The sequence below is a fragment of the Kitasatospora acidiphila genome (genome assembly GCF_006636205.1).
In the GTDB taxonomy this organism is placed as follows: domain Bacteria; phylum Actinomycetota; class Actinomycetes; order Streptomycetales; family Streptomycetaceae; genus Kitasatospora; species Kitasatospora acidiphila.
The window spans coordinates 1,027,331-1,137,581 of record NZ_VIGB01000003.1; the positions used below are offsets into that span (position 1 = coordinate 1,027,331).

Below are 110,251 nucleotides of genomic sequence, written 5' to 3' on the forward strand. Positions count from 1 at the left end.
GTTGACGTCCTGGGCGAGCACCCAGGAGCGCAGCCGGGACGGCACCGTGCCCCGCAGTTGCCGCAGGCCGTGCAGCACGCCTGCCGCGCCGAAGGCCAGCGAGAGCGGGTTGGTCTCGAAGAGCAGCGGATCGGCGGGGAACAGCCGGTCGCCACGCTGCGGGTCGGCCACCGCCTCCGCGTAGCGCGCGGCGCCCTCGACCACCGCGGCGAGGTCGGCGTCGCCCAGTCCCGGCACCTGCTCCGGATCGCCGTAGCGCTCGGTGGCGGGCAGTGCCAGCGGTACGGGGGCGGCCCACAGCGCGGGGTCGTCGAAGGGCAGTGCGTCGATCCGCTTGAGCACCTCGGCGCCGGTCAGCGTGTCGTCGGTGAGGTCTTCGCTCATCAGATCCCTTACCAGGGTGATCAGTTCACTGGGAAGTGCCAGGTCCTCCGCGAGCTCGGCCAGGAAGCGCGGCAGGACCGGGCGGTGGAAGCCCACGGTGCTGTTGACCACCATCAGCGAGCTGAAGATCAGTGCGCCGAGCGCGTGCCAGTCGGCGGCGCGGTCATAGCGCCGGGTTGCCAGCAACCGGGGGCTGGCCGAGCCCAGGGTGAGCACGCCCAGGTGCTGGTCGACGTTCTCGCGGACCGCGGCCTCCAGGTCGATGATCGTGATCGACCGGCCGTCCGGGTCGACGAAGACATTGGTGTAGGACAGGTCGCCCAGCAGGATGCCGCGCTGGTGGGCGGCATCGATCGCTTCGGCGATCTGCCGCCACAGGCCCCGCAGGTTCCGGTAGTAGGAGCGGATCGACTCCGGGGCGAGCTCACCCGTGATGACCGGATTGGTGCTGTTGCCGTGCCGGCTGAAGCGCTGGCCCTCGACCTTCTCCTCGACCAGGAAGGCGTGCTCCCACTCCCGGAAGAAGCCGAGCGGCTTCACGAACAGCCCGGTGTCGGACAGCACGCGCAACAGCTGGTACTCCTTCTCCAGCACCTCGGTCGCCGGCACGCCGTCGCCGACGGTCACTCCGTGCCGGGCCTCCTTGAGCACGACCTCCTGGCCGGTCTCCGTGTCGGTCGCGAGGTACACCCCGCCGCGGTTGCCGAAGGAGAGCGCCCGCAGCGGCTGGTAGCGGCCGCCGAGCAGGCCGTCCGGCTCGTCCGGCTCCGGCGGGAACGGGTCGGTGGCCCACTCGGGTACCTCGAACCAGGGCCGCCGGGCATCCAGCACCAGAGTGCCGTCCGGTGCGGTGATCATCAGATCGGACGCCCCGTCAGGTCGCAACTGCCGCTGAGCGGCGAAACCGCCGTAGCGGTAGTAGACGGCGGTGGAGCCCGGCCAGCGGCGGTCGGTGAGGATGTACGGCCCGCCGTGCCCCTCCAGCTCCTTCGCCAGCGAGGTGCCGACGGCGTGGAACTGTTCGTCGTCCGCCGGGTAGACCGTGATGAACTTGCCACTGGCGCTGCGGGAGAACACCTTCCCGCAGGCCTGGTTGGCGGACCACTCGTCGATCAGGAACTTGAACGGCACCCGTGCCTCGCAGAGCACGGGCAGGGCCTTGCCCAGGATGGTGGCGCTCTCGCCGAACTCCGCCGTGACGTGGAGCTTCCAGCCCTGGGCGACCAGGGCGGCACCCGGCGGGTCGGCGATGAACCAGGGCCCGCGGCGGAAGGTACGCCATCCGTCACCTGCGGCAGCCCGGAAGAGGGCGAGGTGGGTGTCGCCGAAGGGAACGCGGCTGGAGGTCTCGTACCAGCGGGGATCGGCCTGGGCGTAGTGGAGAAGGGATTCCCAGCCAAGCATGGCGTGGCTCCGTTCGGGCGCAGGGGGCGGAGGAGGGTGGGCCCCGGCGGCCGGCGGGCAGCAGCCGGCCGCCGGGGCAGTTCTTCACCGGCGCGTGATCAGGCGGTGCCGTGCCCGGGCGAGGTGGTGTTGCAGCTGTTGCTGTCACAGGAGCCGGAGCTGAGGGCGTCGACGAGGGCGGTGGTCTCCTCGATCTCCAGCTGCTGCAGGCGCAGGATCTTGTCCATGCTGTTCTCCTTCATCGGTCCTGCCGGCCGCACCGGCCGGCAGGACCCACCGAACCACCGGCCACTGGGGAACCGATGGGAGGCCACTGGGAAGGCCCGTGGCGCTGCGTCCGAACGCGAGAAAGCCGCGCCCGGCGGGCGCGGCTTCTCGGTGCTCTCGGGTGGGACGCGGTCTACGGCACGACGTTGATGTAGCTCATCATCCCGAAGTCCTCGTGCGCCGCGATGTGGCAGTGGAACATCCACTTGCCCGGGAAGTCGGCGAAGTCGACCCGGATGACGATCTGGCCGGGCACCCCGTTGACTTCGTGCGGCACCGGCACGGTGTCGTCCCGGGCGGTGTACGGCTGCGCCACCCCGTTGACCGAGACCACCTGGAAGGCGTTGGTGTGCAGGTGGAACGGGTGGTCGACGCCGGTGTGGTTGACGATCGTCCACTCCTCGACGGTGCCCACCTTGGCGGGGGTGTCGAAGGCCGGCGAGTCCATCGCGAACTGCTTGCCGTTGATGTAGTAGCTCATGTTGTCCGGGCTCTGGGTGAAGTCCACGGTGCGGTGCTGTGCGACCGGCACCGCCGAGAGGTCGGCCGGCGCGGTCGGGATGCTGCCGGAGACGGTGGACTTCTCGGGCACCGGGTGGCCGGCCACCTTGATCGTGGCGAGTGGCACGTCCGGGTAGTTGTCGCCGATCGGACCGGTGTTGAAGGCGACGTTGCGCAGGGTCGCCGTGCCGGGGTGGTCGCTCGCGGTGACCAGCACGTCATAGCGCTTGCCCGGCGGCAGCAGCAGCCGGTCCGGGGTGCTCACCTGGTTGACCGGCACGCCGTCCTCGCCGACCACGGTGAACTGGTAGCCGTCCAGCTGGAGTTGGTAGGAGATGTTGGCTCCCGCGTTGACCAGCCGCCACAGTTGGGTCTCATTGGGCTTCATGGTCAGCACCGGTCGCAGCTGGCCGTTGACCAGCCGGACGGTCGGGGCCTTGGAGTTGATGAAGCCCTGCACGATGTGGCCGGTGGAGTCGAGTTGGACGTCCTTCAGCACCATGGTGTGCGTGGTGGTGTAGCGCAGGTCGCGGGGCAGCAGGGTGCGGTCATCGCCGACGATGATCGCACCGGACAGACCGGCGAACACCTGGTTCATCACATCGCCGGGCGTGAAGCCGGTGCCGGGCGCGCTGGGCGCGCTGGGCGTGGCGGACGGGTCGGAGGTGTCCGACATGCCGTCCATGCCGTCCGTGCTGCCGGGCGGCGGGCAGGTCTTGCCCATGGCGTGCGAGTGGTACCAGAAGGTGCCCTGCGGGTGGTCGGCGGGGATCGCCAGCTGGTAGGTGGTCTCGGCGCCGGGGGCCACGCAGAGGAACGGGTCGTCCGACTGGCCCTCCGGGGAGACGTGCAGCCCGTGGAAGTGCAGGTTGGTGGCCACGCTCAGGTGGTTGACCAGCTTGATGGTGACGGTCGAGCCCGGCGTCATGCGGATGGTCGGCGCCACGAACGAGCCGTTGTACGACTGGCCGTAGACCTTGCGGCCGCCGACCTCGAACCGGGTGTCGGCCGCGCCCAGGGTGATGTCGAGGTCCTGGCTGCCCGCGGTGTCGGCGTCGGCCGGGTCGTGGAACGGCCGACCGGGGTGCATGCCCTGCTCCTGGTCGGCGGTCGACGGGTGCGGGTCCGGCGGCGTGTCCGCCATCGCCGCGGTGCCGACCGCCGCCGTTATCAGCAGGGCGACCGCGGTCATGGCGTGGAGTAAGCGGCGGGTGCGGCGGGTCTGCTGCCGATGCGCTTCGGCGGCCGCCACGGTGTCGTCGGACATCGGAGGCATGACGGGAGTGCTCCAGAGGGGTCGATGAGCTGTTCGGCTGCTCCCAACGTTGGTGAATTCCGTTCGGGTTGACAAGGGTTGACGTCAGGTAGTGCGTGCAGTGACTTGCCATCGGCCTGCCGCATCGAAAGCCTTTCCGGCAGGACGCCGCCCGCCGCCCCGGACGTAGGGCGACGGGCGGCGGTGTTCAGCGGATGGTCAGCAATCGGCCGAGCGCGACTGCGGTCTCCGGGTGGGCGGCCAGCAGTACGGCACCTGACGGCTCGTCAACCGGCGAGAGCCACACCGGCTCGCAGCCCAGCAGCTGCGCCGCCGCATCGCACGCCGCCGGGTGGGCGGCCAGCAGCGCCAGACCGCGCGGCCCGCCACTCGGGCGCCGCAGCGCCGGTGCGGCAGCGGGCTGCGCCAGCCACGGCGGCACCCAACTGTCCAGCGCGTCAAGCCGGCCGGGGAAGATCCGCCCGGCCTCCCGGATCAGCAGCGGCGCCAGCTCGGCGCCGTCACCGCGCAGGGTGGTGATCAGGGTCGGCAGCCAGGGCAGCAGCACCGGGTCGGGCAGTCGGCCGAACGCGTTGGACACCGCCTCCACCACGAAGTCGGTGAGGTTCGGCACCGGCTCCAGGGCGTGCAGGAAACCGCTGAGGTAGCGCGGATAGGCGGGCAGCACCAGCGGGTTGGCCAGCAGCGCGTCGCAGCGCTCACGCAGCTCCTGCCGGGTCAGCGCACCGAGTTGCACTTGTCCTGCCCAGAGCAGTGCCGTCTTCGCCTGGTCGGTCGGGTGCGACTGGGCGACGGCCAGCTCCAGTTGGGTCCGGTCGCAGCCCAGTGACAGCGCCAACCCCTCCATGCTGAACAGGAAGCCCAGCATCGCTCCGACCTGGCGGACGGTCGCGTCCTCGTCGGTGAAGGCCATCGGCAGCCTGGTGCAGTAGTGCGCGTATCCCGTCTTGACGAAGGACTCCAGCCAACCCGGCAGCACCGGCTCGGCGGTGCGGTAGTGCGCCAGCAGGGTGCGCACCAGGCGCAGCACCTCCGGCGCGCCGTCCACGCCGCGCTCGGTCACCAGGACGTCCAGCGCCCGGGTGCCCAACTCCTGGGCGAGCCGGTTGCTCCGCAGGTAGCGCAGCGCGTCCTCGACGGTGCCGAGCACGGTGGCCGCGGTGGCCTGCGGGTGGCCGGCCGTGCGCCGCAGCCGCTGCTCGAGCACCTGCTCGATGCTGACGCCCTCGTAACCGAGCTGGATCAACTCCCGCTGGTGCGTGCCCAGGGCGAGGTCCCAGGACTCCTGGAGCGGCGGCGGCCCGCCGAGTCCCCGCTCACCCATGATCGGGCGGACCGCGCCGCCGGGCAGCAGCGAGCGCAGCATCCACAGCACGTCCGAGCAGCCCGCCAGCTCCGGTTGCCCGGCGATGTCGAGCAACGCCCGCTGCACACCGCGCTGTTCGAGCTTCAGCCCGAGCGCGGCGAGCCGGTCGTGGACGTCGCGGGCCAGCGGCGGCAGCGCGTCGTAGCCGACCTGGCCGATCCGGTCGCCGCCCATCATGATTTCGACCAGGCGGCGGACGTCGCGCCGGCCGGGGACGGCGTCCTTCTCGATGCAGGTGACCGCCGCGTCCAGGAAGTCGTACGGGGTGGGCTTGGCCCGGTCCCGCAACCCGGCCAGCAGGATGGAGGTTTCGAAGACCGCGATGGCGTCGGCGGTGGACGCCAGGTAGCCGTTTCGGCGGGCGGCGCGCACGATCTCCACCGACCAGCCGAGCAGTTCGTCCTCGTCCAGGCGGTCCAGCACGGGCGGTCGCCGCAGGAAGCCGGAGAGCTGGTCGGCGGCGGGCGCGGCGGTCGGCGCGGGGACGGCCGCCGCCTTCGCGCCCGCCTTGCCGCGCTTCTTGACCCCTGCCTGGCCGGCGAGTTGGAACGGCTGCACTCCGGTGCGCTTCAGGTTCTTCGCCCAGAGCGTCGCCGCGATCGACACCGAGCCGCCGGCCAGGCCGAACTGCGCCTCGATCGCCGCGTGGCTGGACGGGATCAGGCCGTGCTGCCAGACCGTGTCGGTGCGCGGGCTGATCTCGAAGCCGTCGCTGCCGTGCACGCCGAACTCGGCGACCCGGCTGGCCGCGTGGAACGCGCCGCAGACATAGAGGCAGTCCGCGGGGTCGGCGCCGCTGGCGGCGAGGTGCCGACGCATCCTGGTCCACATGTAGCGCTCGCGGTCCTCGTCCACCCGCACCCGGTGCGGGTCGCCGGGGGCGAGCCGCCGGAACAGGCTGCCGATCAGCAGCATGACCTGCCGGTAGGTGTCGTGATCGGCGTCGCCGAGCGGCAGTTCGACGTACTGGTGCCACCACTCCGACCAGTGCCGGACCCGGCCGTGGCGCAGCAGGTGCTCCTCCAACTCGGCGAACCGGGGCCGCAGGTCGCCGATCTCCACGCCGACCGCGTCGCCGTGCAGGGCGGTCTCCTCGCCGGCCGTCGGCGCCTCAGCATCGGCGTCGGCGGCGGTCGGCTCCGGCTCGGCGGCCTCCTGCCACTGGAAGACGTGGTCCGAGGAGCGGTCCACCAGCACGAGTTCGACACCAGGGGTGTCCAACGCATAGGCGATCGCCTGGTATTCGGCGGAGGCCTCGGTGATCGGCGCGACCACCGAGAGCGGCGCCCAGTCGGCCGGGAAGCCCTTGACCTCGCTGGCGAACGCCTGCACCGCCACCGGGAGGCGGCAGTTGCGCAGTTCGGTCAGCAGCGGTGCCATGTCCTCGCACAGCTCCAGGTAGACCACCTTGGGCTGCTTCTCGCGCAGCCGGCGGGCCATCGCGGTCGCCGAGGCCGGCGAGTGGTGGCAGACCGGGAAGATCTCCAGCGGCTCCCCCACCGCCCGGTCGACATCGTCCACGATGCCGAGCAGGATGCCCTGCAGGGCGTCAGGGCCGTCGGCGAAGCTCGCGGCCGCCTCCCGCAGCTGCGAGCGCAGCGCGTCGAAGGTCCCCTCGTGACTGCTGCTCATCTGGTGAAACCCTCCTCATGCACGACGGTTCAGGACAGGGTGGCGATGGTGTCGCGGCCGCCCTCCAGGAACTCCGGCCAGTCGCCGCCCGCTTCCTTGCTGCGCGGCTCGACGACGCCGTGCAGGTACTTGTTGAGGATCGCCAGGTCCTCCGGCTCCCGCCGGGCCAGCGAGCCGACCAGCGAGGAGGCCAGGGTGCGGGCGGTCAGGGCGCGGTCGCCGAAGAAGTTGCCGTGCAGGATGGCGTCCTCCAGCACGCCGATCTGCTCGGCGGTGGAGAGCGAGGACTCCAGCTTCTCGTCGTCGCTGCCGGCCGAGTTGGCGGCTTCCCGCAGGTCGGCGAAGCTCTGCAGCAGCACGTCCAGCAGGTTCGGCGGCACGTCCAGCTCGATCTGGTGGCGGCGCAGCAGCTCCTCGGTGCGGAACCGGACGATCTCCGCCTCGCTGCGCTTGTTGGTCACCACCGGGATGCGCACGAAGTTGAACCGGCGCTTCAGTGCGGAGGAGAGGTCGTTGACACCGCGGTCGCGGCTGTTGGCGGTGGCGATGACCGAGAAGCCGGGCTTGGCGAACACGATGTTGTCGCTGTCGAGTTCGGGCACCGAGATGTACTTCTCGGAGAGGATCGAGATCAGCGCGTCCTGCACGTCGCTGGTGGAGCGGGTGAGCTCCTCGAACCGGCCGATCGCGCCGGACTCCATGGCCGTCATGATCGGCGAGGGGATCATCGACTCCCGGGACTGCCCCTTGGCGATCACCATGGAGACGTTCCAGGAGTACTTGATGTGGTCCTCGGTGGTGCCGGCGGTGCCCTGCACCACCAGGGTGGAGTTGCGGCAGATCGCGGCGGCCAGCAGCTCGGCCAGCCAGCTCTTGCCGGTGCCCGGGTCACCGATCAGCAGCAGGCCGCGGTCCGAGGCCAGGGTGACGATGGCCCGCTCCACCAGGCTGCGGTCGCCGAACCACTTCTGGTCGATCTGCCGGTCCAGGCCGTCGGCGCGCTCGGAGCCGAGGATGAACAGGCGGATCATCTTCGGCGAGAGGCGCCAGGAGAACGGCTTGGGGCCGGTGTCGATCGACTCCAGCCAGGCGAGCTCCTCGGCGTACTTGGTCTCGGCGGGGGCGCGGAGCAGGTCGGACATGCGAAAGGGCCTTTCTTGCACGGAGGTTGGATGACGCTAGCCGATCAGGCGAGGAAGGTCGGGTGACGCTCGCCGATCAGGCAAGGAGGGTCGGGTGGTGGTCGCCGGTCAGGCGAGGAAGGTCTTGAGCTCGTTCACGAGCTTGCTGATGTGGCCGGAGATCACCGGCGTGCCCAGGGCCTTGAACCGCTCCCGGAACCAGGGGTTGACCTCCTGGCGGCCGGAGCTGGTCACCGACCCGACCGGGATGAACTTCACCCCCGAGCGGTGCACCGCCTCGATGCCCTCGAACAGCGGTTGGGAGCGGTCGAATTCGTAGAAGTCCGAGATCCACACCATCACGGTGTTCTTCGGCTCGGCGATCTTCGGGCGGGCCATCGCCATCGCGATGGGACCGTCGTTGCCGCCACCGAGGTTGGTGCGCAGCAGGGTCTCGAACGGGTCGTTCACCCAGGGGGTCAGATCGATGGCGCGGGTGTCGTAGGCGATCAGGTGCACGTCCACCTTGGGCAGGCCCGCGAAGATCGAGGCCAGGATGGTGCAGTTGACCATCGAGTCGACCATCGAGCCGGATTGGTCCACCACCACGATCAGCCGGTTCGGCGTGGTCTTGCGGACGGTGTGCCGGTAGTACAGGCGGTCGACGTAGAGCCGCTCCTCCTCCGGACTCCAGTTGGTGAGGTTCTTCCAGATGGTGCGGTCGAGGTCCAGGTTGCGGAACACCCGCTTGGGCGGCACCGAGCGGTCCAGCTCGCCGACCGTGGCCTTGGCCACCTGGGTGCGCAGCACCTCGGCGACCTCGTCCACGAACCGCCGGATCAGCGATTTGGCGTTGGCCAGCGCCACCCCGGAGAGGTTGTGCTTGTCGCGCAGCAGTTGCTCGATCAGCGACATGCTCGGGGTCAACTGGGCGGCCAGCGTGGGGTCGGCGAGCACTTCGCGCAGCCGCATGCGCTTCACCAGGTCGGCTTCGAGCTCACCCAGCTGCGGGCCGATCGCCGGGATCAGGGTGCCCAGGTCGGGAGTTCTGCCGCCACTGCCCTTGCCACCGCTGCCCTTGCCACCGCGCAGCTCGCCGGGGCGGCAGCCGAGTGCCTTCTCCAGCCAGCCGGCGTCGGACTGCCAGCGGGAGAGCTGCTTGGCGCTGACCGTGCCGGAGCCGGTGGCGAAGACGTTGAGCAGCACCTTGGCGGCCAGCGCGGCGCGACGCACCTCGGCGGCCCGGTCGCGCTCACTGTCGCCGAGCGGCTCCGGCGCCATCAGGCCGTCGAACTCCTCGGCCAGCGCCGGGTGGCGCTGCACGATGGAGTCGACCGAGGTGCCCGGGTCCAGCAGGCCCGCGGGCAGGCCGATGTCCTCGACCACGGCGAGGCTCGCGGATTCCAGGCTGGGCTGCTCCTCGGAGTCGAAGAGCCGGGCCAGCAGCCGCCAGTAGAGCACCTGGCGGCGGTTCTCCTGACTGCTTTCCTGACTGCCCGTCAGTTCATCGATGGATTCGGTCATTTCCGCAGCAACCTGCCCGCTCGCTCACGCAGCACCGCGACCGCCTCGGTGGCGGCCTTCTCGCCCTTGGCACCCAGCTTGTCGATGGTGCCACCGGCCCAGGCACCGGAGTGCACGGCCACCGTCTTCTTGCGCACGGTGGTCTCGACGGCCAGCGGCTGCACCGTGAACTCCCCGGCGTCCCACCGGAGCAGGCCGATGCAGGCGGTGGACGCGGCGACCGCGGCCGGGGTCAGCGGGCCGGCGCTCGGGATCCGCTCGGTGTCGACGGCGATCCTCACCCGGCCTTCGGCCGAGGGGACCCCCATCCCGGCCAGGGTGAACGCCACGGCGTCCCCGTCGGCCTCGGTTCCGTAGCCCTCCAGCAGCAGCGGGATCGCGATCCGCACCGGGTGCCGGTCCAGCGGAGCAGTGGGTGGCAACTGGGCGGCGGCCAGGGCGACTCGGGCGGTGGCGAAGGGGTCGGCCGGCTCGCCGGCGCGGGCCTGCGCATCGTTCCAGATCAGGTCGCCTTCGTCGGTGATCGGCAGGTCGGTGATCTCCATCGACCGGCCTTCGCCGAGCGCGGCCAGCAACGACAGGTGCGGGCGCAGCAGTTGCCAGACGCCGGCGCCAACCACCGTGTCGGGCTTGGGCACCGCGACGGACGCCCGCACCAGGCGGGACGGGCTGCCGTCGGCCGGCTCCAGCACCGCGTGCACCTGGGCCTGCGCGGCGGTCGCGTGCTCCTGGAGGTCGACCCCGAGCGGCAGCAGCCGGCCGGTGGCGCTGCCGGTCGGGGCCGGGCCGGTGGCGCCGGGCTGGGTGAGCAGCAGCGCCCGGGACCACAGGTCGGCCCAGCGGCGCAGCGGTATGTGCTCCAGGGTGGCGCCGGGGCAGCTGGCGGCGAGCTCGGCAGCGAACCCGTCGAGCAGCACGGCCAGTCGGCGCAGGCCCGAGTCGGGCAGCATCGCGGAGACGATCTGTGCCGCACCCGAGACCAGTTCGTGGTCGATGCCCTGCCACCCGGCCCGGCCCAGCTCGCAGAGCCAGGAGCGGGCGGCGGCCGACAGGTTGGCCGCTTGCGGTTCGCCGGGGCTGAAGTCCGGCGCGGGGCCGACGGTCCGGCCGACGGCCTCGGCGGCCCGGGCGGCCAACGCGTCATGGGCGGCGCCGAGCAGTGCGGTGCGGGCGGCGGCCAGGGCGACGAAGTGCTCCTCCCCCGCGGCACCGGCCGCCGCCTTCTCGGCGGCCTCGGCGACCCGGTCGGCCAGCGGCGAGCCGGCCACCGCGTCGGCCAACTCGGCCAGCCCGGCGGCCTGCGCGGGGTGCGGGCGCAGCAGTCCGGTGACCAGCACCTGGTCGAACGCGGCCACGGCGGCGAGGAGTTCGGCCAGTCCGTCGACCGGCTCGGTCAGCAGATCAACTCGCATCACGCCACCGCCGCCCGGCTCGGCGGGAACCACTGCAGCTCGGGCAGCGGCGTGGTGCCGGGCGCCAGCTCCAGGTAGGCCAGGTGGCGCAGGAATCGGCTGAACACCGGTGCGGCGGCGGAGCGGTCGACGAGCTCGGGCCGGGTGGCCCGCATCGCGCCGGCCAGGTCGGCCGCGGTCGCCGCCACGCCGTCGGCCACCTCGACCTCGACTCGCAGGTAGCGGGCCACCCGCTCGGCGCCGTACTGCAGCACGGCCTCGCCGAGCAGGCTCAGCAGGTGGTTGCAGAAGAAGCCGCGAGCGCCGCCGCAGGGGCGGTTGTTGTTGGTGCTGCAGGCGAAGGCGTAGCTGCCGGCGGCGATCGACGAGACGTAGACCCGCTCGATGTCCGAGCCGCTGGACACCACGCCCTGCAGCCGCCCGTCGGCCAGCTCGACGAACGGGACCTTGGCGAGCTTGCGCGGGCGCGCGGGCGGTATCACGCGCGCCGTGCTCGACTCCTCCCAGGCTGACAACACACCATCTCCTTTGCACCGAGGGGGGTTACCGCGCCGGACCGGCGGGATGTACTGAAGCTACTCGCGATCACTGACAACGGCGGTCGGCCGGTGGGTGTCGCGCGCAGCTCCCTCGGTGCAAAGGCTGCTGATGCGGTGGTCGGTCAGCTGCGGTCGTAGGAGCCCAGGCCCACAACGCAGTAGACGGTGGACATCAGCGTGGCACCGCCCCAGGTCCTGGTCTCGGAGAACTCGTACTGGGTCTTGGGGTTGCTGTCGCACTGGTGCAGGTCGTCGGTGAACGGGAAGGTCTGGATGATCTTGTAGTGGGCGTCCGAGGCGCCGCAGTCGACCACGTTGACGTCGCTCACCGCCTGGGCCGTGGTGGAGTCCGGCAGGGTGCCGTTGAGGCAGGAGCCGTCGGTGAACGGGCTCTCGGAGGGCGAGGTGGGGTCGGTGACCGGCGGCTGGTAGGTGTCGCTCGGGGCGGGGGTGTCGGTCGCGGAGTCGTAGGGCGCCGGAGTGGTGGCGCTGTCGGTGGTCTGGCTGACGACCGGGTTGGCCGTCGGGTCGGAGACCGGGCTGTTGTGCTGGCCGAGGGTGAGGCCGAGGGTCACGCCGACCGCCACGACGGCGGCGACGGACACCAGGACGATCACCGGCGCCTTGCTCTTGGCCGGCGCCGCCCCCGGCTGGCCGCCGACGATCTGGATCCGGGCGTACAGCTCTTCGCCGTTGGCGGTGGCCACGCGTATCACCATGCCGTCCTGCACCGGCGGAACATGGATCATGGTCGGCCCGGTCGCCGTGTTGATTGTCCGGTACGCGCCGACAGCCGCTTCTTCCCTGGTCAGCTGCAGCATGATGATGTTCGACACGAGGCCCCCTCGCCTAGCAGTGGTCGGCTTCCATGGGCGCACTGGGTGACGCGCCGTCAGCCTCGCCCGGTTCCCTGCCCCCACTGACCTCTTGTCAGCTTGTAGTACGGGGGCTACGGCCAGTCATAGGATAGCGTTGCTATCTTCGCAGCGGGCAACCGGTTTGGGGGATGTGCCGTCAGCCGGCCGCGAGGTCGGTGCTGAGCGCCGTGGAGGGCTGCGGGATCTCACCGTAGTCCTCGTCGTCGGCGGCGACGCACAGGCGGTTGATCACGGCCTCCAGGGCGGTCGGCAGCCGGGCGTCCAGGCCTTCGTGACAGCGGGCCAGAAGGTCGTGCCGCACCTCGTCCGGCAGCAGCGCGGGGCCGGCGAGGCGGCTGTGCACCGTCCGGCGCGGGGCCTGGGCGAGCTGCTCGGCCTGGGCGCGCCAGTAGGCGGCGTCACGCGGCTCGCCGAGGCGCAGATGGTGCAGATGGAGCAGGTTGGCGGCGGTGTGGCTGCCGGATCCGGCGGCGAACTGCCACCAGAACTGGGCGGGGTCGAGGCGGCCGGTGACGGCGAGCAGGCAGGCGAAGACCAGCGCGCCCTCGGGGTGGATCCGGTCGCTGTTCACCAACCGCTCCAGCGAGCGGCCGGCCTGCGGCGCGTTGAGCACCAGGGCGATGGCGAGGTCGAGCTCGTGCCCGGCCTGCTCGTGCTCGGAGGGGTACGGGGCAGGAGCGGCGGTGAGCCGCGCCATCAGCCGGCCGCTCATGGGTGCACCGCTCCCCGCTGCTCTCTCATTCGTCCTCCAGCTCGGCGAGCTCGGGCCGGCCGACCGCCCGGGCCAGTCGGCGGCGGGCGTGCCGGCGGTACGAACGCAAGGTGGCCGCCGGCGTACCGAGGTAGCCGGCGGTCGCGGTGTCGTCCTGATCCAGGCAGTACGTCAGGATCATGGTATCGAGTTGCCGCTCGGACAGCTCGAGAATCGCCGCCAGCAAGGCGATCCGCTCGTCGGGCAGGTCGGCCGACCCCAGCCGGGCGCGCTGGCAGAACCGGTCGAGAACGGCGTCCAGGGCGACGGTCTGGACCACCACGGGACGGCTCTGGGCGGCCAGCCAGGCGGCGACGTGCTCCTTGAGCAGCCGCCAGGCGTAGGCCGCCGGCACCTCCTGGCGCAGCGCCAACTGCCAGTTCTGCCGCAGGTGTTCGGCCATGTCCTGGACCACCAGCCGGGCGGCGCCACCGTGGTCGCCGACCTGGGTGCGGGCATAGCCGGTCCACACCCGGTCGTTGAGGTCGCGGAACGCCTCGAAGGTCAAGCGCAGGCGGGCGCCGTCCGACGCGGTGCCGTTGCCCTCGTTCATGCCCCTCCCCGGTGAGGTCCACTGCTGATGCCGGGACCCATGCAAGCGCATGCGCAGGGCCGTTGTGCAGCGGACTCACGGAATGATAACCGACGGTAATGTTCCCAATACGCGATAATCTGACGATATATGAGGCTTATGTTGCTCCAGGGGCTTGCAGGGCTGTCGGGGCTCGGGGTTCCACGGCTTCCGGGGGTCCGGGGCTTCCAGGGCTCCCGGGGCTTCCAGGCCATCCGGGGTCCTCGGAGCTTCCGGGCCCGCTGAGGGTTCCGGGACTTCCCGGTCATCCGTGCCCGCCTAGGGTTCCCGGTGGCTACTGCTTCGGACCGCCGCGCGCGATCCGGGCCAGCGTCTCCAACGCCCTGGCCAGCACCGGCAACTGCGGCGAGGCGAGCCCGACCCGCACGGCGGCCGGCGTGCTGCGCGGGTCGACGGTGAAGGCCGCGGCGGGCGTCACGGCGATGCCCTGGCGCGCCGCGGCCGCCACGAAGGCCTCCGCGCGCCACGGGGCCGGCAGCTCCCACCACAGGTAGTACGAGCACGGGTCGGCCCGCACCCGGAAGCCGGACAGCAGCCGCCGGGCGAGCAGTTGACGCTCCACCGCATCCGCGCGCTTCGCCGCGGCCACCGCCGCCACCGTGCCGTCCCCGATCCAGCGGACCGCCGCCTCCAGGGCGAAGCCACTGGGCCCCCACCCACCGGAGCGCAGCGCGGCGCCGACCGGTTCGCGCAACTCGTCGGGCACCACCGCGAATCCGGCACTCAGGCCGGGGGCCAGCCGCTTGGCCAGACTGTCGGCCAGGATGGTGCGCTCCGGTGCCAGCGCGGCGAACGGCGGCTTGTCGGGATGCAGGAAGGCCCAGATCGCGTCCTCCACCACCGGCAGCTCCAGGCGGCGCAGTTCGGCGGCCAGCGCCAGGCGGCGCTCGGCCGGGAGGGTGCCGCCGAGCGGGTTCTGCAGGCGCGGCTGGAGGTAGAGCGCGCGCAGCGGCGTGGCGCGGTGGACGGCGGCCAGCGCCTCGGGGCGCAGCCCGAGGTGGTCCACGGGGAGCGGGACCAGCGTGATGCCGAGCCGCTGAGCGACCGCCTTGACCACGGGGTAGGTGAGCGCCTCCACGCCGAGCCGCTGCCCGGGGGGCACCAGGGCGGCGAGGGCGGCGGCGATCACCTGGCGGCCGCTGCCGGCGAAGAGCACCGCGTCGTCGGACGGGTGCCAGGCGGGGGCGTCGGGCGGGGCGGATGCTTCAGATCGGGCGAGCGCCCGGGTTGCTTCGGGCGCATCGGCCACCCCGGGCTCATCGGCCACCCCGGGCGCTTCGACTGCCCCCGGCCAGGCGACCAGCCGTGCGAAGGCCCGGCGCGCGGCCGGGGTGCCGGTCGCACCGATCGGGCGGAGCGCGGCCTCCAGCGCATCGGCCCGCAGCAGCGGCGCCAGGCCGGCGGCGAACAGCCCCGACTGCTCGGGCACCACAGGGTAGTTGAGCTCCAGGTCGACCGGGGCCGCGGCCGGCTCGGCCAGCGCGGGCACGCTGCCGACCCCGACGGGCGCGGCCCGCACGAAGGTGCCGCGGCCGACCTCGCCGACCACCAACTGGCGCCGTACCAGCTCGCGGTAGACCCGGCCCGCGGTCGAGTTGGCGATCCGTCGGGCGCGGGCGAAGGCGCGCTGGGTGGGCAGCTGTTCGCCGGGCCGCAGTCGGCCGTCCGCGATCTGGGCCGCGATCTCGTCGGCGATGGCACGGTAGTCGTCCATGGATCCCCCTGGGCTGATTGCACCGAGTGCAAAGTCAGTATTGCACCGAGCTGCCGGCCGCCATAGCCTCGCCGCATGGACGCGCTCACCTCAGCCGTGGACCCGCACGCCATGCTCGGAGTCGCCGCGATGGCGCTGGGCATGGTCCTCACCCCGGGGCCCAACATGATCTACCTGGTGTCCCGCTCGATCGCCCAGGGCCGCCGGGCCGGACTGCTCTCGCTGGCCGGCGTCGCGACCGCCTTCCTGGCCTACCTCACCGCCGTGACCGCCGGGGTCGCCACGGTCTTCGCGGTGGTGCCACTGCTCTACACCGTGATCAAGCTCGCCGGCGCGGCCTACCTGCTCTGGCTCGCCTGGCAGGCCGTCCGGCCGGGCGGCACCGCGGTGTTCGCACCCAGGCAACTGCCGCCGGACCCGCCGCGCAAGCTCTTCACGATGGGTTTCCTGACCTGCCTGCTGAACCCCAAGATCGCCATCATCTACATCTCGCTGCTCCCCCAGTTCATCACCCCGGCGCGCGGCCATGTCGCGGCGCAGAGCTTCGTCCTCGGCCTCACCCAGATCGCGGTCGCCGTCACCGTCAACGGCCTGATCGCCCTCGGCGCCGGCGGCATCGCCGCTTTCCTGGACCGCCGCCCCACCTGGCTCCGCATCCAGCGCTACGCCATGGGCACCGTCCTCGGCGCCCTCGCCCTCCACATCGCCGCCGACCGCGCCAAGGCAGTCACGGCCTGATCGCTATCACCTCCTTCCTGGAGCGCCCCAGCCCCCTCGCCCCCCACATCACCGCCATCCGCACCAAGGCCATCACCACCTCACGTCCCGTGCCCGGGGTTGCCCTGCGGCGCCGCACCAAGTAACAACTCCCGTATGGGAGTGACACCTGCAGAGCACGCACCCCGTCCCCGCCACTACGCCGCCGCGCTGCTGGACGACGCGGTCGGTCGCTGGCCGGATCGGGAGGCGCTGGTCGGCCGGGGTCTGCGGTGGTCGTACGCGGAGCTGGCGAGCACGGTGCGCGGACTGGCCGCCGCGCTGGGTGGGCTGGTGGCGCCGGGTGAGGACGTGGCGGTGCTGTCCGGCAACCGGCCCGAATATCTCGCACTCCAGTTCGCCGTGCACCTGCTGGGCTGCCGGCTCGTGGTGGTGCCGCCCGCGATCAGTTCCCAGGCCATGGAGCGGAGCCTGCGCAGCATCCGCCCGGCCGCCCTGGTCTTCGACCCGCAGGGTCACACCGACCTCGCCGAGTGGCTCAACGCGGCTACCGTGCCTCGCCATCTGCTGTCCCTCGGCCCCTGCCGCACCGGCGTCGACCTGCTGGCGGTGCTGACGGCCCAGCCGCCGCCCTCGACGACCTGGGCCGAGGCAGACGCAGACACCGTCAAGACAGTGTTCCTGACCTCCGGTACGACCGGGTACCCCAAGCCGGTGGTGCACGGCCACGGCCTCTACACGCTGCTCTCCGCCCTGCTGGGCGACACCGGGCTGGCCGCACCGGGCGAGCGGCGGCTGGTGGTCACGCCGCTCACCTTCATCAGCGGTCACTTCTGCCTCCCGACCCTGATGTCCGGCGGCACCCTGGTGCTGCACGAGCGGTACGACGCCGGGGCGGCGCTGGCGGCGATCGCCGCGGAACGCATCGGGACGATCCTCCTGACCAATGTGATGCTCGATCAACTCCTGGACCATCCAAGGCTGGGCGAGACGGACCTGTCGTCGCTGCGGCGCATCCAGTACGGCGCCTCGCGGCCGAGTCCGCGGCGGGTGCGCCTGGCTCTGGAGCGGTTCGGACCCATCCTGCAGCAGCTGTACGGCATGACCGAGGCCGGGCCTGTGAGTCTGCTGCAGCCGGCCGACCACGATCCCGCCGACGCCGCCCGGTTGGCGTCCGCCGGGTACCCGGTGCCGGGGGTGCGGCTGGCGGTCCGCCGGGAGGATGGCAGCGCGGCGGCACCGGGCGAGCTGGGCGAGGTGCTGGTGCGCGGCAGCGGCGTCATGGAGGGCTATGTCGACCCGGCGGTCCCGGCGGCCGTGCGGGACGGCTGGTTGCGCACCGGTGACCTCGGCCGCCTGGATCCTGACGGCCGGCTGCACGTCGTCGAACGGCTGAAGGAGGTGATCCTGCACGCCGGCACCGGACTTCGGGTGTGGTCACGGGAGGTCGAGGAAGTCCTGCTCGGTCACCCCACGGTACGCGCGGCCGCGGTCATCGGGATTCCGGCCGAGACCCACGGCGAGTGGCTGCACGCGGTGGTGGTGCCCGCCCCGGGTGCGGTGGTCGACGAACAGGCGCTGCGCGCCCACGTGTTCGCGGTGTTGGGCCAGGAGAGCATGGTGCCCGCCCGCATCCATCCGGTCGAGGCCTTCCCACTGACCGCGATGAGCAAGGTCGACAAGGCGGCACTGCGCCAGCGGTACACGCCGCCGCGAGCCGACGCTCCGTAAGACCGGCTGTCGCTGAGGCCGGCTGCCGCTAAGACCGGCTGCCGCTATGACCGGCTGTCGTCAAGAACCGCCGGACTCCGGCTGCCAGATGTCGACCGGCACCGAACTGGCCGCCAGGCCCTGCCCGTTCAGCAGTCGACCGAGATGCTTGACGGTGCGCAGCGCGAGTGCGTGGCGACTGACGGCGAGTTGGGGAAACCGAGTGGCCAGGGTGGCTTCCAGTTCCGGCAGTTGGGCCGGGTCACGGAGCCAGGCGATCAGCATCAGGTTGTCCGGACCGGTCAGTCCGATGCTGAGCCGGATCTCCGGTAGGCCCGCCACCGAGCGGGCAGTGGCGTCCAGTTGGGCCGGCGGTAGACGGCACCACAGCACGGCTGTGACCGGCCAGCCCGAGACCGGTTGGGCGATCTCGCAGCGCAGCCGCACCCGCCCGGCGCCGATCAGCCGGTTCAGCCGGCGCCGGGCGGTGGGCTCGCTCACCCCGATCCGGTCGGCCAGTTCGGTGACGGGCAGCCGGGCGTCGTCGATCAGTGCCCGGATCAGCCGCTGGTCGGTGGCGTCCGGCTGCAGCAGCTGCTCGTCCGGCACGGCGGGTTCGGTGCGCAGGGTCTGCTGCTGGGCCGGCTCCAGGGTGCCGAGGCGCCAGCGGCTCGCCTCGCCATAGGTGGTGAGCAGCAGTTCGGCGTGCTGGGCCCGCACTCCGGGTGTGTGGTCGAGGAGTTGGCGGGTATAGGCGGAGGCGGCCGGCAGGTCGGCGACGGCGACGGCGGCCAGCAGTGAGCGGCTGCCGGTGGTGTGGTGCAGGAAGATGACGTGCGGCTGGGCGGCCAGGTGCTCGATCGCCGCATCGAGCCCGCCGGGCTCGCACTCCAGCTCCACGTAGAGCATCCGCAGGATGCTGCCCCTGGTGACCGGTCCGGGCACGCAGGAGGTCCAGGCGAGCCCGGCGCCGCGCAGCCGCTCCCAGCGGCGGGCCACCGTCACGGGGTCGATGCCCAGCGCCCGGGCCAGCGCCGTCCAGGAGGCGCGCGGGTTGAGCTGCAGCGCATGGACCAGCTCCAGGTCGAGCTCGTCGACGAGATCCTGCATGTCAGGCCCTTTCTGGCCGTTCTCTGCTCCAGAGGGGCTCTGGATGACGATTTCCTGCGCCTCAGCATCCGGATCCGACGGCACATTCATCCTAAGGACACCCCGGCCCACCCAGCCACAAGGAGTGCCCATGCCTCTAAACGACGCAGCCCCGACCGGCACAGCCCGGCCCGACGCCGCCCTGCGCGATGCCGCCGAGGCGCTGGCCGACGAGCTGACCGCCCTGCGGCGGGAGATCCACGCCGAGCCGGAGCTCGGCCGCGCCCTGCCCCGCACCCAGCAGCGGGTGCTGGCCGCCCTGGACGGCCTCGGGCTGGAGATCACCACCGGGCACGCGCTCACCTCCGTCACCGCCGTGCTGCGCGGTGCGCTGCCGGGCCCGACGGTGCTGCTGCGCGCCGACATGGACGCACTGCCGGTGACCGAGGACACCGGACTGCCCTACGCCTCCCGGATCGCCGGCGCCATGCACGCCTGCGGCCACGACCTGCACACCGCGATGCTGGTCGGCGCCGCCCGGCTGCTCGCCGAGCGCCGGGCCGAGCTGGCCGGCTCAGTGGTGTTCATGTTCCAGCCGGACGAGGAGGGCACCGACGGCGGTGGCGCCGAACTGATGCTGGCCGAGGGAGTGCTGGACGCCTCCGGGGAGCTGCCGGTGGCTGCCTACGCGCTGCACGTGGCGGCCAACCGGCTGCCGCGCGGCCTGTTCGCCAGCCGGCCCGGGATCGCCACCGCCGCCTCGGACACGCTGACCGTGACGGTGCACGGACTCGGCGGGCACGGTTCCGCACCGCACAAGGCGGCCGACCCGATTCCGGTGCTCTGCGAACTGGTCACCGCGCTGCAGACCTTCGTCACCCGCCGGTTCGACGTCCATGACCCGGTGGTGCTGACGGTCGGGTCGATCCACGGCGGCACCAAGGCCAACGTGATCCCCGGCCAGGCCGGCTTCGAGGCCACCGTGCGCAGCTACTCCCCCACGGCCCGCGAGGCGCTGCGCGAGGGCACGCGCACCCTGCTCACCGGCATCGCCGCCGCGCACGGCCTGCGGGCCGAGGTGCACTACCGGGACGGCTACCCCGCCATGCGCAACACCGCCGAGGAGCTCGCGCTCGCCTCCGACACCGTGGCCCGACTGTTCGGCCCGCAGCGCTACTTCAACGCACCGGCACCGACTCCGGGCGCGGAGGACATGGCCTTCGTCCTGGACCGGGTCCCCGGCGCGTACCTGATGCTGGGTGCCTGCCCGCCCGACCGCGACTACGCCACCGCCGCCTACAACCACTCCCCGCAAGCGGTCTTCGACGACGCCGTGCTGCCGGACGGCGCCGCCCTGCTGGCGCAGCTGGCGCTGCGGCGGCTGGCGGCGGTGAGCACGGCCGGGTCGGGCCCAACGGACGGCGGTCAGGCCGGCTCCACGAGCTCGGGCACGACGAGCACCGCGCACGCCGGCACCGCAGCCTCAGGCGCGACGGGCACCGCCGGATGACGGCGACGGCCACCGCCGCCCCACTCCGCCGCACCCTCGCCGCACTGCTGGTCGTCGAGTTGTTCAGCGGCTTCCAGCAGAGCTACTTCACGCCGCTGTTCGACACCGTCGGCCACCGCTTCCACGTGGGCGTCGCCGCCCTGGCCTGGACGGTGACCGGCCCGGCGCTCGGTGGCGCGGTGGCCACGCCGCTGCTCACCGCGCTGGGCGACCGCCACGGGCACCTGCGGGTGCTGCGGTGGACGGTGGCGGTGGTCGCGGCCAGTGCGGCGCTGATCGCGGCCGCACCCGGCTACCGGCTACTGCTGGCTGGACGGGTGCTCCAAGGGGTCCTCGCCGGGCTGCTGCCGCTGATGTTCGGCCTGGTCCGGACGCGCCACACGGTCGAGGAGACCCGGCGCGCCATCGCCTATCTCTCGGGCGGTCTGCTGCTGGGCGTGCTCACCGGGAGCATCACCGCCACGCTGCTGCTCCAAGTCGGGTCCGTCACAGCGGTGTTGTGGATCCCAGCCGCCGGAACGCTGCTCGGGCTCGGCCTGCTGCGCTCCCTGGGGCCCGGCGCCACCCCGGCCGAGTCCGCCCACTCCGCCGGGCTCGACTGGCGCGGCGCGGCTCTGCTGGCCGGCGGCCTGGTCGCGGCCATGCTCGCCGTGCACGAGGGCGGTGCCTGGGGCTGGGCCGCGCCGCCGACCCTGGCGTGTGCGCTGATCGGCGCCGGCCTGCTGGCGGCCTGGGTGGCGGCGGCGCGGCGCAGCCCGGCACCGCTGATCGAGGTGGGTCGGCTGTTCCGGCCCCGCCTGCTGCCGGTGTTCGCGGTCGCCTGCTGCGTGCACTTCGTGGTGATCGGCGGCCAGGTGCCGTACTCCAGCTATCTGACCCGCCCGGAGGGCCTGGGACTGCCGGCCGCTTCGGCCGGGCCGGTGCTGCTGCCCGCGTTCTGCGGGATGGCCGTGTTCAGCGTGCTCAGCAGCCGCTTCGGCCGGGCCATCGGCTACGGGCGGGTCACGCTGCTGGGTGCCGCACTGCTGGCCGCCGGCAGCGCCGGGCTGCTGCTGCGCCACGGCAGCGCCGTGGACTTCGCGGTGCTGCTCGGCTGTTCGGGATCGGGGATGGGCCTGATCGCGGGCGCCGGGCGGATCATGGTAATCGACAGCGTGCGGGCCGAGGAGACCGCGGCCGCCGAGGGCCTGTTCGAGCTGCTGGTCGGACTGGGCGCCGCCGTCGGTTCGGCCGTCTTCGCCGCGGTGCTGGCCGCCCACGGCAGCGACCACCGCGGCTACCAGTCCGTGTGGACGACCGGCACCGCGGTGGCACTGCTCGGGCTGGGGGCGGCGGTCCTGCTCGTCCGCCGCCCCACACCAACCGACTGACTGATCGTCAGCTACTGCTGCTCCCGAGCCCAGGCTCGCGGAGCAGCAGTTTGGCGATCCCGTTGCGTTGGATCTCCGAGGTACCGGTCAGGATCCGGAACATCCGCACCTTGCGGAACAGGAACTCCACCTCCTCCCCCTGGGTGAGGCCCTCCTTGCCGTGCAACTGCACCGCCTCGTCGAGGATCCGGAACGCGGTCTCGGCCACCTGCAGCTTGCACATGAAGGCCTCGAGGCGCGGCACCGTGCCGCCGTCCAGCGCGCTGAGCGCGTCGTGGGTCATCGCGCGGGCGGCGTAGTAGGAGGTGGCCATGTCAGCCAACTTGTGCTGGACGGACTGGAGTTCGGCGAGCGGCGCCCCGGCGACGGTACGGGTGCGGACCCGGTCCAGGGTGAGCTGGATGGCGCGGCGGGCCATGCCGAGCACGCTCGGGCAGTGCAGCAGCCGGTTGACGTTGACCCGGCCGAGCCCCAGCAGCAACCCGTCACCCTCCCGGCCGAGCAGGTTGGCGGCCGGGACCGGGCAGTCGGTGAGCACGATGTCGCTCTCGATGTGCTCACCGGACATCGGCGTGGCGCCCGGCAGCACCTGGCAGCCGGGGCTGTCCAGATCCACCAGGAACGCCGAGTAGGTCTTCTCGGTGCCGGCCATCAGTGCGATCACGATGGCGAAGTCCGCCACCGGGCCCGCACTGGAGAACACCTTGTGGCCGGTCAGCCGGTAGTCATCGCCATCCCGGACGGCCGTGGTCCGCATGGCCCGTACGTCCGAGCCCGCATCGGTCTCGGTCAGCGAGAAGCAGCAGGCCCGCTCGCCGCGCACCACCGGCAGGAAGTAGCGATCCAGTTGGTCCGGTGTGGCGGCGGCGATGATGTCGCCGACCCGCAGCGGGCCGCCCATCTCGCCGAGCACGCTGTGCCCCAGCACTCGACCGCTGGCCGCCACCTCCTCCTTGAGGGCCGCGAGTTGACGGTAGGAGAGGCCCTGGCCGCCGAGCTCGGGTGACAGCTGGATGCCGTAGAAGCCGAGTTCGCGGCTGCGCTGCCAGACCGGCTCCAACAGCGCCCGGGTGATCGGGGTTTCGGGGGTGACGGCGTGGTCGCGCTCGTAGGCGGCCAGTTCGCCGTCCAGGTAGTCGCGCAGTCGGCCGACCAGTTCGGCGAGCGGCAGGTCATCGGCATAGTCGGGGCGGAGCGAGAAGAGCATGGTGTGGCCTTTCAGTTGACGCTGCTCAATGGCTGAGGCGGATCGGCTCAGGCAGATCGGCTCGGGTCGGCTCAGTTGACGCGCCGAGCAGCGCCGGCCCAGTGCGGTTCCCGGACGGCGCGGCGGTCCAGCTTGCCGTTGCGGTTGTGCGGCAGCTCGGGGACGAAGTCGACGGAGCGGGGCTTCTTGTAGCGGTCCAGGCGCTCGGCACAGAAGGCGATCAGCTCCTCCTCGCCGGCCTCGGCTCCCGGGCGGAGCACCACGACGGCCTTCACCGCCTCGCCCCACCGGTCGTCGGGCACGCCGACCACGCAGGCCTCGGCCACGGCCGGGTGCTCGTCGAGCACGGCCTCCACCTCACTGCTGTAGATGTTGAAGCCACCCGAGATGATCATGTCCTTCCTGCGGTCGACGATGAAGAGGTAGCCGTCCTCCCGCATCCAGGCCAGGTCGCCGGTGCGCACCCAGCCGTGCTCGAAGGTCTGCGCGGTCAACTCCGCTTCGCGCCAGTACTCCTGGACGCAATCGGGGCCGCGCACGATGATCTCGCCGATGTCGCGCGGCGCGGTGTCCCGGCCCTGCCCGTCGACCACTCGGATCTCGGTGTCGTAGCCGGCCCGCCCGCAGGACTGCAGCAGTTCCGGATCCTCGGCCACGGCACGGGCCACCTCGGCGGCGGTGAGACCGGCCACCACCGAGGTGGTCTCGGCCAGCCCGTAGCCCTGGCCCACCACCGGGCCGAAGGCGGCGACCGCCTCGCGCAGCCGCTGCGGGGAGATCGGGGCACCGCCGACCCGCAGATCGACCAGGCTGGACAGGTCGTGGTCGGCCCGACGGGGGTGGCCCAGCACCGAGTTGAGCATCGCGGGCACCAGGAAGGTGGCGTCGATCCGCTCGCGCTCGACGGTCGCCAGGAAGGCCTCCGGGTCCCATCCGGGCAGCACATGGATGGTGGTCCCCGCGAAGACGCAGGCGAGCAGTGGCATCCCGGCGGCGTGGGTGATCGGGCCGCAGGCCAGGTAGCGGCCACCCGCACGGGGCCGGGACTCGCTCATCAGCTGCTTGCGCAGGTTGGCCAGCCGGTTGCCGTGGGTCTGCACGGCCGCCTTGAGCGAACCGGTCGAGCCCGAGGTGAAGTTGAGCACCGCCGGAGCCCGCTCGGCCACCTCGACGCACACCGGCTCCGGACTGCCCTCGGCCAGCAGTTCGGCGTACCCGTTCTCGAACTCCACGGCCAGGCAGTCGACTTCGGCGGTGGTCCGGGCGGCCAGCGCGTCCTCACGGTGTGCCGCGTCGAACAGCAGCGCCCGCACCGGGGCGTAGCCGAGGATGTGCGCGATCTCGGCCCGGCCGAGCCGGGCGTTGATCGGCGCACGCAGCAGGCCCGCCTTGTACAGCGCGAACTCCACCACGATCAGCTCGCCGCGGTTCCAGGCCAGGCTGCCCACGGCGTCGCCCGGCCGCAACCCGCGTGCCAGCAGGGCGGCCGCCAGCCGGTTGGCGTCCGCCTCCAGCTCGGCGAAGGTCCAGTGCCGATCGCCGCAGACCACGGCTGGCTGGTCGGGCCAGTAGCGGGCGCTGCGGGTCAGGTACACACCCAGGTTCATGCTGCTCCTCGCATAGTTTTCCATATCATTGGTCCGTTTCCAGACACTCTGTTCAGAATGCTGTTCCCAGACAGACTGTTCAGTAACATGCGAGCTGTCAAGAGTCCGTAGACTGGATCACCTGTCGACGGTTGGCGAGGGAGGCTTGATGGCAGAGGACCGGCGGACCAGGCGCACCCGGCGCGCGATGCGGGACGCACTGGTGTCACTCGTGCTGGAGCGCGGCTACGCGCCGCTGACCGTGGAGGACATCACCGAGCGCGCCGACATCGCCCGCGCCACCTTCTACAGCCACTGCCGCGACAAGGAAGACCTGTTCACCAGGGTCACCACCGACCTGCTGCAGGAACTCGGCGAGCGCCTCACCCCGCTCGCGGCCGAATCCGGCGCCGGCCTCACCGGCAAGCCCCTGCTGGAGCTGTTCCGCCACGCCGAACAGGAGCGCGACCTCTACCGCGTCATCCTGCGCGGCGAGGGCGACGGCAAGCCGCTCGGCGTCTTCACCGATGAGTCGGTCCGCCGGGTCGCCGAGGTCTTCCGCGAGCGCGCCGACCAGAGCGGGATCCGCCCCCGGATCGACCCCGAGCTACTGGCCCGCGCCTGGGTCGGCGAGCAGTTCGCGGTGCTCCGCTGGTGGCTGGAGCAGGACCCGCGCCCGATGCCCGCCGAAGACGTCGCCGCCCACCTGCGCGACCTGGCCCGCCACGGGCGGCACTGGGCCAGCGGGGCGGACGGCTGAGGATTCCCCGCGCCAACGAGAACGGTCCGCCGGAACTCAGGAGAGTTCCGGCGGACCGTCAGAAAAGCTGTCAGTTACCTCAGTTGTTCTTTTCCGCGAGGGCCTTGATGCCGCTGAGGGTGGCCTCCATGCCGGCGCGGAGCTCGCGTTGCCGGAAGGCGACGAACTCCTCCTCGCGGTCCGGCCAGCGGTCTATCGCCATGCTGACGCCGTTGCGGCCCGGGCCGAGGACCGCGGTCTGACGCAGCAGGGTGCCGCCTTCCAGCGGGTGCAGTTCGAAGCGCCAGGAGGCCATGCAGCTGGTGGGGTCGAGGGTCGGGTCGCCGTAGCGGCCGTCGGCGTCCATGACGGCCCAGGCGAAGACGCGCTCGGGCTCCAGCTCGACCACCTGGGACACCGTGCGCCACTCGCCGAGCTTCTCGTGCCGGTTGTGGCCCTCGAAGCGCGCGCCCGGCGCGGGTCGATCCGCACCGTCGAGCCAGGCGACGCGCTGCAGTTCGGGGCTGAGCCTGGCCGGCAGGTTGATGTCGGTCACCAGCTCCCAGACCAGCGCCACGGGTGCGTTCACCTGGATCTCGCACTCCACGGTCGGACCGTCGGCCATGCGCATGTCGTCCCCCTCACTGCCCGGCTGGGTCACCCCCTGACGGTGGGCGCCCCCTGACGCCGGCGATCCTAACGCGCCGCCTCAGATTTCTCAGTAGTCCCAGGTGACATACCGGCCGTTGTACTCGCCGCCCTCGCAGTAGTCACGGCGGGTGCGGATGTCGGTGGCGACGAAACCGCCGCCCTCCTCGCACTGCAGGACGGTGACCGGCGGGCCGGACAGGCGGTTCCGGCTGCCGTCCGCCGCCGCGGAACCCGCGAACGCCGTGGTGCCGGCCAGCACCAGCGCGGCGGTGGCGATCGTCATGGTGGTGAGCTTCGTGGCGGTGCGCTGCATGGGTGGGTGCTCCTCGGGTGCGTGGGGGAACGGCGTTTCGCTTGCTGACGATCCCTTGACCACGCGCGCCCGAGTTATGCGGTTTGTCCACCGCGCGGGTGACGACCGGTCAACCACATGAGTACGGCTGACCCGGCCAGGCGCCGGTGGCGGATACTCGATTCAAGAGGGCTGTCGGCTCGGCGAGTTCCACGATGCACGGCGCTCAGTGATCGGTGGAAGACGACTCTGCCGAGGCGTCCAGCAGCAGGTCACGCAGTGCCGTGGCGGCCTCGGACGGCTCGGCAGGGGTGAGGACGACCTGGTCGGCGGTGGTCGAAGGGCCGGTGAGGGGGATGATGCGCAGGCCGGGTGGCTGGTGGTCGAGTGCGGATTCGACGGTGATGCCGATGCCCGTTCCCGCGGCGACATGAGCGGCGATGGCGTGCACGCTGTCGGCGGTTCTGATGATGCGCAGGTCGGCTCCGCCGATCCGGAAGGCGGACAGCAGGCGGTCGCACAGACCGCTGTTGATCTGGTGGGGCCAGGTGAGCAGGCCGGTGGTGGACAGTTCGGACGCGCTCAGCTCGGCACGGCCGGCGAGGGGGTGGGCCGCGGGTACGAGCGCCACGAACCTCTCGGTGGACAGCACCCTCGCACGTACGCCGGTGACGTCGCCGGTCGCCCAGCCGATGCCCAGCCCGATCGCCTGCGCCCGCAGGGCGGTGACCTGGGCCGTGGTTGCCATCGCCTCCGGCACGATCGTCACATCGGGGAAACGGTCGCGCAGTTGCGGCAGGCAGCGCAGCAGCAGCTGGTGGCCGGTGTATTCGGCGTGGCCGACGACGAGGGTGGTGCGGGCCCGGTCGCCGGCGGCCAGGGAGCGCCCGCGCTGCTGGAAGCGGCGCAGCTGGGCCAGGGCGGCGTGGGCGTCGGGCAGCAGCGCTTCGCCGACTTCGGTCAGTGACACCCGGCGGCTGGTGCGGTGGAACAGCCGCCCGCCCAACGTGGCCTCCAGCCGCCTGACGGCGTCGCTGACGGCGGGCTGCCCGCGGTGCATGCGCGCGGCGGCGCGGCCGAAGTGGAGTTCTTCCGCGACCGCGACGAATGCTTCCAGTTCCAACCTGTCCACCCTGTCCACGGGAGCAGGCTAACGCGATCGATCGGTGCGACCGATCGCTGGGTCGCGAAGTTCGGCGTTGATGCCGTGCCGTGCGCGGGGTGTGATGGCTGGGCGAGCAGGGCCCCACGACCGGAACAAGCAGGGGCCCACAACCGGAAGTAGTGAACGTACATGGCAGTCAATGGCGTTGACCGTGAGCACGATGCGCCGATGGTCACGGTGACGGTGGTCTACCACTCGGTGCACGGCCACACCCGGGTGCTGGCCGAGCACCTCGCCGACGGGGCGCGGCTGGTGCCGGGCGCCCAGGTGCATCTCGTCGAGATCCGGCCCGAGGACGTCATCGCGGGCCGCTGGCACGATGCGGAGGTGCTGGCGCTGCTCGATCGCTCCGATGCGATCGTCATGGGCTGCCCGACGCTGATGGGCAGCGTGTCGGCGGTCTTCAAGGCGTTCATGGAGGCGGCGTTCACGCCGTTCACGACGCAGGCGTGGAAGGACAAGCTGGCCGCGGGGTTCACCATGTCCGCCTCGCAGAGCGGCGACAAGCTGGCGGTCCTGGAGCAGTTGGCGGTCTTCGCCGCGCAGTTGGGCATGCAGTGGATCGGCGTGGGCGACATGCCGGGCAACAACTGGAGCGGTGGCACCCGCGACGACGTGAACCGGCTGGGCTCGTGGCTGGGCCTGATGAGTCAGAGCCACGCCGACCAGGGCCCCGAGGACGCCGGATCGCGCGGCGACCGGATCACCGCGCAGCGCTTCGGTGAGAGGATCGCCCGCCTGACCCAGCGCTGGGTCAACGCCGTGCCGTACGACACCCCCCGGATGACCGAACACGAGGCCCGCGCCCTGTCCGCCTCCCTCAGGGACGCGGACGACGCGCCGGCAGCACTGACCGGCGCCTGACCGCGCAGCTCGCCCCGCACCGGCGTCGACGTCTGTCAGTGTCGGCGTCGGCGTCGGCGTCGGGGCGTCCTGGAACGTTGATACCGACTCGATTCGCGCCTCAGCGGAATCCGTCCGCGTGCTCCTCTGCCCATGAGCGGAACGTGCGCGCCGGTGCACCGGTGATCTCTTCCACCGCAGATGTGATCACGTTCGATCCGGGTCGCTTTTCAGCGCTGGCCAACAGGGCCTCGACGAGAGCGGGTGGCCTGCCGTCGGCGAGCATCTGCTGACGTGCGACCCCTACCGGTACCTTCTCGAAGCGCGTCGGGTGGCCGATCGCCTCCCCGATCGCGTGGACCTGCTCGGCCCTGCTGAGCACCTGCGGGCCGGTCAGGACGTGCTTCATGCCTGTGTGTCCGTCATCGGTCAGCGCACGCACCGCCACGGCTGCGACATCGCGCTCGTGGATCACCGCCGTTGCGGCGATGTCGGGACCGCGGACGAGATGCGTGGTGCGGATCTGCTCGGCCCACCCTCGCGCGTTGGAGGCGATGGTGTTCGACCGCAGGAAGGTCCACAGCAGGCCGGATCCCTCGATCAGGCGCTCCATGTCGGCGTGGAGCTGGTTGATGGGGTCGGTCTGGCGTTCGGCGTCGTCACTCACACCCGACGAGGAGAGATAGACGATGCGGCGGGCATGCTGCGCAACCGCCTCCAGTACGGCAGGGGCACCGTCGGTCGTGAGGAACGGCCAGATCAAGAACACCGTGTCGCTCCCGGCCAGTGCCCCCTCCAGCGTGTCCGGCCGGGACAGGTCTCCGCCTACGACCTTGACTCCCCTTGGTAGCTCGGCCAGTTCGGGATCACGCGCCAATGCACGCACGGCGGCACCTGCTGCCAGGAGTTGGACGACAACGTGTCGGCCGACATTGCCGGTCGCGCCGGTCACAAGAATCTCACCCATGATCAGGTCAGCCTCGGCAACGCCCAGGCTATTCCGGGACGGCCCCGAGATGCTCGATCGTGGTCACCTGCTCAGCGCGATCTCCCGCTCCAGACGCGACAGCTTCTCGGGGTTGCGCACGGCGTAGAGGCCGGTGATGAGGCCGTCGTCGATGCGCAGGGCGGTGACGGTGTCGAGTGCGCCGCCCCGGCTCAGGAGCAGGGCCGGGTGGCCGTTGACCTGGGCCGGGCGCAGGACGGTCGCGGTGGCGATCCTGGCCAGCACGGCGGCCACCTGGTCGGCGCCGACGATGGGCGCCAGGGCGGCGCGCGCGACTCCGCCGCCGTCGGTCAGTAGCACCACGTCCGGGGCGAGCAGGTCGAGCAGCTGCTGCAAGTCGCCGGTTTCGACTGCCTGTTGGAAGGCCGCCAGAGCGTGGCGGGTGTCGGCGGCGGAGACGGCCCCGCGCGGGCGGCGGGCGGCGACATGGGCGCGGGCTCGGTGGGCGATCTGGCGGACGGCGGCCTGCGTCTTGTCGACGGCCTCGGCGATCTCGTCGTACTCCAGCCCGAACACCTCGCGCAGCACGAACACCGCCCGCTCGGTGGGCGCGAGGGTCTCCAGTACCAGCAGCATCGCCATCGAGAGGCTGTCGGCCAACTCCACGTCCTCGGCGACATCGGGCGCGGTGAGCAGCGGCTCGGGCAGCCAGGGGCCGACGTAGGACTCCTTGCGGCGGGCCAGGGTTCGCAGCCGGCTCAGCGCCTGGCGAGTGGCGATCCGGACCAGGTAGGCGCGTTGGTCCCGCACGGTGGCGAGGTCGACGCCCACCCAGCGCAGCCAGGTCTCCTGCAGGGCGTCCTCCGCGTCGGCGGCCGAGCCGAGCAGCTCATAGGCGACGGTGAAGAGCAGGTTGCGGTGGGCGATGAACACCTCGGTGGCGGAGTTCAGTTCGGTGGATTCCATGGCCTGCTCGCTCAATTCCGGCTCCTGCACGGGTGTTTCCGACTGGGTCGCACACGAGACGGCGGCCCCCGCCGTTTTGTGACACCCGCGCTCGGTGGCACACGTCACATCGGCGTGCCGTCACAGGGCAAGGGTGGCCCGCATCTTGTGTTCGTCCAACGCCGTTGCACGGAGCACCACTTGCAACGCGCCGCTCCGCAGCACACTCACCATCACACATCACACCCGAGGATGAAGCCATGGAAACCCGGTTCAACCTGCTCGACAGCCCGACCGCCGCGAAGGTCGGGAAGCGGTTCTACAACACCGCGTTGGCCCTCCAGGAGTCCGCTCTCCCGAAGACCGTGCAGCACCTGGTGGAGCTGCGTGCCAGTCAGATCAACGGCTGCGGCTTCTGCGTCGACATCCACAGCAAGGAGGCCGCGGCCGACGGTGAGACGGCGCTGCGGCTCAACCTGGTCGCGGCCTGGCGCCACAGCACCGCGTTCACCGAAGCCGAGCGTGCGGCGCTGGCGCTCACCGAGGAGGGCACCCGGATCGCCGACGGCAGCGCCGGGGTGTCCGACGAAACCTGGGCCGAGGTGCGCAAGCACTTCGACGACGACCAGGTCGGTGCGCTGATCTGCACGGTCGCCCTGATCAACGCGGCCAACCGGATGAGCGTGATCGTGCACAGCCAGGGCGGTTCCTACGAGCCCGGCATGTTCGCCGCGCTGGAGTAGCCGATCGCTCGCCTCAAGGGCTCGGCCCTGGATCACCCGATCCAGGGCCGAGCCCTTGACCGGAGTGAGTACTCACTCCGATACTGGACCACATGGCAACCACATCAAGTCGCCGCCGAGCCCCGTCGATGGATCCCGACAGCCGCCGGGAGATGATCGTTCGCGCCGCGCTCCCCCTGGTGATCGAGCACGGCAGTGCGGTGACGACCCGTCAGATCGCCCAGGCCGCCGGCATCGGGGAGGGCACCATCTTCCGCGTCTTCGCGGACAAGGACGAGCTCATGGACGCCTGCGTGGCCGAGGCGCTCAGCCCGGCCAACGCCCTGACCGAACTCGCCCTGGTGCCAACGGACCAGCCGCTCCCCGCCCGGCTGGCGGAGGCCGCCGCGGCGCTGCACGCCCATCTGGACCGGATCGGCGCCCTGGTCGGCGCCCTGCACGCGACGGGCGGGCGGGAGCGGACCGGGCGCCCCGGCAGCGCGGGAGGCCCACCCGACCGTGCGGCCGGCTTCGCACCGGTGCAAGCGGCGATCGCCGAACTCTTCGAGCCCGAGCGGGATTTGCTGAGGGTATCCGCCGAGCAGGCAGCGTCGGTCTTCCTCGGCATGCTGTTCTTCCAAGCCCGCAGGCCCGCGTCGGAGGATGAGTCGACCGAGCTCAGCGTGGCCGAGCTCGTCGACCTCTTCCTGCACGGCGCCCTGTCCCAACCAGCGGAAAGTTGAAGGGGAAACCATGCCCATCACGCTGAACCACACCATCGTCCCGGCCGTCGACAACGAGGCGGCCGCCCGCTTCTTCGCCGACATCATGGGGCTGGACTACCGAGGGGCCGATCGGCACTTCGCGCCGGTGCGGGTCAACGAGTCCCTGACGCTGGACTTCATGTCCGTCGAGAGCCCGCCCGGCCACCACCTGGCGTTCGACGTGGACCCGGCGACCTTCGACGGCGTCCTCGCCCGGCTCCGCGCCGCCGGTGTGCCGTACGGCAACGACCCCATGGAGCCGGACAACGGGCGGATCGACCACCCGCTGTGCGCCCGCGGTCTGTACTTCGCCGACGACGCCCGGAACCTCTATGAGGTCATGTCCCCGCGGTGAAGCCCGAGTGGTGCCGGACTGACGGCCGTCAGGAGTCGGCGGTCTTGCGGTACCGCTTGGCGAGGGCCGGGTCCGACTCCCACCACAGGCCACTCCCCCCAACTGCCGCCGTCTCCCCGACCGCCGCTTCCACGGCCGCCGGCTCGCCGTCCGCGGCGGGCGGCGCGGGCGGGCCCACGGGGCTCGGCTCGGGCAGGCCTTGGACGGCCACCCGGAACAGCACGCCGGGGACGGCGGCGAACACGGCGGCGAGCAGCACGACGAATCCCAGCACGTAGACCCGGGGCACGACGACACCGGCCAGGAACGGGACGATGAGGGCGAATTTCAAGCCGGTGCTGCGGGCCGTCACCAGGGACTCCCCGCCCTCGGCCACCGCCACGGTCACCGTGTTGGAGCGAGTGGTGCGGTCACCGGAACCGACCCGCACCGTGTGGGTGCCGGCCGCCACGGCGAACCGCATGGCGTCGCCCTGCCGGACCCGGCCGACGCGCACCCCGTCGATGATGACCCAGAACTTCCCCGCCCGGCCGATTCCGGGCGGTTCCGCGTAGACCGCGATGGTCCCGTTCAACACTCCCCCTCGGTCATGCTGCTCCCGCGTGGAACATGGTGCTCCCGCGTGGAACGGCGCCAAGGATAGGGGATGGTGATCACTGCCCCTGCTAGCTCCCCTGCGCGGCCGCAGGGTTCTTGGCCTCCCAGCGGTCCTCGACCTTGGCCAGGCGCCAGTACCCCAGCGCCGCCGCCCAGACCAGCACGAACAGGCCGACGATGACGAAGCCGACGTTGTTGAGGTCGATGCCGGAGATCCAGCCGGAGACCGGGTCGGTGAGGTTCAGTTGGTCGTGGAGCACGCCGACCAGCTCGATGGTGCCGATCAGGAAGGCGACGGCAATGGAGAGCCCGGTGATGGTGAGGTTGTAGAAGACCTTGCGGGTCGGGTTGGAGAACGCCCAGTGGTAGGCGAAGTTCATGAAGGTGCCGTCGAGGGTGTCGAACAGGCTCATGCCGGCGGCGAAGAGCAGCGGCAGGCAGAGGATCGCGTACCAGGGCAGGCCGGCGGCGGCGCCGGAGCCGGCCATCACCATCAGGGTGACCTCGGTGGCGGTGTCGAAGCCGATGCCGAAGAGCAGTCCCACCAGGTACATCTGGCCGGGCCGGGTGATCGACTTGGTGAGCCGGCCGAGGATGCGGTTCATGAAGCCGCGCCCGTCGAGGTGCTTCTCCAGCTCGTGTTCGTCGAACTGGCCGGCCCGCATGGCCTTGAAGACCCGGTAGATCCCGGCCATCGACACCAGGTTGAGGGCGGCGATCAGGTAGAGGAAGCCGCCGGAGACGCTGGTGGAGACCAGGCCGAGCAGCTTGTGGGTGTGGGAGTCGTCGTTGGTGAGGGTGCCGACCACCTTGGCGCCGGTGGCGATCAGGGTGGCCAGGACCACGACGATGCTGGAGTGGCCGAGCGCGAACCAGAACCCGACCGAGACGGGCCGCTTGCCGTCGGCCATCAGCTTGCGGGTGGTGTTGTCGATCGCGGCGATGTGGTCGGCGTCGAAGGCGTGCCTCATGCCCAGGGTGTAGGCGGTGACGCCGAGGCCCAGGCCGAAGGCCTGGTTGCCGACGCTGTAGTGGTGCGGGGCGACCATGGTGATCAGGATGAAGAACGCGACCACGTGCATGGCCGCGATCACCCCCATCAGGCCGCCGGTGCGGATCCAGTCCCTGCGCTCCCAGCGCGGCGCGGCGGTGGCGCCGCTCGCGGGGGTCGTCAGGGCAGCGGTTTCGGGCAGGGTCATGTCGGGGCAGCCTCTCCAGCACCTCGTGGACAGTTCTCGTGCGGTGCCGTGGCCGGTCTCCTGGCTTACGGGTCAAGCGTTCCCACCCCGGCCTTCCCAGGCGCGCAAGCGCCCAGTGGCCGCCCACCGACACGCGGCAGGCTGGTGCGAGGACTTCCCGATCACAGTGGCGAGGGCCGCTCCGGACTCCTGTGGCAGGCACAGTTCACCGGTCTTCCCGAACACCACGGCGTGCACCACCGTAGAGGTGACCTGCAATCACCCACAAGCCCGCACAGGTGTGCAGGTGTTGCAGATCACGCCCGCCAGGTGAGGGATGATGGACTCATGCACCTGGTCCCCGACGAGCGCGCACACCGGCGCCCCATCGACGAGCACACGGTCTGCGAGGCGATCGCGGGCATCGGCGACCCCGAGGCCGTGCGCGGCTGGGCCGACCGCTTCTCGCTGCTCGCCGACCCGGGCCGGCTCTCCGTGCTGCTGGCCGTCCACCGGGCCGGGCCGATCGCCGTCACCGACCTGGCGCTGGCCACCGGCATCAGCGAGAGCACGGTGTCGCAGATCCTGCGCCTGCTGCGGGTCTCGGGCGCGGTGACCGCCGCCAAGGACGGCCGGGTGGTGCGCTACCGGTTCACCGCCCCCGACCTGGCGCCGCTGCTGGCGTCGATCCCGCCCCTGGAGATCCCCCCGCTGGAGCACGACGCCTGACGGCGGGACTACCGCTGGAGCACGACGCCTGACGGCGGGACTGCTGACGGCGTGGCCACGTATCGCGGGTGGTCGTTGCCAGTTCGCACGCGGTCGGAGAGGGTGGAGTCGAGCATGTCGGCTCCCGTGCCCCCTGGAGGCAGTGTGACCATCCACCACCTCGACTGCGCCACCATGTGCCCGCTCGGCGGCAGGCTGCTGCTGGGCAGCGGCGGGCCGCTGTTCGGACGGCTGGTGAGCCACTGCCTGCTGGTGGAGAGCGAGGCAGGGCTGATCCTGGTGGACACCGGCTTCGGCACCGGGGATGTCACCGACCCGGGTCGGCTCGGCCGGCAGTTCCGGTTCAACAGCCGCCCCCAACTCTCCCTCGCACGAACCGCATTGCACCAGATCCGGATCCTCGGCCACGACCCCCGGGACGTCCGCCACATCGTGCTGACCCACCTGGACCCGGACCACGCCGGCGGCCTCGCGGACTTCCCGCAGGCTCAGGTGCACCTGCTCGCGGACGAACTGCGCGCCGCCCGGGAACTGGCCACCCGCGCCGAGCGCCAGCGCTACCGCACGGCGCAGTGGGAGCACAATCCGCGCTGGGTGGAGCACCAGGCCACCGGCACCGAAAGCTGGTTCGACTTCCAGGCGATCCCGCTACTGCCGGACGAGCTGCCGGAGTTGCTGCTGGTGCCGCTGGTCGGACACACCCGGGGCCACACCGGCGTCGCACTCCGGGACGATGACGGCTGGCTGCTGCACTGCGGCGACGCCTACCTGTCGCGGGCCGATGTCGCACCCGACTCCGCGGGCGGCCCGCCGGTCCTGAGCATGTTCCAGCGTGCCATCGCGACGGACGACCGCACTCGCCGCCACAACCTGGAGCGGCTGCGCGACCTGGCCCGCAGTCATGCCGACGAGGTGCGACTGGTCTGCTCGCACGACCCCTACGAGCTGGTCGAGGCACTGGGCCGGGTCGCCCCGCGCTGAGCCGATCAGGCGGGCAGGTCCAGCAGCACCGTCCGCCGCACCCTGGCCAACCCGCCGACATGGACGACTGGTTCGCCGACTTCGGGAGTGTCCGCGACGGTGGCCGTGATGGTGGCCGGGCTGCCGAGCTGGTCGCCCATGTCGACGGCTATGCTCCGGCAGTCCGCTGTACCGGCGTGCAGCCAGGCGGCCAGGCAGGCGGTGCTGTTGGCGTTGGCGATGTCCTCCGGGACTCCGATGGCGGGGGCGAACATCCGCGCGGCGAAGCGCTGTTCACCGCCGGTGTAGAGGTAGCAACCCAGGAGGCCGAGTTGCCGGCAGGCCGCCTCCAGGGCCGTGAAGTCCGGTGTCAGGGCAGACAGTTGGGCACGGCCGGGGACCGGGAGCAGCAGGCGCGGCCGCCCCAGCGTCGCCACGCAGGCGCCGCTTGCCTCGGGCGCCAGGCCCAACGCGGCCAGCACCTGTGCCAATTCGGCACTGGAGGGCTCGCGCAGCGCAACCCGGCCGGCCTCGAATTCCGCTGCCACCAGGAGGTCCCGGGGGTGTGTCCAGGCCGGGATCGAGTGGCTGCCGGCCGTCCGCAGGGTGCGGTTGCGCCGCGTCGTGCCCGCGTTGTAGGCGAGTGCGGCGACCGTGCCGTGGCCGCAGGCGGGCAGTTCCCCCTCGGCAGTGAAGAACCGCAGCGAGGTGACGTCGGCAGCCGTGGCCACGAAGACCGCGTGCGAGGTGCCCACCAGCCCCGGTATCCGGCGGCGCTGCTCGTCGCTGAACGTGGCGTCCTCGCCCAGCACGGCGGTGGGACTGCCCCCGCGCCCGTCATCGCGCACGCAGGCGTCCACCAGGGTCACCGCAACCGGGCTTGCCGGGCGTCGGGTTGATCGCATGGCAGCGATGCTACTCGCCGCCTAACGCGGCCAGTCGGGCGCCGGGTCGGTGGCGAGCAGCGGGCGGATGGCGCCCAGGACCGCCCCGATGCAGACGTCACGCAACTCGGTGCGGCTGCAGGTCTCCCGGGCCAGCCAGTCGACACAGAGCACCCGGACGAACACCAACCAGCTCTTCAGGACGCCGGACACCGCCTCCCGGGCCGCCTCGTCGGCGAGCGGCAGCACCTTGAGCAACCGGGACCGCAGCTCGTCGAGTTCATTGCTCATGATCGTCTGGACCACCGGGTCGCCGACCAGCACGCGGTTTGCGGCGAGCACGGCATGGCGGTTGGCGATGAAGTAGTCGAGGTGGGCGTCCATCCCCTCGATCAGCTGCTCGACCAGCGTGTCGGCGGGGTCGAACCGGCTCTGTTCGAGAAGCTGGGCCGCCGCCTGCTCGTAGATCGCCGCGAACAGCGCCTGCTTGCTGGCGAAGTGACGGTAGAGCAGCGCCCGGGAGACGCCGGCCTTGCCCGCGACGTCCTCCATCAGCACCTCCTCGTACGGCTGGGCGGCGAAGAGTTCCGCACCGACGGCGAGGAGTTGGGCACGGCGGTCGGCGGGGCGGAGGCGCTGGCGGGGAGGCATGAGCGCCAGGTTACTTGACATGTGTCTACTAGCGCACTCTACGCTGCCTAGTAGACACATGTTGAACAACCATCAGCGTGGAGGGATCATGGCCAGAACTCTCAAGGTGCTCGCACAGCTCATGGGGATCGCCTGCGTGGCGATCGGTCTGTTCCATGTGGTCGCGGGGGTCGCCGCGATCCCCGGCAACGGCGGCGCCAACGCGACGGTCGACAACTGGAGCCGCTTCATGGGCGCCGTCTTCGCCGGCTACGGGCTGGCCTGGCTCTGGGCCGCCCGCCAGAGCCCGATCCCGGCCGGCGCGGTCCGCTGGCTGGCCGGGGTGTTCCTGCTCGGCGGCCTGGCCCGGCTGATCTCGGTGGCCGTCCACGGCTGGCCGCAGTGGTTCCAGGTGGCCCTGATGGTCGTCGAACTGGCCCTGCCACCGGTCTACTTCCGGCTGGCGAACGCCGACGAGCGAGCGGCGGCCGGGCGGGCAGCCGGCGGACGGGCGATCACCGAACGGGCGGTGTGACGCCGGTCCGCCGGACCGGCGTCAGGGCTGGTCGTACCAGGAGAACGCGGCGATCCGCCACCCGTCAGGAGTGCGGACGAACTGGAAGGTCTTGGTTCCCCCGCCCTCATACGGTTCGCCGTCGAGGGTGCCGGACTTGCGGTACTCCCCGACGCGGTTGGCGAGGTCGCCCACGATCTCGGTCCGCTCGGAGGTCTCCCACTCCGAGAACTCGACCAGCCGGCCGTCGGACAGCAGGCGCTCGCGCGGTTCGACGAACTCCTCCACCGAGTAGACGGTGTAGGTCGGCCGGGTCACCACGATCACGCCGCCCGGGACCATCAGGCGGCGGATCCGGTCGACGTCGGCGGGCTTGCCGCCGCGGTTGTCGAATGCGCCGAAGAACTCGGCGGTCACAGCGTCGATTTCACTCTTGGACATGGCACGGAAGGTACCATGTCACAGTTCACTGGGAGGCGGCCGGTCGATCATCCGCAGCAGCGGCGGCGCGGAGCACGGCCGCCGCCAGGCAGGCGACCAGACAGCGGGTGGCCGGGTGACGGAGCAGGCGCAGCAGGGTCGTTCGCATCGGGGCGGTTCTCCTTCCGGAAGCCCGAGGGCGGGCCCGTGGTGGGCCCGCCCTGGTGAGGAGGGGTCAGACCGAGGCCGACTCCCGGGCGTCCGTCAGCTCGCCCTCGGCGGCGGGCTTCGGGAAGCGCAGGGTGGCGACGGCGAGCAGGGCACCCAGGACGGCGATCGCAGCGGCGCCGATGAAGGCGGCGGAGAAGCCGTCGGTGAGGCCCTTGGCGGTGCTGCCGGTGGTCTCGGCGCCGGCCAGGGCGGTCATGGCGGCCAGGCCGATGGCGGAGCCGACCTGGTAGCTGGTGTTGACGATGCCCGAGGCGAGGCCGCCCTCCTCCGGCGGGGCGCTGGAGATCGCGGTGCCGAGCGACGGGATGAAGGCGAGCGCCATGCCGATCGCGGAGATCAGCGAGGCGGGCAGCACGTCGACCCAGAAGTTGCCGTCGGGCCGGGCCAGCGAGAGGCCGCCGAGGCCGATGGCGAGCAGCACCAGGCCGGTGACGATCAGCGGCTTCGGCCCGAACTTGGCGATCAGGCGCGGGGCCAGCGTGATCATGATGACCATGATGCTGATGGTCATCGGCAGCAGCGCCGCGCCGCTGGCGAAGGCGCCGAGGTGCAGCACCTGCTGCAGGTAGAGGTTGAGGAAGAACCACATCGGGATCCAGGCGGCCGCCAGCAGGAACTGGGCTCCGTTGGCGGCACCGAGGTTCGGGGTGCGGAAGATGCTCATGCGCATCAGCGGCTCGCTGCGGCGCATTTGCATGGCCACGAAGGCGACGATCAGCAGGATGCCGACCAGCAGCGGGACGATGGTCGAGACGGAGCCCCAACCGGCTTGCGGGGCCTGGACGATGGCGTAGACGGCGACGGCCAGGCCGGCGGTCACGGTGAGTGCGCCCAGGAAGTCGATCCGGCCGGTGCGGCGCGGCACGGCGGGCATCAGCGAGGGGGTGAGGAGCAGGGCGGCCAGGGCGACCGGGATGTTGATGAAGAACACCCAGGGCCAGCTGAGGTACTGGGTGATGACGCCGCCGAGGAAGACGCCCGCGGTGCCGCCCGCCGGTGCGGCGGCGCCGTAGAGGGCGAAGGCCTTGGTGAGCTCCTTGGGCTCGGAGCCGAACAGCATCATCAGCAGGGTGAGCGCGGACGGCGCGATCATCGCCGCGCCGAGGCCCTGGGCGGCGCGGCCGATCAGCTCCACCGTGACGTTGCCGGCCAGGCCGGCCACCAGCGAGCCGGCCGCCAGGACCGCCCAGCCGGTGCTGAACAGCTTCTTGGCGCCGAACAGGTCGGAGAGCCGGCCGCCGAGCAGCAGCAGGCCGCCGAAGGCGACCACATAGGCGTTGAAGACCCAGGAGAGGTTCTCCTGGCTGAAGCCGAGTGCGGTCTGCATCTTGGGCAGGGCGACACCGATGATCGAGGTGTCCATGATCACCATGAACTGCGCGACGGCGATCAGGCCCAGTGCGCGCCACCGCCGGGGATTCGGCCCGGACTGCGGGGTTGTCATTTTTCGTACTCCCTACCCGTTAGGGGTATGTGCCTGCGGCGGGGGAAGCCGACAGGGCGGGGACATCGGGGATTTGCTGCGGTGACCGGCATGACCAGGCATGCCGTCCGCCGGTCCGCGTCGACGTTGCCAACTATACCCTAGGGGGTAGGGTTCCAATCGTTGAATGTGGAAAGGAGACAGGACGGTGAACACCCCAACTCGCTTGGCAGCGTTCGCCCTGGGACTGGTCGTGGTTCTGGGTGGGGCCGCCGGCATCGGCCATGCGGTCGGTCCGCTGGACACGGGCGCCAAGAAGGCCGCGAGCAGCGCGCACGGGAGCAACGGCATGCCGGGCATGCCTGGGATGCCGGGCATGTCATCAGGGCAGCCGAGCGCTGAAGCTCCGGCCGCCGGCGCCCTCGCGGCGTTCGACCGCGGCTATGCGCTGCAGACCCGGCCGGCCAACCTGACGCCCGGTCAGCAGACCGACCTGAGCTTCACCGTCCGGGGCCCGAACGGCGCACCGCTCACCTCCTACCAGGAGGAGCACGGAAAGGAGCTCCATCTGATCCTGCTCCGTGAGGACTTGACGCAGTATCAGCACCTGCACCCGACCCTGGCGGCGGACGGCAGTTGGCACGTCCCGGTGACCTTCCCGGCCGCCGGCGGCTACCGGATGGTGGCCGACTTCACCCCGGCCGGCGCCACCGAGAACGTCACCCTGGGCACCGACCTGGCGGTGGCCGGCGACTACCAGCCGCAGCCGCTCCCCGCACCGGCCACCAGCGCCGGCGTCGACGGCTACACCGTCTCCATGAACGGCCAGGTGACGGCCGGTCAGAGCGCCAAGCTGACCTTCGAGATCGCCGACACCCACGGCCTGGTGACCGACCTCCAGCCGTACCTGGGCGCCTATGGGCACCTGGTGGCCATGCGCGCCGGGGACTTGGGCTACCTGCACGTCCACCCGGACGGCGAGCCGGGCGACGGGCACACCGCCGCCGGGCCCGACGTGGCGTTCTACGTGACCGTGCCCACCGCCGGCGACTACCGGCTGTTCCTGGACTTCCAGCGCGCCGGGGTCGTGCACACCGCCGCGTTCACCGTCCACGCCACTGCGAGCACCGAGGAGGGACGATGAGTTCCACCGTCCAGGGGCCGGTCCTGCCGACCGGTGAGGAGGACCGCGTCGAGCTGCTGATCGGCGGGATGACCTGCGCCTCCTGCGCGGCCCGGATCGAGAAGCGGTTGAACAAGATGGAGGGCGTCACCGCCACCGTCAACTACGCCACCGAGAAGGCCAAGGTCAGCTTCCCCAGCGGCATCACTCCCGAGGACCTGGTCGCGCAGGTGGAGAAGGCCGGCTACACCGCCACCCTGCCGCTGCCCCCAAGCCCGGGGGCGAGCAGGGCGGCGCCGGGAGCGAGGCCGCCGAGGACGGGAACGACCACGTCACCACGCTGCGCCTGCGGCTGCTGATCTCGGCCGCGCTGGCGGTTCCGGTGATCCTGCTGGCGATGGTCCCCGCACTGCAGTTCAACAACTGGCAGTGGGCGTCGCTGACGCTGGCCGCCCCGGTGGTCGCGTACGGCGCCTGGCCGTTCCACAAGGCCGCCTGGACCAACCTGCGGCACGGCGCGGCCACCATGGACACCCTGATCTCGGTCGGCACCCTGGCGGCGCTCGGCTGGTCGCTCTACGCGCTGTTCCTTGGCAGCGCGGGCATGCCGCACATGCACCACCCGTTCGACCTGACCATCGGGCACAGCGACGGCGCCGGGAACATCTACCTGGAGGCCGCGGCCGGCGTCACCACCTTCATCCTGGCCGGGCGGTACTTCGAGGCCCGCGCCAAGCGGCGGGCCGGGTCCGCGCTGCGGGCACTGCTGGAACTCGGCGCCAAGGACGTCTCGGTGATCCGGGACGGGCGCGAGGAGCGCATCCCGATCGGGCAGTTGGGCGTCGGCGACGTGTTCGTGGTGCGTCCCGGTGAGAAGGTCGCCACCGACGGCGTGATCGTGGAGGGCAGTTCGGCGATCGACGCCAGCATGCTCACCGGCGAGTCGGTGCCGGTCGAGGTGTCGGTCGGCGACACGGTGACCGGTGCCACCGTCAACGCCGGCGGCCGCCTCCTGGTGCGGGCCGAGCGGATCGGCTCGGACACCCAACTCGCCCAGATGGCCCGGCTGGTGGAGGACGCGCAGAACGGCAAGGCGGAGGTGCAGCGGCTCGCCGACCGGGTGTCCGGGATCTTCGTGCCGATCGTGATCGCGCTGGCCGTGGCCACCCTCGGTTTCTGGTTGGGCGCCGGATCCGGTGCCGGTGAGGCGTTCACCGCCGCGGTCGCCGTGCTGATCATCGCCTGCCCGTGCGCCCTCGGCCTGGCCACCCCGACCGCGCTGCTGGTCGGCACCGGGCGCGGCGCCCAACTGGGCATCCTGATCAAGGGTCCTGAGGTGCTGGAGTCGACCCACCGGATCGACACCGTGGTGCTGGACAAGACCGGAACCGTCACCACCGGCCAGATGGCGCTGGTCGAGGTGATCACCGCCGAGGGTGAGGACGAGGAGCAACTGCTGCGGCTGGCGGGTGCGTTGGAGGACGCCTCGGAGCACCCGATCGCCCGGGCGATCGCCAAGGGCGCGGTGCAGCGGGCCGGCGAGCTGCCGGCGGTGGCGGACTTCACCAACATCGAGGGCCTCGGCGTGCAGGGCGTGGTGGACGGGCACGCGGTGCTGGTCGGGCGGACCAAGCTGCTGCAGGAGTGGAGTCAGCCGCTGGGCGTGGAGTTGGAGCGGGCCAAGAGCGCGGCCGAGGCGGCCGGCCGGACGGCCGTCGCGGTCGGCTGGGACGGCAAGGCGCGGGGCGTGCTGGTCGTGGCCGACACCGTCAAGCCCACCTCGGCGGACGCGGTGCGGCAGTTGCGCCGAATGGGCCTGACTCCGGTGCTGCTGACCGGTGACAACGCGACCGTGGCCCGCTCGGTGGCGGCCGAGGTCGGGATCGACGAGGTGATCGCCGAGGTGCTGCCGGCCGACAAGGCGGACGTGGTGAAGCGCCTGCAGTCGGAAGGTCGGCGGGTCGCGATGGTCGGGGACGGCGTCAACGATGCCGCCGCGCTGGCCCAGGCCGACCTGGGGCTGGCCATGGGCACCGGCACGGATGTGGCGATCGAGGCCGCCGACCTCACCCTGGTCCGCGGCGACCTGCGGGTGGCGTCCGACGCGATCCGGCTGTCCCGCAAGACCCTGTCGACCATCAAGTCCAACCTGTTCTGGGCCTTCGCCTACAACGTGGCGGCGCTGCCGCTGGCGGCGGCCGGACTGCTGAACCCGATGATCGCGGGCGCGGCGATGGCCTGCTCCTCGGTCTTCGTGGTCTCCAACAGCCTGCGGCTGCGCCGGTTCCGGCCGCTGCCGCAGCCCAACACGGCCGACTGAACCGGCAGTCGTGCACCCGGTGGTACCGCTCGGCCCGAGGCCGGTCGGTACCACCGTCATTTCCCGCCGTTCTCACCGGATTCCTAAGTAAATTCGCAGAACTCCGGCGCCGGGAAGCGGGCTTGATTTCGCCTAATCGCTCCGCTCTACTGGCCTGCACTACCGCTCACACGCCGAAAAGAGGACCGATCGATGGACCCGACGGTGGAGCTGCGTCCTGCCCGCCCGGCGGAGGCCGCGGCCATCTCCCGCCTCCTCGCGACCACTTGGCGCGACGACTATGCGGAGTACCTCGGCGGCCAGCGCACCGAGCGGCTGATCGCCTGCTACTGCCGGGTGGACCGCATCGCCGTGGAGATCTCGGCGTCCGGCGCCGGGGACGGCTGGCTGGGCTGGCAGGTCGCCGACCACGACGGCACGGTGGTCGGCGCGGCGGCGGGCGGCATCACCACCATCGGCTCGGGCGAGGTCTACAACCTCTGCGTCGACGCGGAGCACCGCCGCCGGGGCATCGGCCGCTCGCTGCTGGACGCCGTCACCGGGCAGCAGTTGGCCCGCGGCGCCCACCAGCAGTGGGTCAACCTGCACGGAGACGGCTCCGACACAGCCGCGCTGCCGTTCCTCACCAGCCAGGGCTTCCAGGCCACCACCGACGGTCCGAGCGACGGCGACCTGCGGCTGCGGCGGGCGATCTGACCGACGAGCAGCTCCTTCTCGGCCTCCTCCTTGGCCGCCTCCTCGGCCTCCTCCTTGGCGTGGACCGGCCGCGGCGTGCTTGCGCCGCGCGGATTCCTGGTCTCCTCCCCCGGTCGACCCCACAATGGAATGACCTTCCCCGACCGGAATTCCCACGCCGTTCCCCTCCCGGAGGAGCTTTATGGACCTGCTCGTCGGACAGCCGGAAATCTCGGTATTCCCGCCCCTGGACAGCGAGGCCGAATGGCTGGCCGGCGCGCACGGCGCCGATATTCTGGAATACCTGCGAGCGGCTCGCGCCACCGAAGGGCCGGTGCTGGATCTCGGCTCCGGAGACGGGCGCTTCGCCGTGCCGCTCGCCCGGCACGGCTTCGACGTCGACGCGGTGGACCACGACGGCCCGTCGCTCGTGCGACTGCGCGACTGGGCCGGCCGACTTGACGTTGTCCGAGGTCGCGTCACGACCATCGAGGCCGATCTGGCGCAGCTGCGCCTGAGCCGCAGCTACGGCCTGGTGATGCTGGCCGCGGGCACCGTGCTGGAGCTGCCGCGGGCCGTCCGGCCGGCCCTGTTCCGGCAGGTCGCCGCGCATCTGCGGAACGGCGGCGTCCTGGCGCTGGACTACATCTGCGCACGTCGGCCGCGAATCATGGCGCCCGGTCTGGAAACCGCGGCGATTGTCGGCGACCTGCGGGCGGCCGGTCTGCGGATCCGCCGCCGCGACACCCGACCGCTCTGCGAAGGCCTGGAGAGCACCTTCCTGTTGTGCGCACCGCGCGGTCGATAACGACCGGCAACCGCGCTTTCCGTTGTTTCACCCGGGTTTCACTGGGTTGCGAGCAGATAACACGCCGTCAGGTAATATGCCCACACACTGGACGTGGGAGGGGGCGGCGTGGTGGCTTCGCACAACGGCAGGTCTTCCAACGGCAAGTCCTCCACACAGGCGCTCTCGATCTACCAGGAACTCCGGGCCCGTGGCACCTGCGACTACGCCGAGTTGGCAACGGGCCTGGGCCTGACCGCACAGCAGGCCACGGAGTGCCGAGCGGAACTTGACGCCCTCGGCCTGATCACCACCGACGGCTGCGAGGACCACAGCGGGCAGGTGACCACCGTCGACCCCGAGGTCGCGCTGCTGCGGATGCTGGCCCGCGAGAACCAGGAGGTGGAGCTCCGCCAGCAGCGCGCGCAGCGGACCCACGCCGCCGTCCAGGACCTCACCCAGCGCTACCTGCGCGGCGGCGCGGTGGTGCCCTCCGAGGTCGAGGTGGAGGTGCTGACCGGTCATCACCGGATCCAGCAGACCCTGGACGACCTCTCGGACACGGCGCGCACCGAGATCGCCTCGATGCACCCGGGCGCGCTGCCGGCCGGCGAGTTCCTGACCGCGGGACTGGAGCGTGACCGCAGGCTGATCGAGGCGGGCGTCCGGGTCCGGGCGGTCTACCAGCACCGGTTCCAGTCGGTGCCCGCCCTGGCGGAGTTCTTCCAGAAGCAGATCGACCTCGGGGTGGAGGTCCGGTTGGCGGCCGTGGTGCCGCTGAACATGATCCTCAGCGACCGCCGCACCGCACTGCTGCCGGTCGACCCGGACAACCAGGAGGCCGGCGCGATCCTGGCCCGGGGCCCGGCCCTGGTCCGCTCCTACCTGGCGCTCTACGAGTACTGCTGGCACACCTCGGCCGTGCTGGGCCGCAGCGAGGAGTACCAGCACGGCAGTGACAAGCTCACCGACCAGCAGCACGCGGCCATCCGGATGCTGGCAGCCGGGATGAAGGACGAGCGGATCGCCCGCTCGCTGGGGATCTCGCTGCGCACCCTCAGCCGGCTGCTGTCGGAGGTCATGCAGGAGCTCGGGGCCTCCAGCCGCTTCGAGGCGGGGGTGCGGGCGGCGAAGCTGGGGTGGCTGGACTAGCGGGCAGCGGCGGGCATGGGCGTGCGCCCGTCGGGTGCGCTGCTACGCCCCGTCGCGCCCTGCTCTTGAGGGCGACCAAGAGGTATGATTGAACCAAATCTTTGGTCGACCTAATGGTGGGGCTGATGGCACTCAACACGCTGGCGACAGACCGTGATGCGGCGATCCAGCTGCTCCGGGACGTCGGTCTGCGGGTCACCAGCCCGCGCCTCGAGGTGCTCCAGCTGCTGACCGCCGAGCCGCACCAGGACGTCGAGTCCATCACGGCGGCGGCCAGGAACCGGCTGGGCACGCTGACCAGCCAGGCCGTGTACGAGATGCTCCGCAACTTCATGGAGACCGGACTGGTCCGCAAGTTCGAACGCCCCGGCCGGACGGCGGTCTTCGAGCTCGCCGGGGCGCCGCATCAGCATGCGGTCTGCCACCGCTGCGGGCGGGTGGCCAACGTCGAGGTCGAGGCGCCGGCGGCACCGAAGCAGGCGCTGCGCGGCTGGCGGGTCGACGACACCGAGGTGGTGTACCACGGGGAGTGCCCGGACTGCCGCAAGCGCGGGTCGGAGTAAGTGATCTGACGGACCGTCATGCTGGCGCCATGCGATGGCTGGCTGCGCGACCGGAGGGGGTGACGGCCCGAGGCGGTCTGACGGATCGTCAGGCAGTCGGCGGCCACACGATCGCGGGTCGCGCGGCGGAGGGCGGCCAGACGATGGCGGGCTGCACCACCCGGGCGCTGGGCTGCGCCACCGGAGCATCGGCCTGGGCGATCAGGACGCCCGCCTGGGTGGTCGGGGCGTCGGCCTGGGTGGTCGGGGCCGTTGCCGCGGCCGGTGGCCAGACGATGGCGACGGCCGGGTGCGGCGCGGCGGCGGGTGCGGGGCTCTCGACGGCGAGGCCGACTGCGGCCGGCACCGCGATCAGGGCGGCCGGGACGGCGAGGCGAAGGGCGGTCCGCAGCGAGCGCGCGTGCGTGAACAAGGCTTCTTCCTCCGGGAGTTCAGGTGGTCTCGGGTGCTCCCCGACGGTCGGCTCGGGCCGGTCGCCGGGGGCGCGGAACCCATAGTGGTCCGCGCCTCCGGTCAACGGAAAGAGCTTCCACCGTCGCACCCAGGCCATGGCGCACTTCTGCCACGGCAGCCCCCTGAGCGGCGCCTCAAACCCCGCCAAGACGCTGACCGAAACCCTCGTCAGAGCCCTCGCCAGAGCCCTCGTCAGAACCCGAACACCGGCCCGCTGGGCGGTGCCAGGCGGGTGCCCGGACGGGGTGCCTGGAGGGCGTCGGAGCGCACGGGGGCGCCGGGCCGGTCGCCGAGGGCGCGGGCCAGCCGGGCGGCTCCCTCGGGCATCACCGGCCAGGCCCAGGCGGCCAGCGCCCGGGCCACCGCCAACTGGGCGGCCAGGGCGGCCCGGTAGGGTGCGCGGCCGCTGCCGCGCTCCCGCTCAGGTGCGTTGACCAGCTGGAAGTCGGTGGCCAGCCGCACCACTTCGTCCAGCAGTGCGACCGCGCGCCGCGGGTCGAAGGTCTCAGCCTCGTAGGCGGTGCGCAGTTCGGCCACGGTGGCGCACAGCCGGTCGTGCAGCACCGGCCAGCCAGTGCCGTCCGGCCGCTCCTCGGGCACGAGTCCGGCGCACTCCTCGCGCACCGCGGCGAACAGGCCGGCGAGCCAGGGGTTCCAGGTGCCCTCCAGGAACGCCCGGGCGCCGTCCAGGTCGTCCAGGCTGAAGTCGGTGGCCCGCCCCACCGGGCGGTCGGCGAGCACCTGGCGGCGCAGCGCGTCGGAGCCGGCCTCGGTCAGAGCGTCCAGTGCCCAGACGGCGTGGCGGGCCGAGGTGGACATCTTGCGCCCCTGGAACAGGGCGAACTCGTTGACCTGGTAGCCGGCCGGCGCCGGCAGCCCCAGGCTCAGCAGCAGCGCGGGCAGCACCGCCACCTGGTGGTGCGCCTGGTCGAAGCCGAAGAACTGCAGCGGCGCGGTCTCGGGCGCGAGCCGCTGGGCGGTCAGGACGTGGCCGACCGCCAGCTCGAAGCGGGAGTCGATCCGCTGGTCCTCGAACCCGTCGACGGTCACCTCGATGCCCCGGTCGGCCGGGTGGCTGACCGCCAGCTCGACCAGCCCGTCGCGGGCCAACTGCTCGCACAGCACGGCCAGGCGGGGCGGCATCGCCGTGGTTCGCCAGAACTCCAGCAGCCGGTCGCGGTGCGCCTCCAGCGGCAGGTAGAGGCGACGGCACTGGCGCAGCACGGCCGCGGTGCCGCACAGCGCGCAGACCGGGTCGAGCAGGTCGCCGCAGTCGTTCGGCCGCGCGCACTGCGGGCAGCCGCCGCCCGTGGTGGCGGTGCCGCAGTACGGGCAGCCGCCGGTGACGAGGGCGGAGTGCAGCCAGCGGTCGCAGGGCCCGCAGTAGGGCAGCAGCCGGCTGCGGGCGACCACGGTGCCGTCGGCGTGCAGTCGGGCGAGCAGGTCCTGGACCTGGCCGCGGTAGCCGGTCTGCCGGCTGGGGATCAGCAGGTCGTCGAACTCGACGCCCGCGCGCTCCCAGTCGACGGCGATGGTCTCGGCGTAACCGTCCGCGACCTCGTCGGCCTTGCGGCCCTGGAGCAGTGCGCAGCGCTCGACGGCGGTGTGGTGCTGGTCGATGCCGCTGGTGAGGCGGACCGGGCGGCCGTCGGCGCTCAGGTAGCGGCGCAGCACGTCGGCGGCGACGTAGGGTCCGGCCAGGTGGCCGACGTGGAGTTCGCCGTCGGGCACTGGCGGGGTCGCGGTGATCCATACGGGTGCTGACACGAACGTGCCTCCTTGCCGTCACGGCCGGGCGGGTTACCGGGGCGCGCCGGACCGGGAGAGTCCTCACCCCGAGGCGGTAGGCAGCTCGGGGCTTCGGCGGGGCGCGGGCTCCATCGTGCCAGCCGGAAAGCCGCTGCCGGGCGCGTTGGCGCGGCGTCCACCTGCCGTGGCGTGTGGACGCCATGGGGCTGCTCGGACGCGCCGTGACGGATTGACGCCATGTCAGAGGTGCGCCATTTCGGGTTCGTTGTCCGCCACCGGGCCCTCGGGTGAAGCTGGCGGCGTCCAGCCGCCGAGAGGAGCGACGCATGCCCCAGGAACGCCAGGTTTCGCCACCGGAGAGGGTGCTGGTGGTCACCGCGCATCCCGATGACTCCGAGTTCTGCACCGCCGGCACGGTGCTGCAGTGGACCGCGCAGGGGACGGAGGTGACCTACTGCGTGCTGACCGACGGCGACAACGGCGGCTATGACGAGGCCCTGCCCCGGCAGAGCATCGCGCCGCTGCGCCGGGCCGAGCAGCGCGCGGCGGCGGCCGCCACCGGAGTGAAGGACGTGCGGTTCCTCGCCTATCCGGACGGGCGGTTGGAGCCCACCATGGAGCTGCGCCGCGATCTGACCCGGGTGATCCGCGAGGTGCGGCCCGAGGTGGTGGTGCTGCCCAGTCCGGAGATCAACTGGGACCGGATCGCCGATGTCCATCCGGACCACCGGGCGGCGGGTGAGGCGGCCCTGCGGGCGGTCTATCCGGACGCCCGCAATCCGTTCGCCCACCCGGAGTTGCTGCGGGACGAGGGGCTGGCGGCGTGGGAGGTGCCGGAGATCTGGCTGATCATGGGCCCCTCCCCCAACCACTTCGTGGACGTCACCGATGTCTTCGACCAGAAGTTCGCCGCGCTGAAGCTGCACACCTCGCAGACCGCCAATCTGGCCGATCTGGAGGCCCTGCTGCGGCGTTGGCAGACCGAGCACGCCCTCGCCGGCCGGTTGGCCCCGGGCCGGCTGGCCGAGGCCTTCCAGGTGGTCCGGCTCTGAGCCGCCGTGCCACCGGTCAGTGGTAGATGACCAGTTCCTCGCGGCCGGCACCGACCAGTTCGTAGTGCTCCTCGGAGACCGGCCGACCGGTGTACATCCGGATCAGCGTGTCCTCGTCGCTGTGCAGTCGGGCCGGTGCCCGGCCGGCCACCAGGTTGCCGAACTGCCAGGAACTGCGCGGGGTGAAGGCGCAGACCCTCGGGGTGCCGCGGTCCCGGCTCACCGCGGCCAGCAGTGCCAGCGCGTCCGCCAGGCCCTCGCTCCGGTATGCCCCGGGGATCCCGAGGGCCTCGCGGACGTCGCCGGCGTGCACCCATTCGCCCAGCGCGATGACGTCCAACTCGCCGCCGGCCGCCACGATGGCGGGGCCGGCCTCGGCCATGCCGTAGTCGAGTTCGTCCAGGATGCTGCTCAGCGGCCAGTCGGCGCGCTCGTGCACGTCGGCCGCGTTGTGCTCGGGGGTGAAGGCCGGCAGTCGCCCCTCGATGATGCGGACCAGTGCGGCCCCGCAGTGTGCGGTCAACTCCCGGATGTTCCAGGCCGGGCAGGCCGTGCGGCGCTCGAACTCGGTGGCCGGCAGGCTGCGGAGCAGTGGGAGCAGCGTCTCACGTTCGATGCGCAGCAGCCTGCCGGGGCGGTCCGGGTCTCGATGTGCGGCCATGGCTCATGGGTTCCTTCTCGCTTAGCCGATGGATGAGTTGATGGAGCGTCAGTAGCGGTACTGCTCCGCCTTGTACGGGCCCTCGACCGGGACGCCGATGTAGTCGGCCTGCTCCTGGGTCAGCGTGGTCAGCTTGACGCCCAGCGCGTCCAGGTGGAGGCGGGCGACCTTCTCGTCCAGGTGCTTGGGCAGCACGTACACACCGATCGGGTACTGCTCGGTCTTGGTGAACAGCTCGATCTGCGCGATCGTCTGGTTCGCGAACGAGTTGGACATCACGAACGACGGGTGACCGGTCGCGTTGCCCAGGTTCAGCAGGCGGCCCTCGGACAGCACGATGATCGTGCGGCCGTCCGCCTTGCGCCACTCGTGCACCTGCGGCTTGACCTCGGTCTTCACCACACCCGGCAGCTTCGCCAGACCGGCCATGTCGATCTCGTTGTCGAAGTGGCCGATGTTGCCCACGATCGCCTGGTGCTTCATCCGCTCCATGTGCGAGGACATGATGATGTCCTTGTTGCCCGTGGTGGTGATGAAGATGTCGGCGATCTCGACGACGTCCTCCAGGGTGGTCACCTGGTAGCCGTCCATCGCCGCCTGCAGCGCGCAGATCGGGTCGACCTCGGTGACGATCACCCGGGCACCCTGACCGCGCAGCGACTCCGCGCAGCCCTTGCCCACGTCGCCGTAGCCGCACACCACCGCGACCTTGCCGCCGATCAGCACATCGGTGGCCCGGTTGATGCCGTCGATCAGCGAGTGCCGGCAGCCGTACTTGTTGTCGAACTTCGACTTGGTCACCGAGTCGTTGACGTTGATCGCCGGGAACAGCAGCTTGCCGTCCCGGTGCATCTCGTACAGCCGGTGCACACCCGTGGTGGTCTCCTCGGTCACGCCCTTGATCGTGGCGGCGACCTGCGCCCAGTCGATGGTGCTGCGCCCCAACAGTGCCAGCACCACGGCCAGTTCCTCGTTCTCCGCCGTGGCCGGGTCGGGGACGGCACCGGCCTTCTGGTACTCGACACCCTGGTGGATCAGCAGGGTGGCGTCACCGCCGTCGTCCAGGATCATGTTCGGGGTCTGGCCGTCCGGCCAGCTGAGCGCCTGCTCGGTGCACCACCAGTACTCCTCCAGCGTCTCGCCCTTCCAGGCGAAGACCGGGATGCCGGCCGCGGCGATCGCGGCGGCGGCGTGGTCCTGGGTGGAGAAGATGTTGCAGGACGCCCAGCGCACTTCGGCGCCGAGCGCCACCAGGGTCTCGATCAGCACGGCGGTCTGCACCGTCATGTGCAGCGAACCGGTGACCCGGGCGCCGGCCAGCGGCTGGCTGGCGGCGTACTCCTTGCGGATCGACATCAGGCCGGGCATCTCGTGCTCGGCGAGCTGGATCTCCTTGCGGCCGAATGCGGCCAGCGAGAGGTCGGCAACCTTGAAGTCGGCAGTCATGGGGGTTCCTCCGATGAGTGGTCAGGCAGCGGATTCAACGGGCTGGTCGAGGCCGAGGTTGCGGTAGATCTCAAGCGCGGCAGTCGATCGGTTGAGGGTGATGAAGTGCAGCCCGGGGGCGCCCTCCTGGAGCAGGCGGTCGGCCATCCGGGTCGCGTGCTCGACGCCGATGCGGTGGCCGGCGGCCGCGTCACCGCGGGCATCGGCCAGCCGGGCGGCCAGTTCGGCGGGGAAAGCGGCGTTGCTCAGTTCGGCGAAGCGGCGGATCTGGCCGTAGGCGGTGGCCGGCATGATCTCCGGGATGATGGGGGTGGCGCAGCCCGCAGCCGCGACCTTGTCGCGCAGCCGCAGATAGTCGTCAACTCGGAAGAACATCTGGGTGATGGCGTAGTCGGCACCGGCTCGGCACTTGGCGACGAAGTGCCGGATGTCGCTCTCCCAGTCCGGTGAACGCGGGTGCCGCTCCGGGAAGGCGGCCACGCCGACCGTGAACGAGCCGCTCTCCTTGAGGAGTTGCACGAGCTCGGCGGCGTGCTGGAAGCCCTGCGGGTGCGGCTGCCAGGCGCCGCGCGGGTCACCGGGCGGATCGCCGCGCAGTGCCAGCACATCACGGATGCCGGCGTCGGCGTACCGCCGGATGATCGCCCGCAGTTCGGCCCTGGCATGGCCGACGGCGGTCAGGTGGGCGACGGGCAGCAGGGTGCTGTGGGCGGCGATCCGCTCGGTGGTGGCGATGGTGCGGTCGCGCGAGGAGCCGCCGGCGCCGTAGGTCACGGAGACGAAGGTCGGCCGGACGGCCTCGACGCGGCGGATCGCCGCCCACAGGTCGCGCTCGCCGGCGGCGTCCTTGGCCGGGAAGAACTCGAAGGAGTAGGTGGGTTCGCCCGCCGCCAGGAGGTCGCGCAGGCGGCGCGGCGACCGGGCGGCGGACGGTCGGCTGGTCATGCGGGGCCCGCCCAGGCGATCGCGACATCGGCGGCGGCCTGCGGGCCGTAGCCCTCGGCGAGGCTGTGCAGCAGGTCGCCGCGGCGCAGCCGGTACTCCTGGGTGCCGGTGCAGCCGAGCACCACCGCCGCGATGGCGCAGCCGAGTTGGGCGGAGCGGTCGAGCGGGAGGCCCCAGCTGCGGGCGGCCAGGAAGCCGGACCGGAACGCGTCGCCCACGCCGGTCGGGTCGCTGACCCGCGCCACCGGCACGGCGGGCACGGCCACCGGTGTGCTGCCCGCGCTCTCCACCCGCACGCCGTCGGCGCCGAGGGTGGTGATCCAGTGGCCGACCCGGTCCAGGATCTCGCGCCGGGACCAGCCACTGAGCTTGAGCAGCAGCGCGGCCTCGTACTCATTGGTGAACAAGTACCTCGCACCGTCGAGGAGTTGGCGCACCTCTGGCTGGGTGAGGCGGGCCAGCTGCTGGGAGGGGTCGGCGGCGAACGGGATGCCGGTGCGGCAGCAGGCGTCGGTGTGCCGCAGCATCGCGGCGGGGTCGTCCGGGGCGATCAGCACCAGGTCGAAGCCGCCGGCCTGCTCGGCGACGACCGCGAGGTCGATCTCGGCGGCCTCCGACATGGCGCCCGGGTAGAAGGTGGCGATCTGGTTCTGCTGCTGGTCGGTGGTGCAGACGAACCGGGCGGTGTGCCGGGTCTCGCTGATCCGCACGTGGTCGGTGTCCACCCCGTGCTGCTTGAGCCAGAGGCGGTAGTCGTCGAAGTCCGGGCCGGCCGCCCCACCAGGGTGGGGGTGTGGCCCAGCAGGCCCAGCCCGAAGGCGATGTTGGCGGCCACTCCGCCACGCCGCACTTCGAGGCCGTCGGCGAGGAAGGAGAGCGAGACGGTGCTGAGCCGGTCGGGGATCAGCTGGTCGGTGAAGCGGCCCGGAAAGGTCATCAGATGGTCGGTGGCGATGGAGCCGGTGACGGCGAGGCGCACGGGAGTCTCCTCTGGACGACGAACGACAGACGACGGACGACGGACGACGGACGGGGGCCGTCAGCGGCCGGCGGCCTGGCGCAGCTTCTCGGCGCGGTCGGTGCGCTCCCAGGTGAAGTCCGGCAGCTCGCGGCCGAAGTGCCCGTAGGCGGCGGTGGCGGCGTAGATCGGCCGCAGCAGCTCCAGGTCGCGGATGATCGCGGCCGGGCGCAGGTCGAACACCTCCAGGACGGCCCGCTGGATCCGGTCGACCGGCACGGTCTCGGTGCCGAAGGTCTCGACGAACAGGCCGACCGGTGCCGCCTTGCCGATCGCGTAGGCCACCTGGACCTCGCAGCGCCTGGCCAGGCCGGCGGCGACCACGTTCTTCGCCACCCAGCGCATCGCGTAGGCGGCCGAGCGGTCGACCTTGGACGGGTCCTTGCCGGAGAACGCGCCGCCGCCGTGCCGGGCCATCCCGCCGTAGGTGTCCACGATGATCTTGCGACCGGTCAGGCCGGCGTCACCCATCGGGCCGCCGATCTCGAAGCGGCCGGTCGGGTTGACCAGCAGCCGGTAGCCGGTGGTGTCGATGCCGGCCTCGCGCAGCACCGGCTCCACCACGAACTGCCGGATGTCGGGCGCCAGCAGCGTCTCCAGGTCGATGCCGCCCGCGTGCTGGGTGGAGACCACCACGGTGTCCAGCCGCACCGGCCGGTCGCCGTCGTACTCGATGGTGACCTGGGTCTTGCCGTCCGGGCGCAGGTACGGGACGGTGCCGTCCTTGCGGACGCAGCTGAGGCGCTCGGCGAGCCGGTGCGCCAGGGTGATCGGCAGCGGCATCAGCTCCGCGGTGTCGTCGCAGGCGTAGCCGAACATCAGGCCCTGGTCGCCGGCGCCCTGCTGGTCGAGGGCGTCGGTGGGGTCGCCCTGGCGCTGCTCGTAGGCGCTGTCGACGCCCTGGGCGATGTCCGGGGACTGGGCCCCGATCGACACCGAGACGCCGCAGGAGGCGCCGTCGAAGCCCTTCTTGGAGCTGTCGTAGCCGATCTCCAGGATGGTGTCGCGGACCAGTTGGGCGATCGGCGCGTACGCCTTGGTGGTGACCTCGCCGGCGATGTGCACCTGGCCGGTGGTGATCAGGGTCTCGACGGCGACCCGGGAGGTCGGGTCCTGGGCGAGCAGGGCGTCCAGGATGGTGTCGCTGATCTGGTCGGCGATCTTGTCGGGGTGGCCCTCGGTGACGGACTCCGAGGTGAACAGGCGGCGGGTCATGGTCGGCTCCTGGGGGTGGTGGGGGCACAGCCTTGCGGGAAGCAGCCCTGGGGGGCGGCTTTGCGGGGATGCGGCCGCCCCTCGGGGGTCGGAGCGGCCGCACGTTGCGGGCGGGCCGGGCTTCAGGCCACGGCGGCGGCGAAGAAGTGCTCCTCGATGCTGGCGAGGGTGCGCAGGTGGTCGACCTCCACCGTCGCCATGTCGATCGGCCGTCCGCTGGTCTGCTCCAGCAGGAAGACGAACTCGACGAAGGAGAGCGAGTCGATCAGGCGGTTCTCGATCAGGTCCAGGTCGGGCGCGATGTCGGTGCGCTGCGGGTGGCGGCCGAGGATCCAGGACTTGATGGGCTCGATGTTCGCGGACATGGCGGTTCTCCTTCAGATGTGGGGTGAACTGGGCTGGGGCGATTGCGGGTTCAGCCGACCGTTCAGCCGACCGGGATCGGGGCGGCGACGGCGGCGGCGTAACCCGCGTCGTGGCTGATGCTGACGGTGATGCCGCTGATTCCGGCGGCTTCGGCCAACTGGGCCGCGCGGCCGTGCAGTTCGATCAGCGGCCAGCCGCCCGGGGCCCGGTGGACCTCGATGTCCAGCCAGGGCAGGATGGTGTCGGCGACCCGCAGGGTCTTGAAGGCGGCTTCCTTGGCGGCGATCCGGCCGCAGACGGCGAGGGTGTTCAGGCCCTCGTCGGTGCGGCAGTCGGCCAACTCCCGCTCGGTGAGCATCCGGAGCAGGAACCGCTCACCATGGTTGTCGATCAGTTCGCGGACCCGGTCGGCGGCGACGATGTCCAGACCGAGGTTCGCCCAGCCGGGAGGGGGCCCGGCCTCCGCGGCGGCAGGCATCTCAGACCGCCGAACCCGCCTGGCGGACGGCCTCGGTGGCGGCCTCCCAGCTGCCGTGCCGCCGGGTCAGGGCGGAGAGCCAGCGTTCCAGGCCGAAGGCGGCGCAACTGGTGAACGCGGCCTGGCCGGTGTCGCCGACGGTGATGCCGCAGCGCTCGCCGAAGAAGTTCCGGTGCACGTTGACAGAGCCGATGGCCAGGTCCTCGTAGAGGAACTCGTACTTCACCGGGGAGAGTTGCTGCAGCAGCAGCCGGGCCCCGCCGCGGTCGTAGAACGGGTCGGTGGCGGCTTCCTTGCGCAGCGGCAGGTCCAGCGCGGCGGCGAACGCGGTGATCTTCTCGGTGAAGGTCCGCAGGTGCTGCTCGGTGTGGTCCTGGCTGCCGATCGCGACCACCTCCCGCATGTGGAAGCCGAGCAGGCGGCGCAGGTCGTGGTACTCGGTCTCCTTGCGGAAGCAGCGGCCGAGCACGGTCACCAGGGTGCCGTCGGGCAGGGCCGATCCGGCGTGGTGCAGGTAGACGCCGTAGCAGGCGGCCGAGGGCAGCGCGAGGGCGGCGGGCTCCAGGGCCTGCTGCGGGAAGGTGCCGCTCCGGGGTGCGAACGGGTGCTCGGCGCGCTGGTCGAGGTCGAGAGCGGTGGCGAGGATCGCCTGGTGCGGGAAGTTGTCGTAGTAGTCGAGCTTGGCCAGGTCGGCGGCGGGGAGCAGCGGCGGCGCGATGATCTGGGCGGCGCCGGCCTCGGCGCCCCAGCCGGCGAAGGTGTCGTCCAGCAGTCGGAGCAGCGCGGTGGCCTCCGGCCCGAGGGCGGACAGGCCGCCCTGCTGCACGCCCGTGGGCGGCGAGATGGTGGGACTCATCGGTACCTCGCGGGGTCTCGGTGGTGGGGTCGGTTAGTTGCTTGACCAGTGGACTGGCCGGTGGACTGACCGTTGGATCGAGCAGGCGTCAGCCGGTGGGGAGGGTGTCGTCGGCGAACAGGCCGATCTTGCGGAAGAAGGCCATGGGCTTGCGGATCACCCTGCGCTCGACGGCGCGGCGGCCCGGGTCACCGATGATCGCGGCGCGCAGGGCGAGCGGGTCGGCGATCCCGGCGTCGCGGTAGATCTCGGGGTTGTAGAAGGAGTTGAGGCTGTAGACCATGTAGCGCTTCAGGTAGGCCTCGACCTCGCGCAGCCGGTCCTCGCCGACCGCCTCGCGCATCCGCCCGTAGAGGTGGGCGACCAGCTCCCGGCCGAAGGCGATGTGCCTGGACTCGTCCTGGTGGTGGATGGCGTTGACCTGGCGGATGGTGTGGCAGAGCCGCTCGTCCTGGCCCATGGCCATGTTGTAGTAGTCGACCAGCTCCTCGAAGAACAGGATCCGGGCGAAGACCAGGAAGTTCTCCACCTCGGGCTCCTGGCGCTCGGTGGCGCCGCCCAGCTTGAACACCGGCGGCTGGTAGATCTTGCCGCCGTAGCGGAGGCAGAACTCGGAGAAGAACCACATGTGTTCGTTCTCCTCGCCGATGAAGTGGTGGAAGAAGTCCGAGGGGACTTCGAAGCCGGGCATGTGGATCCGGTTGACCACCTCGATCAGCAGCTCGCGGATGCCGTGCACGTTGAGGCTGTAGAAGTTGATGCTCTCCCACTTGGAGAGGCGCTTGCGGGTGGCCTCGTCGAGCTGGTCGAGCGCGGCGGTGCCGGTCGGCGAGATGAGCTCGGGGCTCATCCACCACTGGTCGTCGTCGAGCGAGTCGGCCCAGTCGAAGCGCTGGTAGGGGTTGTAGTAGTCCTCGATGGACTTCTGGGCGAGCCGGTCGAGCAGTTGGCGGAACCGGTCGGTGACGGCGAGTTCGGCGGTGGGCATGGCGGGGCTCCTGTGGGGGTCTCTGCGGTCCTGTGGGGGTGCGCTGCCGACCGGCGGATTCAGCGGCGGGCCTGGTAGACCGCGCTGACGGCGGTCTCGGTGGCGCGGCGCCAGCGGGTGAAGCCGGCCCCCTCGGCGATGGCGCGCAGCGCGGCCTCGCCGGCGTGGTTGCCGAGGGCGTGCGGGCCGTGCTGGGCGGCGGCGACCGGCAGGCACATCACGGCGGACAGGCTCATGAACAGCCGTCCTGCGGCGTGCTGGTTCTCGGCGAGCGCGGCCTTGGCGTTGGGCTCGACGATCATCCAGACACCGTCCTCGGCCAGCGCCTGGTGGGCCCAGCGGGCGGCGGGGACCGGGTGGCCCAGGTCGTGCAGCACGTTGAAGTAGCTGACCAGGTCGTAGCCTTGGCCGGGGAAGCCGTCGGCGGGGGCGACCTCGAAAGTGACCCGGTCGGCCAGCCCGGCCCGGCGGGCCAGTTCGCGGGCGTGCTCGATGGCGGCGGCGGAGTAGTCGAACCCGTGGAAGGTGGCCTCGGGGAACGCCTGGGCCATGATCAGGGTCGAGTGGCCGACCCCGCAGCCGACGTCGGCGACCTTGCCGCCGGCCCGCAGGCGGTCGACCACGCCGTCCAGCGCGGGCAGCCAGTGCTGGACCAGGTTGGCGCGGTAGCCGGGCAGGAAGAAGCTGCCCATGCCGGTGTCCAGGGAGTCGTGGTGGTCGGACCATTCGACGCCACCGCCGCTGCGGTAGGCGGCGGCCAACTGGTCCTCGGTGGCGTAGAGCGCCTTGAGGGCGGTGAAGAAGGGGGCGACGTAGGCCGGGTCGTCCTCGTCGGCGAGCACGGCGGCGTGGGCGTCGGGCAGTCGGTAGGTGTCGTGCGCCGGGTCGTGTTGCAGGTAGCCGGCGCTGGTCTGGGCGTGCAGCCACTCGGTGGTGTAGCGCTCGTCGAGTCCGGTGCGGGTGGCGAGTTCCTTGGCGGTCAGCGGGCCGGCGCCGGCCAGGGCTTGGTAGAGGCCGAGCCGGTCGCCGAGTGCCACGGTCAGGCCGCGGACGGCGGCCGCCGCGTCGGTGATCACCTGGTCGCGGAAGGATGCGGTCATGGTTCCTCCTCTCCGGTTCGGGGGGCGGGCGGGCTTACGCCAGGTCGGCGGTGTAGAGGAAGGACCGCGGGGCGCCGCGGAATTCGCGGGGCGGCACCGGGAAGGGCCAGCGGCCGAAGGTGGCGCCGTCCTCGCCCGGCTGGCGCACCTCGCGGGCCTGCCAGCCGCATTCGGCGAGGAACTGCTCGGGGGTGTCGGTGCCGAACAGCCAGGCCGCGCCGTCTTCGGCCAGGGCGTTGAGGAACGGCCGGGCCAGCGGGTTGACCAGCGAGGCGCGGCTGGCGAAGTCGCCGAGCAGCACGGTGCCGGGGGCCGAGAGGGTGCGCACGCCGGTCAGCAGCCGGCGCACCGCGTCCTCGGGGAGGAAGAAGGTCAGGCCCTCGATCACCCACAGGGTCGGCCGGTCGGCCTGGAAGCCGGCCTGGCGCAGCGAGTCGGCCCACTCCCCCGCGAGGTCGACGGCCACCGGGCGGCGGGTGATCCCGGCGGGCAGCTGGGCGCCGTCGAGCAGCTCCTCCTTGGCGGCCAGCAGGGCGGGCCGGTCCAGCTCGAAGACGGTGGTGCCGTCGGCCCAGCAGTCCAGCCGGAACGGGCGGGTGTCCATGCCGGCGGCGACGAAGACGACCTGGCGGATGCCCTCACCGGCGACGGCGGCGGCGATGGCGCGGTCCAGGTAGGTGGTGCGGACGGCCAGGAACTCGACGGTGCCGGCGCCGGCGTAGCGGTCGAGCAGCTTGAAGCCGGTGTCGGCGGCGACGGTGCGGGCGTACGGGTCGACGAAGAGGGCGTCGGCGCGCTCGGACTCCAGGGCCCGGGCAGCGGCCGTCCACTGGGCGGTCTTGGAGACGGCTTCCATGGCGGGGGTTCCTTCCAGTCGGGTGGGGGTAACTCGGCTGCGTGGTGCCTCAGTTGACGGGGACCGGCACCGGGTGCACCGGGTCGACGGACGGCATCGGCGCGGCCGGTCGGGCCGGGCGGCGCCCGAAGATGCTGTGCAGGATCATGCTGAACACCAACTGGCCTTCACTGTCGACCAGTTCGCAGCTCGGCTGGACGATCCCGGTGTCCGGCCGGCCCAGCGAGGGCCGGGAGCCGAGGATCCGCACCCGGGCGGTCAGCTGGTCACCGGGCCGGACCGGCCGGTGGTAGCGGATCTCGTCGACACCCGGCGAGCCGAGGCAGGCGCTGTCGGCCAGCAGCCCGTCGACGTAGCGGCGCATGAACAGCGAGGCGGTGTGCCAGCCGCTGGCGATCAGCCCGCCGAACGGGGAGGCGGCGGCGAGTTCGTGGTCGACGTGGAACGGCTGCGGGTCGAACCGTCGGCCGAACTCGATGATCTGATCGTCCGTCACCGTCACGGTGCCGAGCTCGAATTCGGCGCCTGCGACGAAGTCCTCGAAGTAGTACATGGGGGTTCTCCTGCCGTCGGCACCGGGGGCGGTTCTTCGCTCTCGTCTCGGTGCGGGCCGTTGAGACACCCACAATGTAGGCAGGGGCCAATGATTTGGTCAACCCAAAAAAGCGAGCCGATCAGAGAACGCTGCGAAGCGCCTGGTCAAGGTCGGCCCAGAGGTCCTCGGGGTGCTCGATGCCGACCGCCAGCCGGACCGTGCCGGGCCCGATTCCCGCCGACTCCAGCTGCTCCCCGGTGAGTTCGCGGTGCGAGGTGCTGGCCGGATGGGTCACCAGCGTCTCCACCCCGCCGATGGACAGCGCGAGCCTGGCCAGCCGGACCGCGCCGATGAACCGGCGCCCGGCCTCCCGGCCGCCCGCCAGCTCGAAGGAGAGCATGCCGCCGCAGTCGGACAGCAGTCGGCGCGCCACCTCACGATCCGGATGTCCTTGCAGGCCAGGCCAGTTGACGGTGGTCACGGCCGGATGCGCGGCCAGCCGCTCGGCCAGCAGCGCCGCATTCGAACAGTGCTGGCGCATCCGCAGCGCCAGCGTCTGCAGGCCGCGAATGGTCAGCCAGGCCGCGAACGGGTCCGGGGTGGCGCCGAGTTCGACCGCGCGGGCCCAGACGGTGCGGTGCAGCGCGGGATCGGCGAAGACCGCCGCACCGCCGATCACATCGCTGTGGCCGGCCAGGTACTTGGTGGTGGAGTGCACCACGATGTCCGCGCCGTGCTCGATCGGGCGGCAGAGCACTGGTGAGGCAAGGGAGTTGTCCACCACGCCGACCAGCCCGCGAGCCCGGCCGGCGGCCAGCAGGGCCGGCAGGTCACAGACCCGGGTGGTCGGGTTGGCGATGGTCTCCAGCAGCAGCAAGCGGGTGTTCGACCGAGTAGCGGCCGCGATCTCGGCCGGGTCCTCGGCGTCCAGGTACGTCGTCTCGATGCCGAACCTGCGGCCGAGGTCGGTCAGCACCGAGAAGGTGCCCCCGTACAGGCACTTCTGCGCCAGCACGTGGTCGCCCGGCTGCAGCAGCGAGAGCAGCACGGCACTGATCGCCCCCATGCCGGAGGCGGCCGCGATCGCCGCCGCGCCGCCCTCCAGCTCGGCCAGCGCGGTTTCCAGCGCCCGGACCGTCGGGTTGCCCCGCCGGGTGTACACGTAGTCGCCGTCCGGGGCGGCCATCGCGGTGGCGATCGAGTCGGCGTCGTCGAAGGCGAAGCCGGAGGTCTGGTAGATCGGCACGCTCAGCGGGCCGGGCCCGGGGGCGTGCCCGGTCGCGGCGTGCACGACCCGGGTCTGCGGGTGGAGTTGGGCAGCTCGGTGCGCCGCGGTGGCGGTGGAGTCGGCTGCGGTGGCGGTGGGGTGCGCCGCGGTGGGGTGCGCCGCGGTGGCGGCGTCCGGATGAGTCGTCATACCGCCCAGGATGCCGCCGCATCCCACCGTCGGGGCAAGGGGTATGTCACTAAGGAGGAGTCACCGTGCGCTTTGATCAGCAGAGTTGAAAGACCGACATCACATACCCCCACCCCCACCGGGTAGCAGGCTGCGCTGGCGCGCGCACACCGCCTACCATGGCGGACGCGACGACCAGAGACGGCGAGGGGAGAGGCGGCATATGCGGCGCCTGGGTGAGCTCGAGGCCGAGATCATGGACCGCCTGTGGTCCTGGAGCAGGCCGGCCACGGTCCGCGAACTGGTGGACGATCTGAACCTGGTCCGCCCGATCGCCTACACCACCGTGATGACGGTGGCCGACATCCTGCACAACAAGGGCCATCTGCGCCGCCGCAAGCTCGGCCGCGCCTGGCTCTACGAGCCCGTCCGCAGCCGGGAGGAGTACACCGCCGCACTGATGGCGGACGCGCTCACCTCCAGCCCGGACCGGTCCACCGCGCTGGCGCACTTCGCGGAGCAGATCTCACCGGACGAGCAGCAGGCCCTGCGCCAGGCACTCGAAGGCCTGCTGCGCGGGCGCGGCGAGTGACGGCCCTGGCAGCAGCCCTGGTCCTGGCGCTCTACACCGTCCTGGTCGGCACCGTCGCCCCGCGGCGGCTGGCCCGGGCGCACTGGCCGCAGCGCGCACCGAGGCTCGCGCTGGCGGTCTGGTACGGGCTGGCGGCGACCTTCACGGTGGCCTGCTCGCTGGCGGCCTACCACCTCACCCTCACCGGCCCGCACGCGCACGGCCTGCTGGCGCTGTTCGACTCCGACGCGCCGTCAGCCGCCGAGGGCCCGACCGTGCTGCTGCCGGTCGGCCTCGGCGCCCTGTGGCCGCTCTGCGCGATCGTCGCCGCCGCCCGCCGTGCCCGGCGGGAGCGCGCGGACCACCTCGACCGGCTCGCCCTCGCCGGGCGGCGCGATCCCGCGCTGGACGCCGTGCTGCTCGACCATCCGACGCCGGCGGCCTACTGCCTGGCCCGCGGCCCCGTGGTGGTCAGCAGCGGCGCGCTGGCCGGCCTGCCGTCGGGGCAGCTGAACGCCGTACTGGAGCACGAGCGGGCCCATCTGACGGGCCGTCACCATCTGCTGCTGACGGTGAGCTCCGGGCTGGCCCGGGCGCTGTGGCGGCTGCCGCTGGCGCACGGACTGCGCCAGCAGACGGCCACCCTGCTGGAGTTGATGGCCGACGACCGGGCGGCCCGCCGCTGCTCGGCGGAGGACTTGGCGGCCGCGGTCTGCGAGGTGGCCACCGCCGTCCCGTCGGCGACGGCGCTGGCGGCCGGCGGCGCGGGGGCGCTGCTGCGGATCCGCCGCCTGCTGCGCCCGGCGCCGCCGCTGCGGCTGCCGGTCCGGCTGGCGGTGCTGGTCGCCATCGCGCTGGGGCCGACCGTGCCGTATCTGCTGACCTGCGGGCCGATTCCGCGCTGACCGGAGCACCGTCGAGCCGGTCCGCCCTGCGCGTTTCCTTACCCTAGGGGGTATGGTACTTTCAAGTGGTCGGGCCGATCCGTGGGTCGGCCTCACTTCGGGTATCGATGACAGGAGCACCGCCATGACCGACGTCACCATCAACGCCGAGCCGACCGCCGCCGAGTCGGCCACCTCCTCCTGCTGCGGCTCCTGCGGCACCGGCGCCGCAGCCGCCCCCAGGGCGAGGCCGCCAACCGCGCCGTCTTCGAGGTGACCGGCATGACCTGCGGCCACTGCGTCAGCTCGGTGACCGCCGAGCTCAAGAAGATCGCCGGCGTCACCGAGGTCGCCGTCGACCTGGCCACCGGCAAGGTCACCGTCGACAGCACCGCGCCGCTCAGCGGCACCGACGTCGCGGCCGCCATCGACGAGGCCGGCTACGACCTCACCGCCCGCCTGGACGGCTGATCGCGCAGCGGGCCGACCAGCCGCTCAGCACTCGAACAGCACCGCAGCACCGGCCGAAGTCCCGAGGGGTCGCCGAACGGCGGCCCCTCGGATTCCATACCCTCCCCGGGTACAGTAGAAGAAAGCCCCCACCCCCCTCGGGTCCCCCGAACCGGACGGCAGAAACCGGAGACGGACATGGCCAGCTACAGCACTCACAAGGATGACGTCCTCAAGCGGCTCCGCCGAGTCGAGGGCCAGGTCCGCGGCCTCCAGCGCATGGTCGAACAGGACACCTACTGCATCGACATCCTCACCCAGGTGTCGGCCACCACCCGCGCCCTGCAGGCGTTCGCGCTCCAGCTGCTCGACGAGCACATCGCCTGCTGCGTGCGGGACGCGATGGCGGAGGGCGGCGAGGAGGCCGCCGCCAAGCTCAAGGAGGCCAATGACGCGATCGCCCGCCTGGTCCGCTCCTGACACCGCTCCCCGTTTGCGAGGCCCGATGAGCCAGCTGTCGTTCCCCTACAACCGGCCGCCGCTCCCGCCGTTCACCGCGGAGTCGGCCCGCCTGAAGGTGCAGGCCGCCGAGGACGCCTGGAACACCAGGGATCCGGAACGCGTCGCCCTCGCCTACACGCCGGACTGCGAGTGGCGCAACCGGGACAGGTTCCTGCACGGCCGCGGCGAGATCACCGCCTTCCTGCGCGAGAAGTGGTCCCGCGAGCTGGACTACCGGCTCCGCAAGGAGCTGTGGGCGTTCACCGGCAACCGGATCTCGGTGCGCTTCGCGTACGAGTGGCACGACAACACCGGCCAGTGGTGGCGCAGTTACGGCAACGAGCAGTGGGAGTTCGCCGCCAACGGCCTGATGTCGCGCCGCTACGCGAGCATCAACGACCAGGCCATCACTGAGGAGGCCCGCCGCCTCCTCAGCTGACCACCGGTCAACAGCGAGTGAACCCACGCAGCGTCAGCGAGTGAGCCCGCTCAACGTCAGCGCGTGAACCCACGCAGCGTCAGCAAGTGAGCCCGCTCAACGTCAGCGCGTGAACCCACGCAGCGTCAGCAAGTGAGCCCGCTCAACGTCAGCGCGTGAACCCACGCAGCGTCAGCAAGTGAGCCTGCTCAACGTCAGCGAGTGAGCCCGCGCAGCAGCAGCTCGGCGAGCTGGGCGTAGGCCTCGGCGTCGGCCAGGCCGGTGGCGACCGCGACTTGGCGCTGCTGGATGCGCACCATCACCGAGCTGATGACCTCGGCGGCGAACGCGACATGGACCTCGCGGAACACACCGGCCGCCACGCCCTCCTCGATCAGCTGCTGGATCCGGCCCGCCGCCGCGCGGGTGTTGCGCTCATAGACCTCGGCGGCCGGCCCGAACGCGGCCACGTCGTCGAAGAAGACCGGTGCGGCGGGCGCCAGTTCATCGGCCACCGCGCGCAGGTAGGCCTCGAGCCGGGCCACCGGGTCTCTCTCGGCGGCCAGCGCGCCCTCCACCCGGCCGGTGGCGCGCCGGAAGAAGTGCACCACCACGCCCCGGACCAGCTGCTCCTTGCTGCCCGCGAGCCCGTAGAGGGTGCGCTTGGAGCAGTGCAGCCGGGCGGCCAGCTCGTCCAGGGTGAATCCGGCGAAGCCCTCGGCGATCACCAGGGCCACCAGTTCGTCGAACAGCTCCGACCGGCGGGCCGCACCGCGGCCGGTCAGCCTGGGCGCGCCCACGGCGGAGGACTCGATCATGCGGCCAGTATTACAGGCCGCCTGCTGCACCGCGTATCCGCAGGTCAGCCTATGCGCTACGCTAAGCGGTACTGACGTACCTCCTAAAGTACCGTTTTGGAGTCGCCGTGGCCGTCGACCGCATGCTCCCCACCCAGGACGCAGAGGATCTGATCGCCCTTGTCCGCGAGATCGCCGATCGCGAGCTCGCCACACGAGTCGAAGAGCACGAGAGCACCGAGACCTACCCCGAGGGCCTGTTCGGCATCCTCGGCCAGGCCGGCCTGCTGAGCCTCCCCTACCCCGAGGAGTTCGGCGGCGGTGGCCAGCCGTACGAGGTCTACCTCCAGGTACTGGAGGAGCTCGCCGCCCGCTGGGCCGCCATCGCGGTCGCCACCAGCGTGCACACCCTGGCCTGCCACCCGCTGTACACCTTCGGCACCGACGAGCAGAAGCAGCGCTGGCTGCCCGACATGCTGGCCGGCGCCATGGTCGGCGGCTACAGCCTCTCCGAGCCGCAGGCCGGCTCTGACGCCGCCTCGCTCAACTGCAAGGCGGAGCTCACCCCGGACGGCTACCGGATCACCGGCACCAAGGCCTGGATCACCCACGGCGGCCGGGCCGACTTCTACTCGCTGTTCGCCCGCACCGCGCCCGGCAGCAAGGGCGTCTCCTGCTTCCTGGCGCCCGGCACCGCCGAGGGCCTCAGCTTCGGCGCCCCCGAGCGTAAGATGGGCCTGCAGGCGGTGCCCACCACCGCGGCCTACTGGGACGGCGCGGTGCTGGAGACCGACCGGCTGATCGGCACCGAGGGCCAGGGGCTGCAGATCGCGTTCAGCGCCCTGGACGGCGGCCGACTCGGCATCGCCGCCTGCGCCACCGGCCTGGCCCAGGCCGCCCTGGACGCCGCGGTCGACTACGCCAACGAGCGCACCACCTTCGGCAAGAAGATCATCGACCACCAGGGACTCGGCTTCATGCTGGCCGACATGGCCGCCGCCGTCGACTCGGCCCGGGCCACCTACCTGGACGCGGCCCGCCGCCGCGACGCCGGCCGGCCGTTCAGCCGCCAGGCCAGCGTGGCCAAGCTGGTCGCCACCGACGCCGCCATGAAGGTCACCACCGACGCCGTCCAGGTGCTCGGCGGCTACGGCTACACCCGGGACTTCCCGGTTGAACGTTATATGCGTGAAGCCAAGATCACCCAGATCTTCGAGGGAACCAACCAGATTCAGCGGCTCGTTATCAGCCGCGGGCTGTCCCACTGACGGCCCGTCACCTCCAGTCTTCGCCCAAGGAACTCCCCCAAGGAACCTGATATGGACCTCACCGGATCCGCTGCACTGGTCACCGGCGCCGCCTCCGGCCTCGGTGCCGCCACCGCCGCCGCCCTGGCGGCCCGCGGCGCCACCGTCTACGGCCTCGACCTCGAGAAGGCGATCGAGGCCGCCGGCGACCAGCTCGACGGCGTCACCCTGCTGGCCGCCGACGTCACCCACGAGGCGCCGGTCCGCGAGGCGCTGGCCCGGATCGACGCCGACGGCGCCCAGCTGCGGGTGGCCGTCAACTGCGCCGGCATCGCCCCCTCCGCCCGGATCCTCGGCCGCAAGGGCGCCCACGACCTCGACCTGTTCCGCACGGTGATCGACGTCAACCTGATCGGCACCTTCAACGTGATGCGGCTGGCCGCCGAGGCCATCGCCCAGCACGAGCCGGACGACAACGGCCAGCGCGGCCTGATCGTCAACACCGCCTCGATCGCGGCCTTCGAGGGCCAGGTCGGCCAGATCGCCTACGCCGCCTCCAAGGCGGGTGTGGCCGGCATGACCATCACCGCCGCCCGCGACCTGGCGCAGTACGGCATCCGCGTCGTCACCATCGCGCCCGGCATCGTGGACACTCCGATGATGGCCGGCTTCGGCGACGAGGTGAAGGCCGGGCTCGCCGCCAGCGTCACCTTCCCGCAGCGGCTGGCCGACCCGACGGAGTACGCCCGCCTGGTCACCATGGTCGCCGAGCACGACTACCTCAACGGCGAGACGATCCGGATGGACGGCGCGCTGCGGATGTCGGCCCGCTGACGCTTCGCTGATGCCGAAGGCCCGCCCGGGGATTCGGGCGGGCCTTCAGCTGTTCGGAACTCAGCCCGCGTGGACCGCGCTGACCAGGTCGGGCAGCAGGGCGGCGGCGTTGGGGGTGCCGAGCCCGGTGATCGGGTCCCAGCCGGTGGTGGCGGGGTAGCCCGGCACGGTCGGGTCGGTGGTGTTGTTGCCGAGGGTCACGTCGTTGAAGTCCGCGGCGTACTTGGCCGGGTCGGTGCTCAGCTTGTACAGCGCCGGGTTGATCTGACCCAGCCCGCCGCCGTTCAGCTGGTCGGCGATCGACACCAGGCCAGCCGTCTCCGGGCAGGCCAGCGAGGTGCCGCCGATGTCGTACCAGCCCGAACTACACGCCGTGGCACCACACTTGAGGCCCGAGGAGCCGTCCGGCGGCAGCGAGACGTAGATCAGCGCACCGGTGCCGGGCGCGGCCTGCAGCGAGACGTCCGGGACACCGCGCATCGCACCGATCGCGGTGGAGCCGGCCGGCAGCGACGACTGGTAGGCGGGCTTGGCGAAGTACTGGCTGTACCCGCCCCCGGAGCCGGTCCAACCCACCTCGGCCGCACCGGGGTTGGACTGGCAGGCGGCCGGGTTGTCACTGCTGTCCGTGGTCCGTCCGCTGACCGCGCCCGGGTCGGTGCACAGGTACGTGCCGCCGACGGCGGTGACCAGCGGGTCGGAGGCCGGCCAACCCACCGACGGGTAGGGCAGGGTGGTGCCGCCGGACTTCACCGGGGTCTTGGTGGCGCCGGCCGAGCCGCTGTCACCGGACGAGCTGAGCATCGTGACGCCGTTCTGCGCCGCCGACTTGAAGGCGTGCCGCAGGTTCTCCAGGGACGCCTCGCTGTGGAACGCCCCCTCGTCGCTGGAGAAGGACTGCGAGATGACGTTCGCCAGGTGGTGGTCGACCACGTACTGCTCGGCGTCCATCATCTGCGGCATGCCCTGCACGCCCAGGGTCTCGGCGGTGGGGGTGGTGACCAGCAGGATGTTGGCGCCGGGGGCCATCGCGTGCGCGGTCTCCACGTCGAGCGAGACCTCCAGGTCCCAAGCCGCCTTGTCCTCCTGGCCGGTGCCCTGGCTGGTGGGCGGCGGTGCGACGGTGGCGGGCGAACCCTGCAGGTGCAGCTCGCTGAAGCTCGGCATGCCGGGCTGGCAAGCCGCACCCTCCTCGCCGCACATCGCGGCGACGCCGAAGGCCTGGTCGAAGACGTGCAGGTCGTGCGCCATGGTGTCGCTGCCGTAGGAGTCGATGATCGCGATGGTCTGACCGCGACCGTCGTCCCCGTTGGCGTACAGCGGGCCGAGGTTGTAGGCAGCGCGGACCGCCTGCGGGCTGAAGCAGCGCCGGCCGGCCGCCGCGCACTGGGCCTGGGTGGGCGGTGTGGCGCCGGCCGACAGCTGGAGGTAGTCGGCGACCGTGGGGTGCACTGCCGGGTAGGCGGCGGACACGGTGGCACTGCCGCCCGGAGCGGCGAGCACGCCGGTCGCGGCGAGGGCCAGGCTGCTGACTCCCGCGAGCAGCAGCCGGCGTACGGTGATGGCCTTCAAGTAGTCCTCCATGAGGGATGGTTGGGGGACTTGCGGCGCGAGTGTACGGGCGCGGCCAACCACCACTCAATGGATCCGACAGAACGCTGGTGAAACGCTCAGCTTCCGCGCACGTCCGACAGCAGCGCGGTGAACGGATGCGGACGGCTCGGCTGCCAGCCCAGTTCGGTGACGGTCCGGCGAGCCGAGACCACCTGGTTCAGCCCCAGGGCCTCGGCGAACAGGGCGCCGAAGGCCGCGGCGGCGGCCTCGCCCGGCCACGGCTCGGCGCGACCGGTGCCGCCCGCAGCGACATCCGCGACCGCGGCCAACCCGGCTACCGGCACCTCCGCCAGCGCCACGGCGTGCAGCACGCCGCCGGGCGCGTCCTTGCCCAGTGCCAGCGCGTACAGGTCGGCGAGGTCCGCCACGTGCACCATCGGCCAGCGGGTGTCGGCGGCGCCCACGTACCGGCCGGTGCCGTGCTCACGGGCCCAGCCGACCATCATCGCCGGGATGCCGCCGCCGTCCCCGTAGACGATGCCGGGGCGCAGCACCGTCGCCCGCACCCCGTCCGCCGCGGCGGCCAGCACCCGCTGCTCGATCAGCGGGCGGTAGCCGACCAGCGGGATCGGGTTGGTGGCCGCCTCCTCGTCAACCGGCGCGTCATCGGTGGCACCGAGCACCCAGACACCGCTGGTGTACACGAACGCCCGCCCGGTACCCCGCAGCGGCGCCAGCAGCGCGTCGACGGCCGCGGTGTCCGCCGCCTGGTCCCCGATGGGGCTGGCGATGTGCACCACCGCGTCGATGTCATCGGTCACGGCGGCGCTCAGCGATTCGGGGTCGCTCAGGTCGCCGACCCGGTGCGGGAGTTCGGACGCGACGCGGGAGGCGTCGCGGACCAGGCGGACGATCTCGTGACCGTCCTGCGTGAGCCGTGCGACCGCCGCCGCGCCGATGTAACCGGTGGCGCCGAGCACCAGGATCTTCATGGGTGTCCCCTCCATCTGTAGTCGTCTGGCCCGATTACGCCACGCCACTCGCTCACTTGACTGATCGTCAGTCCCACTCTCCGGGCGCCGACCCATTCACTCCTTCGAGTGATCCGGAATGATGCACTCTCAATTGTGCTGACAGCTCCATAATCTGAGTGCATGACAACTCGCTCTTTCGCGCTCCGCATCGCCGCGCTCACCGCGATGGCCGCTACCACGCTGACCGCCGTGCCCGGCACGGTCCACGCCGCCACCGCGCAGGGGAACCCGTATCACGGGCACGAGCAGTTCCTGGATGAGCAGGAGCAGCAGTGGCTCGTCCCGGACGGGATCAACTCGATCACCGTGTACCTGTGGAGCGGTGGCGGCGGCGGCGCCGGCGGGGCGAGCGGTGGCGGCGGCGGTGGTGGAGAGGGCGGCGAGAGCGGCGGCGGGGTCACCGGGAACTACACCGGCGGCGGGGGTGCGGGTGGTGCGGGCGGCACGAGCGGCGCGGGCGGCGGGTCCGGCGCCTTCGTGCAGTGCACCATGGACGTCCGTCCCGGGGAGCTCTTCGCCGTCCAGGTCGGCGGCGGTGGCGCCGGCGGGCAGGGCGGCGGCTCGGTCGCCGGCGGCGCGGGCGGCTGGACCTTCCGGGGCAACGGGTCGAACGGCTGGAACGGGCAGGGCGGCGGCACCGGCAACTCCGGCCCCCTTCAGACCGGTCTGACGGGGATCACCGACCAGATGCCACCGCTCTACGTGCACCCGGGATCGGGCGGCACGAGCACCGGGGGCGCCGGAGGCGGAGCCGGCGGCACCGAGAGCGGGGCCACCGGCGGGCAGCCCTCCGGTGCCAGCCCCGGCGGTGCGGGCGGGGCGGCCGATCAACTGCTCTGCGGCAACAGTGAGGTGACTCCGACCGTCGGCCAGGTCGGCGGTCAGGGCGCCCCCGGCATCCGGGGCGCGGACCAGTCCCACCACTACGCGGGCCGCGGCGGCTGGCCCACCACCAGCGGGACAGGTGCCAAGGGCGTCGGCCCCACCACCCTGAAGCTCCCCGACGGCACCTACACGGTCCCCGCCAACGTCGGTGTCGGAGGCAACGGCGGCCTTGGCGGAAACGGCGGCGCGGGCGGATACGGCGGCACCGGCTTCCAGGGCGGCTACACCGGCGGAGCCGGCGAGGCAGGCCAGCCCGGCACAGCCGGCGGCCCCGGGCTGATGGTCATCGCCTGGTAACGCCCAGCACGCCGACCGCCCAGGTCAGGCGCCCCTGGCACTCTGCGCCAGGGGCGCCTGCTGTGTCAGGTACCCCGTCGACGCCAGGGACAGAGGGGCCGTGAACCGCACAGGCTCACAGGCCCTATGGTCACCTACACGTCCAAGTGGCCACCCAGTGGCCATCAATCCTGAGAACTGGTCACGTCAGCGGCGAGGCTACAGCCCACCAAATCCTGGAACTCCCCAGCGGCGGCACCCGCCTGGAACGCCTCCCACTCCCCCTGGTCGAACACCAGCACAGGCGCCTGCGGATCACCGCCATGGCGCCACACGACGTAGCCATCCGCCATGAACGCGACCTGCGGCCCGTCGGTGTCACCCGGCGCCGCGTACCACTGCACGGCCGCCAACTCCTGTGCGCTGAACACACGCTTCGATTGCGACATCTGTGCTCCTCTTCCGTATGCCGTGCACCCGCCGGCGCCAATTCCCGGGCGTTGCCGGGCTCCTCACAGCTCCAGTCGCATGGTCCGGTTCGCGGTGCGGTAGCCGAGACTGCTGTAGAGGTTGTAGGCCGTCGTGTTGTCCTCGAAGACGTTCAAGGCCATGGACGCCACCCCGAGCCGCCGAGCGGCCGTTGCCCCGGCGTCCATGATGGCGCGGCCGTAGCCCTTGCCCCGCTGCGCCTCGTCCACCTCGACGAAGCAGACATAAGCCTCCGAGTGGGCCGCGGAGGAGCGCATTTCGATCCACAGCGTCCCGACCCGCTCGCTCGTCTTCTCGTCACGCGCAACCCACACGTGATGCCCGGGAGTCGCGAGTCCCTTCGGCAGCATCCGGTCGAAGTTCTCGTGGGAATTCGCCAGCGCTTCCTCCGGATTCCAGGCCCCCGCCCTGGTCTTCGCCTGCGCATAGCGCGCGATCTGCGGCTCTGCCCAGGGGCTGAACTCGTCCTCGGTCATCGGTTCCAGGCGAACAGTCCGAATCGGCTTCGTCATGAAGATCGACCCTAGGACACCGAGGAGCGGCCCGCACGGGTTCTACCGCTGACAATCTATTGAACTGGGCTGCACCGCACTGAACACGCCTGCCCCGGCGGGCCAGGCGTGTTCAGACCCAGGCGAGCCCAACCATCCCGAGGCCTGCGCCGACGACGATGACTGCGATCCCGCCGAACTCCACCAGCCGGGCGGTGACGCCATCCCGCACGGCCTGCACACCCGAGTGGACGGCATCGGCGATCACCACTGCCCCTGGCCGGAGAGGTGCGTAAGCGGCTGAGGTAAGCGGCCGTGACGGTCGCGGCGATCGTCACGGCGCGGTACACGCCCAGGGCTGCGGCCACGGGGGCTCACGAGAGGGCGGACCGGGTCTGACGGTCGGTCAATGTGCTGTTGACGAGCAGAGCAGCACGAGCCATCGACGCCTAATCACCGAGGGCATTCAGCTCGTCACGCTCAGCATGAGGCCTGGTAGCTTAGGAGTGCAAGCTGGTCACGAAAAATTGGATATATCCAATTCGAACCCGAATTCGGTCCACTGTTGGCGCTGACTGTGCTGGCGAATGCGGTCCGCAGCAGGGCAGACTGGACCACCAGCACGTCAGAAGGGCAGGGGAATGGCAGGAGAGGCTGGGGCGACCGTCCGTCGCCGTCAGCTCGGCGCACTTCTCAAAAGGAGCCGCGTCACGGCCGGTCTCAGTCACGACGATGTCGCCGGGGCCATGCCGGGCATGTCTCAGCCGAAGCTGAGCCGAATCGAGAACGGTCGAGGAGCCATCAAACCGGACGAGGTCCGGGCACTCCTCGCGCTCTATAAGTGAGGATACCGGCCTGGTCGAAGCGCTGGTCGGGGTGGCGAAGAACAGTTCCAAGCGCGGCATGTGGTGGCAGAACTACGGCGAATACCTCAGCGACGCTCTGGGAGACTTGGTGACGTTGGAGGCCGACGCGACGTCAATACGAGCTTATGAGGCATCGTTCATCCCAGGGTTACTTCAAACCCCCGCCTACGCACGCGAGATCATCACCAAACTCGCCTTGCAGGCCGAAGTCAACGTCGATGCCATCGTGGACGTGCGCCTCGCCCGTCAGGGCGCCCTGATCCGCGAGATCCCGCTCGAAGTGTGGGCTGTCATTGATGAGCAGGCCATCCGCTCAGGCGTCGGCGGCCAAGCTGTCATGGCCGAGCAACTGACCTTGCTGATCGAACGAGCGAAGCGCCCCAATGTAAACATCCAGGTGATGCCCCTTGGTGCGCCAGCACACCATGGTATGAACGGTGCCTTCACCATCCTCGGTTTTCCGCAGAGGACCGACCTCGACGTGGTCCTTATCGACGGGGTCCACTCCAGCATCTGGATCGAAGATGCTCGCGACGTGGAGCTGTATGCCAAGAAGTTTGACCTGATCAGGGCTGTGGCCCTCGGGCCGGACGACTCCGTAGCGCTTATCACCGAACAGAGGGACAAACTGAGATGACGTTCCGCCCCAACGCAGCAGCCCTGGGTGTCACATGGACGAAGTCCACCAAGAGCAACCAGTCCACCAACTGCGTCGAAGCTGCCAGCCTGCCCGGCCAAGTCGCGGTGCGAGACAGCAAGAACCCGACCGGCCCGGCGCACGTTTACAGCCCTTCCGCCTTCGCCGAGTTCACCGCCGCCGTGGGTAACAACGCCCTCGTTGCGGTGAACTGACGTCATCATTCCGAGCCGAGTCCCCTGCCAACCCGACCAGGGAGCCAGTCTCACGTGAGCTACCACCCCAACGCCGATGAGACCGGCTTCACCTTCGTCAAGTCGACCTGCAGCAGCCACGATGGGAACTGCGTCGAGCTGGCCGCCGGCCTGCCCGGTGAAATCGCGGTGCGCGACAGCAAGAACCCGACCGGCCCCGCCCACCGCTACTCGGTCGACGCTGCCCAGCAGTTCGTGTCGGCCGTCGGCTCCGACACCCTGGTCCCGGTGAACTGACACCGGTCAGCATGAGTGGGGCATGGCCCGGCGGTACAGCGCCAGGCCATGCCCTCCCCCACCCCTCAGCAACCTCCTGCTCGTGCACGAGGGTTCCGCCCAGTGCAGCGCATCGCCCGGCTCTCAGAGGATGGCGAACAGGCCGGAGAGTGGAGCGGGTGTCCGCTCGGGGGTGAGGGCCTCGGCGAGGACGCGGCCGTAGTGGATCTTGCGTCCCTTCTTGGTGCCGAAGAACCGCCGCAGTTGCTGCTGCGCGGTGCGGTTCCGCTGGGCGGGCTGCTGCAGGAACACCTCCAGGGCGCGCAGGTCGCCCTCCGCCCGGATGAGCTCCCGCACCAGCTCCAAACCCAGCGCGCGGATCAACTCGTCCTCCAGGTCCGCCTCGCACACCAGGAAGTCCTGCGGGTCCGCTCCGGCCCGCGCCCAGCCGCGCACGTAGTAGTCCCGCTCCTGCACATCGCACAGTCCCGTCAGGTGGAGGCCCAGGCCGGTTGGTCCGAGAAGCTCGGCGAAGCGGCCGACGCTCATAGCGCCGCCCATCGGCAGCACGCAGATCCCCTCGGCCGACAGGTCCCGGCCGCAGGCCGCGGCGAGCGCGTCGACGGCGGCGACGTCGCTCGGCCCTTCGAGCAGCACGATCGTCCGGACCGGCAGCCGCTCGGCCAACTCGTGGGCCAGCTCCCGGCCGTCGCCACCTGCTGCCCAGGCCGTGACCGCCTCGCGGAACGCTCTCATGTCAGCCATAACACTCCATCTCGGGGCGAGCGACGAGGTGCCGATCCGAGCGGGCCGCCGGGCTGGCGGGGATCGATCGGGTCCAACCTATGAGTAGCGCTCGAAGATGGCCAGGACGTATTCCTCAAGTCGGCTGGCCAGGAGGGCGGGTGTCAGATCAGTGCGGCCGAGTTCGCGCCAGGGGACGGCGACCTTCTCCGCGTCGGGGGCGAACGCCAGGGCGTCGATCAGCCGCCAGTACAGCTGCGCCGCGCGCTGCTCGGCGAGTCGCCCGCCGGCGGCGAGGTAGCGGTCCGCGAAGCTCAGTCCCATGGGCACACCATGGAGCAGCGCCAGAGCTGTTGAGCAGTGGGCCACGTCCAGGTCGGCCGGTCCCCAGGAGGTCTCCACCCAGTCGACGACGCCGCTGATCCGGACTTCGTCCTCGTCGCCTTCGAAGAGGACGTTGCCCGGGTGGAAGTCCCGGTGCAGGAAACAGGCTTGGTAGGCGGGCGGATCCTGCCGGATGACATCGACGGCCCGCTGCCAGAGGTCCGGCCGTGCCGTGGACCCGGGCAGCCGCACCCGCTCCGGCGACGTCCAGGCCTGCCAAGTCCGTGGCCTCGTCTCCGTGTTGAACTCGACCTGATGGATGCGCAGCAACTGCGCCGCCAGCAGATCGGCACGCTGGTCAGCACCGCGGTCGTGCACGCGGACGATGCCGGGCAGCAGCGACATCAGCAGGGACGGGTGGTCGCAGTGCATCGCAGTCGAGTCCACGTCCACGAGTGCGGCCGCCGGCACGTCCGCGCCGCCGAGCAGGCGCAGGACCGCGGCTTCGCGTGACAGCAGGCCATCCGCGTGCTGGACGAAGAAGGGCTTCACGAACGACCGCAGCACCAGGGCACGTCGGCCGTCCGGGCCCGAGATGTGCAGGCGGCGCATCTGCGAGGTCCAACCGCCGTGCAGCCGCTCGGCGCCCGCCAGGCGCTCCCCAGCGCCGAGTCGCTTCTCCACCCACGCTCGCGTGGCGGCCCAGCCTGGCGCCCCGAAATCATCGCCGTCGCGCCCACTGTCCTCATCTATGGCCATGGCGCGAGGCTATCGGCACGGCGGTCGGGGTCACGAGGCAACCACCCGCGCATCCCGCGCCGTTGGTGCCTCCTCCACGCGCACCCGCTCCGCTGTCCCCCGCGCCCAGCGGCTCGACGTCACGAACCCGAGGACGACGATGGCCGCACCACAGCCCGCCGCGATCCACCAGCAGCTGCCCTCGGCGGCGGCGAACCCGTCCCGGAGACTGCGCCCCGCGAGGCCGGAGTTCAGCACCGAACCCAGCAGCCGACTCGCGCCTGCTAGTGCACCCGCGAGCCCCAACCACCGGGGTCGGCGCCGGCGAGTCGGCGCGTCAGTGGGGAGTGCCTGCGGGCTCTGGTAGCACTTCTGGGGCGCGTGACGAACATGCGCGCCGGTGGTCGCTCCCGTTCGGAACCAGATGGGCTGCGATGCCCACCAATCGGTGGATCGCTCGCTTCCAGCCAGGTGCCGGGCATGATCTGATGGGTTGCCGCTCCGGGGTTCCGCCCGGGGTCAACGGGCACCAGGACACGGGAACCGGCACGGAACCAGGGGGACGCGATGACCGCAGAGGATACCCACTCGGGCGAGGCGAACGACGAGTTCAGCATCAATCTCGACATCCACATACCGCACTCCGCCCGCATGTACGACTACTACCTCGGTGGCGTCACCAACTTCCCGGCCGACCGGGAGGCTGCCGGCCGGGCGTTGGCGGTGTTCCCGTTCGCCAGGGCCGCGGCGCGCGCCAACCGGGCGTTCATGCACCGCTCGATCCGGTTCCTCGCCCAGCAGGGCATCGACCAGTTCCTCGACATCGGCACCGGCATTCCCACCTCGCCGAACCTGCACGAGGTCGCGCAGGGCGTGAACCCGGCCGCGCGGATCGTCTACGCCGACAACGACCCGATCGTCCTCACCCACGCCGAAGCACTGCTGCGCAGCACCCCCGAGGGCCGCACCGCGTATGTGCAGGGGGATGTTCGCGACCCCGAGAAGGTGCTCGCCGGAGCGCGCGAGGTGCTCGACTTCTCGCGGCCCATCGGGCTCAGCATGAACGCGCTGCTGCACTTCATCGCCGACAAACCCGACCGGACCGCGGCCGACATTGCCGAAGCGTTCAAGTCCCAGCTTCCGAGCGGGAGTTCGCTGGCCATCAGCCATCTCACACCCGACTTCGCCGCCGCGGAGGCGCAGCGGCTGGAGCAGGTGTACCGGTCCTCCGGAACCGACCTCCAGGCCCGCACCCTTGAGGAGATGGCCGCTCTCTTCGACGGCTGGGAGCTGGTGGAGCCCGGCATCGTCTCCACCCCCCGCTGGCGCCCGAACCCGGACTCGGACGGCGATCCGGTCACCGACGCCGAGGCCTCCTGCTACGGCGGGGTCGCCTTCCTGCGCTGAGCGGTTGGAGGCCCGCAAGGATCGAAGGTCCGCACGGCTGACCGGGGGCTGGACCGGTCAGACGTTCTCCAGGACCAGGACGGCCCAGGTGCCCGGTTCGAGCGCCCGGAACACATGCGGCACGTCGGCCGGGTAGGCGATGTAGTCGCCCGGCCGGAGTTCCTGCGGTTCGTCCTCGATGCCGACCAGCGCCCGCCCTTGGCAGACGACGACATGCTCCACGGCCCCGGGCATGTGCGGATCGGAGGTGCGCTGGCTGCCCGGCTCGGCGGCGATGGTGTAGATGTCGCGGCGCGCGGCCGGCGGGCAGGCGGCGAGCAGAGTGGCCTGGTAGGACGACTCCGAGGCGGAGAGCACGGGGCCGTCGCCGGCCCGGACCACCCGAACTCGCCTGGTGGGCAGGTCGATCAGCCGGGAGAACGGGATCTCCAGTGCGTTGCAGAGCGCCCACAGGGTCTCCAGGCTGGGGTTGCCCACGCCGGATTCCAGCTGGGAGAGCGTGGACTTGGAGACCCCGGCCCGCCGGGCGACCTCACTGAGCGTCAGCTCGGCGCGGCGCCGCTCGCGGCGCAGCGCGGCCGAGATGACCTGCATCGGCGCGATCGGGGCCGCCGGGCCCTGGCCCGTACCGTCTGCGTCCATCTGCCCACCGTCCCGGCTTGACCAACGTCCTGCTGGATGTTCATTATAATCATCATGCGTTCGATCTGGCGAACACTCGATCCGGGCCTGGTGCGCGGGATCGCCCTGGTCTGCCTCTCCGTGGGTGCGATCGGCGTCTCCTACGGCGCGATCACCGTCACCAAAGGCTTCCCGCTCTGGTTTCCGGTACTCAGCGCGCTGCTGGTGCTGGCCGCCTCCTCGGAGTTCCTGTTCGTCGGCATCATCGCCGCGGGCGGCAACCCGATCGCCGCGATGCTGGTCGGCCTGCTGGTCAACGCCCGCCATCTGCCGTACGGCCTCGCCCTGCCGCCCGGCGTGCTCCAGCCGGGCTGGCGGCGCTTCCTCGCCACCCACCTGATGAACGACGAGAGCGTGGTGCTCGCCCTCGCCGAACCGGACCTGCCCCGCCAGCGCGCGGCCTACTGGGCCTGCGGCCTCGGGATGCTGGTCTGCTGGCCCGGCGGCGCCCTGGTCGGCGCACTGGCCGGAAACCTGGTGCACAACACCGACGCGCTCGGCCTGGACGCGATGTTCCCGGCGGTGATCCTGGCGCTCATCCTGCCGGCGTTGAAGGACCCGAGGACGCGCAACACCGCCCTCGCCGGCTGCGCCATCGCGCTGGTCAGCGCCCCGTTCACGCCCTCCGGGCTGCCCGAGCTGCTGGCCCTGTGCGCGGTCGCGCTCCAGCTGCGCCCCGGCCGGAACGCCCGGGGCTCCCGAGGCACCCGGGACGCCCGGGACGCCCAGCAGGACCACACGCCGAGCCCTGAGGAGGTCGGCTCGTGACATCCCGCCCGACCGTCATGGTCGCCCTGCTGGTGCTCTCCGCGGGCACCTTCGCCTTCCGCTTCGCCGGCCCCGCGCTGCGCGCCCGGTTCGCCTTTCCCAAGCGCGCCGAGGACCTGCTGAGCACGGCGGCCATCGTGCTGCTCGCCTCCCTGGTGGCGACCACCGGGCTGACCACCGGGCACGGCTTCAGCGGCTTCGCCCGCCCGGCCGGCGTGCTGGTCGGCGGCGTGCTGGCGGTCCGCAGGACGCCGTTCCCGGTGGTGGTGATCGCCGCGGCGGCGACCACCGCGATCCTGCGCCTGTTGCACGTGTCCTGACATGTCGTCGGCCTGCGTGCAGCTCACGGTCCTGTGGCTGTCGGCCGTCGCGGCGGCAGCCACCGCGACCCTGCGCCTGCTGCACTTCATTGACGACTCGTCAAATCATGTGCAGCTCACGGTCATCTGGATGTCGGCCGCAGCAGCCGCCTCCACGGCGGTGTTGCGTTTACTGAACCATCTCGACGCATCATCGGATACCGCGCGGGCTCGCCGTCAGGTGGATGTCTTCGGCCGCCCAGAGGACGAACCGCTCGATGGGGGTGACCAGTTGGCCGGGCACCGGACGGAAACGGAAGCGCCGCAGCAGCACCGCTAGCAGCAGTTGGGCCTCGACCATGGCCAGGGCCGCGCCCTCGCAGGCGCGCGGACCGAGCCCGAACGGGAGCCAGGCCAGCCGCGGACGCCTCGCGACCCGCTCCGGGGTGAACCGCTCCGGCCGGAACAGCTCGGGCTCCGGCCAGACGTCCGGGTTGAGATGGACGGCCCAGATCGGATAGAAGACCACCGCACCGGCCGGGATCCGGTACGGGCCGAGCGCCAGCGGTTCGGTGGTCTCCCGGGCGCCGTACGGGCCGGGTGGGTAGAGCCGCATCGACTCCTTGAGGACCATCTCCAGGTACGGCAGCCGGCGCAGGTCGGCGTAGTCGGGCACCGCGCGGTCGCCCAGCACCCGGTCGAGCTCCGCCGCGACGCGGTCGGCGACCTCGGGATGCCCGCCCAGCAGGTGCAGCGTCCAGGAGACCGCGACCCCGGTGGTGTGGTGGGCGGCGAGCAGCACGGCCAGCACGGTGTCGCGGATCCGGGCGGGGTGCTCGCCGGCCTCCAGTAGGGCGCCGACCAGATCGCTGCGCTCGGCGCGGCTGCCCGAGCGGTGGGCCGCGATCACCTGGTCGACCGTGGCGCGCAGGTAGGCGAGGGCCCGTTCGGTCCGCTCGGCCTGGTCCTGCGGGGAGCCCGGAGTCGACACCTGGTAGAGCCGGCCCAGGTAGTCGGCGAGCACCTGCTCGAAGGCGGCGACGACACCGTCCGGTGCCACGGTGTCGCCGCCCAGGGCGTATTCGCAGATCATCCGGAGCGACAGCGCGGTGAGCTCGTGCTGCAGGGCGATGGGCTCGGCTGCGGGCAACTCGGCCCAGCGGTCCGCGAGTTCGTTCGCCAGCGCGGCGAGCTGGGCGAACTGCCGTTCGTGCGACGGGCGTCCGGCGAGCACCCAGAGCAGCAGGCGGCGCCAGGGCCCGTGTTCGTCGGCCGGCATCACTTGCGGATTGCCCGACTCGAACAGCGGGTCGAGGAAGGCGAACAGCTGCCCTGGCCGCTTGTCGAGGTGGGCCGTGGCCTCCAGAAGCACCGGGTCGGCGATCGACACCGCGGTGTCAGCACCCGGGAGTTGGAACCGCACCACCGGTCCGTAGCTGCGGTGCAGCCACAGCTGGTAGGTGTGCAGTCCGCCCGCCGCCGCGATGGCGCCGGCCCCGCCGTCCGGTCGGGGTTCCGGGCCGGGGATGCTCATCGGGAGCCTCCTTCCGATTGCTGGTCGGTTCACGGTAGTCAGCGGGCGGGCCCCGTCCGGTGCGCGGCACGCGGTCCGGGGCCCCGCTTGCCGCCCGCTCAGCTGCGCCCGCGCAGCGAGGTGCTGGAGACCAGGACCCCGGCCAGCAGCGCCACTCCGGCGATGATCAGCGCGATCCGGGTGCCGCCGGGGTTACTGGAGGCCTGGCCGAGCACCACGCCGAGCACCGCGACGCCGAGCGAAGCACCCACCTGGCGAGCCGAGTTGAGGGTCCCGGCGCCGATGCCGGCGAACTCGGCCGGAACCGAGCCGGCCATCCCGGCGACCAGGGCCGGCATCGCGAACGAGACGCCGAACCCGAAGAGCACCAGACCCACCACGGTGGCCGCCAGAGCCAGGCCCGAGTTGCCGGTGAACGGCGCCTGCAGCAGCGCACCGGCGGCCATCAGGGCGAAGCCGATGGTGGCCGGGCGACGCGGTCCGATCCGGCCGACCAGCCGCCCGGTGAAGATCGGGTTGATGGCGGTGGGCAGGGTCAGCGGCAGGAACGCCAGGCCGGCGCCGAACGAGGAGTAGTGGCGGCCGTCCTGGAAGAACAGCGACAGCACGAACAGCAGCCCGGACAGCCCGAAGTTGGCCAGCAGCCCGGCCACCAGCGCGGCCGAGAACCCGCGGTTGCCGAACATCCGCGGCGGCAGCATCGCCGCATCCCCGGCACGCCGTTCGGCCGCGACGAACACCACCGCCGCGACCACCGCCACCGCGAACGCGACTACCACGTCAACGGCGCTCCAGCCGTTGGTCGGTCCCTCGATCAGGGCATAGACCAGGGCGGCCAGCGACACGATGCTGCTGAGCTGGCCGGTCAGGTCGAGCCCGCGGCGCGGCTTGCGCGCGGTCTCCGGCGCCCGACGAGCCGTGATGACCAGGCTGATCAGGGCCAGCGGCACATTGACCAGGAAGATCGCCCGCCAGCCGACGGTCTCGGTGAGCACACCGCCCACCACCGGGCCGGCGGCCAGCGCCGCGCCCGTGATCGCCGCCCAGGAGCCGACCGCCCGGGCCCGCTCGGCGGGGTTGGTGTAGGCGTTGGTGATCACCGCCAGCGAGGACGGGAGCAGCAGCGCACCGGGGATGCCCAGCGCCAGCCGCAGCACCACCAGCATGGTGAGGCCGTCGGCGGCGGCGGACAGACCGGACAGCGCCCCGAACGCGACCAGCCCCCAGAGGAAGACGCGGCGTCCGCCGAACCGGTCCGACAGCCAGCCCGCGGTGAGCAGCAGCGCGGCGAAGGTGATGGTGTATCCGTTGATGACCCACTGCAGCCCGCTCAGGCCGACGTGCAGCGACGTGGAGATGGCGGGGAGCGCCACCGAGACGATCGTCATGTCCAGCAGGACCATGAAGTAGCCCAGCGAGAGCCCGATCAGCAGCATGCGGGACGGCCTGCTCCCACTGGTCGGTTCGACGACGGGCTGTGGCGCCGTCTGCGTTGCCATGGAGTGCTCCTGGTATCGAGAGGATTCGGGAGGATTCGAGAAACGCTCGGACCGCCTGGCATCCGGTTTCCCGGGCGGCGGTGCAATCCATTCAACCGCCGCCGGAAGCCGAATTGGGCGCCGTGCCCACGGGAATAGCCGATGGGTGCCATCGGTTCAGCCGATGGATACTCAAGAGGGGCGGGGATTCGTGGAGTTGAGGCAGCTCAGGGCGTTCGAGACGGTCGCGCGGACGCTCAGCGTGACGCAGGCGGCCAAGGAACTGCATTACGCGCAATCAAGCGTCAGTGACCAAATCCAATCGCTGGAACGCGAACTGGGCGTGAGCCTGCTGAACCGTTCGCAGCGCGGGGTGCGGCTGACCCCGGAGGGAGTGGTGCTGTCCGAGTACGCCGAGCGCATCTTCAAGCTGGTCGAGGAGGCGAGGTTCGCGGTCACCCGGCCCGGCCTGGAGCTGGCGGTCGGCGCCCAGGAGGCGGTGAGCCAGCACCTGCTGCCGCCGGTGCTCAGGCACTTCCGCTCGGCGTACCCGCAGGCGCGGGTACGGGTCGGGCTGGACAGCCGCGGCGGGTTGTACCGCGGGGTGCTCCGGACAGATCTGGACCTCTGCCTGGCGTTCGGCAGCGTGCCTGACGATCCCGCACTGCGTTCGGAGACCCTGGTCGAGGAGCCGCTGGTGGTGATCGTGCCGCCGGAGCATCCGCTGGCCGGGTCCGGCCGGGCCCGCTTGGCGGAGCTCGCCCCGGAGGCCTTCCTCGCCACCGAGAAGGGCTGCAGTTTCCGCGAGATGTTCGACTCCGCCTTCGCGGGCGAGAAGGAACCGGTCGCCGAGGTGTCGAGCATCGCCACCCTCGGCGCCTGCGTGGCGGCCGGGATGGGCAGCGCGCTGCTGCCACTGGTCTCGGTGCGGGCCCAGGCCGACCGCGGCGAGGTGGCCGTGGTCGAGGTCGGGGACGCCGATCTGCGCGCCAAGGTGACCATGAGCTGGCTGGACCGCAACTCCGCGAACCCGAATCTGCTCGCCTTCCAGTCGGCGTTGCGCACGCAGCTCGGCGGCTGAGCGGGTCGTGCGGAAGGCTTTGCAGCCCCTTGTGACACCGGTCTCAGATATCCCGTTTTCCCTGTTAGAAGCAACACAAAAGATCGCGAAATCCGGACACGAACGTACAACAATCGAACGATCTGAGCTTCTTCTGAGGTTTATGCCCCATTTCGGGGCCTAGTCTGCACCGCGGATTGCCTTGGCCTAGGCCGTGGCGGCCGCCAGGCCCCGCGATCGGGCCGGACGACCCGGAAGAGAGGACTAGACACGTTGAGTGCGCCTGAGCCGACGACGGCTTCGCATCACAACTACCGCCGCACCCTCGGCACGATCAGCCTGACCGCCGTCGGTCTCGGTTCGATCATCGGCTCCGGCTGGCTGTTCGGCGCCGAGCGCGCTGCCAGGCTGGCCGGCCCGGCGGCTCTGCTCGCCTGGGTGATCGGTGCGGCGGTGGCCCTGGTCATCGCGCTGACCTACAGCGAGCTCGGCTCGATGTTCCCGAAGGCCGGCGGCATGGTCCGCTACGGCCAGTACTCGCACGGCTCGCTGGCCGGCTACCTGGCCGCTTGGGCCAACTGGATCGCGATCGTCTCCGTGATCCCCGGTGAGGCGACCGCCTCGGTGCAGTACATGAGTTCGTGGAGCTTCGGCTGGGCCCACGCGCTGTACAACGGCGAAGAGCTCACCACCAGCGGTGTGGCGCTGGCCAGCGTGCTGCTGGTCGTCTACTTCGTGCTCAACTGGTTCGCCATCACGCTCTTCGCGAAGACGAACACCGCGATCACGGTGTTCAAGGTGGTCGTCCCGGTGCTCACCGCCAGCGCCCTGCTGCTGTCGCACTTCGACAAGCACAACCTGACCGCCCAGGGCGGCTTCGCCCCGCACGGCTGGAACGCGGTCTTCACCGCCGTCGCCACCTCCGGCATCGTCTGGGCCTACAACGGCTTCCAGTCGCCGCTGAACCTGGCCGGCGAGGCGCGCAACCCGGGCAAGTCGCTGCCCAAGGCGGTGATCAGCTCGATCCTGATCGCGCTGGTGATCTACCTGGCCCTGCAGACCGCCTTCCTCGGCGCGCTGCCGCACGACGCCCTGGCGCACGGCTGGAGTTCGCTCAGCTACAAGTCCCCGCTGGCCGACCTGGCCACCGCCTGGGGCCTGAACTGGCTGGCGCTGCTGCTCTACTCGGACGCGTTCATCTCGCCGAGCGGCACCGGCATGATCTACGCCGCGACCACCTCGCGCATGATCCACGGTGTCCAGGAGAACGGCCAGCTGCCGTCGATCTTCGGCCGGGTGGACAAGAAGACCGGTGTGCCGCGTCCGGCGCTGCTGCTCAACCTGTTCATCGCGTTCCTCTTCCTGGCCGTCTTCCGCGGCTGGGGCTCGCTGGCCTCGATCGTCTCGGTGGCCACCGTGATCTCCTACATCACCGGCCCGGTCGCCGTGATGTCGCTGCGCAAGCTCGCCCCCGAGCTGGCGCGGCCGGTCCGGCTGCGCGCCATGCCGGTGATCGCCCCGGTCGCGATGGTGTTCGGCTCGCTGGTGCTCTACTGGGCCAAGTGGCCGCTCACCGGCAAGGTGATCTTGCTGATGGCCGCCGGCCTGCCGGTCTGGGCCTGGTACGAGCTGCGCAAGCCGTGGGAGGTGCTCAAGCCGCACCTGAAGGCGGGCGTCTGGATGATCGCCTACCTGGTGGTGATGGCGGGCGTCTCCTGGGCGGGCAGCAAGAGCTACGGCGGCCACAACCACCTGAAGGAGCCGCTGGACCTGGTGGTCGTCGCGCTGCTCGCCCTGGCCTTCTACTTCTGGGGCGTGCGCAGCGCCTGGTCGAACCCCTCGCTCGACCAGGTGAAGGCCGAGATGGCCGAGGCCGCCGAGGCGGAGTCGGCCGACGAGGCGGAGCTCACCAAGGCGTGACCCCCGGACCCGCTGCCAGGCAGCGGGCCCGCACACGCACACTGCCGGCCCGGCCGACGGAGCACTGCCTCCGTCGACCGGGCCGGCGGTCGCATGTCCAGGCATCGACCGCGACGGCAGTGGCATATCGGGACGCGGGCCGGGCCAGCCGGGCGTCGGCCGCGCGTGGGAGCGTCGGCCGGCGGGGTGTCCACCGCGCCAGCCACCCACCTCCCGTCATGCCAGTCGAACTGACGGTTTATCGTCCGATCAGAAGATGAATATCGATCGGTGATATCAGGGGGCGGCGGACAGTCATGGCGGAGCAGAGCCAGAGCACCATCACCGCGGACCGGCCCGCCCAAGCCGGGCCGGCGGAGGGTGCGGGGCCACCACGAGCGGGCCGAAGGCGGATCGGGTCGCTCGAACTGCTGGTGGTCGGCCTGGTGCTGCTGATGGCGGGGCGGCAGTGGCTGGCCGACTGGTTCACGGCGCCCGGCGTGCAGGCCTGGGCCACGGTCTTCGTGGCGATCTGCGTGCAGGCGGTCCCGTTCCTGGTCCTGGGCACGCTGCTGTCCGCGGCCATCACCGCGCTGGTGCCGGCCTCCTTCCTGCAGCGGGCGCTGCCCCGGCGGACGGCGCTCGCGGTGCCGGCGGCGGGGCTGGCCGGTGCGGTGCTGCCGGGGTGCGAGTGCGCGTCGGTGCCGGTGGCGGACGGGCTGATGGCGCGCGGGGTGGCGCCCGCCGCCGCGCTGGCGTTCCTGCTCTCCGCACCGGCGATCAACCCGGTGGTGCTCACGGCGACGGCGGTCGCCTTTCCCGGCCGCCCGGAGGTGGTGCTGGCCCGGTTCGCCGCCTCGCTGGTGACCGCTGTGGTGGTGGGCTGGCTGTGGGCGCGGTTCGGGCGGCCCGAGTGGCTGCGGCCCTCGGCGCGGCGGGAGCGGCCGGCCGGCGAGGGGCGGTGGACGGCGTTCCGGGGCGCCTTCGTGCACGAGTTCCTGCACGCCGCCGGGTTCCTGGTGATCGGCGGGATCACCGCGGCCACGCTGAACGTGGCGGTGCCGCGGCAGTGGCTCGGCCACCTCGCGGGGCTGCCGGGCGTCTCGGTGCTGGTGCTGGCGCTGCTGGCGGTGGTGCTGGCGGTCTGCTCGGAGGCGGACGCGTTCGTGGCGGCCAGTCTGACGGCCTTTCCGCTCGCGGCCCGGCTGGCCTTCATGGTGGTCGGTCCGATGGTGGACGTGAAGCTGGTGGCGATGCAGGCCGGCACCTTCGGCTGGTCCTTCGCTTGGCGGTTCTCAGCCACCACCCTCACGGTCGCGGTGGCGGCCTCGGCGGTGGCGGGGTGGTGGCTGCGATGAGGCGCGAGGTCCAGGCGATCCTGCTGGTGCTGCTGGGGTCCGCGGTGCTGCGGATCTCGCTGTTCAGCGACACCTATCTGCGGTACGTCCGGGCGGCGTTGCGGCCGTATCTGATCACCGCCGGGGTGCTGGTCGTGGTGCTCGGCGTGCTGACCGCGCTGGCCGCACTGCGCGGCCGGCAGCCGGCGGAACACGACGACGAGCACGACGACGGGCACGGCCACAGCCATGCCCACGGCCCGCGGATCGCCTGGCTGTTGGCGCTCCCGGCGGTCGTCATCCTGCTGGTCGCGCCGCCCGCGCTCGGCTCCTACACCGCGCAGCACGCCGGGAACACCGTGGCGAAGCCGGACACTGCGGCCGGCTTCCCGGCGCTGCCCGCCGGCGATCCGCTGCCGCTGCCGCTGGCCGAGTTCGAGGTGCGGGCCGACTGGGACACCGCCAAGCCGCTGCTCGGCCGCCGGGTCAAGCTGCTCGGCTTCGTCACGCCGAAGAGCGGCGGCGGCTGGTACGTCACCCGACTGGTGATCAGCTGCTGCGCGGCCGACGCGGTGACCTACAAGGTCGAGGTCCGGGGCGCGCAGATGCCGCCCGCGAACAGCTGGGTGTCGGTGACCGGGGTGTGGCAACCCGACGGGAACGCCGCCCAGTCCGACGCGGTGCCGGCCCTCAACGCGTCCCAGGTGGTGCCGGTTCCCCAGCCGCGCGATCCCTACGAGTGATCATCGTCACCGCCCGTGCGGAGCAACGGATCCGGCCATCGCGCACGTCTCTCTTCATGGGGGAAATCAGATGTTTTGTCACCCAGTCGCACAGCCCAGGCCCAGCCGTGTGCGGCGTGCTTCTTAAACGAGAACGAGGTTGATGGTGAAAGCCACTCGGCGTACGACCGTGCTGCTGACCGGAGGCATGGGAGTCGCCGCCGCACTCGCGCTCATCCCCATGGCACCGAGCGGTGGCGGCAAGGTGGCGACGGCGACCGCGCCGAGCGACTCGCCGGGCGCCGCCGCGACCGCGAGCAGCAGCCCGCCGGTCGGCGCGCCGTCGAGCTCTCCGACGCCCTGGGACGGCAAGGTCAAGGTGATCGGCGACGGCTCGACCTCCGAAACCGGCCCGGAGCCCAAGCAGTTGGTGCCGCAGAAGCTCAAGCCGGGCGAGAAGCCGCCGCAGTTCGTGGTCTTCTCCTGGGACGGCGGACTGGAGGGCGACGAGCACCTGTTCTCGCACTTCCGCGAGGTGGCCAAGGAGAGCAACGCCCAGATGACGTTCTTCCTGACCGGCATCTACCTGCTGCCCAACTCCAAGCGCTACCTCTACCACCCGCCCCAGCACCCGGTGGGCACCTCGGCCATCGACCTCGCGACCGACCAGCACATCAAGGACACCCTGGAGCAGTTGCGACAGGCCTGGGCGGACGGCGACGAGATCGGCACCCACTTCAACGGCCACTTCTGCGGATCCGGCGGCGGCAACGACTGGAGCAGCGCCGACTGGCTCAGCGAGACCCAGCAGGCCTACTCCTTCGTGGAGAACTGGAAGACCAACACCGGCTACAAGGACATCCCGCCGCTGCCCTTCGACTACCAGAAGGAGCTGGTCGGCGGCCGCGCGCCGTGCCTGGAGGGGCAGAAGACCCTGCTGCCGGTGGAGAAGCAGCTCGGCTGGCGCTACGACGCCAGCTCCCCCGGCGACTTCCAGATCTGGCCGGCCAAGACCAACGGGATCTGGAACTTCCCGCTGCAGGAACTCCCCTACCCCGGACAGAACTTCCAGGTCCTCTCGATGGACTTCAACTTCCTGGCGAACCAGTCGGGCGGCGACCCGAACGGCGATCCGTCCAAGTACGCGCAGTGGGAGAAGACCGCCCGGGACGGCTACCTGAACGGCTTCGAGCGCGCCTACAACGGCAGCCGGGCACCGCTGTTCATCGGGAACCACTTCGAGACCTGGAACGGCGGCATCTACATGAAGGCCGTCGAGGACGTGATGCGCAACGCCTGCACCAAGCCGCAGGTGCAGTGCGTGTCCTTCAAGGAGCTCGCCGACTGGCTGGACGCCCAGGACCCCAACGTGCTCGCCCAGTTGCGCCAGCTCGACCCGGGCCAGGCGCCGGACTGGTCGACCTTCATCAAGTGACCAGCCCCGCCCTGTGACCTGAGTCGTTCGGTGACCTGAGTCGTCAACCGGCCTGCCTGCCGACCGAGTTCACTCGGTCGGCAGGCTCTTCTGGTAGCTGCTCCAGATGTCCAGCGGATACGCGGTGGCGGCCGCGGACTTGGCCGGGTCGCCCTGGCCGTCCAGCGGCAGGGTCTGCACGCTCTTCGCGTCGAGCCGGAACACCGAGACGGCCGTCGCGATTTGGCCGCTGTAGCCGACGAACCAGCCCGCCGTGTTGTCCTGCGTGGTGCCGGTCTTGCCCGCCGCCGGCCGGCCCGGCAGCTGGGCCGCCTGCGCGTTGCCGTGCTGCACCGCGTCGGTCAGCGCCGCGTCCACCTGCTGCGCCACCGGGGCGCTCAGCACCCGGGCGGCGGCCGGCCTTGCCACGCCGACCTTGGCGCCGTCCCGAGTGATCCGCACGACGGAGTAGGGATCGGTGTGCATGCCGCCGGCGTCGAACGCACCGTAGGCGTCGGCCATCCGGACCGCGCTCGGGGTGGAGTTGCCGATCGAGAAGGCCGGCACCTGGGCGCCCATGCTCTCGGGGAGCAGCCCCAGGCCGACCGCCGTCTGCCGGACCTGGTCCAGGCCGACGTCCAGGCCGAGTTGCTCCATCGGGCTGTTCACCGACTGCGCCACCGCCTGTTGCAGGCTGATCGTCCCCCAGGACTTGCCGCCGTCGTTGACGCTCTTGACGATCTTCCCGTTGCGGTCCCAGTACGGGCCCTCCGGAGTCATCATCGGCGCCTGGTCGTTGCCGTTGTAGGTGCTGCCGGGTGAGACCTGGGTGCGGCCGCCGTTCAGCTGCTTCTGCACGCCCTGGCTGAGCGCGGCGGCGTAGACGAACGGTGTGAAGGCCGAACCGACGGGAACGATCGCCGCGTTGGCGTTGTCATAGCCCTGTTTGAGGTAGTCGGGGCCGCCGTAGACGGCGAGTACCCGGCCGTCGGTGGCCACCGAGGCCGCTCCCACCCGCAGTTGGTCGTCGGCCTTCAGCCGGCCGGCCGCGGCCTGCACCGAGGCGGTCAGCGCCTGCTCCTTCGGCTTCTCGAAGGTGGTGTAGATCTGGTAGCCGCCGAGGTCGAACTGAGCGTCGGTGATGCCGGTGTGCGCGGTCGCGTACCCCCTGGCCATGTCCACCAGGTAGCCGGTCTGGCCGCTGAGTCCGGCCTGCTTCGGCGGGGCCAGCGGCTCGGGGAACGTGGTGTAGGTGGCGCGCTCGGCCGGGGTGAGCTTGCCGATCACGACCATCCGGTCCAGGATCCAGCTCCACCGCTCCACCGCCCGCTGGTGGTTCTCCGGGCCGCCGGCCGGGTCGTACATGCCGGCGCCCTTGAGCAGCGCGGCCAGGAAGGCGCCCTGGCTGGGGTTGAGCTGGGAGGCGTCCACTCCGTAGTAGGCCTGCGCGGCGCGCTCGATGCCGTAGGCGCCGCGGCCGTACCAGCTGGTGTTGAGGTAGCCCTCCAGGATCTGCTGCTTGCTCAGCTTCTGGTCGAGCTTGACCGCCATGAAGATCTCGGTGAGCTTGCGGCTCATGGTCTGCTGCTGGTTCAGGTAGGCGTTCTTCACATACTGCTGGGTGATGGTGGAACCGCCCTGGGTGTCCCCGCCGGAGGCCATGTTGTAGACGGCGCGGAGCATGCCGCGCGGCGAGACGCCGTGGTCGGTGTAGAAGCTCTCGTTCTCGGCGGCGAGCGCCGCCCACTGCACGCCCTGGGGGATCTGGGCGAGCGGGATGTCCTGCCGGTTGACCTCTCCGGTGCGGGCCATCTCGGTGCCGTCGGCCCAGAAGTAGACGTTGTTCTGCTGGGTGGCGAAGGCCTTGAGGTCGGTGGGGATCTTGGTCTGCGAGTAGGCGTAGCCCACCAGGCCGACCAGGCAGGCGGTGCCGAGCAGCGCGATCCGCAGCAGGTGCCGCCAGGACGGCAGCCAGCGGCGCAGCCCGGTGCGGTCGGGGCGTGGGTAGCCCTTGGGCCGCCGCTTGCGCTTGCGCAGCGCGGGGCTGACCCGGAGCAGCGTCAGGCGCCGCATCCGCAGTCCGGCCGCCCTGAGCAGGCCCCCGCCACTGGCCAGGCTCCGACTGGTCGCCGGCATGCATCCCCCCACGTTCTGAACGCGTCTGATCCTAAACCTGTCTTATTGAACTCCTTTCTTATGAACGCATTGGCAGGGTGATCCGGTTGCACTCGATCGTCGGAAATCGGTCGCTGAGCTGGCGATCCTCGCGCTGCTCGGCCCGGTCGGCGACCCCAGGGCCTCTCGTCGAGGGGCCCGCGCTCACTGCCGCTGGTCGCCGGCGCGGCTGAACTGCTTGCGGATCCGCTGGATCGGCCCGCCGTGGGGTGCCGGGATCATGGAATCGGGCTGCCGGTAGCCCTCGCTCGACCGGTGGAAGAACTCACGCACCCGCTTGGCCGGTCCCCGCTCGGGCGGCATCAGGTCGTCCGGCGGCAGCAGCCCGCGGCCGACCGCCTTGGGCACCGTGGAGGCGTGCTCGTGCAGCCAGTCGGCCCGTGGCCCCAGCGCCGCCAACTCGCGCTCCGGGGCAGCCGCCCTGACGAGCGAGAAGACCCTGGCCTCCTCCTCCCCGAGATGCCCGGTGATCAGTTCCACCAGCTGCGCCACCTGGCGGTGGAACTCCGGCGAGGCCACCGGGAGCCGCGCCAGGCTGCCGATCAGCGCCTCCAGTGAGGCGTGTGCGGACAGTTCGAGGTCCGCCAGTTCCACACCGCCCGGCAGGCGCCGAACCAGTGGGTAGAGGGTCTCCTCCTCGGTCCGCAAGTGCCGCATCAGCTCGGCGGACAGTTCGTCCAGCGCCGTGCGGCGGCGTTCGTCGCCCAGTTGCAGGCCGGTGAGTCCGCTGGCCTGGTTCCGCAGGCGCTCGTGCTGTGCGGCCAACCGGTCCATGAGGTCGTTGTGGGGCACCGGGTCACTCCTTACTCCCCCGGCAGAGCGTCGCTCCTTCCCTTTGGATACCCAGGTACGCCGACTCGGATACCCGGACAGGCGCGACAAGTCGGACACCCGGGCGCAAGCTCGGGCTCAGGCGCGCAGGCTCGACCTCAGGCGCGCAGGCTCGACCTCAGGCGCGCAGGCTCGACCTCAGGCGCGCAGGCTCGGGCTCAAGCGCGCAGGCTCGGGCTCAAGCGCAGGAGGCTCAGCCTCAGGCGAGCGCGAGGAACAGCTTCTCCAGCTCCTCCTCGCTCATCGGAGCGGTGCCCTCCTCCGACACGGCCAGGCACTGCCGCATGCCGCTGGCCACGATCTTGAACCCGGCCCGGTCCAGCGCCCGGGAGACGGCGGCGAGCTGGGTCACCACATCCTTGCAGTCACGGCCGGCTTCGATCATCGCGATGACCCCGGCCAGCTGACCCTGCGCGCGGCGCAGCCGGTTCAGCACGGGCGTCACGGCTGCCTCGTCCACCTGCATGTCTGCCTCCTTCGGCCAGCCACTGTACCCCGGCGGGTATCCGGGCAGAGCGGGGAGCACAGACGATCACGGCTCCCCGCCGGCCCCGGCCGCTGCTCGGTCGGCGCCCGCCTGTCGACACCCCCCAGGGTATAAGAACGACGGGGTCCGGCGGCTGGTGCGCGCTGTCAGTCCAGCGGCTCCGCGGACGTCCAGGCGTAGACGAAGCGCAGCGACCCGATCGCTTCGCGGGCCCGGGCGAGCGCCTCCTCCGGGGAGGCTCCCACGGTGATCGCCAGGGCGGAGCGGTCGGAGCTCTGCCGGACCGGGACCAGCGGGGAGCCCGGCTCCTTGAGGAGTTCCAGGCGGTGCACGTGCGGGAGTCCGCGGACCCGGTCGACGCCGCGCACCTCCAGCAGGGTGCTGCTGGTCGGGCCGTCCGGGTCGGCGAACCAGACCGCGGCGCTCTGGTGGTGGGCGACCGGGTCGGGCAGCAGCGCGGTCACGTCCTGGCCCAGGCTCTGCCGGGCGACCAGGTCGTACATGTCGACGCCGGTGGCCAGCCGCACCAGGTCCATGATGGAGTCGCCGCCGATCCGGTTGTGGGTCTCGATGATCCGCGGGCCGCGTTCGGTCAGCACGATTTCGGTGTGTGACGGGCAGTCATGGAAGCCGAAGGCGTCCAGCACCCGGGTGGTGTACGCCGCGACGGCCTGGTGGTCGGCCGCATCCAGCGGGGCCGGGACGAGGTGGCCGCGCTCCACGAAGGTCCGGTGGTCGCTGAACTTCCTGGTGACGGCCACGATGTGGTGGCGGCTGCCCACCGACAGCGCCTCCACGCTGTACTCCGGCCCGGCCAGGAACTCCTCGACCAGCACCCCGCGGTCGAGGTGCCGGGCGCCCACCCGCAGCAGCGCGGCGTCCAGCTCGGCCGCGGACTCGATCCGGGCCACGCCTTCGCTGGCCTCGCCGTCCACCGGCTTGACGATGCAGGGCAGCCCGATCTCCTCGACGGCCGCGAGCACGGCGTCCCGGCCCCGCGCGTACCGGTGGCGGCAGCTGGGAATGCCGTGCTTCTCCAGCAGTTCGCGCATCCGGGCCTTGTCGAGCACCCGGCCGAACAGCTCGAGGTCCACCACGGTCGGGACGTCCAGGGCGTCGCTGACCGCCCGCACGATCCGATAGGTGTGCTCGTTGTACGCGACCACGGCGTCGAAGGGCGCGCCGCGGTGCAGCACCCGGGCGATCCCGACCCAGTCCTCGGGGACCGCCTGGTCGTCCAGCACCACCACGTGCCGGTAGGGGCCGACGGCGTCCTCGCGTCTGGCCCGGCCGCGCGGCACGAAGAGCACCATCTCGTGGCCGAGGTCTCGCAGCCGGTCATGGCACATCCGGTTGGTGCCGACAACCAGTACTCGCATCTTCCGTCCTCCAGATCGACGGGGGCGGCCCCAGGGCCTCTCTTGTGGATCAGGTCGGCTGTGACACCTGCGGCCGGCGCCGCGGGGCGCGCGGCTGGGGGTGTGCGTGCTCCCGGCGTCGCGCGCCCGGCGTGATCCATAGGCGAGTCCCTATGCCGCCAGGCCGCGCAGCGCGGCGCTGCCGGCCCGCAGCCGGTGGGTGAGCACCGCGGAGACCAGGGCGAGGCCCGCCGCGCACAGCCAGAAGACGGGCCCGTCGCCGCGGCCGGCCAGCCAGCGGTAGGTGGCGACGCCGACCGCGCCGCCCAGGCCCTCCCCGATGGCGTTGCCGATCGAGAACATCCCGTACCCGATGGCCCGGCTCTGGCCGCCGAGCAGCCCCAGCAGCAGCACGTCCATGGTCGGCACGAACATCATCTCGGCCATCGTGAACAGCACGACGCCGACCACCGCGCCCGCATATCCGGGCACCAGGAAGATCGAGGCGAAGGCCAGCGCGAAGGCCAGGTAGGCGGTGATCGCCGTGACCACGTGCCGGCCGCCGGTCAGCGACGCGGTGAGCCGGGTGACGCCCAGTTGCGCCACCACGATCAGCAGCGCGTTCAGCGTGTACAGCAGGCCGAGCCGGTCCGGCGCCTTGAGCGTCGAGGAGACGTGCAGGGCAAGGGCGTTGAAGAGCTGGCCGTAGCAGCACCAGCCCAGCAGGTTGATCAGCATGAACGACCGCATGCCGGGCAGCCGCAGGATGGTGAGGTAGTCGCGCAGCGACGAGTCGACCGCCCGGACCCGGCTGCCGCTGCGCGAGTAGTTCAGGTAGGTCACCAGGCCGGCCACGCAGTAGAGCACGGCGACGCCGGTGAGCACGTCGCCGTGCTGGTGGCGGTCGACGAACAACAGGGCCACCGGCGAGGCCACGGCGGAGGCCGTGTTCACCGCGATGTTGATCACCGAGAACAGCTTGGCGCGGTTGCCGCTCCGGTCGCTGGCGTCGGCGGCGAGCTGCTTGCTGGCCAGCGCGTTGACGGAGACGCCCAGGCCGGCCAGCGCCAGCGCCGCCGCCGTGGGCAGCAGGCCGCCGACCGCCCGCAGCACCGCGAAGCCGACGGCCGCCGTGAAGCACCCGAGGAGCACCGAGGAGGCCGCCGGGATCCGGTCCAGCCAGCGGGCCAGCGGCACCTTGGCGGTCTTGTTGGCGATCGTGAAGACGAGGATCAGCAGACCGGTCTGGGCGCCGTTGAAGCCGGCCGCCGTGAGCGAGACGGCCAGCGTGGACAGCAGGCCGAACAGGCCCATGTTGGTGAGGAGGTAGTGCAGGGTGATGTAGTGGGCCGTGCGGCCGGGCCTCTCGGCCGTGGTGGCGGTCAACCGAGCGGCTCCCGGTCCACGCGCACCAGGTCGCGCGCCGTCTCGGCGTTCCGGACGGCGTCCTCGGTGTCGGTGCCGTCGCAGATCACGTATCCCTGGCGGGAGTTGGAGGAGGAGAGCGGGCCGAGCCGCTGCCCGGGCCGCAAGGTGCACTGCAATCTGACGACGCCCGGCGCCCGTTGTGCCTCCGCGCGGCCCCGAACGCCGCGGACCAGGGCGTTCTCGTAGCAGAAGAAGCGGATCGCCGCGGCGGGCGCCACCGGGGTGCGGGCCGGGACGGGCAGGTCGAGCAGGTGGGCGAGGGTTTCGGCGATCATGTCGATGCCGCTCACCCGCTCGCACAGCTCCCAGATCTGGTCGCCGCCGACCCTGGTCTGGGCCTCGATCAGCCGGGGGCCGGACGGGGTCAGCCGCAGTTCGGTGTGCACCGGGCCGGTCCGCTGCTCGATCAAGCCAAGGAAGGCGTGCGTCAGTTCGTCGATCCCGGCGCGGTCGGCGGGGGTGAGCCGGGCCGGCTGCTGGTGCCCGAGCTCGATGAAGCCCGGGGTCGTGGTGGTCAGCTTCTCGGTGACCACGGCCACCTCGTGCTTGCCGTCCCGTGAGATGGACTCGACGCTGTACTCGGGGCCGGTCAGGAACTCCTCGACCAGTAGCGGGCCGTCGGCGAACCGGCACGTCCAGGACCAGCGTTCGGCCAGCTGGGCCTCGGTCTCGACGAGGAACACCCCCTCGCTCAGCCCGCCGGCAGGCGGCTTGAGCACCACCGGGACGCCTGCCAGCTCGGCCATGAACTCCCGTGCGTCCGATGGCTGTTCGCAGATCCGATGACGCACCGTGGACAGGCCGCGGCGGTTCAGCAGCTCCCTGGTCCTGGTCTTGTCGCGGGTGCGGAGCACGGCGGTGAGGTTGTCACCCGGCAGCCCGAGCTCGATGGCGCACCTCGACGCCGGTTCCAAGCCGTACTCGGTGAACGAGACCACCGCGTCGAACGGATCCGCTGCGTGCCAGGCGCGCACCACCGGGAGGATCCGGTCCAGCCGGGTGTAGTCCAGGACGGCGTAGTGCCGCGCGCCGGCGGCCTGCTGCTCGTCGACCCGTTCCGGGATCTGGATCATCGAGTAACGCAGGCCGAGGCGCTGCGCCTTGGGCAGCTCGTGGCCGCGCCCGCCGATGAACAGGACGTGCGACGGCCCGCTCACTGGCGCAGCCTGGACAGGTCGACGTCCATCTGGTGCGCCAGGGCCCGGCCGCGGGTCATCACCACGTCGAACAACTCCGAGTGGGTCTGCCGGAGTTCGTCCGGGTTGAGGGCCAGCGCCAGCAGCTCGCCGATCCGCTGGTGGACGTGCCGACGCAGGTTGACCTGGTCAAGTGCCTTGCGGCCGAGGCCGATCGAGTCGGTCAGCAGCTCGATCCGGTGGAACCACCAGGCCGGCAGGTAGAGCACGTCGCCGGGGCGCAGCACGAAGCGGGTCAGCCGGGTGTCCGGGGAGGCGAGCAGGGCGTCCAGCTCCAACTGCCCGGTCGGGTCCGCCAACAGCTCGGCATCCGGACCCATGATGGACCAGCGCTTCTCGCCGACGATCTGGATGTGCATCACATCGACGGAGTACGAGTCCTGGTGCAGCCGGGTGATCCCGCCGCGCTGGCCCAACCACAGCTGGTGGTTGGTGGCGGCCGCGTCGCCGTACAGGTCGCGCCGGAAGTCGTAGTGCGCGATGTCGAGTTCGGGCAGGTCGTCGGCGAGCTCGGGACTCACCGTCTTGTAGTACCATTCCTGGAGGCAGATCGGCGGGGCCCCGGTTCCGGCGGTCTGCCGCAGCGCGTCCGCGAACTCGCCGAACGTGGTCTTGCGGGCCGCCCTGCTGCTGTAGCTGTCGACGACCACGGGCACCGTGCCGCAGCGCTCGGCGAGCGCTGCGAACGACCAGGTCCGCACGGCCGGCCAGTCGGCGGCACGGCCCTCCAGGACGACGGGACGCCCCTGGCTCCGGTAGTCGCGCTCGAACTCCGCCAGACTCAGCCCGCGGCGGCGCTCGATGTCCGGGGCCGCGTCCAGCGCCTCGGCGAGCGGTCCGGCCTGGAAGGCCGCCTCCACGGCCTTGAGGCTGTCGAGGTCGCGTCGTTTCAGGTAGTTCTGCTCGATGGCCATGTGGGTCAGCTCCTGGGCGGTGCAGCCGGCGCGGTGGGCAGCAGGCGCAGGATGGCGCCTTGGACCTCGGCGAGCCGGGCCTGCTGCCCGGGCAGCCAGCGGTGGACGAAGTGGTCGCTGTCCTTGAGCCAGAGGACCTCGGCCGAGCGGGCCCGGCCGGCGCTGTCCAGGTATCCGTCGATCACCGCCGGGTGGACGACCTGGTCCTGTCCGGCGCCGATGATGAGGAGGTCCCCGTCGAAGTCGCGCAGGCCCGCGTAGGCGGGCGAGTCCGGGTAGTTGCCCGGTTTGGGGAGGCTGCCGTCGAACGGGAGGTCGGCGGCGTGCTCCGGGTAGGCGGCCGGGCAGAAGAGCACCAGCGCGCGTGGCCGCACCTCGGGGACGATGGACGCCGCCAGGTGCGCGCCCATGCTGGTGCCGAGCAGCACCGGCGCCACGGCCCGGCCGAGCCGGTCGGCCGCGGCGAGGGCCTCGTTCCGGCGCCGCCGCAGGGTGGCATCGGTGAGCACCCCGGTGCTGTCGCCGTTGCCGGAGAACTCGAAGGTCAACGAGGCGTGGCCGTGCTCGGCGAAGGCGTCCAGCAGGTAGCTGATCCGGTGCCGGGTCGAGGTGGTGCCGAAGCCGTGCAGGGCCAGGATGCTCGGCTCCGGCTGCTCGGCGGTCACCGTTCTGGTCGCGGCCAGCCGCTCACCGTCCACGTCGAACGCGAAGTCCTCGTGTCGCATGTGTTCGCTCCCCTCTGGTGGTGTGCGGGCCTCAGGTGGTGTGCGGGCTTTCGGCGTTGGTGCGCCGCGCGGCTCAGCCGCGCTCCCCCGCCGTGAGCGTGCCGAAGCGCTGCTGCCGCACGGTCGGCCACTCGCCGCGCAGGATGCTGTAGTAGACGACGTCGCGACGGCGCCCGCCCGGCATGTAGTTGAAGCTGCGCAGCACGCCCTCCTCCCGAGCCCCGATGCCGCGCAGCCCTTCGCGGGCACCGGTGTTCAGCACATCGGTCTTGAACTCGACGCGCTCGCAGTCGAGTTCGGTAAAGGCGTGTTCGATCAGCGCCAGCTTCGCGGCCCGGTTGATCCCGGTCCGCCGGGCCGCCTCGCAGACCCAGGACCACCCGATCTCCAAGCGGCGCTCGGCCTTGGTCAGGTTGCCGTAGGCGGAGCTGCCGACGATCCGGCCGCTGCGGTTGTCGATGATGGCGAACACGATCCGGGTGCCGGTGAGGGTGTCCCTGACGGCCGTCTCGATGAACTCCTCGAGGTCCTGCTCCGTCGCGATGCTGCTCACGAAGTAGCGCCAGGTGTCCGGTTCGAAGGCGATCTCCCGGAATCCCCCGATGTCCGAGATCCGGATCCGACGCAGGCTGACCCGGTCGTTGGCGAGTTCGAGTTGCGGCAGTTTCTCCCAGCTCATGCTTCCTCCGTGCCTTCGGCCGCTGCGGTCACCAGGACGTCCACGCCGGTGACGGTTCCGTCGTTGTAGACTTTTTGCTTCTGGTAGACGAGGTCCAGGTCGTCGCCGTAGCGCTTGGCCAGCTGCGACCGGACCAGCTTGTACTGCGCGTTCAGCAGACCGTTCTCGATGGAGAACTGCTCGGCTGCCACCACGACGCCGTAGATCCGCTGTTCGTACCGGAGCCGGTCGTTCAGCTCGGACACGCTGCGGGCCAGCGCCTGGTGATCGGTGCCGGGGGCCGCGGGTGACACGACAGCCGTCAGGTACGGCTTTCCGTCACCGAACACCGCGCAGTCGTGGATCCCGGGCAGCTCGCGCAGGGGCTCCTCGACCAGCGGCACCAGGATGTTGAGGGCGCCGCTCAGCGTCACGATGTCGTCGACCCGGCCGTCGATGTAGAGGAAGCCGTCCTCGTCGACATGGCCGATGTCGAAGGTCCTGACCTCGCCGGTCGGCAGGTAGGTCTTCTCGTTGGCCCCGGGTCCGCACCAGGTGTAGCGGGTGTTGACCGGGTGGGTGGTGCCGACGATCAGGATCCCGTCCTTGTCGAAGCGGATCCGCTTGTGCGGCAGGACCTTGCCGACGCTGCCGACCCGGGCCGCACCGGGGTGGTTCTTCGAGACGATGCAGGTCTCGTTGAGCCCGTACCCCTCGTACAGCGGCACGCCGCAGTCGTTGAAGAAGTCGAGCATGGCCCGCCCGGCCGGGGCCGAGCCGGTCCACAAGTACCGGATCCGGCCGCCCAGTTCCGCCTGGACCGCCGCGCGCCGCGCTTGCGGGTCCGCCACCGGGCCGGCCGCCTCGACGCGTGCCTTGAGCTGCTCGTAGAAGCCGGGTACGCCCATCACCACGGTCGGCACGGTGGCCTTGGCGACTTCCAGCACGGTGATCCGGTCGGCCAGCGTGACGTCGTGGCCGTGCACCAGCGCCGAGTAGATCCAGTACCGCTGCTGGAGGAACCGCACCGGGAGGAAGACCATCAGGTTGTCCCCGTGGCGGTGGTCGAACATCTCCTGGACGGCGGCGATGGACTGGTTGACGCTCGCGGTGGTGGCCTCGATCCCCTTGGGGACACCGGTGCTTCCCGAGGTCTGCTTGATCGCGCAGATGTCCGCCGGGTCGTAGCCCTCGCCGAGGCCGGACGCCTCGAACCCGCCGCCCGCAAGGTCCGTCTCCTCGGCCCAGTCCATGACCTCGGCGATGTCGCGGACCTGCCCCCGCGCCCCGCCCTCGACGAAGAGGAGGGTCAGGCCGAACTCGTCGAGGATCTGCTCCGGTCGGTAGCGGCCGGGCTCGATGCCGGCCGTCACCGCGCCGAGCTTGAGCACGGCGAGGTCGAGCAGCACCCACTCGATCCGGTTGGGCGCCATGATGCCGACCCGGTCGCGGGCCCGCACTCCCAGCTCGTACAGCCGCCCGGCCACCCGGCGGGCACGGCCGTCGAGTTCGGCCAGGGTCAGCGACTCGACGCGCTCCGCGTGCCGGAAGTGGATCCGGTGCTCGCTGTCCTGACACTCCGTCAGGGCGATCGTGTTGATCGCGTCGGTGACCGGCACGACGGGACTGCGGGTGGGGTCCGGGATCTGGTCAGCCACGGGGTGTGTGCCCTCCTCGGTGTGCGGACTGGGAGTTGTGGTCATGCGGGTGCGACTTCCGCCGGCGCGCCGGTCGCCATGGTGTACGGCCGCAGCCGCTCCCACGCTCGCGACTCGTACCAGTCCCGGCCGAATCCGCGCACCGGAGCGACCGAGAGGGTGCCGAACTCCAGCCCCTCGACCAGCGTTCGCCACATCTCGTCCACCAGGGAGCAGTGCCGGACCGCCTCGACCAGTTCCGCCCGGGTGTAGGGCGGGCTCTCCATCCGGACCAGCCGGATGTCGTAGCAGCCGCGGAAGCCGTGCCCGAAGGCGGTGAACGGAGGGTGCCACACCTGGGCTCCGGGGGCGCGGATCGTGTAGCGCACTCGCGAGGCGACGTGGCCGCCGTGGTGGTGCTCGGCGTGTTCCGCGATGTCGGGAATCTGCGGCGGGAAGAAGTAGTGGCGGTTCGCGGGGATCTCGGCCCGGTCGAATTCGCCGGGGACGAAGTGCCAGCGGTTGAACATCATCCGTTGCGCCGCCCGCCAGAGGATCGGCACGGTCTCGTCACCGGTCGCGGCCATCCGCGTGGTGTGCGGCAGGCAGCAGCAGAAGAAGTCGCCCTTCTTGAGCGCCAGGACGCCCTCGGGGCCTCCCGGGCTGGCACCGCGCAACGACGCCAGGTCTCTGATCGAACTGCTCATGCCGTAGTCGGAATCGGTTGCCAGGATCGCCGACAGGACGATCGCGCCGAGCAGTTCACCGATGGCACTCTGCTCCCCGGTGCCGGGTGCGGTGCCGTCCGGGCCCGCCTTCGCGTCGAGTTCGGCGGCGGCCAGCGTCATGGCCCGCAGATCCCTGCGGACCTTCCCCGACCCGGCCACGCCGAGGACGGTCCGGCCGAACTCGGCCACCAGTTCCGGCATCGTCTCGGGATCGCGGGGCAGCGGGAAGTCGGTGAGGTACTCGTTCTTGGCGAACGTCAGGCCGTTGATTCGGCGGTAACGCATCATTTCGGAGCGGTCGACCTCGGCCAGGAGATTTCTGACCCGGCCCGCCAATTCGAGCAGCGGAATGCCGTGCGGATTGTCCGGAACCCGCCCCACCGCCGCGCAGTAATTGACATAGCGGTCCATCAGGTAATCGCGGAGCCGGGTGGCCGAGAGCTGCCTTCCGTTGAACTCCTCGAATCGCACCGAACGGCCGCTGAGGAACAGGCAGGACGCCAGCACGACGAACAACCGGTCGGCCGGCCGCCAGGTTTCCACCGGACGTTCCCGCAGGCCCGCCAATAATCCGTCGCGAGTCAGGGTGTTGCTGCCGGCGTCGGATTTCGAGAACACGTCGCGGCCGACGAAGACGTAGACCGTCTCCACCCGCTCCACCCAGTCGGCGAGCTGCACCAGCCGGCGGTCGAGTTCGCCGCCCCGCGCCCAGGCCCGGAGCACGGCCTCGACCTCGAGGAGCTCCGCGGCCTCCCTGGCCTCCAGCGCGGCCGCCTCCTCGGCCACCATGTCCACGACCTGGGGCGGGACCCGCAACCAGCCCAGCGGCTCGGCCCGAGGGTCCGCCACCTCCCTGGGCCGCCAGAAGGCCAGCCCGGACAGCGCCGATCTGGTGACCCGGATCAGCTCCTCACCGGGCGTCGGCTGCTCGATGAGTTCGATATCGTCTCGACCGAGCAGGTGCTGCATCAGCAGGGATTCCCAGACCGTCAACCTGGAACAGGCCAGCCGGAACGAAACGCGTCCGCTATTGGTGAGCTCGCCGAGCAGTCGGCGTGACGTTTCCGCCGGGCCCGGGACGGTACCGGTGGAACTCGAAAGAATCATGGAAGCCCCTGGTCCGCAAGCCGAATGGCCGCACCACGCGCACCGCCGTTCCCGCGCGGGCGGCCTCGGCAAGCGAGGCTACCTGAATTGGACCCGACAAGCGAGACTATCGGATTTTCTACCGCGAGCGGAATCTCGATGGCAACAACCGCGCCGATAATCGCCTCACACCCCATCGACACCAGGACCCTTTTACGGACCCGGTCATCCGGGTAGACCCACTGGCTATGGAGGTGAGCGACCGGTGAACGTCTTCGAACGAGCTGTGCGAGCGCTTGACCGGGCCCAGCAGCGCAGCACGGCGCCCGCCTTCGCGGTCGCCGTGGTGCGGAAGTACGGCGACGACCGCGGCGGCCAACTCGCGGTGCTCATCACGTACTTCGGCTTCGTGTCGCTGATCCCGCTGCTGCTCCTGCTCAGCACCGCGCTGGGCTTCGCGCTGCACGGACACCCGGACGCCCAGCGGGCCGTGCTCGACTCGGCGCTCGCCGACTTCCCGATCATCGGCAGCCAGTTGCGCCAGAACGTGCACTCCGTCCAGGGCAACGGGCTCGCCGTGGCCATCGGCGTGCTCGGCCTGCTGTACGGCGCGCTCGGCGTCGCCCAGACCCTCCAGTTCGCCATGGCACAGGTCTGGAACGTCCCCGGCCGGCGCCGCCCCGGCTACCTGCCCCGACTCGGCCGGGGCCTGCTGCTCTTCGTGATCCTGGGCAGCGGCCTCGCGGTGAGCACCGCCGCCGCCCAGCTGACCGTCGCCACGGTCGGCGGACCGGCCGCGGGCGTGGGCGGCCTGGTGCTGTCCGCACTCCTCAACACCGGCCTCTACCTGGTCTGCTTCCGGACCCTCACCCCACGCGACGTCACCTGGCGCCGCCTGGTGCCCGGCTGCCTGTTCGCCGGGCCGGGGTGGACCGTGCTCCAGGCCCTCGGCGGCGCCCTGGTGGCGCACCAACTACGGCACGCGGACCAGATCTACGGCTTCTTCGGCACGGTCATCGGCCTGCTGTCATGGCTCTACCTCGGCGCCGTACTGACCGTCTACGCCGCCGAGACCAACGTCGTGCTGGCCCGGCGCCTGTGGCCGCGCAGCCTCATCCAGCCGCCCCTGACCGGCGCGGACCGCAAGGTGCTCACGGCCATCGCCCGCCAGGAGGAACGGCGCCCGGAGCAGGACATCCGCGTGCGCTTCAACGACCTGTGAGTTTCAAGGAGCTGTGAGCGGCGCCGCCCTCGTCGGCACGGCCCCACCCGGCTCCCCCGGCCCCGCCCCCGTTCGTCCGCCGGTCACCCCGGCAGGCGCTCCGGCAGCCGTTCGGCGGCCGCGGTGAGCCGACCCGCGAGCACCCTGAGGCTGTCCCGCAGTTCGTCGGGGCTGTGGATGGTGAAGGGCCATTCCAGGGAGGCCAGGAGGCGGGCCACGCCGTCGAGCTGTTCGGCCCGCGTGCACATCAGCACCCCGCCGGGATGGGCGGTGAGGACGGCGGCGGAGTCCGGCAGGCGGCGCGCGATCTCCTCGATGGGCCCGTCGATGAGGACCTCGACCTGCCAGCGGTAGGGCGCCTGCGCGAGCGCGGCGGTGAGGTGGCCGACCGGGTCGAAGCCGGCCGGGGTGGTGAAGCCCTCCGCCCGGGGCTCGACCGAGGCGATGCGGTCGATGCGGAAGGTGCGCAGACCGCCGCGGAGGTGGTCGTGGCCGATCACGTACCAGCGCCCGGCGTGGAAGACCACACCGTACGGGTCTAGGGCGCGTTCGCTCTGCTCCTCGCGCCAGGACCGGTAGCGCAGGTCGACGGTGCGACCGGAGCGGGACGCCTGGGCCAGGGACAGCAGCACGCCTGTCTCGGGTGCTTGCGCGATCACCGTGCCGGCGGTGAAGGAGAGGGTGTCGCGCATGGCGGCCAGCGGTTCCCGCAGGGGTTTGGGCAGCACTCGTTCGATCTTGGCCAGGGCGCTGGCCCGGGCCGTCGCGGTACTGCTCAGGCCCAGCCGCTCGCCGGCGATCAGGCCGAGGACGACCGCCAGGGCCTCGTCGTTGGTGAGCACCAGGGGTGGCATCTGGTAGCCGTGGGCCAGCCAGTAGCCGCCGTAGCGGCCGCCTTCGGACTCCACGGGGATGCCCAGCTCGCGTAACCGCGCCATGTACCGGCGGATGGTACGGACATCGGTGCCCAGGCGGTCGGCCAGCTGGGTGCCGGTGAGCCCGGCGTCCGTCTGGAGCAGTTCGAGCAGGGCCAGTACGCGTGTCAAGGGGTGAGACATCGTCAACTCGTGATACCAGGGCGGAATCTGTCCTGCATTGATCCTACGCTCCCTGTGTCACCTCGAAAGGGAGAAGATCCGCAATGGCTACTTTCGTACTCGTTCCCGGTGCCTGGCTGGGAGCCTGGGCTTGGGAGGAGACCGCCCGTGCCCTGCAGGAGCTCGGCCACACGGTGCTGGCCCTGACGCTCACCGGCCTGGGCGAGCGCGCCGACCAGGCGACCCGGGACACCGACCTGGACACCCACGTCGACGACATCGTCGCCTCCGTCGAGCAGGCGGACCTGCGCGATGTCACGCTGGTGGCGCACAGCTACGCCGCGGCCCCCGTCACCGCGGCCGCCGGGCGGCTGGGATCACGGCTGAAGCGCCTGGTCTACCTCGACAGTGCCCCGTTCGCCGAGGGCATGCGGATGCTGGACCTCATGCCGTCGGACGTGGCGGAGCAGCTGAGCCGGCAGGTCGCCGACCACGGGGAGGGGTGGCGCCTGTCGATGCCGCCCTTCGAGGCCCTCGGCTCCTTCGGCAGCCTCGACGGGCTCGGCGAGGAGCAGCGCGGCCGGGTGCGCGCCCTGGCCGCACCCCAGCCGTTCGGCACCTTCGTGCAGCGGCTCACCGGCCCGGACCAGGCCGACCCCGGCGTGGACCGGGTGCTGGTCGCCTGCAACGACTTCCGGGCGCTCATGGACGCCGAGGTGCCGATGCTGGCCTTCCTGAACCAGCCGCCGTGGCGGCGCTTCGACCTGCACACGGGGCACTGGCCGATGCTGTCGGTGCCCGCCGAGCTGGCCGACGTCCTGCACGCCGCGGTCGCCTGACCGCTGCCTGACCACTGCCGGGACGCCGCCGGGACGCCGCCGGAACGCCGCGCCGGCGGCGGCAAACTGTGGAAGTGCCGTGGGAACGTCCGCGTGAGAAGGGTGGGGTGGCGAGTGCCGGGGCTATCGTCGTGCTTCTCGGAACAACCGCCGTGGAGGAGGACGGGTGGACTTACCAGCACTCACCAGTCAGACGGTCGCGCTCTACCGGCAGTTGCTGTCCGAGCCCCGATCCCGTGTCGCCAGCGCAGCCGCGGCCCTGGGGCTGACCGAGGAGGCGGCCCGGGCGCTGGTCGACGAGCTGCGCGTCCTGGGCCTGGTGCGCACCGCGCCGGACGACGAGCAGCGGCTGGTGGCGGTGAACCCGGCCGTGGCGGTGGCGCAGACGCTGTTCCCGGAGGAACGGGACCTGCGCAAGCGCCAGCAGGAGCTGGCTAGGGCCCGGGCGGAGCTGGAGGAGCTCGAACAGTTCTACACGGAGCACCGCAAGCAGTGCCGGGGAGCGGCCGCGATCGAGATCCTGCCCGGCCTGGAGGCGGTCCGCTCGATGCTGCGTCAACTCGCCGACTCCTGCGTCGAGGAGGTGCTGACCTCGCAGCCGGGCGGCGGGCGGGCCACGCCCGTGCTGGAGGAGGCGATCGGCCGCGACGAGGAGATGCTGCGCCGGGGCGTCCGGATCCGGACGCTCTACCAGCACACCGCTCGCTACGACCCGCCGACCGCGGCCTACGTGGAGCGGGTGACCAGGCTCGGCGCCGAAGTCCGCACGCTGAGCGACGGGTTCGCCCGGATGATCGTCTTCGACCGCCGGGTCGGCGTGGTCTCCCTGCACGACGAGCCGTACGGCGCGGTGCTGGTGCACGATGCCAGTCTGCTCGACTTCATGCTGACCTCGTTCGAGCGGGCCTGGGTCGAGGCGGCCCCCTACCCGACCAGCTACTCCCAGCGCGAGGTGCAGGCCCTCTCCGCCGAGATCCGCAAGGACATCGTCCAGTTGCTGGTGGCGGGTCTGGACGATCGCGCGATCTCCCGCCGGCTCGGCATGGCGCTGCGGACCTGCCAGCGCCACATCTCCACGATCATGGAGGGTCTGGGCGCGCGCAGCCGCTTGCAGGCCGGCTATCTGATCGCCCAGCAGGGGCTGCTGGAGGAATCGCGCCGACCGCAGGACCCGCCGACCGCCGACGTGCCCGGGTAGACCGGGCAGGCCGGGTAGACCGGCCTGCCTGCCGGCTCAGAACGCCGTGCCGCTGGTGCTCGACACCGTGGCCAGCTCGGGGGGCGGCACGGGTGCCGGACGCCGCCCGGCGAACACCCGGGCGATGCCGGACAGGGCGGGCGCGGTGACCGCCGTGCTGATCAGCGTCATCACCACCAGCAGCGAGTAGACCAGGGAGCTGATGACACCGAGCTGGTAGCCGATGCTCAGGATGACCAGCTCGGTCAGCCCCCGGCAGTTCATCAGCGCGCCCAGCGACAGCGCCTGCGGCCAGCCGATACCGTCGACCCGGGCCGCGGCCGAGCTCGCTCCCCACTTGGCGAGCATCGCGACGGCCGTGATCAGCAGGCACCAGACCCATCTGGTGGGATCGGACCCCAGCAGGTCCAGCCGGATGTTCAGCCCGGCGGAGACGAAGAACAGCGGGAGCAGCAGGCCGGCGACGCCGCGCAGGTGCTCGACCGCCGCGTTGACGGGCGGCAGGTTCCGGGGCATGACCGCACCGAACAGGAAGGCGCCGAAGATCGGATGGACGCCGATCCGGTCGGTGGCGTACGAGCTGAGCAGGACGCCGCCGAGGAGCAGCGGCAGGACCGCTGCCACGGGGACGGGCCTGGACGCATCCGCGCGGCCGACCCGTACCAGCAGGGGCCGCACGCCGTACCGCATGACGAGGAAGAAGGCGCCCGAGAGTCCGATCGTCACCAGCACCCGCGCCGGGCCGTGGTGTCCGGCCAGCGCGGTGACCAGGGCGAGCAGGCACCAGGCGATCACGTCGCCCACCGCCGCGCTGGTGAGGGCCAACGCGCCGAGCGGGGTGCGGTCCAGGCCGCGGTCGGTCAGCACCCGGGCCAGTACCGGGAACGCGGTGACGCTCATCGCCACCCCGATGAAGAGCGCGAACACCGGGAAACCGACGCCGGGTTCGGCGAACCGGGTGTACATCGGGACGGCCAGCAGGATGCCGGCCAGCGCGGGCAGGGCGATCCCGGCGTGGCTGATCAGCACGGCCGACGACCGGTGGCGGCGCAGCTGGCCGAGGTCCAGTTCGTAGCCGATCAGGAACATGAAGGCCACCAGGCCGAGTTGGGAGAGCGTGTCGAGGACGGGGGCGAGGTGCGCCGTGAAGAGCCAGCGCTCGGTCCCCGGCGACAGCCGTCCGAGCAGCGAGGGGCCGAGCAGGATGCCGGCCAGGATCTCGCCGATCACCGCCGGCTGCCCGAGCCTTCGGCAGCACCGGCCGGCCAGTTGGGCACAGAGCAGGATCAGCGGCATGGCGACCAGGAAGGTACCGAACACGCTGGTCGACTTCGCGGCCCCGCCGGGTGCCCGCGGGCCGCCGTCGCCGCCGATCGCGTGGAGCAGCAGGGCGATCGCCGCAGCGGTGACGGCCACCAGGGCCAGATGGGCGAGCAGGGTGGGGGCGCGTCCGGCCCCGGGGCGCCGGTCCGGACTGTTGCTTCCGCGCATGGCAGCCTTCCAGGTGGATGCTGTTGGGGGTCAGCCCCAGCCGGTGTCGCCGGCGAGGACGGTGCCGGTCGGGGACGAGGTGCTCTGCGCCGCGGCCACCGGGGCCGGGGCCGGTCCTCCCCAGCCGGTGTCCGAGGGGCCGGCGAGGATGCCGACCGGTCCGGCGGACATCGCGGCGGCGAGCACGGCGGCGGCGACGGCGATGACGATCCTGGTACGTGTCACCTTTGGCTCCTGTAGTCGAGTCGGGAGGCTTGCGGATCGCGAGGATGGCTGGGAGTTCGTCCACTCGGCCGACCTCCCCGGGGCGCTCTCCACGATGCGCCGCGGCCGGGGGGCGACAAAGGAGCCCTGGGCCTCGTAAAGCCGCCTGGCGACTTGACGACCTGGGGACACAAGGGTGAAAACCGGACCGAATCCAGGTGAACCAACGGCTCCGGTGGCGTTCAACTGCCGCGCACGGTCGACCATTTCATCGGTTTCACGGTATCCGTCCCGCTTTCACGGGTTTTGGTCCGCTGGCGGGTTCCCGCCCGGCGCGATGCCGAACCCCCGGGCGGCTTCGGGCCGGCGCTCCCGTCCGCCATCGTGGTACCGACCGGGAGGAGAACTGCCTTGGACGCTTCGGACGCCCCCGGGCCGACCCGCCTGCCCAGCCTCGGCACCGGTGGTCTGCTGGTCTACACGCACGCGGTCCAACGTGAAGCGGTGTCCGTCACCGAACTCAGCGGCAGGGCGGGCCTGCCGGAGCGGTCGGTCCGGGACGGCATCGCCGAACTCCTCGGGCTCGGCCTGCTGGAGGCCGTCCCGGGGGCGTCGGACCGGTACCGGGTGATCCCTCCTCAGACCGCGCGGGACCTCCTCCTCGGCCCGGTGGTCCGGGAGATCGACCAGCTCCGGGACGAAGTGGACCGGGTGCGCGCCGAGTTCGACGACCTGCTGCCGCTGTACGAGTCCAGGACCGATTGGGTCCGGCCGGTGGTCCGGCTGCCCGGGCCCGAGTCACTGCGGCGGTCCGCCGCCGAACTGGGCAGCCAGGCCCGGTCGGAGGTCCTGCTGTGCCGGCCGGCCGTCCTGCTCGGAACCGCCGACACGGCCTGGCCGCTGCCCTGGGTCTCCCAACTGCTCGCGCGGGAAGCGGAGATGCGCGTGCTGTATCCCTACGCGGCCAGGTTCACCCCGGCGGCCGGTGCGCTGGCGGAGCAGCTGACCCCGCTCGGGGCCGTGGTCCGCACGCTGCCGAACACGCTGCCGGAGTTCGCGGCCTTCGACCAGCGGGCCGCGCTGATCCCCCATCAGGATCCGGCGGTCGGCGGCCTGCTGGTCCGCGACCCGGCACTGGTGGCTTTCCTCGCCGACCTGTTCGACCGCGACTGGGGGCTGGCGACGCCGTTCGACGGCGGCGCCAGCCGACCCGAACTCTCGGAGGTGACGGAGGAGTTGAAGGTCGCCATCCTCAGGGCTCTGATCGCCGGTGGCAAGGACCGGGAGATCGCCCAGCAGTTGGGCATCTCCGAGCGGACCTGCCAGCGCCACATCGCCGACATCCTGGACCGGCTCGGCGCCAGGACCAGGATGCAGGCCGGATACCTCGCCCACCAGCACGGCATCCGTTAACAGCACTACCCCGCAAGCAGATTAGAAGCGGTACCCCGGCATCGGGTGCCGGCGGCAGATCTCCGCCACCTGGCGACGGACCGCCGAACGCAGCGCCGGATCGAGCGGCTGGTCGGCGTCCGGCCGGAGGGCGCCGATGACGTCGGCCACCAGGTGGGCGCATTCGGCCGCCTCGGCCGGCCCGAGGCCGCGGGCGGCCAGGGTGTTGCTGCCGAGCCGCAGTCCGCCGGTCACCCTGGCGGGGGTGGTGTCACCGGGCACCCGGTTGCGGTTCACCACGATCCCGCACGACTCCAGGGCCCGTTCCGCGAGGTCCCCGGTGAGACCGGTGCCGCGCAGGTCAAGCAGCACCATGTGGGTGTCGGTGCCGCCGGTGACGAGTCGCAGCCCCCGCAGGTCCAGCGTGGTCGCCAGGCTCGCCGCGACGTCGACCAGGCGCTTCGCCAGCTCGGCGAACTCCCCTCCCGCGACGAAGCCGAGGGCTCGGGCCTTGGCCGCCACCGACGCGAGATCGGGCGTGCCCTGGGTGGCCGGGAAGACCGCGCGGCGCAGCGCCCCGGCCAGCGAGCCGCCGTTCGGGCCGGCCGCGTCGGCGTCCTTGCCGAGCAGGATCAGTCCGCCGCGCGGGCCGTACAGCTGCTTGTAGGTGCTGGTGGTGACGGCGTGCGCGTGGTCGATCGGGCTGGGGTGCAGGCCGGCCGCGACCAGGCCGGCGATGTGTGAGATGTCCGCGACCAGGTATGCGCCGACCTCGTCGGCGATGTCGCGGAACCGTCGGAAGTCGATCGTCCGTGGATACGCGCTGGCGCCGCAGATCAGCACCTTGGGCCGGTGCTCCCTGGCCAGCCGGCGGATCTGCCGGTAGTCCAGGTAGCCGTCGGGCGTCACCCGGTAGCCCACCGATCTGAACCACCGTCCGGTGATGGACGCCGGCGAGCCGTGGGTGAGGTGGCCGCCGCAGTCCAGGTCCAGCCCGAGCAGGGTGTCTCCCGGCTTCAGAAGGGCGCTGAGGACGGCCAGGTTGGCGGAGGTTCCGGAGTGCGGCTGGACGATCGCGTCCCGGGCCCCGAAGGCCGCGCACGCCCGGGCGATGGCGAGCCGCTCGATCTCGTCGGCGACCGAGCAGCCGCCGTGGTAGCGGGCACCGGGGAAGCCCTCGGCGGTGAGGTTGCCGAGCGCGGTCCCCGAGCAGGCCAGCACGGACGGGTCCGCGATGCTGGAGGCCGCCACCATCATCAGCGTCTCGTCCTGGCGGGTGTTCTCCTGTTCGAGCAGGTCGTACAGGTCGGGATCGGTCTGCTGCAGCCGGGCCGCCGCATGGGCGGCGAAACCGATCAGACCGCCCTTGGCCGGCGACCAGGTCTCCGGCTGGATCGCGATGGTCATCTGACGCTCCCTGGGGTTGCGGAACCGGGTGGGGCCTGGGTGGGGCCGGGGGCCGAGGTGCGGCCGGGGGCCGAGGTGCGGCCGGGGGCCGAGGTGGGGCCGAGGGCCGAGGTGCGGCCGGGCCGGCCCCACCGGGTGGCTCAGGCGAGTCGGCTGA

111 protein-coding genes, 2 pseudogenes and 1 riboswitch (2 of these 114 cut by a window edge) are annotated in these 110,251 nt (G+C 71.4%); of the genes and pseudogenes, 44 read left to right on the top strand and 69 right to left on the bottom strand.

The genetic code is table 11. From position 1 onward, the window contains the following. The 12 genes from lanKC to E6W39_RS05510 form a co-directional block, all read right to left on the bottom strand. A protein-coding gene (lanKC, locus tag E6W39_RS05460; protein WP_141632527.1) for a class III lanthionine synthetase LanKC crosses the window boundary here: on the bottom strand, positions 1-1,788 show its 5' portion. It extends 954 nt beyond the left edge of the window; only the first 1,788 of its 2,742 coding nucleotides appear in the window; its start codon is at positions 1,786-1,788; its stop codon lies beyond the left edge, outside the window. A gap of 98 nt (positions 1,789-1,886) precedes the next feature. Beyond that, entirely contained in the window at positions 1,887-2,015 is a 129-nt protein-coding gene (locus tag E6W39_RS40280) for a class III lanthipeptide (protein WP_220140169.1), read from the bottom strand. A gap of 173 nt (positions 2,016-2,188) precedes the next feature. Further along, positions 2,189-3,823 carry a multicopper oxidase family protein gene (locus tag E6W39_RS05465; RefSeq protein WP_181799118.1) on the bottom strand — a complete coding sequence of 545 codons (1,635 nt, stop codon included), beginning with the start codon at positions 3,821-3,823 and terminating at the stop codon, positions 2,189-2,191. A gap of 196 nt (positions 3,824-4,019) precedes the next feature. After that, a complete protein-coding gene (locus E6W39_RS05470) occupies positions 4,020-6,830 on the bottom strand; it encodes a DUF5682 family protein (RefSeq protein WP_141632529.1) in 2,811 nt (936 codons plus the stop codon). Positions 6,831-6,859: 29 nt separating this feature from the next. Beyond that, complete coding sequence (locus E6W39_RS05475) at positions 6,860-7,972, bottom strand: ATP-binding protein (RefSeq protein ID WP_141632530.1); 1,113 nt, start codon at positions 7,970-7,972, stop codon at positions 6,860-6,862. Between the two features lie 108 nt (positions 7,973-8,080). After that, complete coding sequence (locus E6W39_RS05480) at positions 8,081-9,475, bottom strand: VWA domain-containing protein (protein WP_141632531.1); 1,395 nt, start codon at positions 9,473-9,475, stop codon at positions 8,081-8,083. Further along, positions 9,472-10,887: a hypothetical protein gene (locus tag E6W39_RS05485; RefSeq protein WP_228717981.1), complete on the bottom strand. Its 1,416-nt coding sequence runs from the start codon at positions 10,885-10,887 to the stop codon at positions 9,472-9,474. Before E6W39_RS05485 ends, E6W39_RS05480 begins: the two co-directional genes overlap by 4 nt. Then, positions 10,887-11,402: a hypothetical protein gene (locus E6W39_RS05490; protein WP_141632533.1), complete on the bottom strand. Its 516-nt coding sequence runs from the start codon at positions 11,400-11,402 to the stop codon at positions 10,887-10,889. Before E6W39_RS05490 ends, E6W39_RS05485 begins: the two co-directional genes overlap by 1 nt. Positions 11,403-11,548: 146 nt before the next feature. Then, entirely contained in the window at positions 11,549-12,262 is a 714-nt protein-coding gene (locus E6W39_RS05495) for an LppU/SCO3897 family protein (protein WP_141632534.1), read from the bottom strand. 178 nt (positions 12,263-12,440) lie between these two features. Beyond that, positions 12,441-13,016 carry a hypothetical protein gene (locus E6W39_RS05500; RefSeq protein ID WP_228717982.1) on the bottom strand — a complete coding sequence of 192 codons (576 nt, stop codon included), beginning with the start codon at positions 13,014-13,016 and terminating at the stop codon, positions 12,441-12,443. Positions 13,017-13,041: 25 nt separating this feature from the next. After that, positions 13,042-13,608: a hypothetical protein gene (locus E6W39_RS05505; RefSeq protein ID WP_141632535.1), complete on the bottom strand. Its 567-nt coding sequence runs from the start codon at positions 13,606-13,608 to the stop codon at positions 13,042-13,044. Between the two features lie 313 nt (positions 13,609-13,921). After that, the gene (locus E6W39_RS05510; RefSeq protein ID WP_141632536.1) at positions 13,922-15,361 is read right to left on the bottom strand and encodes an aminotransferase-like domain-containing protein; all 1,440 of its coding nucleotides are present in this window, start codon (positions 15,359-15,361) and stop codon (positions 13,922-13,924) included. Between the two features lie 75 nt (positions 15,362-15,436). Here E6W39_RS05510 and E6W39_RS05515 point away from each other — a divergent pair, with 75 nt between their 5' ends. Together E6W39_RS05515 and E6W39_RS05520 are read left to right on the top strand one after the other, a co-directional pair. Continuing rightward, entirely contained in the window at positions 15,437-16,099 is a 663-nt protein-coding gene (locus tag E6W39_RS05515) for a LysE family translocator (RefSeq protein ID WP_141632537.1), read from the top strand. Between the two features lie 141 nt (positions 16,100-16,240). Continuing rightward, positions 16,241-17,809 carry an AMP-binding protein gene (locus E6W39_RS05520; RefSeq protein ID WP_181799119.1) on the top strand — a complete coding sequence of 523 codons (1,569 nt, stop codon included), beginning with the start codon at positions 16,241-16,243 and terminating at the stop codon, positions 17,807-17,809. Positions 17,810-17,869: 60 nt separating this feature from the next. On the opposite strand, the gene E6W39_RS05525 is transcribed toward E6W39_RS05520, so the two are convergent. Continuing rightward, positions 17,870-18,898: an Lrp/AsnC family transcriptional regulator gene (locus E6W39_RS05525; protein ID WP_181799120.1), complete on the bottom strand. Its 1,029-nt coding sequence runs from the start codon at positions 18,896-18,898 to the stop codon at positions 17,870-17,872. Between the two features lie 130 nt (positions 18,899-19,028). Here E6W39_RS05525 and E6W39_RS05530 point away from each other — a divergent pair, with 130 nt between their 5' ends. Together E6W39_RS05530 and E6W39_RS05535 are read left to right on the top strand one after the other, a co-directional pair. Then, a complete protein-coding gene (locus E6W39_RS05530; RefSeq protein WP_141632540.1) occupies positions 19,029-20,387 on the top strand; it encodes a M20 metallopeptidase family protein in 1,359 nt (452 codons plus the stop codon). Next, positions 20,384-21,757 carry an MFS transporter gene (locus tag E6W39_RS05535; RefSeq protein WP_141632541.1) on the top strand — a complete coding sequence of 458 codons (1,374 nt, stop codon included), beginning with the start codon at positions 20,384-20,386 and terminating at the stop codon, positions 21,755-21,757. The genes E6W39_RS05530 and E6W39_RS05535 overlap by 4 nt, the downstream gene beginning before the upstream one ends. Before the next feature lie 7 nt (positions 21,758-21,764). On the opposite strand, the gene E6W39_RS05540 is transcribed toward E6W39_RS05535, so the two are convergent. Both E6W39_RS05540 and E6W39_RS05545 read right to left on the bottom strand, forming a co-directional pair. After that, complete coding sequence (locus tag E6W39_RS05540) at positions 21,765-22,964, bottom strand: acyl-CoA dehydrogenase family protein (protein ID WP_141632542.1); 1,200 nt, start codon at positions 22,962-22,964, stop codon at positions 21,765-21,767. A gap of 71 nt (positions 22,965-23,035) precedes the next feature. Continuing rightward, complete coding sequence (locus E6W39_RS05545) at positions 23,036-24,571, bottom strand: class I adenylate-forming enzyme family protein (protein WP_141632543.1); 1,536 nt, start codon at positions 24,569-24,571, stop codon at positions 23,036-23,038. A gap of 148 nt (positions 24,572-24,719) precedes the next feature. Here E6W39_RS05545 and E6W39_RS05550 point away from each other — a divergent pair, with 148 nt between their 5' ends. After that, a complete protein-coding gene (locus E6W39_RS05550; RefSeq protein ID WP_181799121.1) occupies positions 24,720-25,310 on the top strand; it encodes a TetR/AcrR family transcriptional regulator in 591 nt (196 codons plus the stop codon). A 79-nt stretch (positions 25,311-25,389) separates the two neighbouring features. On the opposite strand, the gene E6W39_RS05555 is transcribed toward E6W39_RS05550, so the two are convergent. From E6W39_RS05555 to E6W39_RS05565, 3 genes are all read right to left on the bottom strand, one after another. After that, positions 25,390-25,950: an SRPBCC family protein gene (locus E6W39_RS05555; RefSeq protein WP_323808986.1), complete on the bottom strand. Its 561-nt coding sequence runs from the start codon at positions 25,948-25,950 to the stop codon at positions 25,390-25,392. 57 nt (positions 25,951-26,007) lie between these two features. Then, entirely contained in the window at positions 26,008-26,253 is a 246-nt protein-coding gene (locus tag E6W39_RS05560) for a hypothetical protein (RefSeq protein ID WP_141632545.1), read from the bottom strand. Between the two features lie 205 nt (positions 26,254-26,458). After that, positions 26,459-27,373 (bottom strand): LysR family transcriptional regulator, encoded by a 915-nt coding sequence (locus tag E6W39_RS05565; RefSeq protein WP_141632546.1) that lies wholly within the window; start codon positions 27,371-27,373, stop codon positions 26,459-26,461. 192 nt (positions 27,374-27,565) lie between these two features. Here E6W39_RS05565 and E6W39_RS05570 point away from each other — a divergent pair, with 192 nt between their 5' ends. Beyond that, positions 27,566-28,261, top strand: a complete 696-nt coding sequence (locus tag E6W39_RS05570) for a flavodoxin family protein (protein ID WP_141632547.1) — start codon at positions 27,566-27,568, stop codon at positions 28,259-28,261. Between the two features lie 100 nt (positions 28,262-28,361). Here the strand turns inward: E6W39_RS05570 and E6W39_RS05575 are convergent, their stop codons facing one another. Next, positions 28,362-29,207: an NAD(P)H-binding protein gene (locus E6W39_RS05575; RefSeq protein ID WP_141632548.1), complete on the bottom strand. Its 846-nt coding sequence runs from the start codon at positions 29,205-29,207 to the stop codon at positions 28,362-28,364. Between the two features lie 63 nt (positions 29,208-29,270). Continuing rightward, positions 29,271-30,152 (bottom strand): RNA polymerase sigma-70 factor, encoded by an 882-nt coding sequence (locus tag E6W39_RS05580; protein ID WP_141637563.1) that lies wholly within the window; start codon positions 30,150-30,152, stop codon positions 29,271-29,273. Positions 30,153-30,391: 239 nt separating this feature from the next. On the opposite strand from E6W39_RS05580, the gene E6W39_RS05585 reads away from it, so the two are divergent. The 3 genes from E6W39_RS05585 (at position 30,392) to E6W39_RS05595 (ending at position 31,972) form a co-directional block, all read left to right on the top strand. After that, positions 30,392-30,874, top strand: a complete 483-nt coding sequence (locus tag E6W39_RS05585) for a carboxymuconolactone decarboxylase family protein (RefSeq protein ID WP_141632549.1) — start codon at positions 30,392-30,394, stop codon at positions 30,872-30,874. A 92-nt stretch (positions 30,875-30,966) separates the two neighbouring features. Further along, complete coding sequence (locus E6W39_RS05590) at positions 30,967-31,596, top strand: TetR/AcrR family transcriptional regulator (RefSeq protein WP_141632550.1); 630 nt, start codon at positions 30,967-30,969, stop codon at positions 31,594-31,596. 10 nt (positions 31,597-31,606) lie between these two features. After that, positions 31,607-31,972 (top strand): VOC family protein, encoded by a 366-nt coding sequence (locus tag E6W39_RS05595; RefSeq protein WP_141632551.1) that lies wholly within the window; start codon positions 31,607-31,609, stop codon positions 31,970-31,972. Positions 31,973-32,000: 28 nt separating this feature from the next. Here E6W39_RS05595 and E6W39_RS05600 read toward each other — a convergent pair whose 3' ends face one another. Together E6W39_RS05600 and nicT are read right to left on the bottom strand one after the other, a co-directional pair. Beyond that, the gene (locus E6W39_RS05600; RefSeq protein ID WP_141632552.1) at positions 32,001-32,546 is read right to left on the bottom strand and encodes a hypothetical protein; all 546 of its coding nucleotides are present in this window, start codon (positions 32,544-32,546) and stop codon (positions 32,001-32,003) included. Between the two features lie 91 nt (positions 32,547-32,637). Then, entirely contained in the window at positions 32,638-33,768 is a 1,131-nt protein-coding gene (nicT, locus tag E6W39_RS05605; RefSeq protein WP_141632553.1) for a Nickel transporter NicT, read from the bottom strand. Positions 33,769-33,801: 33 nt separating this feature from the next. Then, positions 33,802-34,012: riboswitch (cobalamin riboswitch) on the bottom strand. An 83-nt stretch (positions 34,013-34,095) separates the two neighbouring features. Here nicT and E6W39_RS05610 point away from each other — a divergent pair. Together E6W39_RS05610 and E6W39_RS05615 are read left to right on the top strand one after the other, a co-directional pair. Beyond that, positions 34,096-34,476, top strand: coding sequence for an ArsR/SmtB family transcription factor (locus E6W39_RS05610; RefSeq protein WP_141632554.1), 381 nt, complete (start codon positions 34,096-34,098; stop codon positions 34,474-34,476). Positions 34,477-34,620: 144 nt separating this feature from the next. Next, the gene (locus E6W39_RS05615; protein WP_181799122.1) at positions 34,621-35,457 is read left to right on the top strand and encodes an MBL fold metallo-hydrolase; all 837 of its coding nucleotides are present in this window, start codon (positions 34,621-34,623) and stop codon (positions 35,455-35,457) included. 5 nt (positions 35,458-35,462) lie between these two features. Here the strand turns inward: E6W39_RS05615 and E6W39_RS05620 are convergent, their stop codons facing one another. Together E6W39_RS05620 and E6W39_RS05625 are read right to left on the bottom strand one after the other, a co-directional pair. Beyond that, positions 35,463-36,341, bottom strand: a complete 879-nt coding sequence (locus tag E6W39_RS05620; RefSeq protein WP_141632556.1) for a PhzF family phenazine biosynthesis protein — start codon at positions 36,339-36,341, stop codon at positions 35,463-35,465. A 21-nt stretch (positions 36,342-36,362) separates the two neighbouring features. Continuing rightward, positions 36,363-36,971 (bottom strand): TetR/AcrR family transcriptional regulator, encoded by a 609-nt coding sequence (locus tag E6W39_RS05625; RefSeq protein WP_141632557.1) that lies wholly within the window; start codon positions 36,969-36,971, stop codon positions 36,363-36,365. A gap of 88 nt (positions 36,972-37,059) precedes the next feature. On the opposite strand from E6W39_RS05625, the gene E6W39_RS05630 reads away from it, so the two are divergent. Continuing rightward, positions 37,060-37,485 carry a DUF4345 domain-containing protein gene (locus E6W39_RS05630; protein ID WP_141632558.1) on the top strand — a complete coding sequence of 142 codons (426 nt, stop codon included), beginning with the start codon at positions 37,060-37,062 and terminating at the stop codon, positions 37,483-37,485. 21 nt (positions 37,486-37,506) lie between these two features. Here E6W39_RS05630 and E6W39_RS05635 read toward each other — a convergent pair whose 3' ends face one another. The 3 genes from E6W39_RS05635 to E6W39_RS05640 all read right to left on the bottom strand — a co-directional run bounded on the left by E6W39_RS05635 (position 37,507) and on the right by E6W39_RS05640 (position 39,559). Further along, on the bottom strand, positions 37,507-37,905 hold the full coding sequence (locus E6W39_RS05635) for a Cif family virulence factor (protein WP_141632559.1): 399 nt from the start codon (positions 37,903-37,905) through the stop codon (positions 37,507-37,509). A 25-nt stretch (positions 37,906-37,930) separates the two neighbouring features. Continuing rightward, complete coding sequence (locus E6W39_RS42665) at positions 37,931-38,053, bottom strand: hypothetical protein (protein WP_267286672.1); 123 nt, start codon at positions 38,051-38,053, stop codon at positions 37,931-37,933. A 66-nt stretch (positions 38,054-38,119) separates the two neighbouring features. Then, a complete protein-coding gene (locus E6W39_RS05640) occupies positions 38,120-39,559 on the bottom strand; it encodes an MFS transporter (protein WP_141632560.1) in 1,440 nt (479 codons plus the stop codon). Positions 39,560-39,746: 187 nt separating this feature from the next. Between E6W39_RS05640 and E6W39_RS05645 the strand changes: the two genes are divergently transcribed. From E6W39_RS05645 to E6W39_RS05670, 6 genes and pseudogenes are all read left to right on the top strand, one after another. Further along, a complete protein-coding gene (locus E6W39_RS05645) occupies positions 39,747-40,682 on the top strand; it encodes a hypothetical protein (protein WP_228717983.1) in 936 nt (311 codons plus the stop codon). Beyond that, positions 40,679-42,981 (top strand): annotated as a pseudogene (locus tag E6W39_RS05650) (heavy metal translocating P-type ATPase). The gene E6W39_RS05645 and the pseudogene E6W39_RS05650 overlap by 4 nt, the downstream one beginning before the upstream one ends. A gap of 192 nt (positions 42,982-43,173) precedes the next feature. Further along, positions 43,174-43,677 (top strand): GNAT family N-acetyltransferase, encoded by a 504-nt coding sequence (locus E6W39_RS05655; protein ID WP_141632562.1) that lies wholly within the window; start codon positions 43,174-43,176, stop codon positions 43,675-43,677. 181 nt (positions 43,678-43,858) lie between these two features. Continuing rightward, complete coding sequence (locus E6W39_RS05660) at positions 43,859-44,464, top strand: class I SAM-dependent methyltransferase (protein WP_141632563.1); 606 nt, start codon at positions 43,859-43,861, stop codon at positions 44,462-44,464. Positions 44,465-44,575: 111 nt separating this feature from the next. After that, positions 44,576-45,595, top strand: coding sequence for a helix-turn-helix transcriptional regulator (locus E6W39_RS05665; RefSeq protein WP_141632564.1), 1,020 nt, complete (start codon positions 44,576-44,578; stop codon positions 45,593-45,595). 125 nt (positions 45,596-45,720) lie between these two features. Continuing rightward, positions 45,721-46,158 carry a Fur family transcriptional regulator gene (locus E6W39_RS05670; protein ID WP_228717984.1) on the top strand — a complete coding sequence of 146 codons (438 nt, stop codon included), beginning with the start codon at positions 45,721-45,723 and terminating at the stop codon, positions 46,156-46,158. A gap of 88 nt (positions 46,159-46,246) precedes the next feature. Here the strand turns inward: E6W39_RS05670 and E6W39_RS05675 are convergent, their stop codons facing one another. Both E6W39_RS05675 and E6W39_RS05680 read right to left on the bottom strand, forming a co-directional pair. Continuing rightward, positions 46,247-46,570: a hypothetical protein gene (locus tag E6W39_RS05675; RefSeq protein WP_141632566.1), complete on the bottom strand. Its 324-nt coding sequence runs from the start codon at positions 46,568-46,570 to the stop codon at positions 46,247-46,249. Between the two features lie 233 nt (positions 46,571-46,803). Beyond that, complete coding sequence (locus E6W39_RS05680) at positions 46,804-48,378, bottom strand: class I tRNA ligase family protein (RefSeq protein ID WP_141632567.1); 1,575 nt, start codon at positions 48,376-48,378, stop codon at positions 46,804-46,806. A gap of 308 nt (positions 48,379-48,686) precedes the next feature. Between E6W39_RS05680 and E6W39_RS05685 the strand changes: the two genes are divergently transcribed. Next, complete coding sequence (locus E6W39_RS05685) at positions 48,687-49,412, top strand: PIG-L deacetylase family protein (protein ID WP_141632568.1); 726 nt, start codon at positions 48,687-48,689, stop codon at positions 49,410-49,412. 16 nt (positions 49,413-49,428) lie between these two features. Here E6W39_RS05685 and E6W39_RS05690 read toward each other — a convergent pair whose 3' ends face one another. The 13 genes and pseudogenes from E6W39_RS05690 to E6W39_RS05750 form a co-directional block, all read right to left on the bottom strand. Further along, positions 49,429-50,073 (bottom strand): maleylpyruvate isomerase family mycothiol-dependent enzyme, encoded by a 645-nt coding sequence (locus tag E6W39_RS05690; RefSeq protein WP_141632569.1) that lies wholly within the window; start codon positions 50,071-50,073, stop codon positions 49,429-49,431. Positions 50,074-50,121: 48 nt separating this feature from the next. Next, a complete protein-coding gene (gene ahcY, locus E6W39_RS05695; RefSeq protein WP_141632570.1) occupies positions 50,122-51,519 on the bottom strand; it encodes an adenosylhomocysteinase in 1,398 nt (465 codons plus the stop codon). A gap of 21 nt (positions 51,520-51,540) precedes the next feature. After that, the gene (metF, locus tag E6W39_RS05700) at positions 51,541-52,464 is read right to left on the bottom strand and encodes a methylenetetrahydrofolate reductase [NAD(P)H] (RefSeq protein WP_141632571.1); all 924 of its coding nucleotides are present in this window, start codon (positions 52,462-52,464) and stop codon (positions 51,541-51,543) included. Then, a pseudogene (locus E6W39_RS05705) lies at positions 52,461-53,443 on the bottom strand (carbohydrate kinase family protein). The gene metF and the pseudogene E6W39_RS05705 overlap by 4 nt, the downstream one beginning before the upstream one ends. A gap of 60 nt (positions 53,444-53,503) precedes the next feature. Further along, the gene (gene metK, locus E6W39_RS05710; protein ID WP_141632572.1) at positions 53,504-54,697 is read right to left on the bottom strand and encodes a methionine adenosyltransferase; all 1,194 of its coding nucleotides are present in this window, start codon (positions 54,695-54,697) and stop codon (positions 53,504-53,506) included. 122 nt (positions 54,698-54,819) lie between these two features. Further along, on the bottom strand, positions 54,820-55,062 hold the full coding sequence (locus E6W39_RS05715) for an acyl carrier protein (RefSeq protein ID WP_141632573.1): 243 nt from the start codon (positions 55,060-55,062) through the stop codon (positions 54,820-54,822). Positions 55,063-55,124: 62 nt separating this feature from the next. Further along, positions 55,125-55,541 carry a holo-ACP synthase gene (gene acpS, locus E6W39_RS05720; protein WP_141632574.1) on the bottom strand — a complete coding sequence of 139 codons (417 nt, stop codon included), beginning with the start codon at positions 55,539-55,541 and terminating at the stop codon, positions 55,125-55,127. Position 55,542: 1 nt separating this feature from the next. Further along, complete coding sequence (locus E6W39_RS05725; RefSeq protein ID WP_141632575.1) at positions 55,543-56,397, bottom strand: class-II aminoacyl-tRNA synthetase family protein; 855 nt, start codon at positions 56,395-56,397, stop codon at positions 55,543-55,545. An 88-nt stretch (positions 56,398-56,485) separates the two neighbouring features. Then, positions 56,486-57,385 (bottom strand): diiron oxygenase, encoded by a 900-nt coding sequence (locus E6W39_RS05730; protein ID WP_141632576.1) that lies wholly within the window; start codon positions 57,383-57,385, stop codon positions 56,486-56,488. A 59-nt stretch (positions 57,386-57,444) separates the two neighbouring features. Then, the gene (locus E6W39_RS05735; protein WP_141632577.1) at positions 57,445-58,485 is read right to left on the bottom strand and encodes a class I SAM-dependent methyltransferase; all 1,041 of its coding nucleotides are present in this window, start codon (positions 58,483-58,485) and stop codon (positions 57,445-57,447) included. A 34-nt stretch (positions 58,486-58,519) separates the two neighbouring features. Then, entirely contained in the window at positions 58,520-59,341 is an 822-nt protein-coding gene (locus E6W39_RS05740; protein WP_141632578.1) for a class I SAM-dependent methyltransferase, read from the bottom strand. Between the two features lie 49 nt (positions 59,342-59,390). Further along, on the bottom strand, positions 59,391-59,894 hold the full coding sequence (locus tag E6W39_RS05745) for a MaoC family dehydratase (RefSeq protein ID WP_141632579.1): 504 nt from the start codon (positions 59,892-59,894) through the stop codon (positions 59,391-59,393). A gap of 121 nt (positions 59,895-60,015) precedes the next feature. Further along, complete coding sequence (locus E6W39_RS05750; protein WP_141632580.1) at positions 60,016-61,293, bottom strand: trans-sulfuration enzyme family protein; 1,278 nt, start codon at positions 61,291-61,293, stop codon at positions 60,016-60,018. A 202-nt stretch (positions 61,294-61,495) separates the two neighbouring features. Here E6W39_RS05750 and E6W39_RS05755 point away from each other — a divergent pair, with 202 nt between their 5' ends. The 6 genes from E6W39_RS05755 to E6W39_RS05775 all read left to right on the top strand — a co-directional run bounded on the left by E6W39_RS05755 (position 61,496) and on the right by E6W39_RS05775 (position 64,117). Beyond that, on the top strand, positions 61,496-61,864 hold the full coding sequence (locus E6W39_RS05755; protein WP_141632581.1) for a BlaI/MecI/CopY family transcriptional regulator: 369 nt from the start codon (positions 61,496-61,498) through the stop codon (positions 61,862-61,864). Next, positions 61,861-62,748: a M56 family metallopeptidase gene (locus tag E6W39_RS05760; protein ID WP_141632582.1), complete on the top strand. Its 888-nt coding sequence runs from the start codon at positions 61,861-61,863 to the stop codon at positions 62,746-62,748. The genes E6W39_RS05755 and E6W39_RS05760 overlap by 4 nt, the downstream gene beginning before the upstream one ends. Before the next feature lie 124 nt (positions 62,749-62,872). After that, entirely contained in the window at positions 62,873-63,004 is a 132-nt protein-coding gene (locus E6W39_RS42670; RefSeq protein WP_267286673.1) for a hypothetical protein, read from the top strand. Positions 63,005-63,009: 5 nt separating this feature from the next. After that, positions 63,010-63,198, top strand: coding sequence for a heavy-metal-associated domain-containing protein (locus tag E6W39_RS05765; RefSeq protein WP_141632583.1), 189 nt, complete (start codon positions 63,010-63,012; stop codon positions 63,196-63,198). Between the two features lie 177 nt (positions 63,199-63,375). Continuing rightward, the gene (locus tag E6W39_RS05770; protein WP_141632584.1) at positions 63,376-63,657 is read left to right on the top strand and encodes a metal-sensitive transcriptional regulator; all 282 of its coding nucleotides are present in this window, start codon (positions 63,376-63,378) and stop codon (positions 63,655-63,657) included. A gap of 25 nt (positions 63,658-63,682) precedes the next feature. Further along, positions 63,683-64,117, top strand: coding sequence for a nuclear transport factor 2 family protein (locus E6W39_RS05775; RefSeq protein ID WP_141632585.1), 435 nt, complete (start codon positions 63,683-63,685; stop codon positions 64,115-64,117). Positions 64,118-64,311: 194 nt separating this feature from the next. Here E6W39_RS05775 and E6W39_RS05780 read toward each other — a convergent pair whose 3' ends face one another. After that, complete coding sequence (locus E6W39_RS05780; protein ID WP_141632586.1) at positions 64,312-64,914, bottom strand: TetR/AcrR family transcriptional regulator; 603 nt, start codon at positions 64,912-64,914, stop codon at positions 64,312-64,314. A gap of 107 nt (positions 64,915-65,021) precedes the next feature. Between E6W39_RS05780 and E6W39_RS05785 the strand changes: the two genes are divergently transcribed. Beyond that, positions 65,022-66,161 (top strand): acyl-CoA dehydrogenase family protein, encoded by a 1,140-nt coding sequence (locus E6W39_RS05785; protein ID WP_141632587.1) that lies wholly within the window; start codon positions 65,022-65,024, stop codon positions 66,159-66,161. Between the two features lie 51 nt (positions 66,162-66,212). Next, positions 66,213-66,974, top strand: coding sequence for an SDR family NAD(P)-dependent oxidoreductase (locus E6W39_RS05790; protein ID WP_101383937.1), 762 nt, complete (start codon positions 66,213-66,215; stop codon positions 66,972-66,974). A 60-nt stretch (positions 66,975-67,034) separates the two neighbouring features. On the opposite strand, the gene E6W39_RS05795 is transcribed toward E6W39_RS05790, so the two are convergent. Together E6W39_RS05795 and E6W39_RS05800 are read right to left on the bottom strand one after the other, a co-directional pair. After that, positions 67,035-68,546: a S53 family peptidase gene (locus E6W39_RS05795; RefSeq protein WP_141632588.1), complete on the bottom strand. Its 1,512-nt coding sequence runs from the start codon at positions 68,544-68,546 to the stop codon at positions 67,035-67,037. 98 nt (positions 68,547-68,644) lie between these two features. Then, positions 68,645-69,520, bottom strand: a complete 876-nt coding sequence (locus tag E6W39_RS05800; protein ID WP_141632589.1) for an NAD-dependent epimerase/dehydratase family protein — start codon at positions 69,518-69,520, stop codon at positions 68,645-68,647. Between the two features lie 162 nt (positions 69,521-69,682). On the opposite strand from E6W39_RS05800, the gene E6W39_RS05810 reads away from it, so the two are divergent. Beyond that, complete coding sequence (locus E6W39_RS05810) at positions 69,683-70,744, top strand: hypothetical protein (RefSeq protein ID WP_181799124.1); 1,062 nt, start codon at positions 69,683-69,685, stop codon at positions 70,742-70,744. Between the two features lie 164 nt (positions 70,745-70,908). Here the strand turns inward: E6W39_RS05810 and E6W39_RS05815 are convergent, their stop codons facing one another. The 3 genes from E6W39_RS05815 to E6W39_RS42675 form a co-directional block, all read right to left on the bottom strand. Next, positions 70,909-71,172, bottom strand: coding sequence for a DUF397 domain-containing protein (locus E6W39_RS05815; RefSeq protein WP_141632591.1), 264 nt, complete (start codon positions 71,170-71,172; stop codon positions 70,909-70,911). A 63-nt stretch (positions 71,173-71,235) separates the two neighbouring features. Continuing rightward, positions 71,236-71,688 (bottom strand): GNAT family N-acetyltransferase, encoded by a 453-nt coding sequence (locus tag E6W39_RS05820; RefSeq protein ID WP_181799125.1) that lies wholly within the window; start codon positions 71,686-71,688, stop codon positions 71,236-71,238. A 148-nt stretch (positions 71,689-71,836) separates the two neighbouring features. Continuing rightward, on the bottom strand, positions 71,837-71,971 hold the full coding sequence (locus tag E6W39_RS42675) for a hypothetical protein (RefSeq protein WP_267286674.1): 135 nt from the start codon (positions 71,969-71,971) through the stop codon (positions 71,837-71,839). 373 nt (positions 71,972-72,344) lie between these two features. On the opposite strand from E6W39_RS42675, the gene E6W39_RS43980 reads away from it, so the two are divergent. From E6W39_RS43980 to E6W39_RS05840, 4 genes are read left to right on the top strand one after another with little or no spacing between them, the layout of a single operon-like run. Continuing rightward, the gene (locus E6W39_RS43980; protein WP_181799126.1) at positions 72,345-72,548 is read left to right on the top strand and encodes a helix-turn-helix domain-containing protein; all 204 of its coding nucleotides are present in this window, start codon (positions 72,345-72,347) and stop codon (positions 72,546-72,548) included. Between the two features lie 31 nt (positions 72,549-72,579). Then, the gene (locus tag E6W39_RS05830) at positions 72,580-73,206 is read left to right on the top strand and encodes a DUF5753 domain-containing protein (protein ID WP_141632594.1); all 627 of its coding nucleotides are present in this window, start codon (positions 72,580-72,582) and stop codon (positions 73,204-73,206) included. Then, on the top strand, positions 73,203-73,421 hold the full coding sequence (locus E6W39_RS05835) for a DUF397 domain-containing protein (RefSeq protein ID WP_141632595.1): 219 nt from the start codon (positions 73,203-73,205) through the stop codon (positions 73,419-73,421). Before E6W39_RS05830 ends, E6W39_RS05835 begins: the two co-directional genes overlap by 4 nt. Positions 73,422-73,475: 54 nt before the next feature. After that, complete coding sequence (locus E6W39_RS05840; RefSeq protein WP_141632596.1) at positions 73,476-73,697, top strand: DUF397 domain-containing protein; 222 nt, start codon at positions 73,476-73,478, stop codon at positions 73,695-73,697. A gap of 123 nt (positions 73,698-73,820) precedes the next feature. Here E6W39_RS05840 and E6W39_RS05845 read toward each other — a convergent pair whose 3' ends face one another. After that, complete coding sequence (locus E6W39_RS05845; RefSeq protein ID WP_141632597.1) at positions 73,821-74,441, bottom strand: TOPRIM nucleotidyl transferase/hydrolase domain-containing protein; 621 nt, start codon at positions 74,439-74,441, stop codon at positions 73,821-73,823. A gap of 78 nt (positions 74,442-74,519) precedes the next feature. Further along, positions 74,520-75,503, bottom strand: coding sequence for a phosphotransferase family protein (locus E6W39_RS05850; protein WP_141632598.1), 984 nt, complete (start codon positions 75,501-75,503; stop codon positions 74,520-74,522). Between the two features lie 546 nt (positions 75,504-76,049). On the opposite strand from E6W39_RS05850, the gene E6W39_RS05855 reads away from it, so the two are divergent. Next, positions 76,050-76,889: an SAM-dependent methyltransferase gene (locus tag E6W39_RS05855; RefSeq protein ID WP_141632599.1), complete on the top strand. Its 840-nt coding sequence runs from the start codon at positions 76,050-76,052 to the stop codon at positions 76,887-76,889. Between the two features lie 57 nt (positions 76,890-76,946). Here E6W39_RS05855 and E6W39_RS05860 read toward each other — a convergent pair whose 3' ends face one another. Beyond that, the gene (locus E6W39_RS05860) at positions 76,947-77,531 is read right to left on the bottom strand and encodes a helix-turn-helix domain-containing protein (RefSeq protein ID WP_141632600.1); all 585 of its coding nucleotides are present in this window, start codon (positions 77,529-77,531) and stop codon (positions 76,947-76,949) included. Between the two features lie 54 nt (positions 77,532-77,585). Between E6W39_RS05860 and E6W39_RS05865 the strand changes: the two genes are divergently transcribed. After that, positions 77,586-78,338: an AzlC family ABC transporter permease gene (locus E6W39_RS05865; protein ID WP_141632601.1), complete on the top strand. Its 753-nt coding sequence runs from the start codon at positions 77,586-77,588 to the stop codon at positions 78,336-78,338. After that, on the top strand, positions 78,335-78,658 hold the full coding sequence (locus E6W39_RS05870) for an AzlD domain-containing protein (RefSeq protein ID WP_456152131.1): 324 nt from the start codon (positions 78,335-78,337) through the stop codon (positions 78,656-78,658). The genes E6W39_RS05865 and E6W39_RS05870 overlap by 4 nt, the downstream gene beginning before the upstream one ends. Before the next feature lie 190 nt (positions 78,659-78,848). Here the strand turns inward: E6W39_RS05870 and E6W39_RS05875 are convergent, their stop codons facing one another. Together E6W39_RS05875 and E6W39_RS05880 are read right to left on the bottom strand one after the other, a co-directional pair. Further along, positions 78,849-80,171: a cytochrome P450 gene (locus E6W39_RS05875; RefSeq protein WP_141632602.1), complete on the bottom strand. Its 1,323-nt coding sequence runs from the start codon at positions 80,169-80,171 to the stop codon at positions 78,849-78,851. A 98-nt stretch (positions 80,172-80,269) separates the two neighbouring features. Next, positions 80,270-81,670 (bottom strand): MFS transporter, encoded by a 1,401-nt coding sequence (locus tag E6W39_RS05880; protein WP_228717986.1) that lies wholly within the window; start codon positions 81,668-81,670, stop codon positions 80,270-80,272. 163 nt (positions 81,671-81,833) lie between these two features. On the opposite strand from E6W39_RS05880, the gene E6W39_RS05885 reads away from it, so the two are divergent. From E6W39_RS05885 to E6W39_RS05905, 5 genes are all read left to right on the top strand, one after another. Beyond that, a complete protein-coding gene (locus tag E6W39_RS05885; protein ID WP_228717987.1) occupies positions 81,834-82,730 on the top strand; it encodes a LysR family transcriptional regulator in 897 nt (298 codons plus the stop codon). A gap of 252 nt (positions 82,731-82,982) precedes the next feature. Further along, positions 82,983-84,629: an APC family permease gene (locus tag E6W39_RS05890; RefSeq protein ID WP_141632604.1), complete on the top strand. Its 1,647-nt coding sequence runs from the start codon at positions 82,983-82,985 to the stop codon at positions 84,627-84,629. Between the two features lie 296 nt (positions 84,630-84,925). After that, on the top strand, positions 84,926-85,966 hold the full coding sequence (locus tag E6W39_RS05895; protein WP_141632605.1) for a permease: 1,041 nt from the start codon (positions 84,926-84,928) through the stop codon (positions 85,964-85,966). After that, complete coding sequence (locus E6W39_RS05900) at positions 85,963-86,688, top strand: TIGR03943 family putative permease subunit (RefSeq protein ID WP_141632606.1); 726 nt, start codon at positions 85,963-85,965, stop codon at positions 86,686-86,688. The genes E6W39_RS05895 and E6W39_RS05900 overlap by 4 nt, the downstream gene beginning before the upstream one ends. A gap of 142 nt (positions 86,689-86,830) precedes the next feature. Then, positions 86,831-88,102, top strand: a complete 1,272-nt coding sequence (locus E6W39_RS05905) for a polysaccharide deacetylase family protein (protein WP_141632607.1) — start codon at positions 86,831-86,833, stop codon at positions 88,100-88,102. Between the two features lie 69 nt (positions 88,103-88,171). Here E6W39_RS05905 and E6W39_RS05910 read toward each other — a convergent pair whose 3' ends face one another. The 11 genes from E6W39_RS05910 to E6W39_RS05960 all read right to left on the bottom strand — a co-directional run bounded on the left by E6W39_RS05910 (position 88,172) and on the right by E6W39_RS05960 (position 101,325). Then, a complete protein-coding gene (locus E6W39_RS05910; protein ID WP_141632608.1) occupies positions 88,172-90,217 on the bottom strand; it encodes a transglycosylase domain-containing protein in 2,046 nt (681 codons plus the stop codon). A 183-nt stretch (positions 90,218-90,400) separates the two neighbouring features. Continuing rightward, on the bottom strand, positions 90,401-91,048 hold the full coding sequence (locus tag E6W39_RS05915; RefSeq protein ID WP_141632609.1) for a hemerythrin domain-containing protein: 648 nt from the start codon (positions 91,046-91,048) through the stop codon (positions 90,401-90,403). A 238-nt stretch (positions 91,049-91,286) separates the two neighbouring features. After that, on the bottom strand, positions 91,287-91,553 hold the full coding sequence (locus E6W39_RS05920; RefSeq protein ID WP_141632610.1) for a metal-sensitive transcriptional regulator: 267 nt from the start codon (positions 91,551-91,553) through the stop codon (positions 91,287-91,289). Between the two features lie 167 nt (positions 91,554-91,720). Beyond that, on the bottom strand, positions 91,721-92,953 hold the full coding sequence (locus tag E6W39_RS05925; RefSeq protein WP_141632611.1) for an ATP-grasp domain-containing protein: 1,233 nt from the start codon (positions 92,951-92,953) through the stop codon (positions 91,721-91,723). Between the two features lie 150 nt (positions 92,954-93,103). Continuing rightward, positions 93,104-94,318 carry an MFS transporter gene (locus E6W39_RS40285; protein WP_220140170.1) on the bottom strand — a complete coding sequence of 405 codons (1,215 nt, stop codon included), beginning with the start codon at positions 94,316-94,318 and terminating at the stop codon, positions 93,104-93,106. Then, complete coding sequence (locus tag E6W39_RS05935; protein ID WP_228717988.1) at positions 94,315-95,517, bottom strand: ATP-grasp domain-containing protein; 1,203 nt, start codon at positions 95,515-95,517, stop codon at positions 94,315-94,317. Before E6W39_RS05935 ends, E6W39_RS40285 begins: the two co-directional genes overlap by 4 nt. After that, positions 95,514-96,470 carry a cupin-like domain-containing protein gene (locus E6W39_RS05940; protein ID WP_141632612.1) on the bottom strand — a complete coding sequence of 319 codons (957 nt, stop codon included), beginning with the start codon at positions 96,468-96,470 and terminating at the stop codon, positions 95,514-95,516. The genes E6W39_RS05935 and E6W39_RS05940 overlap by 4 nt, the downstream gene beginning before the upstream one ends. Before the next feature lie 5 nt (positions 96,471-96,475). Continuing rightward, positions 96,476-97,195: an alpha/beta hydrolase gene (locus E6W39_RS05945; RefSeq protein ID WP_141632613.1), complete on the bottom strand. Its 720-nt coding sequence runs from the start codon at positions 97,193-97,195 to the stop codon at positions 96,476-96,478. Between the two features lie 73 nt (positions 97,196-97,268). Beyond that, a complete protein-coding gene (locus tag E6W39_RS05950; RefSeq protein WP_141632614.1) occupies positions 97,269-97,874 on the bottom strand; it encodes a GNAT family N-acetyltransferase in 606 nt (201 codons plus the stop codon). Further along, entirely contained in the window at positions 97,871-99,511 is a 1,641-nt protein-coding gene (locus E6W39_RS05955) for an AMP-binding protein (protein WP_181799127.1), read from the bottom strand. Before E6W39_RS05955 ends, E6W39_RS05950 begins: the two co-directional genes overlap by 4 nt. A 41-nt stretch (positions 99,512-99,552) precedes the next feature. Further along, positions 99,553-101,325 (bottom strand): hypothetical protein, encoded by a 1,773-nt coding sequence (locus tag E6W39_RS05960; protein ID WP_141632616.1) that lies wholly within the window; start codon positions 101,323-101,325, stop codon positions 99,553-99,555. 244 nt (positions 101,326-101,569) lie between these two features. Here E6W39_RS05960 and E6W39_RS05965 point away from each other — a divergent pair, with 244 nt between their 5' ends. Further along, the gene (locus tag E6W39_RS05965) at positions 101,570-102,526 is read left to right on the top strand and encodes a YihY/virulence factor BrkB family protein (protein WP_141632617.1); all 957 of its coding nucleotides are present in this window, start codon (positions 101,570-101,572) and stop codon (positions 102,524-102,526) included. 83 nt (positions 102,527-102,609) lie between these two features. Here E6W39_RS05965 and E6W39_RS05970 read toward each other — a convergent pair whose 3' ends face one another. Further along, positions 102,610-103,572, bottom strand: coding sequence for a helix-turn-helix transcriptional regulator (locus tag E6W39_RS05970; RefSeq protein WP_228717989.1), 963 nt, complete (start codon positions 103,570-103,572; stop codon positions 102,610-102,612). A 95-nt stretch (positions 103,573-103,667) separates the two neighbouring features. Here E6W39_RS05970 and E6W39_RS05975 point away from each other — a divergent pair, with 95 nt between their 5' ends. Both E6W39_RS05975 and E6W39_RS05980 read left to right on the top strand, forming a co-directional pair. Next, positions 103,668-104,402, top strand: coding sequence for an alpha/beta fold hydrolase (locus E6W39_RS05975; protein ID WP_141632619.1), 735 nt, complete (start codon positions 103,668-103,670; stop codon positions 104,400-104,402). Positions 104,403-104,568: 166 nt separating this feature from the next. Then, positions 104,569-105,600, top strand: a complete 1,032-nt coding sequence (locus E6W39_RS05980) for a helix-turn-helix domain-containing protein (RefSeq protein WP_141632620.1) — start codon at positions 104,569-104,571, stop codon at positions 105,598-105,600. Between the two features lie 36 nt (positions 105,601-105,636). Here the strand turns inward: E6W39_RS05980 and E6W39_RS05985 are convergent, their stop codons facing one another. After that, positions 105,637-107,091 (bottom strand): cation:proton antiporter, encoded by a 1,455-nt coding sequence (locus E6W39_RS05985; protein ID WP_228717990.1) that lies wholly within the window; start codon positions 107,089-107,091, stop codon positions 105,637-105,639. Positions 107,092-107,121: 30 nt separating this feature from the next. Beyond that, the gene (locus tag E6W39_RS05990) at positions 107,122-107,316 is read right to left on the bottom strand and encodes a hypothetical protein (RefSeq protein ID WP_141632621.1); all 195 of its coding nucleotides are present in this window, start codon (positions 107,314-107,316) and stop codon (positions 107,122-107,124) included. Positions 107,317-107,706: 390 nt separating this feature from the next. Between E6W39_RS05990 and E6W39_RS05995 the strand changes: the two genes are divergently transcribed. Further along, positions 107,707-108,708 carry a LuxR C-terminal-related transcriptional regulator gene (locus E6W39_RS05995; RefSeq protein WP_141632622.1) on the top strand — a complete coding sequence of 334 codons (1,002 nt, stop codon included), beginning with the start codon at positions 107,707-107,709 and terminating at the stop codon, positions 108,706-108,708. 21 nt (positions 108,709-108,729) lie between these two features. Here E6W39_RS05995 and E6W39_RS06000 read toward each other — a convergent pair whose 3' ends face one another. Continuing rightward, positions 108,730-110,094, bottom strand: a complete 1,365-nt coding sequence (locus tag E6W39_RS06000) for a serine hydroxymethyltransferase (protein ID WP_141632623.1) — start codon at positions 110,092-110,094, stop codon at positions 108,730-108,732. A 140-nt stretch (positions 110,095-110,234) separates the two neighbouring features. Next, on the bottom strand, positions 110,235-110,251 hold the 3' portion of the coding sequence (locus tag E6W39_RS06005; protein ID WP_141632624.1) for a non-ribosomal peptide synthetase. Its footprint extends 3,139 nt past the window's final position; the window shows 17 of its 3,156 coding nt (coding positions 3,140-3,156); its start codon lies beyond the right edge, outside the window; its stop codon occupies positions 110,235-110,237.

What these genes read in the sequence shown, in the direction of transcription:
- E6W39_RS40280 (WP_220140169.1), bottom strand. Translation starts at nt 2,015, where the DNA reads ATGGACAAGATCCTGCGCCTGCAGCAGCTGGAGATCGAGGAGACCACC.
- E6W39_RS05465 (WP_181799118.1), bottom strand. Translation starts at nt 3,823, where the DNA reads ATGTCCGACGACACCGTGGCGGCCGCCGAAGCGCATCGGCAGCAGACC.
- E6W39_RS05470 (WP_141632529.1), bottom strand. Translation starts at nt 6,830, where the DNA reads ATGAGCAGCAGTCACGAGGGGACCTTCGACGCGCTGCGCTCGCAGCTG.
- E6W39_RS05475 (WP_141632530.1), bottom strand. Translation starts at nt 7,972, where the DNA reads ATGTCCGACCTGCTCCGCGCCCCCGCCGAGACCAAGTACGCCGAGGAG.
- E6W39_RS05480 (WP_141632531.1), bottom strand. Translation starts at nt 9,475, where the DNA reads ATGACCGAATCCATCGATGAACTGACGGGCAGTCAGGAAAGCAGTCAG.
- E6W39_RS05485 (WP_228717981.1), bottom strand. Translation starts at nt 10,887, where the DNA reads ATGCGAGTTGATCTGCTGACCGAGCCGGTCGACGGACTGGCCGAACTC.
- E6W39_RS05500 (WP_228717982.1), bottom strand. Translation starts at nt 13,016, where the DNA reads ATGAGCGGCCGGCTGATGGCGCGGCTCACCGCCGCTCCTGCCCCGTAC.
- E6W39_RS05505 (WP_141632535.1), bottom strand. Translation starts at nt 13,608, where the DNA reads ATGAACGAGGGCAACGGCACCGCGTCGGACGGCGCCCGCCTGCGCTTG.
- E6W39_RS05510 (WP_141632536.1), bottom strand. Translation starts at nt 15,361, where the DNA reads ATGGACGACTACCGTGCCATCGCCGACGAGATCGCGGCCCAGATCGCG.
- E6W39_RS05515 (WP_141632537.1), top strand. Translation starts at nt 15,437, where the DNA reads ATGGACGCGCTCACCTCAGCCGTGGACCCGCACGCCATGCTCGGAGTC.
- E6W39_RS05525 (WP_181799120.1), bottom strand. Translation starts at nt 18,898, where the DNA reads ATGCAGGATCTCGTCGACGAGCTCGACCTGGAGCTGGTCCATGCGCTG.
- E6W39_RS05530 (WP_141632540.1), top strand. Translation starts at nt 19,029, where the DNA reads ATGCCTCTAAACGACGCAGCCCCGACCGGCACAGCCCGGCCCGACGCC.
- E6W39_RS05535 (WP_141632541.1), top strand. Translation starts at nt 20,384, where the DNA reads ATGACGGCGACGGCCACCGCCGCCCCACTCCGCCGCACCCTCGCCGCA.
- E6W39_RS05540 (WP_141632542.1), bottom strand. Translation starts at nt 22,964, where the DNA reads ATGCTCTTCTCGCTCCGCCCCGACTATGCCGATGACCTGCCGCTCGCC.
- E6W39_RS05545 (WP_141632543.1), bottom strand. Translation starts at nt 24,571, where the DNA reads ATGAACCTGGGTGTGTACCTGACCCGCAGCGCCCGCTACTGGCCCGAC.
- E6W39_RS05550 (WP_181799121.1), top strand. Translation starts at nt 24,720, where the DNA reads ATGGCAGAGGACCGGCGGACCAGGCGCACCCGGCGCGCGATGCGGGAC.
- E6W39_RS05560 (WP_141632545.1), bottom strand. Translation starts at nt 26,253, where the DNA reads ATGCAGCGCACCGCCACGAAGCTCACCACCATGACGATCGCCACCGCC.
- E6W39_RS05570 (WP_141632547.1), top strand. Translation starts at nt 27,566, where the DNA reads ATGGTCACGGTGACGGTGGTCTACCACTCGGTGCACGGCCACACCCGG.
- E6W39_RS05575 (WP_141632548.1), bottom strand. Translation starts at nt 29,207, where the DNA reads ATGGGTGAGATTCTTGTGACCGGCGCGACCGGCAATGTCGGCCGACAC.
- E6W39_RS05580 (WP_141637563.1), bottom strand. Translation starts at nt 30,152, where the DNA reads ATGGAATCCACCGAACTGAACTCCGCCACCGAGGTGTTCATCGCCCAC.
- E6W39_RS05585 (WP_141632549.1), top strand. Translation starts at nt 30,392, where the DNA reads ATGGAAACCCGGTTCAACCTGCTCGACAGCCCGACCGCCGCGAAGGTC.
- E6W39_RS05590 (WP_141632550.1), top strand. Translation starts at nt 30,967, where the DNA reads ATGGCAACCACATCAAGTCGCCGCCGAGCCCCGTCGATGGATCCCGAC.
- E6W39_RS05595 (WP_141632551.1), top strand. Translation starts at nt 31,607, where the DNA reads ATGCCCATCACGCTGAACCACACCATCGTCCCGGCCGTCGACAACGAG.
- nicT (WP_141632553.1), bottom strand. Translation starts at nt 33,768, where the DNA reads ATGACCCTGCCCGAAACCGCTGCCCTGACGACCCCCGCGAGCGGCGCC.
- E6W39_RS05610 (WP_141632554.1), top strand. Translation starts at nt 34,096, where the DNA reads ATGCACCTGGTCCCCGACGAGCGCGCACACCGGCGCCCCATCGACGAG.
- E6W39_RS05620 (WP_141632556.1), bottom strand. Translation starts at nt 36,341, where the DNA reads ATGCGATCAACCCGACGCCCGGCAAGCCCGGTTGCGGTGACCCTGGTG.
- E6W39_RS05625 (WP_141632557.1), bottom strand. Translation starts at nt 36,971, where the DNA reads ATGCCTCCCCGCCAGCGCCTCCGCCCCGCCGACCGCCGTGCCCAACTC.
- E6W39_RS05630 (WP_141632558.1), top strand. Translation starts at nt 37,060, where the DNA reads ATGGCCAGAACTCTCAAGGTGCTCGCACAGCTCATGGGGATCGCCTGC.
- E6W39_RS05635 (WP_141632559.1), bottom strand. Translation starts at nt 37,905, where the DNA reads ATGTCCAAGAGTGAAATCGACGCTGTGACCGCCGAGTTCTTCGGCGCA.
- E6W39_RS42665 (WP_267286672.1), bottom strand. Translation starts at nt 38,053, where the DNA reads ATGCGAACGACCCTGCTGCGCCTGCTCCGTCACCCGGCCACCCGCTGT.
- E6W39_RS05640 (WP_141632560.1), bottom strand. Translation starts at nt 39,559, where the DNA reads ATGACAACCCCGCAGTCCGGGCCGAATCCCCGGCGGTGGCGCGCACTG.
- E6W39_RS05655 (WP_141632562.1), top strand. Translation starts at nt 43,174, where the DNA reads ATGGACCCGACGGTGGAGCTGCGTCCTGCCCGCCCGGCGGAGGCCGCG.
- E6W39_RS05660 (WP_141632563.1), top strand. Translation starts at nt 43,859, where the DNA reads ATGGACCTGCTCGTCGGACAGCCGGAAATCTCGGTATTCCCGCCCCTG.
- E6W39_RS05670 (WP_228717984.1), top strand. Translation starts at nt 45,721, where the DNA reads ATGGCACTCAACACGCTGGCGACAGACCGTGATGCGGCGATCCAGCTG.
- E6W39_RS05685 (WP_141632568.1), top strand. Translation starts at nt 48,687, where the DNA reads ATGCCCCAGGAACGCCAGGTTTCGCCACCGGAGAGGGTGCTGGTGGTC.
- E6W39_RS05690 (WP_141632569.1), bottom strand. Translation starts at nt 50,073, where the DNA reads ATGGCCGCACATCGAGACCCGGACCGCCCCGGCAGGCTGCTGCGCATC.
- ahcY (WP_141632570.1), bottom strand. Translation starts at nt 51,519, where the DNA reads ATGACTGCCGACTTCAAGGTTGCCGACCTCTCGCTGGCCGCATTCGGC.
- metF (WP_141632571.1), bottom strand. Translation starts at nt 52,464, where the DNA reads ATGACCAGCCGACCGTCCGCCGCCCGGTCGCCGCGCCGCCTGCGCGAC.
- metK (WP_141632572.1), bottom strand. Translation starts at nt 54,697, where the DNA reads ATGACCCGCCGCCTGTTCACCTCGGAGTCCGTCACCGAGGGCCACCCC.
- E6W39_RS05715 (WP_141632573.1), bottom strand. Translation starts at nt 55,062, where the DNA reads ATGTCCGCGAACATCGAGCCCATCAAGTCCTGGATCCTCGGCCGCCAC.
- acpS (WP_141632574.1), bottom strand. Translation starts at nt 55,541, where the DNA reads ATGCCTGCCGCCGCGGAGGCCGGGCCCCCTCCCGGCTGGGCGAACCTC.
- E6W39_RS05725 (WP_141632575.1), bottom strand. Translation starts at nt 56,397, where the DNA reads ATGAGTCCCACCATCTCGCCGCCCACGGGCGTGCAGCAGGGCGGCCTG.
- E6W39_RS05730 (WP_141632576.1), bottom strand. Translation starts at nt 57,385, where the DNA reads ATGCCCACCGCCGAACTCGCCGTCACCGACCGGTTCCGCCAACTGCTC.
- E6W39_RS05735 (WP_141632577.1), bottom strand. Translation starts at nt 58,485, where the DNA reads ATGACCGCATCCTTCCGCGACCAGGTGATCACCGACGCGGCGGCCGCC.
- E6W39_RS05740 (WP_141632578.1), bottom strand. Translation starts at nt 59,341, where the DNA reads ATGGAAGCCGTCTCCAAGACCGCCCAGTGGACGGCCGCTGCCCGGGCC.
- E6W39_RS05745 (WP_141632579.1), bottom strand. Translation starts at nt 59,894, where the DNA reads ATGTACTACTTCGAGGACTTCGTCGCAGGCGCCGAATTCGAGCTCGGC.
- E6W39_RS05750 (WP_141632580.1), bottom strand. Translation starts at nt 61,293, where the DNA reads ATGACGACTCATCCGGACGCCGCCACCGCGGCGCACCCCACCGCGGCG.
- E6W39_RS05755 (WP_141632581.1), top strand. Translation starts at nt 61,496, where the DNA reads ATGCGGCGCCTGGGTGAGCTCGAGGCCGAGATCATGGACCGCCTGTGG.
- E6W39_RS42670 (WP_267286673.1), top strand. Translation starts at nt 62,873, where the DNA reads ATGACCGACGTCACCATCAACGCCGAGCCGACCGCCGCCGAGTCGGCC.
- E6W39_RS05765 (WP_141632583.1), top strand. Translation starts at nt 63,010, where the DNA reads ATGACCTGCGGCCACTGCGTCAGCTCGGTGACCGCCGAGCTCAAGAAG.
- E6W39_RS05770 (WP_141632584.1), top strand. Translation starts at nt 63,376, where the DNA reads ATGGCCAGCTACAGCACTCACAAGGATGACGTCCTCAAGCGGCTCCGC.
- E6W39_RS05775 (WP_141632585.1), top strand. Translation starts at nt 63,683, where the DNA reads ATGAGCCAGCTGTCGTTCCCCTACAACCGGCCGCCGCTCCCGCCGTTC.
- E6W39_RS05780 (WP_141632586.1), bottom strand. Translation starts at nt 64,914, where the DNA reads ATGATCGAGTCCTCCGCCGTGGGCGCGCCCAGGCTGACCGGCCGCGGT.
- E6W39_RS05790 (WP_101383937.1), top strand. Translation starts at nt 66,213, where the DNA reads ATGGACCTCACCGGATCCGCTGCACTGGTCACCGGCGCCGCCTCCGGC.
- E6W39_RS05800 (WP_141632589.1), bottom strand. Translation starts at nt 69,520, where the DNA reads ATGAAGATCCTGGTGCTCGGCGCCACCGGTTACATCGGCGCGGCGGCG.
- E6W39_RS05810 (WP_181799124.1), top strand. Translation starts at nt 69,683, where the DNA reads ATGACAACTCGCTCTTTCGCGCTCCGCATCGCCGCGCTCACCGCGATG.
- E6W39_RS05815 (WP_141632591.1), bottom strand. Translation starts at nt 71,172, where the DNA reads ATGTCGCAATCGAAGCGTGTGTTCAGCGCACAGGAGTTGGCGGCCGTG.
- E6W39_RS05820 (WP_181799125.1), bottom strand. Translation starts at nt 71,688, where the DNA reads ATGACCGAGGACGAGTTCAGCCCCTGGGCAGAGCCGCAGATCGCGCGC.
- E6W39_RS43980 (WP_181799126.1), top strand. Translation starts at nt 72,345, where the DNA reads ATGGCAGGAGAGGCTGGGGCGACCGTCCGTCGCCGTCAGCTCGGCGCA.
- E6W39_RS05835 (WP_141632595.1), top strand. Translation starts at nt 73,203, where the DNA reads ATGACGTTCCGCCCCAACGCAGCAGCCCTGGGTGTCACATGGACGAAG.
- E6W39_RS05845 (WP_141632597.1), bottom strand. Translation starts at nt 74,441, where the DNA reads ATGGCTGACATGAGAGCGTTCCGCGAGGCGGTCACGGCCTGGGCAGCA.
- E6W39_RS05850 (WP_141632598.1), bottom strand. Translation starts at nt 75,503, where the DNA reads ATGGCCATAGATGAGGACAGTGGGCGCGACGGCGATGATTTCGGGGCG.
- E6W39_RS05855 (WP_141632599.1), top strand. Translation starts at nt 76,050, where the DNA reads ATGACCGCAGAGGATACCCACTCGGGCGAGGCGAACGACGAGTTCAGC.
- E6W39_RS05860 (WP_141632600.1), bottom strand. Translation starts at nt 77,531, where the DNA reads ATGGACGCAGACGGTACGGGCCAGGGCCCGGCGGCCCCGATCGCGCCG.
- E6W39_RS05865 (WP_141632601.1), top strand. Translation starts at nt 77,586, where the DNA reads ATGCGTTCGATCTGGCGAACACTCGATCCGGGCCTGGTGCGCGGGATC.
- E6W39_RS05875 (WP_141632602.1), bottom strand. Translation starts at nt 80,171, where the DNA reads ATGAGCATCCCCGGCCCGGAACCCCGACCGGACGGCGGGGCCGGCGCC.
- E6W39_RS05880 (WP_228717986.1), bottom strand. Translation starts at nt 81,670, where the DNA reads ATGGCAACGCAGACGGCGCCACAGCCCGTCGTCGAACCGACCAGTGGG.
- E6W39_RS05885 (WP_228717987.1), top strand. Translation starts at nt 81,834, where the DNA reads ATGGATACTCAAGAGGGGCGGGGATTCGTGGAGTTGAGGCAGCTCAGG.
- E6W39_RS05895 (WP_141632605.1), top strand. Translation starts at nt 84,926, where the DNA reads ATGGCGGAGCAGAGCCAGAGCACCATCACCGCGGACCGGCCCGCCCAA.
- E6W39_RS05900 (WP_141632606.1), top strand. Translation starts at nt 85,963, where the DNA reads ATGAGGCGCGAGGTCCAGGCGATCCTGCTGGTGCTGCTGGGGTCCGCG.
- E6W39_RS05905 (WP_141632607.1), top strand. Translation starts at nt 86,831, where the DNA reads ATGGTGAAAGCCACTCGGCGTACGACCGTGCTGCTGACCGGAGGCATG.
- E6W39_RS05910 (WP_141632608.1), bottom strand. Translation starts at nt 90,217, where the DNA reads ATGCCGGCGACCAGTCGGAGCCTGGCCAGTGGCGGGGGCCTGCTCAGG.
- E6W39_RS05920 (WP_141632610.1), bottom strand. Translation starts at nt 91,553, where the DNA reads ATGCAGGTGGACGAGGCAGCCGTGACGCCCGTGCTGAACCGGCTGCGC.
- E6W39_RS05925 (WP_141632611.1), bottom strand. Translation starts at nt 92,953, where the DNA reads ATGCGAGTACTGGTTGTCGGCACCAACCGGATGTGCCATGACCGGCTG.
- E6W39_RS05940 (WP_141632612.1), bottom strand. Translation starts at nt 96,470, where the DNA reads ATGGCCATCGAGCAGAACTACCTGAAACGACGCGACCTCGACAGCCTC.
- E6W39_RS05945 (WP_141632613.1), bottom strand. Translation starts at nt 97,195, where the DNA reads ATGCGACACGAGGACTTCGCGTTCGACGTGGACGGTGAGCGGCTGGCC.
- E6W39_RS05950 (WP_141632614.1), bottom strand. Translation starts at nt 97,874, where the DNA reads ATGAGCTGGGAGAAACTGCCGCAACTCGAACTCGCCAACGACCGGGTC.
- E6W39_RS05960 (WP_141632616.1), bottom strand. Translation starts at nt 101,325, where the DNA reads ATGATTCTTTCGAGTTCCACCGGTACCGTCCCGGGCCCGGCGGAAACG.
- E6W39_RS05975 (WP_141632619.1), top strand. Translation starts at nt 103,668, where the DNA reads ATGGCTACTTTCGTACTCGTTCCCGGTGCCTGGCTGGGAGCCTGGGCT.
- E6W39_RS05985 (WP_228717990.1), bottom strand. Translation starts at nt 107,091, where the DNA reads ATGCGCGGAAGCAACAGTCCGGACCGGCGCCCCGGGGCCGGACGCGCC.
- E6W39_RS06000 (WP_141632623.1), bottom strand. Translation starts at nt 110,094, where the DNA reads ATGACCATCGCGATCCAGCCGGAGACCTGGTCGCCGGCCAAGGGCGGT.